Annotated in this window: 98 protein-coding genes, 2 tRNA genes, 1 rRNA gene, 2 pseudogenes and 3 riboswitches (1 of these 106 only partly in view); of the genes and pseudogenes, 38 read left to right on the top strand and 65 right to left on the bottom strand. The window is 65.5% G+C overall.

What is annotated here, in order from left to right:
• Both ACFV4R_RS13380 and ACFV4R_RS13375 read left to right on the top strand, forming a co-directional pair.
• A protein-coding gene (locus tag ACFV4R_RS13380) for an AMP-binding protein (protein ID WP_377202919.1) crosses the window boundary here: on the top strand, positions 1–339 show its end. Its footprint begins 2,316 nt before the window's first position; the window shows 339 of its 2,655 coding nt (coding positions 2,317–2,655); its start codon lies beyond the left edge, outside the window; its stop codon occupies positions 337–339.
• Between the two features lie 731 nt (positions 340–1,070).
• Positions 1,071–1,445 carry a hypothetical protein gene (locus tag ACFV4R_RS13375; protein WP_377227111.1) on the top strand — a complete coding sequence of 125 codons (375 nt, stop codon included), beginning with the start codon at positions 1,071–1,073 and terminating at the stop codon, positions 1,443–1,445.
• Between the two features lie 370 nt (positions 1,446–1,815).
• On the opposite strand, the pseudogene ACFV4R_RS13370 reads toward ACFV4R_RS13375, so the two are convergent.
• Positions 1,816–2,196: pseudogene (locus ACFV4R_RS13370) on the bottom strand (SOS response-associated peptidase).
• Positions 2,197–2,765: 569 nt separating this feature from the next.
• Between ACFV4R_RS13370 and ACFV4R_RS13365 the strand changes: the two are divergent.
• The 4 genes from ACFV4R_RS13365 to ACFV4R_RS13350 all read left to right on the top strand — a co-directional run bounded on the left by ACFV4R_RS13365 (position 2,766) and on the right by ACFV4R_RS13350 (position 8,436).
• Positions 2,766–4,040 carry a glycosyltransferase gene (locus ACFV4R_RS13365; RefSeq protein WP_377202918.1) on the top strand — a complete coding sequence of 425 codons (1,275 nt, stop codon included), beginning with the start codon at positions 2,766–2,768 and terminating at the stop codon, positions 4,038–4,040.
• On the top strand, positions 4,037–5,887 hold the full coding sequence (locus ACFV4R_RS13360) for a right-handed parallel beta-helix repeat-containing protein (protein ID WP_377202917.1): 1,851 nt from the start codon (positions 4,037–4,039) through the stop codon (positions 5,885–5,887). Before ACFV4R_RS13365 ends, ACFV4R_RS13360 begins: the two co-directional genes overlap by 4 nt.
• A gap of 212 nt (positions 5,888–6,099) precedes the next feature.
• On the top strand, positions 6,100–6,960 hold the full coding sequence (locus tag ACFV4R_RS13355; RefSeq protein WP_377202916.1) for a hypothetical protein: 861 nt from the start codon (positions 6,100–6,102) through the stop codon (positions 6,958–6,960).
• Positions 6,961–7,023: 63 nt separating this feature from the next.
• The gene (locus ACFV4R_RS13350; protein WP_377202915.1) at positions 7,024–8,436 is read left to right on the top strand and encodes a UDP-glucose dehydrogenase family protein; all 1,413 of its coding nucleotides are present in this window, start codon (positions 7,024–7,026) and stop codon (positions 8,434–8,436) included.
• An 839-nt stretch (positions 8,437–9,275) separates the two neighbouring features.
• On the opposite strand, the pseudogene ACFV4R_RS13345 reads toward ACFV4R_RS13350, so the two are convergent.
• A pseudogene (locus ACFV4R_RS13345) lies at positions 9,276–10,072 on the bottom strand (DUF2382 domain-containing protein).
• Positions 10,073–10,425: 353 nt separating this feature from the next.
• Between ACFV4R_RS13345 and ACFV4R_RS13340 the strand changes: the two are divergent.
• Together ACFV4R_RS13340 and ACFV4R_RS13335 are read left to right on the top strand one after the other, a co-directional pair.
• The gene (locus ACFV4R_RS13340) at positions 10,426–11,007 is read left to right on the top strand and encodes a recombinase family protein (protein WP_377202914.1); all 582 of its coding nucleotides are present in this window, start codon (positions 10,426–10,428) and stop codon (positions 11,005–11,007) included.
• A gap of 341 nt (positions 11,008–11,348) precedes the next feature.
• On the top strand, positions 11,349–12,002 hold the full coding sequence (locus ACFV4R_RS13335; RefSeq protein ID WP_377202913.1) for a hypothetical protein: 654 nt from the start codon (positions 11,349–11,351) through the stop codon (positions 12,000–12,002).
• A 73-nt stretch (positions 12,003–12,075) separates the two neighbouring features.
• On the opposite strand, the gene ACFV4R_RS13330 is transcribed toward ACFV4R_RS13335, so the two are convergent.
• Positions 12,076–12,369 (bottom strand): hypothetical protein, encoded by a 294-nt coding sequence (locus ACFV4R_RS13330; RefSeq protein WP_377202912.1) that lies wholly within the window; start codon positions 12,367–12,369, stop codon positions 12,076–12,078.
• A gap of 1,125 nt (positions 12,370–13,494) precedes the next feature.
• Positions 13,495–14,718, bottom strand: coding sequence for an MFS transporter (locus ACFV4R_RS13325; protein ID WP_377202911.1), 1,224 nt, complete (start codon positions 14,716–14,718; stop codon positions 13,495–13,497).
• Between the two features lie 161 nt (positions 14,719–14,879).
• Here ACFV4R_RS13325 and ACFV4R_RS13320 point away from each other — a divergent pair, with 161 nt between their 5' ends.
• A complete protein-coding gene (locus ACFV4R_RS13320; protein WP_015936163.1) occupies positions 14,880–15,329 on the top strand; it encodes a MarR family winged helix-turn-helix transcriptional regulator in 450 nt (149 codons plus the stop codon).
• 93 nt (positions 15,330–15,422) lie between these two features.
• On the opposite strand, the gene ACFV4R_RS13315 is transcribed toward ACFV4R_RS13320, so the two are convergent.
• The 9 genes from ACFV4R_RS13315 to ACFV4R_RS13275 all read right to left on the bottom strand — a co-directional run bounded on the left by ACFV4R_RS13315 (position 15,423) and on the right by ACFV4R_RS13275 (position 25,824).
• A complete protein-coding gene (locus ACFV4R_RS13315) occupies positions 15,423–16,853 on the bottom strand; it encodes a sugar porter family MFS transporter (protein WP_377202910.1) in 1,431 nt (476 codons plus the stop codon).
• A complete protein-coding gene (locus ACFV4R_RS13310; protein ID WP_377202909.1) occupies positions 16,850–17,725 on the bottom strand; it encodes a sugar phosphate isomerase/epimerase family protein in 876 nt (291 codons plus the stop codon). The genes ACFV4R_RS13315 and ACFV4R_RS13310 overlap by 4 nt, the downstream gene beginning before the upstream one ends.
• A gap of 42 nt (positions 17,726–17,767) precedes the next feature.
• Positions 17,768–18,781: a Gfo/Idh/MocA family protein gene (locus tag ACFV4R_RS13305; RefSeq protein ID WP_377202908.1), complete on the bottom strand. Its 1,014-nt coding sequence runs from the start codon at positions 18,779–18,781 to the stop codon at positions 17,768–17,770.
• Between the two features lie 45 nt (positions 18,782–18,826).
• Positions 18,827–19,738, bottom strand: coding sequence for a sugar phosphate isomerase/epimerase (locus tag ACFV4R_RS13300; protein WP_056083841.1), 912 nt, complete (start codon positions 19,736–19,738; stop codon positions 18,827–18,829).
• 23 nt (positions 19,739–19,761) lie between these two features.
• On the bottom strand, positions 19,762–21,276 hold the full coding sequence (locus ACFV4R_RS13295; RefSeq protein WP_377202907.1) for a CoA-acylating methylmalonate-semialdehyde dehydrogenase: 1,515 nt from the start codon (positions 21,274–21,276) through the stop codon (positions 19,762–19,764).
• Between the two features lie 43 nt (positions 21,277–21,319).
• Complete coding sequence (gene iolD / locus ACFV4R_RS13290; RefSeq protein ID WP_377202906.1) at positions 21,320–23,290, bottom strand: 3D-(3,5/4)-trihydroxycyclohexane-1,2-dione acylhydrolase (decyclizing); 1,971 nt, start codon at positions 23,288–23,290, stop codon at positions 21,320–21,322.
• A 6-nt stretch (positions 23,291–23,296) separates the two neighbouring features.
• Positions 23,297–24,232 carry a deoxyribose-phosphate aldolase gene (locus ACFV4R_RS13285; protein WP_377202905.1) on the bottom strand — a complete coding sequence of 312 codons (936 nt, stop codon included), beginning with the start codon at positions 24,230–24,232 and terminating at the stop codon, positions 23,297–23,299.
• Entirely contained in the window at positions 24,229–25,245 is a 1,017-nt protein-coding gene (iolC, locus tag ACFV4R_RS13280; RefSeq protein WP_377202904.1) for a 5-dehydro-2-deoxygluconokinase, read from the bottom strand. The genes ACFV4R_RS13285 and iolC overlap by 4 nt, the downstream gene beginning before the upstream one ends.
• Before the next feature lie 174 nt (positions 25,246–25,419).
• Positions 25,420–25,824, bottom strand: coding sequence for a tautomerase family protein (locus ACFV4R_RS13275; RefSeq protein ID WP_377202903.1), 405 nt, complete (start codon positions 25,822–25,824; stop codon positions 25,420–25,422).
• Positions 25,825–25,993: 169 nt separating this feature from the next.
• Here ACFV4R_RS13275 and ACFV4R_RS13270 point away from each other — a divergent pair, with 169 nt between their 5' ends.
• Complete coding sequence (locus tag ACFV4R_RS13270; RefSeq protein WP_377202902.1) at positions 25,994–26,350, top strand: ArsR/SmtB family transcription factor; 357 nt, start codon at positions 25,994–25,996, stop codon at positions 26,348–26,350.
• Positions 26,350–26,832: an SRPBCC family protein gene (locus ACFV4R_RS13265; protein WP_377202901.1), complete on the top strand. Its 483-nt coding sequence runs from the start codon at positions 26,350–26,352 to the stop codon at positions 26,830–26,832. Before ACFV4R_RS13270 ends, ACFV4R_RS13265 begins: the two co-directional genes overlap by 1 nt.
• A gap of 143 nt (positions 26,833–26,975) precedes the next feature.
• Here ACFV4R_RS13265 and sucD read toward each other — a convergent pair whose 3' ends face one another.
• The 5 genes from sucD to ACFV4R_RS13240 form a co-directional block, all read right to left on the bottom strand.
• A complete protein-coding gene (gene sucD, locus ACFV4R_RS13260) occupies positions 26,976–27,878 on the bottom strand; it encodes a succinate--CoA ligase subunit alpha (protein ID WP_056083823.1) in 903 nt (300 codons plus the stop codon).
• Positions 27,879–27,889: 11 nt separating this feature from the next.
• On the bottom strand, positions 27,890–29,059 hold the full coding sequence (gene sucC / locus ACFV4R_RS13255) for an ADP-forming succinate--CoA ligase subunit beta (protein ID WP_377202900.1): 1,170 nt from the start codon (positions 29,057–29,059) through the stop codon (positions 27,890–27,892).
• Between the two features lie 223 nt (positions 29,060–29,282).
• Entirely contained in the window at positions 29,283–30,005 is a 723-nt protein-coding gene (locus ACFV4R_RS13250; RefSeq protein WP_377202899.1) for a hypothetical protein, read from the bottom strand.
• Between the two features lie 73 nt (positions 30,006–30,078).
• Positions 30,079–32,592 (bottom strand): DNA helicase PcrA, encoded by a 2,514-nt coding sequence (gene pcrA / locus ACFV4R_RS13245; protein ID WP_377203012.1) that lies wholly within the window; start codon positions 32,590–32,592, stop codon positions 30,079–30,081.
• Between the two features lie 85 nt (positions 32,593–32,677).
• A complete protein-coding gene (locus ACFV4R_RS13240; protein WP_377202898.1) occupies positions 32,678–33,508 on the bottom strand; it encodes an inositol monophosphatase family protein in 831 nt (276 codons plus the stop codon).
• 32 nt (positions 33,509–33,540) lie between these two features.
• Between ACFV4R_RS13240 and ACFV4R_RS13235 the strand changes: the two genes are divergently transcribed.
• The gene (locus tag ACFV4R_RS13235; RefSeq protein ID WP_377202897.1) at positions 33,541–34,176 is read left to right on the top strand and encodes a hypothetical protein; all 636 of its coding nucleotides are present in this window, start codon (positions 33,541–33,543) and stop codon (positions 34,174–34,176) included.
• Here the strand turns inward: ACFV4R_RS13235 and ACFV4R_RS13230 are convergent.
• Complete coding sequence (locus ACFV4R_RS13230; protein ID WP_377202896.1) at positions 34,136–34,930, bottom strand: DUF998 domain-containing protein; 795 nt, start codon at positions 34,928–34,930, stop codon at positions 34,136–34,138. The two genes, ACFV4R_RS13235 and ACFV4R_RS13230, sit on opposite strands and share 41 nt — an antisense overlap.
• Positions 34,931–35,013: 83 nt before the next feature.
• Here ACFV4R_RS13230 and ACFV4R_RS13225 point away from each other — a divergent pair.
• From ACFV4R_RS13225 to ACFV4R_RS13215, 3 genes are all read left to right on the top strand, one after another.
• Positions 35,014–35,086, top strand: a tRNA-Arg gene (locus ACFV4R_RS13225).
• Position 35,087: 1 nt separating this feature from the next.
• On the top strand, positions 35,088–35,582 hold the full coding sequence (locus ACFV4R_RS13220; protein WP_377202895.1) for a DUF6314 family protein: 495 nt from the start codon (positions 35,088–35,090) through the stop codon (positions 35,580–35,582).
• A complete protein-coding gene (locus tag ACFV4R_RS13215; RefSeq protein WP_377202894.1) occupies positions 35,579–36,013 on the top strand; it encodes an NUDIX domain-containing protein in 435 nt (144 codons plus the stop codon). The genes ACFV4R_RS13220 and ACFV4R_RS13215 overlap by 4 nt, the downstream gene beginning before the upstream one ends.
• Positions 36,014–36,038: 25 nt before the next feature.
• Here ACFV4R_RS13215 and ACFV4R_RS13210 read toward each other — a convergent pair whose 3' ends face one another.
• Positions 36,039–37,952, bottom strand: coding sequence for an ABC transporter ATP-binding protein (locus ACFV4R_RS13210; RefSeq protein WP_377202893.1), 1,914 nt, complete (start codon positions 37,950–37,952; stop codon positions 36,039–36,041).
• A gap of 2 nt (positions 37,953–37,954) precedes the next feature.
• Complete coding sequence (locus tag ACFV4R_RS13205) at positions 37,955–39,616, bottom strand: ABC-F family ATP-binding cassette domain-containing protein (protein WP_377202892.1); 1,662 nt, start codon at positions 39,614–39,616, stop codon at positions 37,955–37,957.
• A 251-nt stretch (positions 39,617–39,867) separates the two neighbouring features.
• Here ACFV4R_RS13205 and ACFV4R_RS13200 point away from each other — a divergent pair, with 251 nt between their 5' ends.
• Positions 39,868–40,605 carry a hypothetical protein gene (locus ACFV4R_RS13200; protein WP_377202891.1) on the top strand — a complete coding sequence of 246 codons (738 nt, stop codon included), beginning with the start codon at positions 39,868–39,870 and terminating at the stop codon, positions 40,603–40,605.
• The gene (locus ACFV4R_RS13195; protein ID WP_377202890.1) at positions 40,602–41,339 is read left to right on the top strand and encodes a hypothetical protein; all 738 of its coding nucleotides are present in this window, start codon (positions 40,602–40,604) and stop codon (positions 41,337–41,339) included. The genes ACFV4R_RS13200 and ACFV4R_RS13195 overlap by 4 nt, the downstream gene beginning before the upstream one ends.
• A gap of 280 nt (positions 41,340–41,619) precedes the next feature.
• On the opposite strand, the gene ACFV4R_RS13190 is transcribed toward ACFV4R_RS13195, so the two are convergent.
• The 10 genes from ACFV4R_RS13190 to ACFV4R_RS13145 all read right to left on the bottom strand — a co-directional run bounded on the left by ACFV4R_RS13190 (position 41,620) and on the right by ACFV4R_RS13145 (position 53,006).
• Positions 41,620–44,649, bottom strand: a complete 3,030-nt coding sequence (locus ACFV4R_RS13190) for an alpha-mannosidase (RefSeq protein WP_377202889.1) — start codon at positions 44,647–44,649, stop codon at positions 41,620–41,622.
• 123 nt (positions 44,650–44,772) lie between these two features.
• Positions 44,773–45,651, bottom strand: a complete 879-nt coding sequence (gene fdhD / locus ACFV4R_RS13185; protein ID WP_377202888.1) for a formate dehydrogenase accessory sulfurtransferase FdhD — start codon at positions 45,649–45,651, stop codon at positions 44,773–44,775.
• 67 nt (positions 45,652–45,718) lie between these two features.
• Positions 45,719–47,221, bottom strand: coding sequence for a molybdopterin molybdotransferase MoeA (locus ACFV4R_RS13180; protein ID WP_377202887.1), 1,503 nt, complete (start codon positions 47,219–47,221; stop codon positions 45,719–45,721).
• On the bottom strand, positions 47,218–47,514 hold the full coding sequence (locus ACFV4R_RS13175) for a DUF6457 domain-containing protein (protein ID WP_377227110.1): 297 nt from the start codon (positions 47,512–47,514) through the stop codon (positions 47,218–47,220). The genes ACFV4R_RS13180 and ACFV4R_RS13175 overlap by 4 nt, the downstream gene beginning before the upstream one ends.
• 12 nt (positions 47,515–47,526) lie before the next feature.
• Complete coding sequence (locus ACFV4R_RS13170; RefSeq protein ID WP_377202885.1) at positions 47,527–48,192, bottom strand: molybdenum cofactor guanylyltransferase; 666 nt, start codon at positions 48,190–48,192, stop codon at positions 47,527–47,529.
• Positions 48,193–48,358: 166 nt separating this feature from the next.
• Positions 48,359–48,859 (bottom strand): HNH endonuclease, encoded by a 501-nt coding sequence (locus ACFV4R_RS13165; RefSeq protein ID WP_045732346.1) that lies wholly within the window; start codon positions 48,857–48,859, stop codon positions 48,359–48,361.
• A 246-nt stretch (positions 48,860–49,105) separates the two neighbouring features.
• Positions 49,106–49,885 (bottom strand): NlpC/P60 family protein, encoded by a 780-nt coding sequence (locus ACFV4R_RS13160; protein ID WP_377202884.1) that lies wholly within the window; start codon positions 49,883–49,885, stop codon positions 49,106–49,108.
• Between the two features lie 157 nt (positions 49,886–50,042).
• On the bottom strand, positions 50,043–50,729 hold the full coding sequence (locus ACFV4R_RS13155; RefSeq protein ID WP_045732388.1) for a C40 family peptidase: 687 nt from the start codon (positions 50,727–50,729) through the stop codon (positions 50,043–50,045).
• A gap of 70 nt (positions 50,730–50,799) precedes the next feature.
• Positions 50,800–50,997, bottom strand: a riboswitch (cyclic di-AMP (ydaO/yuaA leader).
• A 112-nt stretch (positions 50,998–51,109) separates the two neighbouring features.
• Positions 51,110–51,940: a M23 family metallopeptidase gene (locus ACFV4R_RS13150; protein ID WP_377203011.1), complete on the bottom strand. Its 831-nt coding sequence runs from the start codon at positions 51,938–51,940 to the stop codon at positions 51,110–51,112.
• Between the two features lie 10 nt (positions 51,941–51,950).
• Positions 51,951–52,194, bottom strand: a riboswitch (cyclic di-AMP (ydaO/yuaA leader).
• A gap of 116 nt (positions 52,195–52,310) precedes the next feature.
• Positions 52,311–53,006 carry a metal-dependent transcriptional regulator gene (locus ACFV4R_RS13145; protein WP_261620672.1) on the bottom strand — a complete coding sequence of 232 codons (696 nt, stop codon included), beginning with the start codon at positions 53,004–53,006 and terminating at the stop codon, positions 52,311–52,313.
• A 295-nt stretch (positions 53,007–53,301) separates the two neighbouring features.
• Here ACFV4R_RS13145 and serC point away from each other — a divergent pair, with 295 nt between their 5' ends.
• On the top strand, positions 53,302–54,432 hold the full coding sequence (gene serC / locus ACFV4R_RS13140; RefSeq protein WP_377202883.1) for a phosphoserine transaminase: 1,131 nt from the start codon (positions 53,302–53,304) through the stop codon (positions 54,430–54,432).
• Between the two features lie 115 nt (positions 54,433–54,547).
• On the opposite strand, the gene ACFV4R_RS13135 is transcribed toward serC, so the two are convergent.
• Together ACFV4R_RS13135 and ACFV4R_RS13130 are read right to left on the bottom strand one after the other, a co-directional pair.
• Positions 54,548–55,192: a DUF3027 domain-containing protein gene (locus tag ACFV4R_RS13135; protein WP_377202882.1), complete on the bottom strand. Its 645-nt coding sequence runs from the start codon at positions 55,190–55,192 to the stop codon at positions 54,548–54,550.
• Between the two features lie 6 nt (positions 55,193–55,198).
• Positions 55,199–55,582 carry a cold-shock protein gene (locus ACFV4R_RS13130; RefSeq protein WP_377202881.1) on the bottom strand — a complete coding sequence of 128 codons (384 nt, stop codon included), beginning with the start codon at positions 55,580–55,582 and terminating at the stop codon, positions 55,199–55,201.
• A gap of 206 nt (positions 55,583–55,788) precedes the next feature.
• Here ACFV4R_RS13130 and ACFV4R_RS13125 point away from each other — a divergent pair, with 206 nt between their 5' ends.
• The 3 genes from ACFV4R_RS13125 to ACFV4R_RS13115 are packed head-to-tail and all read left to right on the top strand — an operon-like array spanning position 55,789 to position 60,173.
• Positions 55,789–56,022, top strand: a complete 234-nt coding sequence (locus tag ACFV4R_RS13125; protein WP_377202880.1) for a hypothetical protein — start codon at positions 55,789–55,791, stop codon at positions 56,020–56,022.
• A gap of 10 nt (positions 56,023–56,032) precedes the next feature.
• Entirely contained in the window at positions 56,033–58,513 is a 2,481-nt protein-coding gene (locus tag ACFV4R_RS13120) for a helicase-associated domain-containing protein (RefSeq protein ID WP_377202879.1), read from the top strand.
• 13 nt (positions 58,514–58,526) lie between these two features.
• Complete coding sequence (locus tag ACFV4R_RS13115; RefSeq protein WP_377202878.1) at positions 58,527–60,173, top strand: DNA repair helicase XPB; 1,647 nt, start codon at positions 58,527–58,529, stop codon at positions 60,171–60,173.
• Positions 60,174–60,189: 16 nt separating this feature from the next.
• On the opposite strand, the gene ACFV4R_RS13110 is transcribed toward ACFV4R_RS13115, so the two are convergent.
• Both ACFV4R_RS13110 and ACFV4R_RS13105 read right to left on the bottom strand, forming a co-directional pair.
• Positions 60,190–61,059 carry an FHA domain-containing protein gene (locus ACFV4R_RS13110; RefSeq protein ID WP_377202877.1) on the bottom strand — a complete coding sequence of 290 codons (870 nt, stop codon included), beginning with the start codon at positions 61,057–61,059 and terminating at the stop codon, positions 60,190–60,192.
• Between the two features lie 4 nt (positions 61,060–61,063).
• Positions 61,064–61,321 (bottom strand): hypothetical protein, encoded by a 258-nt coding sequence (locus tag ACFV4R_RS13105; RefSeq protein WP_377202876.1) that lies wholly within the window; start codon positions 61,319–61,321, stop codon positions 61,064–61,066.
• A 237-nt stretch (positions 61,322–61,558) separates the two neighbouring features.
• Between ACFV4R_RS13105 and ACFV4R_RS13100 the strand changes: the two genes are divergently transcribed.
• On the top strand, positions 61,559–62,059 hold the full coding sequence (locus ACFV4R_RS13100) for a DUF427 domain-containing protein (RefSeq protein WP_377202875.1): 501 nt from the start codon (positions 61,559–61,561) through the stop codon (positions 62,057–62,059).
• A 24-nt stretch (positions 62,060–62,083) separates the two neighbouring features.
• On the opposite strand, the gene ACFV4R_RS13095 is transcribed toward ACFV4R_RS13100, so the two are convergent.
• The gene (locus tag ACFV4R_RS13095; RefSeq protein ID WP_377202874.1) at positions 62,084–63,253 is read right to left on the bottom strand and encodes a phosphotransferase; all 1,170 of its coding nucleotides are present in this window, start codon (positions 63,251–63,253) and stop codon (positions 62,084–62,086) included.
• A 3-nt stretch (positions 63,254–63,256) separates the two neighbouring features.
• Positions 63,257–63,997 (bottom strand): polysaccharide deacetylase family protein, encoded by a 741-nt coding sequence (locus ACFV4R_RS13090; RefSeq protein WP_377202873.1) that lies wholly within the window; start codon positions 63,995–63,997, stop codon positions 63,257–63,259.
• A 326-nt stretch (positions 63,998–64,323) separates the two neighbouring features.
• Here ACFV4R_RS13090 and ACFV4R_RS13085 point away from each other — a divergent pair, with 326 nt between their 5' ends.
• From ACFV4R_RS13085 to ACFV4R_RS13075, 3 genes are all read left to right on the top strand, one after another.
• On the top strand, positions 64,324–65,034 hold the full coding sequence (locus ACFV4R_RS13085) for a response regulator transcription factor (RefSeq protein WP_056083743.1): 711 nt from the start codon (positions 64,324–64,326) through the stop codon (positions 65,032–65,034).
• A 2-nt stretch (positions 65,035–65,036) separates the two neighbouring features.
• Positions 65,037–66,512 (top strand): sensor histidine kinase, encoded by a 1,476-nt coding sequence (locus ACFV4R_RS13080; RefSeq protein WP_377202872.1) that lies wholly within the window; start codon positions 65,037–65,039, stop codon positions 66,510–66,512.
• A gap of 110 nt (positions 66,513–66,622) precedes the next feature.
• Complete coding sequence (locus ACFV4R_RS13075) at positions 66,623–66,910, top strand: WXG100 family type VII secretion target (RefSeq protein ID WP_091718423.1); 288 nt, start codon at positions 66,623–66,625, stop codon at positions 66,908–66,910.
• A 5-nt stretch (positions 66,911–66,915) separates the two neighbouring features.
• Here the strand turns inward: ACFV4R_RS13075 and ACFV4R_RS13070 are convergent, their stop codons facing one another.
• Complete coding sequence (locus tag ACFV4R_RS13070) at positions 66,916–67,989, bottom strand: RNase H family protein (RefSeq protein WP_377202871.1); 1,074 nt, start codon at positions 67,987–67,989, stop codon at positions 66,916–66,918.
• A gap of 256 nt (positions 67,990–68,245) precedes the next feature.
• Here ACFV4R_RS13070 and ACFV4R_RS13065 point away from each other — a divergent pair, with 256 nt between their 5' ends.
• A complete protein-coding gene (locus ACFV4R_RS13065) occupies positions 68,246–69,556 on the top strand; it encodes an ABC transporter substrate-binding protein (RefSeq protein ID WP_377202870.1) in 1,311 nt (436 codons plus the stop codon).
• A gap of 90 nt (positions 69,557–69,646) precedes the next feature.
• On the opposite strand, the gene groL is transcribed toward ACFV4R_RS13065, so the two are convergent.
• From groL to ACFV4R_RS13040, 5 genes are all read right to left on the bottom strand, one after another.
• Positions 69,647–71,275, bottom strand: coding sequence for a chaperonin GroEL (gene groL, locus ACFV4R_RS13060; RefSeq protein WP_091718417.1), 1,629 nt, complete (start codon positions 71,273–71,275; stop codon positions 69,647–69,649).
• Between the two features lie 289 nt (positions 71,276–71,564).
• On the bottom strand, positions 71,565–72,836 hold the full coding sequence (locus ACFV4R_RS13055) for an ABC transporter substrate-binding protein (protein ID WP_377203010.1): 1,272 nt from the start codon (positions 72,834–72,836) through the stop codon (positions 71,565–71,567).
• Complete coding sequence (locus ACFV4R_RS13050; protein WP_015936110.1) at positions 72,836–73,042, bottom strand: cold-shock protein; 207 nt, start codon at positions 73,040–73,042, stop codon at positions 72,836–72,838. Before ACFV4R_RS13050 ends, ACFV4R_RS13055 begins: the two co-directional genes overlap by 1 nt.
• 186 nt (positions 73,043–73,228) lie before the next feature.
• A complete protein-coding gene (locus ACFV4R_RS13045; protein WP_377202869.1) occupies positions 73,229–73,873 on the bottom strand; it encodes a LytR C-terminal domain-containing protein in 645 nt (214 codons plus the stop codon).
• Between the two features lie 45 nt (positions 73,874–73,918).
• Positions 73,919–74,272, bottom strand: coding sequence for a DUF3263 domain-containing protein (locus ACFV4R_RS13040; RefSeq protein WP_377202868.1), 354 nt, complete (start codon positions 74,270–74,272; stop codon positions 73,919–73,921).
• Positions 74,273–74,404: 132 nt separating this feature from the next.
• Here ACFV4R_RS13040 and ACFV4R_RS13035 point away from each other — a divergent pair, with 132 nt between their 5' ends.
• Both ACFV4R_RS13035 and ACFV4R_RS13030 read left to right on the top strand, forming a co-directional pair.
• Positions 74,405–75,193, top strand: a complete 789-nt coding sequence (locus tag ACFV4R_RS13035) for a uracil-DNA glycosylase (protein ID WP_377202867.1) — start codon at positions 74,405–74,407, stop codon at positions 75,191–75,193.
• Positions 75,190–76,029 carry a siderophore-interacting protein gene (locus tag ACFV4R_RS13030; protein ID WP_377202866.1) on the top strand — a complete coding sequence of 280 codons (840 nt, stop codon included), beginning with the start codon at positions 75,190–75,192 and terminating at the stop codon, positions 76,027–76,029. The genes ACFV4R_RS13035 and ACFV4R_RS13030 overlap by 4 nt, the downstream gene beginning before the upstream one ends.
• 82 nt (positions 76,030–76,111) lie before the next feature.
• On the opposite strand, the gene ACFV4R_RS13025 is transcribed toward ACFV4R_RS13030, so the two are convergent.
• The 3 genes from ACFV4R_RS13025 to ACFV4R_RS13015 all read right to left on the bottom strand — a co-directional run bounded on the left by ACFV4R_RS13025 (position 76,112) and on the right by ACFV4R_RS13015 (position 80,195).
• The gene (locus ACFV4R_RS13025) at positions 76,112–77,647 is read right to left on the bottom strand and encodes a threonine/serine exporter ThrE family protein (protein ID WP_377202865.1); all 1,536 of its coding nucleotides are present in this window, start codon (positions 77,645–77,647) and stop codon (positions 76,112–76,114) included.
• Between the two features lie 52 nt (positions 77,648–77,699).
• The gene (locus ACFV4R_RS13020) at positions 77,700–79,013 is read right to left on the bottom strand and encodes a peptidoglycan bridge formation glycyltransferase FemA/FemB family protein (RefSeq protein WP_377202864.1); all 1,314 of its coding nucleotides are present in this window, start codon (positions 79,011–79,013) and stop codon (positions 77,700–77,702) included.
• Positions 79,014–79,121: 108 nt separating this feature from the next.
• Positions 79,122–80,195 (bottom strand): lipid II:glycine glycyltransferase FemX, encoded by a 1,074-nt coding sequence (locus ACFV4R_RS13015; protein ID WP_377202863.1) that lies wholly within the window; start codon positions 80,193–80,195, stop codon positions 79,122–79,124.
• Positions 80,196–80,400: 205 nt separating this feature from the next.
• On the opposite strand from ACFV4R_RS13015, the gene ACFV4R_RS13010 reads away from it, so the two are divergent.
• Positions 80,401–80,946, top strand: coding sequence for a TspO/MBR family protein (locus ACFV4R_RS13010; RefSeq protein ID WP_377202862.1), 546 nt, complete (start codon positions 80,401–80,403; stop codon positions 80,944–80,946).
• 49 nt (positions 80,947–80,995) lie between these two features.
• Here the strand turns inward: ACFV4R_RS13010 and ACFV4R_RS13005 are convergent, their stop codons facing one another.
• The 4 genes from ACFV4R_RS13005 to ACFV4R_RS12990 all read right to left on the bottom strand — a co-directional run bounded on the left by ACFV4R_RS13005 (position 80,996) and on the right by ACFV4R_RS12990 (position 87,399).
• Positions 80,996–82,453 (bottom strand): L-serine ammonia-lyase, encoded by a 1,458-nt coding sequence (locus tag ACFV4R_RS13005; RefSeq protein ID WP_377202861.1) that lies wholly within the window; start codon positions 82,451–82,453, stop codon positions 80,996–80,998.
• A 6-nt stretch (positions 82,454–82,459) separates the two neighbouring features.
• A complete protein-coding gene (gene gcvT, locus ACFV4R_RS13000; RefSeq protein WP_377202860.1) occupies positions 82,460–83,608 on the bottom strand; it encodes a glycine cleavage system aminomethyltransferase GcvT in 1,149 nt (382 codons plus the stop codon).
• An 11-nt stretch (positions 83,609–83,619) separates the two neighbouring features.
• Positions 83,620–86,481 (bottom strand): aminomethyl-transferring glycine dehydrogenase, encoded by a 2,862-nt coding sequence (gcvP, locus tag ACFV4R_RS12995; protein ID WP_377202859.1) that lies wholly within the window; start codon positions 86,479–86,481, stop codon positions 83,620–83,622.
• A 187-nt stretch (positions 86,482–86,668) separates the two neighbouring features.
• Positions 86,669–86,766: riboswitch (glycine riboswitch) on the bottom strand.
• A gap of 96 nt (positions 86,767–86,862) precedes the next feature.
• A complete protein-coding gene (locus ACFV4R_RS12990; protein WP_377202858.1) occupies positions 86,863–87,399 on the bottom strand; it encodes a TetR/AcrR family transcriptional regulator in 537 nt (178 codons plus the stop codon).
• An 85-nt stretch (positions 87,400–87,484) separates the two neighbouring features.
• Between ACFV4R_RS12990 and ACFV4R_RS12985 the strand changes: the two genes are divergently transcribed.
• Positions 87,485–89,044 (top strand): MFS transporter, encoded by a 1,560-nt coding sequence (locus ACFV4R_RS12985; RefSeq protein ID WP_377202857.1) that lies wholly within the window; start codon positions 87,485–87,487, stop codon positions 89,042–89,044.
• A gap of 110 nt (positions 89,045–89,154) precedes the next feature.
• On the opposite strand, the gene ACFV4R_RS12980 is transcribed toward ACFV4R_RS12985, so the two are convergent.
• Entirely contained in the window at positions 89,155–89,634 is a 480-nt protein-coding gene (locus ACFV4R_RS12980) for a Dps family protein (protein ID WP_015936097.1), read from the bottom strand.
• A gap of 222 nt (positions 89,635–89,856) precedes the next feature.
• On the opposite strand from ACFV4R_RS12980, the gene ACFV4R_RS12975 reads away from it, so the two are divergent.
• On the top strand, positions 89,857–91,410 hold the full coding sequence (locus ACFV4R_RS12975; protein ID WP_377202856.1) for an APC family permease: 1,554 nt from the start codon (positions 89,857–89,859) through the stop codon (positions 91,408–91,410).
• A gap of 79 nt (positions 91,411–91,489) precedes the next feature.
• Here the strand turns inward: ACFV4R_RS12975 and ACFV4R_RS12970 are convergent, their stop codons facing one another.
• The 6 genes from ACFV4R_RS12970 to ACFV4R_RS12945 form a co-directional block, all read right to left on the bottom strand.
• Positions 91,490–92,041 carry a hypothetical protein gene (locus ACFV4R_RS12970; RefSeq protein ID WP_377202855.1) on the bottom strand — a complete coding sequence of 184 codons (552 nt, stop codon included), beginning with the start codon at positions 92,039–92,041 and terminating at the stop codon, positions 91,490–91,492.
• Between the two features lie 273 nt (positions 92,042–92,314).
• Positions 92,315–92,617 (bottom strand): DUF4193 domain-containing protein, encoded by a 303-nt coding sequence (locus ACFV4R_RS12965; RefSeq protein WP_056078542.1) that lies wholly within the window; start codon positions 92,615–92,617, stop codon positions 92,315–92,317.
• A gap of 104 nt (positions 92,618–92,721) precedes the next feature.
• Positions 92,722–92,913 carry a hypothetical protein gene (locus ACFV4R_RS12960; protein WP_377202854.1) on the bottom strand — a complete coding sequence of 64 codons (192 nt, stop codon included), beginning with the start codon at positions 92,911–92,913 and terminating at the stop codon, positions 92,722–92,724.
• A 92-nt stretch (positions 92,914–93,005) separates the two neighbouring features.
• A complete protein-coding gene (locus ACFV4R_RS12955) occupies positions 93,006–94,034 on the bottom strand; it encodes a LacI family DNA-binding transcriptional regulator (RefSeq protein ID WP_377203009.1) in 1,029 nt (342 codons plus the stop codon).
• Between the two features lie 39 nt (positions 94,035–94,073).
• Positions 94,074–95,594 carry an L-arabinose isomerase gene (araA, locus tag ACFV4R_RS12950; protein ID WP_377202853.1) on the bottom strand — a complete coding sequence of 507 codons (1,521 nt, stop codon included), beginning with the start codon at positions 95,592–95,594 and terminating at the stop codon, positions 94,074–94,076.
• A gap of 35 nt (positions 95,595–95,629) precedes the next feature.
• Positions 95,630–96,346 (bottom strand): L-ribulose-5-phosphate 4-epimerase, encoded by a 717-nt coding sequence (locus tag ACFV4R_RS12945; protein ID WP_377202852.1) that lies wholly within the window; start codon positions 96,344–96,346, stop codon positions 95,630–95,632.
• A gap of 319 nt (positions 96,347–96,665) precedes the next feature.
• Between ACFV4R_RS12945 and chvE the strand changes: the two genes are divergently transcribed.
• The 3 genes from chvE to mmsB all read left to right on the top strand — a co-directional run bounded on the left by chvE (position 96,666) and on the right by mmsB (position 100,720).
• Positions 96,666–97,796 carry a multiple monosaccharide ABC transporter substrate-binding protein gene (gene chvE / locus ACFV4R_RS12940; RefSeq protein WP_377202851.1) on the top strand — a complete coding sequence of 377 codons (1,131 nt, stop codon included), beginning with the start codon at positions 96,666–96,668 and terminating at the stop codon, positions 97,794–97,796.
• Positions 97,797–97,905: 109 nt separating this feature from the next.
• Positions 97,906–99,435, top strand: coding sequence for a multiple monosaccharide ABC transporter ATP-binding protein (gene mmsA, locus ACFV4R_RS12935; RefSeq protein WP_377202850.1), 1,530 nt, complete (start codon positions 97,906–97,908; stop codon positions 99,433–99,435).
• A 4-nt stretch (positions 99,436–99,439) separates the two neighbouring features.
• Positions 99,440–100,720: a multiple monosaccharide ABC transporter permease gene (mmsB, locus tag ACFV4R_RS12930; RefSeq protein WP_377202849.1), complete on the top strand. Its 1,281-nt coding sequence runs from the start codon at positions 99,440–99,442 to the stop codon at positions 100,718–100,720.
• An 88-nt stretch (positions 100,721–100,808) separates the two neighbouring features.
• Here mmsB and ACFV4R_RS12925 read toward each other — a convergent pair whose 3' ends face one another.
• From ACFV4R_RS12925 to ACFV4R_RS12905, 5 genes are all read right to left on the bottom strand, one after another.
• Positions 100,809–102,074 (bottom strand): MFS transporter, encoded by a 1,266-nt coding sequence (locus tag ACFV4R_RS12925; protein WP_377202848.1) that lies wholly within the window; start codon positions 102,072–102,074, stop codon positions 100,809–100,811.
• An 11-nt stretch (positions 102,075–102,085) separates the two neighbouring features.
• Positions 102,086–104,254, bottom strand: coding sequence for an elongation factor G-like protein EF-G2 (locus ACFV4R_RS12920; protein WP_377202847.1), 2,169 nt, complete (start codon positions 104,252–104,254; stop codon positions 102,086–102,088).
• A 138-nt stretch (positions 104,255–104,392) separates the two neighbouring features.
• Positions 104,393–104,815, bottom strand: coding sequence for a ChaB family protein (locus ACFV4R_RS12915; RefSeq protein WP_377202846.1), 423 nt, complete (start codon positions 104,813–104,815; stop codon positions 104,393–104,395).
• Between the two features lie 116 nt (positions 104,816–104,931).
• Positions 104,932–105,008: transfer RNA gene (locus tag ACFV4R_RS12910), tRNA-Thr, on the bottom strand.
• Between the two features lie 188 nt (positions 105,009–105,196).
• On the bottom strand, positions 105,197–106,072 hold the full coding sequence (locus tag ACFV4R_RS12905; RefSeq protein WP_377202845.1) for a DsbA family protein: 876 nt from the start codon (positions 106,070–106,072) through the stop codon (positions 105,197–105,199).
• A gap of 179 nt (positions 106,073–106,251) precedes the next feature.
• On the opposite strand from ACFV4R_RS12905, the gene ACFV4R_RS12900 reads away from it, so the two are divergent.
• From ACFV4R_RS12900 to ACFV4R_RS12885, 4 genes are all read left to right on the top strand, one after another.
• Positions 106,252–107,754, top strand: coding sequence for a trehalose-6-phosphate synthase (locus tag ACFV4R_RS12900; protein WP_377202844.1), 1,503 nt, complete (start codon positions 106,252–106,254; stop codon positions 107,752–107,754).
• Positions 107,744–108,574, top strand: a complete 831-nt coding sequence (otsB, locus tag ACFV4R_RS12895; protein ID WP_377202843.1) for a trehalose-phosphatase — start codon at positions 107,744–107,746, stop codon at positions 108,572–108,574. Before ACFV4R_RS12900 ends, otsB begins: the two co-directional genes overlap by 11 nt.
• A gap of 218 nt (positions 108,575–108,792) precedes the next feature.
• Positions 108,793–109,875, top strand: coding sequence for an ABC transporter ATP-binding protein (locus ACFV4R_RS12890; protein ID WP_377202842.1), 1,083 nt, complete (start codon positions 108,793–108,795; stop codon positions 109,873–109,875).
• A gap of 119 nt (positions 109,876–109,994) precedes the next feature.
• Positions 109,995–111,413, top strand: a complete 1,419-nt coding sequence (locus ACFV4R_RS12885) for a DUF4032 domain-containing protein (RefSeq protein ID WP_045732827.1) — start codon at positions 109,995–109,997, stop codon at positions 111,411–111,413.
• Positions 111,414–111,416: 3 nt separating this feature from the next.
• Here ACFV4R_RS12885 and ACFV4R_RS12880 read toward each other — a convergent pair whose 3' ends face one another.
• From ACFV4R_RS12880 to rrf, 3 genes are all read right to left on the bottom strand, one after another.
• Positions 111,417–112,787 (bottom strand): FAD-binding oxidoreductase, encoded by a 1,371-nt coding sequence (locus ACFV4R_RS12880; protein WP_377202841.1) that lies wholly within the window; start codon positions 112,785–112,787, stop codon positions 111,417–111,419.
• A gap of 62 nt (positions 112,788–112,849) precedes the next feature.
• Positions 112,850–113,341, bottom strand: coding sequence for a hypothetical protein (locus ACFV4R_RS12875; protein ID WP_377202840.1), 492 nt, complete (start codon positions 113,339–113,341; stop codon positions 112,850–112,852).
• Positions 113,342–113,987: 646 nt separating this feature from the next.
• A 5S ribosomal RNA gene (rrf, locus tag ACFV4R_RS12870) occupies positions 113,988–114,081 on the bottom strand; the annotation flags it as partial.

The following is a 114,081-nucleotide window of genomic DNA, read 5'->3' as shown; positions in this document are numbered from 1 at the left end:
CTGGCGGGCTTCCTGATCCTGCTCTGGGTTCCAACCTTGGCCGTGCCCCGCGGGCTCCACCGGATCACCGCCCTGCTGGCCAGCGCGTCGTTGTACATCTACGTCACGCATTGGCTGGTGTATCCAGTCTTCGCCCCGACCGATCAGGCCCTGGCAGTCCTGGCTTCCCTGATCGCCGGAATCCTCTATTGGGCCGGCGCCACCCGGGTCATGGGTATCGCCGAAAAGTGGTTGAAAACCCGCCCCTGCGTCGCCGCTAGGCGCTTATCAGAGGCAGCAGTAAGCCCAATCGACGCATCTTCCGAACAACGCCAGGCAGTGCGTCCACCGGCGGGCTAGCACCGAAATCAGAGCCTCGGTGTTCTCCTGTCAACCTTCATTCGCCGGCGACCGCGCCAACAAGGAACACCGCCGAGGGAGGTCGCCGACACCCTAGGAGTCTCCGTGCCCACCCACTGCCGATGGGTCCCGGCCACTGGAACGACCGAGGCGCCAAAGGAAGCAGTCCCTGCTGATTGATGCGGACAGCTTCGGAAACAGGTGACCATTGGTGCGGAGGACCATCGAGCAAAATGCAGTTTCGTGCGGGGAACTTCTGACATTTCCGCGTCCAGACTCGTCTGCAATGCCCCGGATTTCCGCGGGCGCTTGTGCAATCGTCTTCTGAAAACGAAAGGTATTTTGCCGAGGGTGCCGGGTACCCTGCCAGGATCGAGGAACGCGGCAAGACGTGGCCTTTGGCCCCCTGGCTGCACCTTTAGAGTGTCAGCATGGACAGTTTCTTCCTGGTTGGTTTAGCCGCGGTGATAGCGGTTCTCCTCCTAGCGGTTATCGTGGCAGCCGTCCGGCCCAGTCGGCCGGGCCGGCACAAGGGCGCCTATATTCCGGCGAAGGACCGCCCGTCTTATCCCTATGCAACGAACCACAACGCCACCACTGACGGCGTGGGGCCTCGCTCGAAGAGGTTCCCGGAGCTGGAGCGCTAGCACGCAATGTGTGTGGATCATCCCGCTTAGACTGCTGCTGTGAAGCGAACTAACGACTCGGGTTCCACGGGGAAGCCTTCCGGTGTGCCGCGCAACAATGATCCCCATCAGCGTCCCGGTAACGGTAGTCTCCGGTTCTGGGCTGCATTCTGGACGGCGTTTTGGGCCCTCCTGTTTGGTGTGGGGGCTGCCGTCGGGTACGTCTTCCTGACCGACCGTCACCCCATCGGCGTTCTGTCCATTCTGTTTTTCGTGCTCGGATGCGGTCTCGGACTGGGCCTGTACCTGCCCTCCCACTTCAAGAGCGCCCGTACGAAACGGGACATGTTTGTCAGTGTTGGCGGCGATCCGACCGGGATCACCCCTTGGATGTTCGGAGCCATGGGAGGCAGCATCACAGAAGACGGTGTGTGGGAGTGGTACACCCCCTCAGGGTCAAGCGGAGAATCCAGCGTCTAAACTCTCCGTGTCGGTCTACCCCCGTGGTCGCTGGACCACGTCCCGGGTGACGTGCCCACATTGGATTTCATCACCCCAACACATAGCGTCGTCCCGGCTTAAAGGACCCAACCAGCACCCACGGTGAGCCGGCAGGCCCGGTGCTGGAGCATGGGGAACCCGCCCGCACCGCAGAAGGACCACCATTCCGCTGGTGTGCTTCGGCGGATCTCGCGGGAGCCGTTCTCGTCTACGGAGTGTCTAGTCGGCAGGTTCGATGAGTTCGGGGCCGTTGTTGCGGACACTGTTCACCCGGGTGCTGACGATCCGTGGGGTGAGGACCGGGTCGGGCAGCGTGTCGAGGAGAGGCTCTGGACGTCGTTCTTGTCGGTCAGGTCGGGGTCGAGCCATTCGGTGAGCCGGTCGCGCGGGATGATGACGGGGGACCGTTCGTGAGTGTGGCCCCAGGGTGGTCCTGGGTCGATGTGGTCAGCACGGTGCAGCTGAGCAGCCAGCGGCCCGGGTCGTCTTCGGGGACGGTCGGGTCGGCCCACCATTCATACAGGCCGGCGAAGGCCAGCAGGTCCTCTTGCTCTGAGTAGAGGTAGTTCGGGATTTTCTTCCCGTCGTCGGTCTTCTACCACTCGTAATACCCTTCGGCCGGGACCAGGCAGCGGCGTTTGACCGCGGCTTTGCGGAAGGACGGTTTTTCGAGGATCGATTCGCTGCGGGCGTTGATCAGCTTGTTGCCGATTTTGAGGTGTAGGAACACTCCAGGCGGGGCCGGAAGGTCGACAGAAGCAGATTCGCCCCCCGCTGGGGCATACTGCTCAAATCTTGAGTTTCCCCCGTTGCCGGGGCTTAAGTTTCCAGCCCGAAGAGCACCGAAGCAGCGAAACCAACAGCCTCGAGGCACAACGAGATGCAGCCAGAAGGGGTTCCTGTTGACCTTCGCGTCGCTTGCCCACACTCCTGTCCCATGCTCTCAAGGCCACCGCCCTTTCTCCCACATTGATCCGACGCTTCCCGCGGCCATGTTTCAGGCATTTTTCCGATACATATTCTCAGTATTGGCTTCAGTGGGAACGAGTAGTGTTTAACCAGAAAAACGGGTAGCCGCAAAGGCAATTAGAGTAGCGCGGGCACTGGTGTGCAACGAAGCCGGTCACGCATGCTCGTTAACAAGGCTCATCGAAGAGCTGGCAGCAGTGAACGCCCGACCCCCATGTAAGGGGGGCGTTGTACCCCGGGTGCGCCACAGTCCCGTGGTGGGAAGACGTTTTGCCGGCAGTTCAGCCAGTTACCTCCCTCACTGATTTCCCACCCAGCGAAGGACTGCCCATGCCTCCCTTTGAGCTAAACGACGCCCTCACCGGGCTCAGCCGCAGCAGTTTCAGTGAAATTTATGCCGAATTTTCCCCCTACTTTCCACTTGCCGTGGCCGGTGTCATTGTCTGGGGCCTTTGGCTTTACCGTTTCATCCTCTCCCACCGTTCCCACCCGATTTTGACCGACTACTCGGCGTCAACATCGGTGATTGTGCCGTCCTTCCACGAGGATCCGGACATCCTGATGAGCGCGCTGGAGTCGTGGCGGCAGCAGAAACCCGACGAGATCATCATTGTCCTGGACGTTGAAGACCTGGACGCCTACGGGCGGATCACCGCCCTTGGCGACGAATCTATCCGCCCCGTGCTGTTCCACCACATGGGCAAAAGGTCTGCTCTGGGAGTGGGCATGCGGATGGCGCGGCACGAGATCCTGGTCCTCACGGATTCCGATACGTGGTGGCAGCCCGGCCTGCTGGCGAACGTCCAAATGCCGTTTGAAGACCCGATGGTCGGGGCAGTCGGGACACACCAGAACGTGTACCAGCGGGACACCAGCATCTGGCGCCGCATCGCGGACTGGCTGGTCAATGTGCGGTACCTGGACTACGTCCCGGCCATGGGCAGGGCAGGCGCCGTGCCCTGCGTGTCAGGCCGGACAGCCGTTTACCGCCGCAGCGCCGTTATGGATGTCATCGAGCACTTGGAAAACGAGTACTTCATGGGACGCCGCTGCATCTCCGGCGATGACGGCCGGCTCACCTGGCTGGTGCTGGCCTCCGGGTACAAGACTGTCCACCAATCATCGGCCCGGGCGCTGTCCATGTTCCCCTCGAGCTTCCGCGCATTCATGAAACAGCGGATCCGCTGGAGCCGCAACTCCTACCGCTGCTATCTCACCGCCATCGCTAAGGGCTGGCTGTGGAAGGTCCCCTTCGTGACGAAAGTGACAGTGCTGCAGATCCTCCTCACCCCCGTGACCATGGGCCTCACCCTCGTTTACCTCATTCTCCACCGGCTCGACCCCACGCCGCTGGGCGTCCTGGCAGCCGTTTGCTGGCTGCTCTTGGGCCGCGGCATCCGCGGTATCTCCCACCTTCGTAGGCACCCCAAGGACCTGTTGATCCTCCCGGTCTTGGCCGTCACTGTGATCCTGGTTGCCCTGCCCATCAAGATGTACGCCTTTGCCACCATGAACAAGCAGGGCTGGCTCACCCGGCACGCCGATCAGACCGGCGGCGACGGCCAGGACGCGGCCACCCTCAGCGCCGGGGAGCTGGCGGCATGAGAGCCTGGCGGGCTGTAGCGGCTGCAGGCCTCACGGCTGTGCTGGGAACGGTGGGCTTCATCTACGCCGGAACCATTAACGAGGGTTCCGGCGGGGACGCCGTAGGCCGGAACGAGATCGCGGACAACGGCAACGTCCAGGGCGTGCTGTATCCGGGCAACCCGGCCAGTGAGGCGCGGCTCGTGGAACAGGAGGATGAACGACTGGTCTACGTCCGCACCATCGCCTCAGCCGCGCGGTGGCGGGTGGAAGGACTTGAAGGGCCCTACCGGATCCGGACGGGGTCGAGTTACACCTTGGTCCTGCCGGCCCGAAATGAGCCGTACACCGTGGCCGACCTGCTGGCTCTGGCCCCCAACGCCTTCCGGCTGCAGGACGACGGCGTCTACCTGCTGTCCGAGAGCGTCGCAGTCCTGGCCGGCGCCACCTTGTCCCTAGCGTCACCGAACCCTGCGGCAGCACTGAACCTGCGGTTGGAAAGCGGCGCCCGGACTTTCGTTTCCGTTGTCTCCCTCGGCGGGTCCCTGACCCTGGGCGGCACCGAAACCGCACCCGTCAACGTCAGCAGCTGGGACAGCACCAAGGGCGGCCCCGACAGAAACACCGTGGACGGGCGGTCCTATATCAGGGTGCTCGGCGGCCACGCATCCTTCGCATACTCCGAAATCTCCGAGCTCGGCTTCTGGAGCGGCAACACCGGAGGGCTCTCCCTCACCGGCACCGACGCTGTCGGCACCTTCAGCGAGGAACAGCCGACGCCGGGCGAGACACAAGCGGCCAGCGGCGGCGCCCGGCTCCTGCCCGAGGGTGAACTCGCCCCGCTTACGCAGGAATCTGCGCAGGACTACAGTGTGGTCACCGCCGGAATCGACAATGTCCGGCTGCAGAACAACGCTTATGGCCTCTTCGTTACCAACGCGAGGGACATCGCCGTGCGGAACACCACCATCACGGGGAGCCTCGTGGACGGACTGGTGCTCCACCGGTTCGTTTCCAACGCCACCATCACGCGCACCACTTCTTCGGGAAACGCGGTGGATGGCTTCAGCGTGGGCCGTTCCGTTAAGGGCGTCAGCCTCGAAGGCGTCAAAGCCCTCTCGAACGGGCGGAACGGGATATCCCTCGACGGCCGTCCGCTCGCTGACGGGCCCAACGCGGTGGGAACGGCCGTGGATGCATACGGCGGAAACACTGTTACAGCCGGATCGTTTGAGGATAACGCCAGATATGGGGTCGAAGTCATCGGCGGCACCGCGCTGGCAGTCAAGGACAACAGCGTGAAGGGCAATGAGATGGGCATCGTTGCGGCCGAGGGCGTCAAGGGCCTTGCCATCACGGGTAACCACCTGTCGGACAACACCCGCCAGTCCATCGCAGTCAGGGACGGGGAATCCAGTGCCGACGTCAGCGGCAATACCATCACCGGAGGTGACACCGGAATCTATGTCCGCGACGCCGGGGTAAAGGTCAGCGGCAACGTGCTGGACAGAATCACCAACCACGGGATCACCCTGCTCGGCGACGTGCACAAGACCACGATCGCCGGCAACACCGTAGCCGGCAACGGATCCACCGCCATCTGGACAGAGGCGTCAGCAGGCGCTGCCCTGGGGGAAAACGACATCCTCGCCTGGGCTCCGGCATTCACCGTGCAACGGGTAGTGAAGTCCGTCTTCCAGCCTCTGACCTTCATCTGGTTCGTCCTCGCGGCGCTGCTGCTGATCACCGCCGTCGCCCGCGGCAAAAACGCCGAACGCATCATCCGCAGCCCATACGCCGACCACGTCCCACTGACATCCCTGAGCAGGGGAGTGGTGACGTACGACGACGTGAGGCAGCTGAAATGACAAGGCGGCGCATCACGCCCGCTGCCTGGGCCGCGATCGCCGCAGTCGTGATCGCCCTGGTGATAGGAGTTTTCGCCCTAATGAGCTTCCAAAGTACAACACCCCAAGGGGGCGGCCCACGCTCAGCCGGAACAGGCGAGCAGAGCACAGCACCTCCGCCTGCTGCCAGCGGCCCGGCAGTCCCTGCCGACTGCCCCTCCGCCACGGTAACGGTGACGACAGCGGCTGAACTCACCAGTGCACTCGCCACCGTGCAGCCAGGAAATGCCATCCACTTGGCTGACGGCACCTACACCGGCAACTACCGGGCTACGGGAGCAGGTAGCGCCGGGCAGCCCATCACCCTGTGCGGCGGCCCCGGGGCAGTCCTCGACGGCGGCGGCGTGGAGGACGGCTACGTCTTGCACCTGGAACAGGCCTCGTACTGGGTACTGCAGGGATTCACCGTCCGGAACGGGCAAAAAGGTGTCATCGCCGACGAGACAGACCACTCCCTGATCCAGGGCCTGACCGTCGAAAACGTCGGTGACGAAGCCATCCATCTGCGCCGGTTCAGCTCGGACAACAAGGTCATCGCAAACACCGTCCGCGGCGCCGGACTGAGGAAACCCAAATTCGGCGAAGGCATCTACATCGGCACCGCGGAGAGCAACTGGTGCGACGTCAGCGCCTGCGAGCCGGACAAAAGCGACCGCAACGAAATCCGCGGCAACACGGTCTCGGACACTACAGCCGAAAGCGTGGACATCAAGGAAGGCACCTCGGACGGCGTCCTGCTCGACAACAGCTTCGACGGCACCGGCATAACCGATGCCGACTCCTGGGTCGATGTCAAAGGCAAGGACTGGCGCATCGAAGGAAACACCGGCAGGAACTCGCCGATGGACGGGTTCCAGACCCACGAAATCCTTGACGGCTGGGGCACGGGAAACGTCTTCCGTAACAACACCGCGGAAGTCAACGGCCCCGGGCACGGCTACGCGATGAAACCCGCGCTCGACAACATCGTTGACTGCAGCAACAAAGCCTCGCAGGCGGAACAGGGGCTTTCCAACATCCCCTGTACTAACTAGAGGGAACGCCGGCCACCCCGGCGAACTGCCCAATCCTCCACTAACGACGGAATCGAGAAACTGATGAACAACCTTCTTTCCTTCAGTGCGCCCAAAATCACCGTCATTGGTACGGGATACCTCGGTGCGACACACGCAATCTGCATGGCCGTCATGGGCTTTGAAGTCCTGGGGTACGACATCGACGAGGACAAGATCTCGCGGCTCTCAGCAGGCGAAGTGCCCTTCTACGAACCCGGGCTGCCGGAGAAGCTCCAGGAAGCCCTCGCGTCCGGGCGTTTGAAATTCACCACGGACCTGGACGAAGTGGCAGAGTTCGGCGACGTGCACTTCATCTGTGTCGGCACCCCGCAGGCTCCCAATTCGTTTGCTGCCAACCTCGCCTATGTCGAGAACGCCTTCGCTGGGCTGGCGGCACGCATCACACGCAAGTCCCTCCTCGTGGGGAAATCAACAGTTCCGATCGGCACCGCCGCACGGCTCGCGGCGATGGTTGCCGACATCTCTCCGCTGGGAACAGACCTGGAAGTGGCATGGAACCCGGAATTCCTGCGCGAGGGATTCGCAGTTCAAGACACCCTTCACCCCGACCGCCTCGTGTTCGGCGTGGCATCGGCCTGGTCGGAGTCCATGCTCCGCCGGGCGTTCGATCCGCTGCTCCGCGACGGCACCCCGCTGATCGTGGCCGACATGCCTACGGCGGAGCTGGTGAAGGTGGCGGCGAACTCCTTCCTGGCCACGAAGATCTCCTTTGTCAACGCCATGGCCGAAGTCTGTGAAGCCACTGCTGCAGATGTCAGCCTGCTTGCGGAGGCCTTGAGCCTGGACGACCGGATCGGCGGCCGGTTCCTTAAACCCGGCCTGGGCTTCGGCGGCGGGTGCCTGCCTAAGGACATCCGAGCCTTCAAGCACCGCGCAGAACAACTTGGCGTAGGTCAGGCCGTCCGCTTCCTCGGCGAGGTCGACTCCATCAACAACCGACGCCGGGTCCGTACAGTAGACCTGGTGCGGGAGCTGGCGGGAGGGGATCTATCGGGGGCCAAGGTAGCTGCCCTGGGTGCCGCCTTCAAACCCAATTCTGACGACGTGCGGGACGCCCCGGCCCTGGACGTTGCCCGGATGCTTTACCTCGAAGGCGCTGTGGTCACGGTGTACGACCCCGAAGCCAACACCAACGCCCACCGCAAATACCCTGACCTGAACTATGCCCAGTCCCTGGCAGCTGCAGTGGAAGACGCCGACGTAGTGGCGCTTCTTACGGAATGGAACGAATTCTGCTCAGCGGACCCGGAGTACCTGGGCGGCCTGGTGAAGCACCGGAAAATCGTAGACGGACGGCATGCCCTGAATTTCCGACGATACATAGACGCCGGTTGGGAATACCGCGCCCTGGGCAGGCCTCACCGGGCCCCTGCGACAGCAGTCCAAGTGCCGGAGCCCGTGGAGAGCCCGGCGCCGGAAGCGTTCCTTCAATAAAAACCATGGGCGTGCCGGAGGCGGGGAGGCTCGCAAGGCCCCGCCTCCGAAACGCCGCGGCCAGCAGCTTCCAGTTCTTCCGTGATAGTGACTTCGCGGCCTTCCAGCACACCAGGAGTCCGCTTATTACCAGTCGCACTTCGCCCAGCGAGTGCGGGATGAAGGCCAGGATGTCGGCGGGGCCGGTGAATTTGATGAAGTCGTTCAGGTGCTGTTCCTTCCTGCCGAGAAGTTAGGTGGGTGGGGCGGCCAGTGGTGACCGGCCAGCTTCCCCTCTCCCCCACTAGTTCTGCTGGCGAAGCTTGCGGAGCTGTAGCCGACGGAGGCCTCTCTACCTGCAGAGCGTGTGGCGCTCCAAAAGGGTTTCCAAACCCGAATCACCATGGGTCAACACGGAGGAACTGAAAGCCAACCGCAGTGATCCCAATGCCGACGCTGACCTTACTTCCGGCCGGATGTAGAAGCGTGTTACGGGAGAGCCGGAAAAAGGATCCGGACGCTTCATCGCGCCCAGCCAGCCAGCACCAGACCCACAGCTTCACAGATTCATCGGTGATCCCAGGGGTCCTGACCCGGTCGCCCGCCGCCTGTCCAACGAAGAACCGGCGCAGGTGCTGGATGCTCTTTACGGAAGCCTTGATACTCCTGAGCCTGAGCTGGGGACTGTCTATTGGTACGAAGCGTGCCTTGAGGAGAGTCTGCGCAGGCATGGGCCGGAACAGACGCGATTCGATGAGGAGTCGTCCCGCGCATGAAACGGCCCCCGGAAGAAGAAAGTTCAACTCCGGGGGCGTTGTGTTCAATGCTGGCGGCCTGTCAGCCAGCCAACCTGTAGTTGATTAGCGGCGGGTATCGTCGGTGCCGTCGGTATCGATGTGTTCCTTGCGGACTTCTTCGCTGACGGTCTTCTCGTCGCGGACAACGTCCTTATCGAGACGGACCCTTTCGACGGGGACGGCTTCCTTCTCGACCACGGGACGTTCCTCGTGCAGGATCACCTCGTGTTCCTCTTCGCTGATCGCCGGCCCGGACAGTGCGTCGCCGCGGTTGGCATCCGTAATCGGCTCGCGCTCAATGCGGACTTCTTCACGCTCCACAGGGATGGTCTTGGTGACGTTCTCGGTGGTGACGTACTTACGGAGCCGTGCGCGAGCGACTTCCTCGCGTTCCTTACCGACGTGCAGCTGCTCCTCGGAGCGGGTCATCGCGTCATCGGTCGTGGGGCCGGAAGTGTCGTGACCGACGGTGCCGCGTGCTGCGGTGTCGTCGTAGTCTCTGGCAGTTCCGGTCGTGGCGTCCCTGTTGGTGTAGCCGCGGCCGCCGGCGAGGCGGTAGTGCTCGTAGAGCCGGTCCTCTTCGGCGGGGTCAAGGTGCCCGTTTGGGTCAACACCTGGGGCGTCCTTGACCTGGTCCTTGGTGTAGGGCACGACGAGGTCATCGCCTTCGATCCGTGCCTCCTGGATGGGCACGAAGGATTCACGGGTGCCGAACAGTCCTGTTTTGACCGTGACCCAGTTGGGGCGACCGGTCTCATCGTCGGCGTAGACCTGGCCGACGCCGCCGATCTTTTCCCCGTTGGTGCCGATGATGTTGCCGCGCCTTCGAGCAGGCGGTCGATGTGTTCGTTGCTAATCATTGGTGCTCCTTTGGGATTCTCGATCTGTTATCGTTCGCCACGGTCGAGGTTGGGCGCGGCCCCTTCTAGACCACGTCCGCCCGCGGGCCGGACAGCAACGCTTGGCGTCACTTTGAACTTGCCCCCCATCTATCTAAACCACAGAGCAAATAAGATAGCAAGCATGCTTATTACTGCTATCCAGTATGCGGGTGGACCGTTAGCCATCCTTCTCAAAAACAAAGGATTCCGAGAAAGCATCGAATCGAGAATGTCGGATCGATCGCTCAGCCGCGCCCTGGTTCTCACAAATAGTTCTCGAAACTTTAAGGTCGAACTGCGATCCCGAACCGAGTTTTGAGAAGAGAAAACCCATGACCACGCACCGCATCGGCTACGCCCGGGTTTCCACCCGGGACCAGAACCTGGACCTGCAGCGCGACGCCCTACAGAAGGCCGGATGCGACAAGATCTACAAAGACACGATCAGCGGCACCAAGTCCCAACGCCCCGGCCTCGACCAGGCGCTGGACAACCTGCGCGAAGGCGACACCCTGGTGGTGTGGAAGCTGGACCGCCTGGGCCGGAGCGTGAAAGACCTCCTGGATTTCGCCGGCGGACTGAATGACCGCGGCGTAGGATTCGTCAGCCTCACCGACGCCATCGACACCACCACGGTCTCCGGACGCTTCTTTTTCAACGTCATGGCTTCCCTGGCCCAGATGGAACGGGAACTCATGGTCGAACGCACGCAGGCCGGACTGCAGGCCGCACGCGAAAAAGGACGTATCGGCGGCCGCAAACGCATCATGACGGATGCCAAGATCCGCTCAGCCCGCAAGCTCCTGAACCAAGGAACACCACCCCGGGAGGTCGCCGACACCCTGGGAGTCTCCGTGCCCACCCTTTACCGATGGGTCCCGGCAGCAGGCGTGGCCGAGGTACCAAAGAAGTAGGTCCCGCTGGTTGGTGCAGGTGACTTCTGAAAAAGATGACTGTTGGTGCGGAGGACTATTGAGCAGAATGTTTGTCCGTGCAGGGCACTTCTGACATTTGGATGTCCATACTCGTCTGCACTACCCCGGAGTTCCGCGGGCATCAGTGCAGACGACTTCTGAAAAGGACAGGAACGCTGCGGCAGGCTCGGTCGGCACGGTGAGGGACCGGCTTACGGACGCGGCGCGGGCCAACGGTGATAATGCGAGCGCGCAAAAGTTGTTGGCAGCGGGCTGACTTTTTTGATCAGGGGTTACAGCATTTGTCTAACTGCGTTAGACATGTCCATGGGAAGAAAACGATGAACGGGATTGACGGACTTATGGCCGGGTCCAACGAGCGTTGGGCAGAGGCCAAAAGAAGAGCTCAAGGCATCCAGGACAACGGCCTCGGTGATGCCCTGAAAACCTATTACACCCGCTACTTCCCGGTTGGATTAGTCCTCTCGGTCGCTGCCGGCACGGTCGTCGGAGCGCTAATCTTTCCCGACGCCCCAGAAAAGGGGCTGACCTTTCTTGCGTTTGGAATCGTGCTCGGCGCCATCGCTGTCTTTATAGGCGGACTGATCTATAACGCGAAGAAAGTTGTACCTGCCGCCCAGGTGGGGAGGATTGACGTACTGGTCTCGCTGGAGACCGCCGAACGAAAGCGAGTCCGTCGACAAATCGCAGGAAAGGCACCCCTCGACCAAGAACATCTTCCAGTGATCCGGGCCGCAGCGGTGCAGTTGAGGAAGAACCTTGCCACGCTCCTGCTCATCCAGCCGATGATCCCCCTCGTCTTCGTACCTCAAGCCCTGAACTTTGCCAGACGTGGGGACATCCTATTTGGATGGGCGATGGCGATCGGCGCGGCAGTAGTGGTCATAGGGCTTGGATTTCTCGCCCGTGACTTTCGGCGGGCGGGCCGATTCCTAGCGCTCACGCGCGCGCAGGCCGACCCGGAAAATTCGTAGAGGCCCTTGGGTTCAGCGTCTAGGATGCAGCTATGCGGCGATGGGGCGCTGTTTTTAGCCGCTGTCGTCGTTGCTAGGTTGTTCTAGAGACTTTCAGTAGGAAGTCCAGAGTAGTCCGTCCGGCCAGCACGGCCGCCACATGTTCTTCACCTAGGCCAGCTTCAGCAGCAATCGCAAGTGGAGATATGCCTGAGTCGCCCATGGCTCGCAAAGCCTCATCTAGCTTGCGAGCGTGGTCTTCAGCGGCTAGGAGGAGGGTTTGAAGGGAAACACCGTTTCCTCTCGCAATCGCAACTAGTGCGGGATCAGGGGCCTTCCAAGGGGGATCCTCGGAAGAGAACTTTGACTCGAAGGGCTGATCAGTCATGTAGACCATTGTCCAACGACAATACGACAGGACGCCTAATTGGCCCTATGTCTATATCGGCCAATGACTGGGATGGTCATGAACACGGAGCATCCTCCCGCGCGCCCCGACACTCAAGCGAAAGACCGTTATGATTCTGCGAACGAGTGAAACGGCCAAAACATAAAGTCGGCTTCCGTTCGAATAGGGATGGCTTATCGGACGGCAGGATTCTGCAACAGTAGGTAGACCAGTGGGACGCGCTGGTGTCCGCTCAGGCGAACTAGTAAGTCATTTGGGGGAATGAATGCGTACATGGATCCGTGTCAGCGCGGCGGTCGCAATCTTGTGCGGCGCGACGGTCGTTGGCATTCAAATCTATTTGGCTATCGGTCGTGCCACAGGTCAAGTGTGGTCCAGCTTCAGCGAAGCCGGGCCGCATTGGCCCTTCGCAGTCTCGTACTTCGCGATTCCAGTGGGGCTCTTTGCCTTCGCCTCGTGGTTCGCCCTGGTTCTGCAGAAGGACAAGCTGGATCGCCGATTCGGCCAACACCGATAACCGGGAGGTTCCCAAGCGCCCGCTTAGGGATCCTTTACCGCACAAGGCTAAGTCCATGAAACCGCCGAGAGCGGCGGGGGTACCCCTGCCGCTCTTGGTCTGCGGTGTCATTGGGAGGACTACTCTCCACAGCGACGACGCCGTCGCCTCTGTCAATGCTCTGAAGTGGTTTCATAAGGTTTCCGAGGCACAGTGGCTGAGTTCTTTCGCCTGTGGCGCCACCACAGGAAAAGACCCCAGAATCCGAGAGCCACGGCTAAGACTGCTGCAACTCCTCGCCACCAGACAAAAGGCTGCCACAGCGCGAACAGGATCGCCCAAACGAAGAACGAGGCGCTTATCCAAGGATTCGGAATTTTATCGGCCACGTGGCCACCTTTCGAATGTGATAAGGAATGAAGCAGACTACCAGCCAGCACAACTGGCAAGGGTGAGTCCGATGCCCGCCAACGTGCCGGCCAGGGCCCAGCCGACCACCGCTCCACCTGGGGCGAACACAGTAACCATGCCCAAACCCACGCCCAAGGCGCAGGAGACAACACTTTTGTCCGGCTAAGCGGGCCTCCATCGCGTACTTGGCGGATGTTTCAGACGCGGACCGCGCCTGCGGCCTCCGCCGACGCCCCACGCGGAGCTTCGGCCGGCGTACCTATGCGGGTTTCGCTCCGCTTGGCAGCCGTCGCAGCGAAGGCCATGACGGCCACGCCCGCCAGGGTGATGACAGCTCCGGCCCAAATGGGCGATGTGTACCCGAAGCCTGCCGTAATGGTGACGCCGCCTAGCCAGGCCCCCAGGGCGTTCCCCACATTGAAGGCGCCGATGTTGGCGCCGGAGGCCAGGGTAGGCGCACCCGGAGCGTACTTCATGACGCGCATCTGCAGTCCGGGAACGGTGGCGAAGCCGAATCCGCCCATCAGCACGAGGGAGACCACGGTCAGCACGGGGTTGGCTGCCACCAGGGCGAATGCCACCAGCACCACAGCAAGGACGGCGAGCACCACCAGCAGGGTGCGGTCCACGTTCCGGTCCGCCGCTTTGCCGCCAAGGGTGTTACCGGCGAACAGCCCCACGCCAAACACGATCAGGAGCCACGGGACGGTTGAGGTGGCGAATCCCGACACTTCTGTGAGGGTGTAAGCAATGTACGTGAACGCGCCGAACATGCCGCCGAAGCCCAGGACCGTCACTACGATGGACAGCCACACCTGGCCGGAGCGGAACGCGCCAAGCTCTGAACGCAGGCTTCCGCCGGCTTCTGCTGCGCCGGCCTGCCGAGGCACCAGGGCCAGGATGCCGGCGAGCGCCGCCACACCGATCACGGTGATGGCCCAGAAGGTGGCCCGCCAACCAGCAGCCTGGCCCAGCAGCGTCCCGAACGGTACACCCAGGACGTTGGCGGCCGTGAGCCCGGTGAACATCAGGGCGATGGCACCGGCCTTCTTGCTGGGCGGCACCATGCCTGCGGCAACCACCGCCCCGATGCCGAAGAAGGCACCATGCGCGAGTGCGGCGATGACCCGTCCCAGCATCATGGGCCAGTAGTCAGCAGCCGTTGCGGACAGCAGGTTCCCGGCGATGAACAGCACCAGCAGGCCGGCCAGGACGGGTTTGCGCTCCAGCCTGGTCACGGCCGCCGTCAATCCCAGGGCGCCCACCACCACGGCGAGCGCGTAGCCCGAGATGAACCATCCGGCAGACGCCTCGCTCACCCCGAAGTCGGCGGCAACGTCAGGCAGGAGGCCCGCGATAACGAATTCGGTAAGTCCAATGCCAAACCCTCCAAGGGCGAGGGCGATCAGGCCAACAGGCATGGTGATGCTCCTTTGAGCTGTTCTGGTTGTTCTGAGGGGGAATGGCGCCTAAAATAGTTGCAGGCGCGGTATTTATTGTTGCACATGCAAATATACCGCGCAAGCAACTATCTCTATCGCTGGCAGCGGTCCTCCGCAGCCGCTTACCGGAAGGAGCATCCATGGGCATCAAGGACGACGCCGTCGAGGTCCGCGCGCAGGGCTGGCGAACCCTGGCGGCCCTGCACGGCCTGATCGAGGGCGAGCTGGAACGGTCCCTTCAGGCGGAGTCCCAACTGTCCGTGGTGGAGTACACCGTCCTGGACGCCTTGAACCGCCAGGACGGCTGGCACATGCGCATGCAGCAGCTGGCCCGGGCCACGGCCCTCAGCCCCAGTGCCACCACCCGCCTGGTGAACCGGCTCGAGGACCGGGGCCTGCTGACCAGGATCCTCTGCGACGACGACCGGAGGGGCATCTACACCGAGCTCACCCCCAGCGGAAGCACGCTGCTTGCCGAAGCCCGCCCGGTCCACGACGCCACGCTGGAACGTGCGCTTGAACAGGCGCAGGCGCTGCCGGAACTTGCACCCCTGGTGGGTGCGCTGCCCACGCTTCACGTTCCGGCGTAGTCACGGCCCAACCTTCCAGCACCAACAGAAGATGCCCCTCCGGGAATCACCGGAGGGGCATCACCTGTTGGGGCGCAACGATAGGCGGCCGGGCTAGTTCAGCTTCCCGGCGGCGGCCCCGGGCTTCTGCCCGGCCACGTTCTTGAAGTAGTGCTCCAGGTCCTCAAGGCTCTTGTCCTTGGTCTCCGGAACGTACTTCGCGGCAAATGCGATGGCACCCACACCCAGTACGGCGAAAACAAAGAACGTGTTGGACAGCCCGATGGCCGCAAGGAGCTGCGGGAAGCCAAAGCCCACCAGGAAGTTGACGATCCACAGCAGGAACGCGGACGCGCCCATGCCCAGGCCGCGGATCTTCAGCGGGAAGATCTCGGAAAGCATCAGCCAGGTGACCGGTGAGATGGCGCCCTGCTGGAAGGCCAGGAACGTCACGGTGAGCGCCAGGATGACGAAACCCCGGACGGAGCCCTCCGGCAGGATCAGTGAGAAGAACCCGATCAGCAGCAGCGCCGTCGTGGTGCCTGCCTGTCCGGTGATCAGCATCCTGCGGCGGCCCACTTTGCCCAGCAGCCAGATCCCTACGAAAGTGGCCAGCACCGAAATGACGCCGTTGGCGATGTTGGCGGTCAGTGCCGCTTCGCGGCCGAAGCCCGACTCCGACAGGATCTGGGTGCCGTAGTACATGATCGAGTTGACGCCGGTGATCTGCTGGATCACCGCCAGGCCCAGCCCCACGAAGAAGATCCGGCGGAGCCACGGAATGCCGAGGTCCTTCCAGGTGCCCATCTTGGACTTGTAGTCCTCCACGGCCATGGCCTTGACTTCCTCGAACTCCTTCCGCGCCGCTTCCTGGGACCGGATGCGCTGGAGCACGCTGAGTGTTTCACCGAAGCTGCCCATGGACGCGAGCCAGCGCGGGCTTTCGGGCATGAAGTTCATCCCGATCCACAGCGCGATGGCGGGAAGCGTGGCGATCACCAGCATCCAGCGCCAGATGCCGCCGGATTCGCCGAACGTGTTGCCGAGGTAGGCGTTGAAGATGAAGGCCAGCAGCTGCCCGGTGACGATCATCAACTCGTTCTGCGTGACAATCCGCCCGCGACGGTCGCTCGGCGATACTTCCGCAAGGTAGACCGGGACGGTAACGGAGGCGCCGCCCACGGCCAGGCCCAGGATGAACCTGGCGGCGATCATCACTTCAGTGCTTGGTGAGAACGTGCAGGCCAGTGTGCCGATCAGGAAGATGACGGCCAGGACCATGATCATCTTGCGGCGGCCGTTGCGGTCGGCCAGCCGGCCGCCGAACAGTGCACCGAAGGCAGCACCGAACAGCAGCGAGGATGTCACCAGGCCCTCTGTGAGCGGCGTCAGGCCGAGGTCTTCCTGCATGTACGGCAGCGCGCCGTTGATCACCCCCGTGTCGTACCCGAACAGCAGTCCGCCGAACGTAGAGATGATGGTGACTGTCCGGAGCGCCTTCTTGTGGTTCCCGGGCTTGGTTTCGGTATGCGCAGGCACACTCATACGCTGACCTTCTGGACGTACTGCTCGATGGTGTCCAGCTGGTACCGGGAGACCTCGTCAGCATTGTCGTCCTCAGCGAAGACGCTCGAGACCATCACGGTGTCCTCGCGGTCCAGGAAGCCGATTTCCTTGAGCCCTCCGAAGAACTCGTCCCAGTTCACGTCGCCGTCGCCAACCTTCAGGTGCTGGTGGACGCGGACCGGGTTGCCCGGCGGGTTGGTGATGTAGCGCAGGCCGTGCGAGGCGTGGTGGTCCATGGTGTCGGCCACGTGGACCAGGCGGAGCTTGTCCCCCGCCGCGCGCATGATCTCCAGCGGCTGGTTCTTCATGTGGAAGCTGTGCGAGGCCACGTAGACCATGCCCACGTTCTTCGAGTTCACGCCCCGGATCACGCGGATGGCCGCCAGACCCTCTTCCACGAAGTCGTCGGGGTGGGGGTCGATCAGCAGGTCGATGCCCTCACGTTCGATGATGGGCAGCAGTTCCTCCATGGACCGGTAGAACGCCCGCTCGGATTCCTCCGCCTTTTCGGGCCGGCCGCTGAACTCCGTGTTCATGGTGCTGACGCCCAGGTCCACGGCAATCTGGATGGCTCGCTTCCAGTACCGGACCGCCGCTTCACGGGCGTCCTCGTCCGGCCCGGACCAGCGAAGCACCGGGAGGATGGACGCGATCTCGATCCCGGCGTCCTTGCAGGCCTTGCCCAGCTGGCCAACGAGCTCATCGTCGGCCTTGGGGTGGTTGTAGAACGGGATAAAGTCCGCGTGCGGGGTCATCTGCATGTACTTGTAGCCAAGGTCCGCCACCACCCGCGGAAACTCCAGGAGGCTGTGCGAGTGGTGGTACGGGGTGGGGTCAAGTGCGATTTTCACGTAAACACTCCATTGTGGATCAGGAAGGCCGGAAAGGTGGAACTAGCTGTAGAGGTCCGGCTTGGCGGCCAGCTTCACTGCCACCTTCTCGCCGTTCTTCTGCGCTTCGACGCCGGCTTCGCAGCACGCCGCGGTGGCGTACCCGTCCCAGGCGGAGGGGCCGCCGATTTCGCCCTTAAGTGCCGCGTCCACCCAAGACTGGATTTCGACGTCGTACGCCGCACCGAAGCGCTCCTCGAACCCGGGCGTGACGTTGCCGCCCCAGCGGCCGGCGCTGCGGGTGTAGGGGCCCTTGTCACCGCCGATGCTGACGACGCCTTCCTCGAAGGACGCCTGGGTAGCCACTTCGTAGCCGTACTTTGCGTTGACGTAGATTTCGACGTCGGCCAGGACACCGGACTCCGTCTCGATTAGGACGTGCTGGGGGTCGTGCTGGCCGGCCGGGGCGTTCTTAGTGGCCTTGCCGAGGCGGACCTGGACAGAGGTGATTTCCTCGCCGGTGAAGAACCGGATGGCGTCAAACTCGTGGACCACGGAGTCATTGATCAGCATCTCGTTGGTGAAGCCTGCCGGGGTGGTGGGGTTGCGGTGCTGGTGGTGGAGCATCAGCAGTTCGCCGAGTTCCTGGTTCCGGATGATGGAGCCAAGGGCGGCGTACTCGGCGTCGAAGCGGCGCATGAAGCCCACCTGGATGCGCTTGCGGCCCAAGGCCACCTCAGCCTCGACGATCTTCAGCGAGGACTCTGCATCCGGGGTCAGCGGCTTTTCGCAGAGGATGGGGATGTCCTTGGCGATGGCCTTGAAAAGGATGTCCTCGTGCAGGAAGCCGGGGGTGGCGATGAGGACGGCGTTGACGTCGCCGTTGTTGAGCGCTTCCTCGGCGTCAGCGAGGAACACAGCGCCCGGGATGCCTTCGATGGCGGCCTCGGCACGGGCGAGGTCAACGTCGACGACGGCGGCCACTTCGGCGCCGTGGATTCGCTGGTGGAGCCGCTGGATGTGGTCGGCGCCCATGCGCCCGGCACCGATGACGGCGACGCGGAGGGTTTCAGTCATTGTTCTGTCCTTTGAAATCTGGAGGGAGTGGGCTGTGCTGGTCCGTCAGCTGACGGCGGTGCGGGAACCGCAGGACAGCAGGTAGTTGCGGGTGCGCTTGGCGATCGGCATGGGGACATCGAAGGCCACCGGGTACATGTCCTGCTCCACGATCCCGAAGATGGGGCGGTTCAGTGCCTCCACTGCTTCGATGACGGCGCGCAGGTCGGGCAGCCCGTTCGGCGGCTCGGTCATCACGCCGGCGAGGTTGGCTGCGGCCCAGGTCATGTTTTCCTCGTTGACCTTCTTGAGGATGTCCGGGTTGATCTGCTTCAGGTGCAGGTAGCCGATGCGGTCCGGGTAGTTCTTGATCAGTTCCAGGCTGGAAGCACCGCAGTATTCGGCGTGGCCGGTGTCCAGGCACAGGTTCAGGTACTTCGAATCCGTTGCGGCGAGCAGGGTTTCGATGTCCGCTTGTGCGCCCACATGCGAATCGGCGTGCGAGTGGAACTGCTGCTGCAGGCCGAAGTCCTCCAACAGGGTCTTGCCCAGCCGGTTGTGCCCTGCGAACAGGTCGCTCCAGGCCTTCTCCGTGAGCTGGCCGCTTTCCACGGCTTCGCCGGTGACATCGTCCCGCCACATGGCAGGAATGACCACGATGTGCTCGCCACCCATTGCGGCGGTGAGTTCGGCCACCTTGCGGGCCGGTTCCCAGGCGGTCTCCCACTGGTCAAGGCCGCGGTGGAAGGCCGTGAATACAGTACCGGCGGTGACTTTGAGGTCGCGCTGCTTCAGTTCCTCGGCCAGGCGGGCGGGATCGTTGGGCAGGTAGCCATAGGGGCCCAGTTCGATCCATTTGTAGCCGGACTCGGCCACCTCGTCGAGGAACCGCTCCCACGGGGTCTGCTGGGGGTCGTCGGCGAACCAGACGCCCCAGGAGTCGGGTGCGGTGCCGATGATCAGCTTGTTCTCAGTCATGACAGCGTTGTCTCTCTCTGGTGTCAGTTGGAGGGGAAGTTGTAGGAGGCGCCGGAGGCGTGGTGGGTTTCGGGCCAGCGGGAGGTGATGACCTTGCCGCGGGTGTAGAAGGATACGCCTTCGGGGCCGTAGATGTGCTTGTCGCCGAAGAGGGAAGCCTTCCAGCCGCCGAAGGAGTGGTAAGCCACCGGGACGGGCAGGGGCACGTTGATGCCGATCATGCCCACCGTGACGGAGCGCTGGAACTTGCGGGCGGCGGCGCCGGAGGAGGTGAAGATGGCGGTGCCGTTGCCGTAGGGGTTGGCGTTGATCAGGGCGATGCCGTCTTCGAGGGTGTCGACGCGGACCACGACGAGGACGGGGCCGAAGATTTCCTCCTGGTAGGCGGTCATTTCGGTTTTGACGTGATCCAGGACGGTGGGGCCCACCCAGAAGCCGTCTTCGTGGCCGGGGACCACGAGGTCGCGGCCGTCAACCACCATGGCGGCACCGGCAGTCTCGGCTTCGGTGACGATCCGCAGGATGCGTTCCTTGGAGGCGGGCGTGATGACCGGGCCCATTTCGGCATCGGGTTCGGTGCCGTTGTTGACCTTGACGGCTTCGGCACGTTCCTGGACCTTGGCGACGAGGGCATCGGCGGCGTCCCCGACGGCGACAGCGACGGAGATGGCCATGCAGCGTTCGCCGGCGGAACCGAAGGCGGCGGCGGCCAGGTGGTCGGCGGCGTTGTCGAGGTCGGCGTCGGGCAGGATGATGGCGTGGTTCTTCGCCCCGCCCAGGGCCTGGACGCGCTTGCCGTGCTTGGTGGCGGTTTCGTGGACATACTGGGCGATCGGGGTCGAACCAACAAAGCTGATGCCGTCCACGTCCGGGTGGGTCAGCAGCCCGTCCACGGTTTCCTTGTCACCGTGCAGGACCTGGAACACACCGTCCGGGAGGCCGGCGTCCTTCCAGAGTTTGGCGAGCAGCAGGGAGGCGGAGGGGTCGCGTTCGGAGGGCTTGAGGATGAACGCGTTGCCGGTGGCGATGGCCATCGGCGCCATCCACAGCGGCACCATGACGGGGAAGTTGAACGGCGTAATGCCGGCCACCACGCCGAGGGGTTCGCGGAAGGAGAAGACATCGATGCCGGTGGAGACCTGGTCCGAGTAGTCGCCCTTGAGGAGGGTGGGGACGCCGCAGGCGTATTCGATAACCTCGAGGCCGCGGCCGATTTCGCCCTTGGCGTCGGAGAGGACCTTGCCGTGCTCGGCGGTGATCAGCTCGGCAAGGTCGTCCACATGGGCGGCGACGAGTTCACGGAACTTGAACAGAACAGCGGTGCGCTTGGCCAGGGAAATATCGCCCCAGGTATCGGCAGCGGCGCGTGCGGCCGCGACGGTGGCGTCCAGGTCGGCGCGGTTGGCCAGGCGCAGCTCAGCGGAGACCTGGCCGGTGGCCGGGTTGTAGACCGGGGTGGTGCGGTCCCCCTCGCCGGCCGTTTCGGCGCCATTGATGAAGTGGTTGATGACGGTGGTTTCAGTGGTGGTGGCAGTCATGGAACTCTTCCTTGAGTGATTCGAAGGGGATGGAGGTACAGGGTCAGCCGAGCAGTTTGCGCTGGCGGGACTTGTGGTCGGCGTAGGTCTGGAAGGCCTGCTGGGTGGAATCCAGTTCGGACACCTGGGAGACGGGGACATCCCACCAGGATTCCGATGACGGCGCGTCCAGCAGGGGGTCGGATTCGACGTGGATCAGGATGGGCCCGGTTCCTTCCGGGGCAGCCTTTGCGTCGCGGACGGCCTGTTCGAGTTCGGCGATGACCTTTCGCCCCGGTTCGATCCGGATGACCTTCACACCAAGGGACTCGGCATTGAGGGCCAGGTCCACGGGCAGGGTCTCCCCCGCGTCGAAGCTGTGCTGCGCTTCGTCCAGCTCCCGGTACTGGGTGCCGAAGCGCTGCGAGCCGAGGGATTCGGAGAGCGAGCCGATGGACGCATAGCCGTGGTTCTGGATCAGCACCACGATCAGTTTGATGCGTTCGGCGACGGCGGTGACCAGTTCGGTGTGCATCATCAGGTAGGAACCGTCGCCCACCATCACGACGACGTCCCGCACCTCCGCGCCTGGATCGCCTGCCGCCGTCGTACTTTTCGCTTCGGCGAGGGCTGCCCGCTTGACGCCGAGGCCGCCGGGGATCTCGTAGCCCATGCAGGAGTAGGCGTATTCGACGTGGTAGCCGAACGGGTCGCGGACGCGCCACATCTTGTGCAGGTCACCGGGCAGCGACCCGGCAGCGCAAATCACGACGTCGCGGGCGTCCATGGCTTTATTGGTGGCGCCGATGATCGCATTCTGGCTCACCAGCGGCGCGTAGTCCTGTGCGAAGGCCTCGTCCACCGTGTTGTCCCAGCGCTGCTTCTCGGAGGCGATCTGCTGCTCGAGGTCGGCGCCGACCCGGTAGCCGCCCAAGGCAGCGTTGAGCTTGACCAGTGCTTTGCGGGCATCGGCGACGATCGGCAGCGTAGCGCCGTGCTTGTACGCATCGATCGGGGCGACGTTGATGTTCACGAAGCGCACGTCCGGGTTCTGGAACGCGGTGCGGGACGCGGTGGTGAAGTCCTCGTAGCGGGTGCCGATGCCGATGATCAGGTCAGCGCCGGCCGCGATGGCGTTGGCCGCCGTGGTGCCGGTGGAACCGATCGCGCCAAGGGATTGCTTGTGGTCCCAGGGCAGGACGCCGACGCCGGCCTGCGTGTTGCCCACCGGAATACCGGTCAGTTCGGCGAACTTCGCCAGTTCGTCGTTGGCGTAGGCGTAGAGGACACCGCCGCCTGCAATGACCAGCGGACGCTTCGCGGAGCGGATCGCTGCGACGGCGCGGGCGATGTCCTCATCATCGGCGTCGGGGCGGCGGATCCGCCACTCCCGCTCAGCCAGGAACTCCTCGGGAACGTCGAAGGCCTCGGCCTGGACGTCCTGCGGCAGGGAAATGGTCACCGCGCCGGTTTCGGCCGGGTCCGTGAGGACGCGCAGGCCGTGGTGGAAGGCGGAGAACAGCTGCTCCGGCCGATTCACGCGGTCGAAAAACTTGGACAATGGCCGGAACGCGTCATTGACCGTGATGTCGTAGGCGTGGGGCTGCTCCAGCTGCTGCAGTACGGGGTCCGCGGCCCGGGTGGCGAACGTGTCGCTGGGCAGCAGCAGCACGGGCAGGCGGTTGGTGGTGGCCAACGCGGCACCGGTCAGCAGGTTCGAGGAACCGGGTCCGATGGAGGTGCTGATCGCGTACGTCTGGCGGCGGCGGGTGTGCCGGGCGTAGCCCACGGCCTGGTGGACCTGGGCCTGTTCGTTGCGGCCCTGGTAATACGGCATGATGGCCGGGTCCAGCTGCTGGTACTGCTTCAGCGCCTGGCCCACGCCGGCCACGTTGCCGTGCCCGAAAATCCCGAACGTGCCGGGAATGAGCCGCTCGCGGTAGTCAACCCCGTTGATGGAGTCTACGGTGTACTGCTTGGAAAGGTATTCGACGACGGCCTGGGCCACCGTCATCCTGCGCGTAGTTGTGCCCATGGCGGTTTACTCCGGAATTTCTGTGGTGTGGTGCAGGAGCGAGGCTGCGCTGGCGACGGCGCCGGCAACGTCACCGTCCGCGGGGTAGAGCAGCGTCCGGCCTACGGTGAGGCCCTGGACGCCGGGCAGGGACAGGGCAGCTCCCCAAGTGGCGAAGATTTCGTCCTGGGACCCTTCCGGGTCCCCGCCCAAGAGGACGGTGGGCATGGTGGTGGCAGCCATGACGCGTTCCATGTCCGCTACGACCGGGAGCTTCATCCAGGTGTAGGCGCTGGTCGAGCCAAGGCCCTCCGCGATGCCGATGGACTTGATCACCGCGTTGGTGGACAGGTCATTGCGGACCCTGCCGTTTTCACGGACGGACAGGAAGGGTTCCACCATGGCGATCAGCTTCCGCTCCGCCAGTGAATCGATGGCCTTCGCGGTTGCCTCAAGGGTAGCGACGGTATCCGGGTCGCCCAGGCAGATGCGGGTCAGCATCTTGCCACCGTCGGCACCCAAGGCTTCGAGGGCGGCCGCGGTGTGGCCGGTGAACCGGTCATCGAACTCATTGACCAGTCCGGCCAGGCCACCGCGGTTCATTGACCCGAAGACCAGCTTGCCGTCGAGGGCGCCCAGCAGGAGCAGGTCATCCATGATGTCCGGGGACGCCAGGATTCCGTCCACGGCAGGGTTAGCCAGGGCAATCTGCAGGCGGTCCAGCAGCTGGCGGCGGTCCGCCATCGCCACGGGGTCCGATCCGACAGCCAGTGCGCCCCGGGCGGGGTGGTCTGCGGCAACGATGAAGTTCTGCCGGCCGGCCTTCAGGCCCGGGTGGCGGCGGCGCGACTTGGCCGCACGGGCCACGGCCTCAGGGTCTTCCAGCCGGATGGTGCTCAGGTGCTCGTACCGGCGGGGATCATCGTCCACGGCCCGGCCAGTGCTAACGGGGGTGAGGGTCACAGTGCTGCTCCTTCGGGAATGGAGGCGCCGGAAACGGCACCCGGCACGGTGCGGCCGCGTTCGGCCAGCAGCGAGGTGACTTCCTCCGGCGTTGGCATGGCGTCAGCGCAGGAGAGGCGGGAGGCGACAATGGCGCCGGCGGCGTTGGCGTAGTCCAGGACCTGTTCGAGCGGCCAGCCCGAGAGCAGGCCGTGGCAGAAGGCACCGCCGAACGAATCCCCGGCGCCGAGTCCATTCAGGGTTTCCACCGGGACTGGTGCGGAGACGACGCGCTCGGTGCGGGTCTTGGCCATGACGCCCTCGGCGCCCAGCTTGACGACGGCGATCTCCACGCCGGCGGCCAGGAGGCGGTCGGCCTGTTCGTCGGGGGTTCCCTCCCCCACTGCGACGGCGCATTCCTTGTCGTTGCCGATGGCGACGGTTACGTGCGGCAGGATCTTGGCGACCTCGGCCCGGGCTTCCTCCTCGGAGGCCCAGAACATCGGCCGGTAATCCAGGTCAAGGATGGTGAACTGGCCCTCGCCGAGCCCGGTACGGGGGCGGGCTTCGTGCGCGGCGATGTGCGCGCTGCGGCTGGGCTCCTGGCAGAGGCCCGTGACAGTGGACCAGAAGATCCCTGCCTCGCGGATTGCGTCCAGGTCCAGATCTTCGGCTTTGATCTGCAGGTCCGGTGCCGTGGGGAAGCGCCCGTAGAAGTAAAGCGGGAACTCGTCCGTGGCGGGCTTGATGGCGCAGAAGGTGACGGCGGTGGGCCAGTCCTGAACCGGCGTCACGAAAGTGTCATCGACGTTGAACTTGTGCAGTTCGCGGTGCAGGTACGTGCCGAACGCGTCATCCCCGGTGCGGGTGATAACGCCGGTCCGGCGGCCGTGCCGGGCGGCGGCAACGGCAACGTTCGAGGGCGAACCGCCCAGGTACTTGCCGAAGGAGTTAACGTCCTCCAGGCCAACCCCGATGTCGTTCGGGTAGATATCAACGCTGATGCGCCCGATCGTAAGAAGCTCATGGGTCACGGTGATCGTGGACCTTTCTGGTGTGGAACGTGGCACCTTCGGAAGGCTGGTGGTCCGGGCCGTAAAGGCCGTGGTGTGGGCCACAGGCACTACTTTGCCTTAGATCGAATGTCCTGTCAAAGGTTTGTACTGACATACTTACATCAATATTAGAGCGCGCTAATTATAGGGCTGTCATTTCTTCGGAACAGCCAGTTCACCGGTGACGTACTGGGCGCGGCCGTAGCCGAAGGACCAGTCGCCCGCCGTATTTTCCACGTAGCCGATGAAGACATCCTCGCCGGCGACGCCCACCTCGGAGAGTTTCCCTGCGACGGCAGCAAACAGCTGTTGCTTGGCTTCCTGGGAGCGGCCGGCCTGCGTGAAGATCTGGATCATGACCACTCCACCCGTACGTTCGAACCCGAGGCCGGCGTCCTGGGCGACAATCTGGCCGCTCGGGTGCTCGGTGAGGATGTGGAAGTAGTCGCGCTCCGGGATGCCGTACTCGGCGAGAATGGCGTCGTGGATGCCGCGGCTCAGGCGCTGCAGCTCATCCGGGGTGCGGCCTTCATTGACATCAATGCGAACCAATGGCATTCGAGTTCTCCTTCAATAAGTTTGTACTGACATACTAACAAACCACGAATTTGGAAAACAAGACCTCTCCCCTTGCAGCCGGCGATTCGCAGGCCTATCCTTAAACAACCGAAAGGTTGATCAATGAATACGTTGAATACGAAGCAACCCTGTTAAGCAAGGACTCCCGATGATTTCCGACAGCACGGCCCTGGACTCGGCCTTCCTGGCCCTGGCCGACCCCGTCCGGCGGAGCATCATCGCCAGGCTGAGCCGTGGCCCGGCCACGGTGAATGAACTGGCGGAACCATTCGAGATCTCCAAGCAGGCGGTCTCAAAGCACATCCAGGTACTCGAGCAGGCGCAATTGGTGACCCGCACCCGGGACGCCCAGCGCAGGCCCGTCCACCTGAACCCTGCACGGCTTGAGGCGCTCACAGCGTGGATCGACCAGTACCGGCTGGTCCGCGAGGGTCAGTTCCGCAGCCTCGATGCCGTGCTTCAATCCAGCGCCGGGCAACGCGGCGCCAAGGCAAAGGAACAATGATGAGCAATTCCCTGAAGCTTTCCGTCCCCGAGGGCCTGCCCTTCATCGACTACGAGCGCGAGTTCGACTTTCCCGTGGCGGATGTCTTCCGCGCCCACAAGGAACCGGACCTGATCATCCAGTGGCTGGGCCCGCGCGGCATGAAGATGGAAATGGACCACTATGATTTCCGCAGCGGCGGCACTTACCGCTACGTCCACACCGGGCCGGAGGGGGTGCCCTACGAGTTCCGCGGGATCTTCCACACGGTCCGCGACAATGAGTTCGCGCTGCAGACCTTCGAGTTCGGCGGCTACCCGGACGTGGTCAGCTTGGAGTTCATGACCTTCGAGGATCTCGGCGGCGGCCGGTGCAGGCTCCGCGGCCACTCCGTGTACCCCAGCTTGGAAGCCCGGGACGGCATGGCGCAGTCCGGCATGGAGGGCGGCATGACCGAAGGCTATGAGCGGCTGGACGAGCTGCTGAGCGGCGCGAAGGTCTGACGGGCACCGACGAAAGGGGCGCGACGGCGGGCCCGCACCTTTGGGCCGCCAACGTTGCCACCCGTCGTCGTACTTAAACAAGAAGCGGCGCCGCCTGCCGTCCCGGAGGACAGCAGGCGGCGCCGCTTTTGTGCTGGTGCAGCCTAGAGGGTTGCGAAGACCTCGCGCAGCAGCTTGGCGGTCTCGGACGGCGTCTTGCCGACCTTCACGCCTGCAGCTTCGAGAGCTTCCTTCTTGGCCTGCGCGGTGCCCGCGGAGCCGGAGACGATGGCGCCTGCGTGGCCCATGGTCTTGCCCTCGGGGGCGGTGAAGCCTGCAACGTAGCCAACAACCGGCTTGGTGACGTTGGCCTTGATGAAGTCGGCTGCGCGCTCTTCAGCGTCACCGCCGATTTCACCGATCATGACGATGGCCTTGGTCTCGGGGTCGGCTTCGAACGCGGCAAGGGCGTCGATGTGGGTGGTGCCGATGACGGGGTCGCCGCCGATGCCGATGGCGGTGGAGAAGCCAAGGTCACGCAGTTCGTACATCATCTGGTAGGTCAGGGTGCCTGACTTCGAGACGAGGCCGATGGGGCCCTTGCCGGTGATGTTGGCGGGGGTGATGCCCACCAGTGCTTCACCGGGGGTGATGATGCCGGGGCAGTTCGGTCCGATGATGCGGGTGACCTGGTTACCGTCGGCGTCAACCGTGGCCTGGGCCAGGGCCCAGAATTCGGCGGAATCCTGGACCGGAACGCCTTCGGTGATGACGACGACCAGGCCGATGCCTGCTTCGATGGCTTCAACGACGGCAGCCTTGGTGAATGCCGGCGGCACGAAGACGATCGAGACGTCAGCGCCGGTCTCCGCAATGGCTTCCTTGACGGTGCCGAAGACCGTGATTTCCTTCTCGCCGTGCAGCACAGTGGTGCCGGCCTTGCGGGCGTTGACGCCACCGACGATGTTGGTGCCGGCCTTGAGCATCAGGGCGGTGTGCTTGGTGCCTTCGCCGCCGGTGATGCCCTGGACGATGACCTTGGAGTCCTTGTTGAGGTAGATAGACATGGTGCGTCCCTTTACTTAGCTGCGTTGGCGAGCTCGGCGGCCTTGTCGGCGCCCTCGTCCATGGTGGCGGCCAGGGTAACCAGCGGGTGGTTGGCCTCGTTGAGGATGCGGCGGCCTTCCTCGACGTTGTTGCCGTCGAGGCGGACTACCAGCGGCTTGTTGGCGGTGTGGCCCAGTTCGGCCAGCGCACCCACGATGCCCTTGGCGACGGCGTCGCAGGCGGTGATGCCGCCGAAGACGTTGACGAACACGGACTTGACCTGCTCGTCACCCAGGATGACGTCCAGGCCTGCGGCCATGACCTCGGCCGAGGCGCCGCCGCCGATGTCCAGGAAGTTGGCGGGCTTGACGTTGCCGTGGTTTTCACCGGCGTAGGCAACGACGTCCAGGGTGGACATGACCAGGCCTGCACCGTTGCCGATGATGCCCACTTCGCCGTCGAGCTTGACGTAGTTGAGGTCCTGCGCCTTTGCCTTGGCCTCGAGGGGATCAGCGGCGTCCTTGTCCTCCAGCTGAGCGTGCTTGGCGTGGCGGAACTCGGCGTTCTCGTCCAGGGAGACCTTGCCGTCAAGGGCCACGATGTCACCGGCGCCGGTCTTGACCAGAGGGTTGACCTCCACCAGGGTGGCGTCTTCCTTCTTGAAGACGTCCCAGAGCTTGAGGATGACATCGGCGACCTTGCCGCGCAGGTCCTCAGCGAAGCCTGCGGCTGCGACGATTTCGTCAGCCTTGGCCTGGTCGATGCCGACGGCGGGGTCGATGGCGATCTTCGCCAGGGCCTCGGGGCGTTCGACGGCGAGCTGTTCGATTTCCATGCCGCCTTCAACCGAGCACATGGCCAGGTAGTTGCGGTTGGCCCGGTCCAGCAGGACGGAGAAGTAGTATTCCTCGGCAATGTCCGCACCCTGGGCGATCATCACCTTGTTGACGGTGTGGCCCTTGATGTCCATGCCCAGGATGTTGGTGGAGTGCTCAAGTGCTTCGTCTGCGGACTTTGCAACCTTGACGCCGCCGGCCTTGCCGCGGCCGCCAACCTTGACCTGTGCCTTGACGACGGTTACGCCGCCAATCTTTTCGGCAGCTGCTTTTGCTTCTTCAGGGGTGTACGCCACGATGCCGGCCAGCACGGGTACACCGTGCGCCTCGAACATATCGCGCGCCTGGTATTCAAACAGGTCCACGGTTTAGTGTCCTTCTACGTCGAAGTAGTTTCTATACAGCCGGACACCATCGAAAGACGATGACCGGGCTGCGGAATGCACGCACGGGCGGCCTGTTGGAAACGAGCCACGCGGCGTTGTTGCTCCATGGGGAACTCTAGTCCTTTGGAAGGACGGAGCCGTCCCAGAGTACCGCTTATGTGAGTAACGACACTATTCTATGGGGCGTAGAAAAACCGCGGAATTACGGGGTTTTTGGGGCATCCGCGGGCGCCGTTGCGGTGCCGGGCGCGGGGGCGGAAATCAGTTCATACTTCTGCGGGGAGACGAAGAAACCCACGCCGGCCGAGACGTTTCCGCATGCCACGCCACCGTTGTAGGCCGAGCAGCGCAGGCCGTTGCGTTCCAGGTTCTGCCCGTTGGCCAAAGCGCGTATCTGGAGCAGGGGCCCGGCCTTGCTGCCGCCCGGCCCGTAAGTGGCTTCGGTCTGTGTGACCCCGGAACGGCATTCCCCGTAGCGGGCAGCGTCCGGCGTCAGCAGTGCCACGCCGCCCAGGTAGCCGAGGTTGGTTCCTGCGCAGTCATCCTTGACGTCCTCGCGGGCCGGCTCGGCGTAGGTGGCGAGCTCGCAGTGGGCCACGGGGACAGTTGCGAGTTTGTTGTTGGCGGTGTCGCTGAAGCTGTTTTCTTCGTAGGGAAGATTGACGTGCTCCCCTCGCGCCGAGGTGAGCGAGCAGACGATGCTCCGGTCTTCAGTGGCAAAGGACAGGACGTCCTCCCCGCCGCCGGAAAAGTCCTCGGGGTTGGCCAGCGGGGCCTGTTCGAGCTGCGCCATGGGTGCCAGCGGCGCCGGCGGGACGTAGTCAGGGTCCTCAGTGGTGACGCTGCAGGCAGTGGCGGTGAACAGGAGGGTCACAAGAGGCAGGGCGGCGAGCATCCCCAAAGCAGTCCGTCGCATGGGCTCCATTATGCTCCATGGCGGAATCAGGCGGACGACGGCGGGAGCACGCCTTCCACGATGTCGGCGGACATTGTCCGGGCTACTGGGCCTCGACCTTGGTCAGCGGAGCGTAGCGCAGCAGCAGGCGTTTTTCGCCGACGTCGAACTTCACCTTCGCCACGGTCTTGTCGCCGGCGCCCTCAAGCGCCAGGACGGTTCCATTGCCGAAGCTGGTGTGGTTGACCTTGTCTCCCACGTTGACGGCGATGATTTCCTTCTGCGGCTGGACCCTGTTCCGGGCGATGGCCGCGGGAACGTCGGCGTTGAATCCTGCCGAAGGATCGGCGGCGGCGCCGCGGGAGGTGCCCGCACCCCAGAAGGAGCCGCTGTAGCGGCCGGAACTGATCGATCCCCCGCCCCAGGCAGCCTGCCGGCTGGTACCCTCGCGCTTCCACTCCAGCAGTTCCGATGGGATCTCCTCGAGGAACTGGCTGGCCGGGTTGTACTGGCTCTGGCCCCACATGTTGCGGACTTCGGAGCGCGTGACGTAGAGGCGTTTGCGGGCCCGGGTCAGTCCCACGTAGGCCAGCCGGCGTTCTTCGGCCAGTTCCTTTGGATCCGTGGCGGACCGCTGGTGCGGGAACAGCCCGTGCTCCATGCCGGTCAGGAACACCACGGGGAACTCAAGGCCCTTGGCGGTGTGCAGTGTCATGAGGGTCACCACGCCCAGCCGCTTGGCTTCCGCGACGGCGGCGTCGATGTCGGCGCCGGGGGCATCGGGGATCTGGTCGGCGTCAGCCACCAGCGACACCTGTTCCAGGAACGCCCCCAACGATCCTTCAGGGTTCTCCTGTTCGTACTCGCGGACCACGGCCACGAGTTCGGCGAGGTTCTCCACCCTGGATTCGTCCTGGGGGTCGGTGCTGGAACGCAGGCCGGCGAGGTAGCCGGTCTGTTCCAGGACTGCTTCGAGGGCGGCGGCGGCACCGGAGCCGGCCGCTACCTCGGCGAGGTCGTCCAGGAGCTTCACGAAGCCCAGGACGGCGTTGACGGAGCGGGTGGCCATGGCGGGAGCCTGCTCGGCGCGGCGTGCCGCGGCCATGAAGGAGATCCGCTCACGGCTGGCGAGCGCCGCGACTGCACCTTCGGCGCGGTCGCCGATGCCGCGCTTCGGTTCGTTGAGCACCCGCCGGAGGTTGACGTCGTCGTCCGGGTTGACCAGGACGCGCAGGTAGGCGAGGGCGTCCTTGATTTCCTTGCGCTCGTAGAAGCGGGTGCCGCCCACCACCTTGTACGGCAATCCGACGCGCACCAGGACATCCTCAATGGAGCGGGACTGGGCGTTGGTGCGGTAGAAAATGGCAACGTCGCCGGGGCGGAGGTTGTCCTCGTCCTGAAGCCGGTCGATTTCTTTCGCGATGAACTGGGCTTCGTCGTGTTCGTTTTCACCCACGTAGCCGATGATCTTGTGGCCTTCGCCCTCGGCCGTCCACAGCCGCTTTTCAGGGCGGTTGGGGTTGCGGGAGATCACCGAGTTGGCGGCGCTGAGGATGTTTTGCGTGGAGCGGTAGTTCTGCTCCAGCTTGATGGTGCGGGCCTCGGGGTAGTCCTTCTCGAACTCCACGATGTTGCGGATGTCTGCCCCGCGGAAGGCATAAATGGACTGGTCCGAGTCACCCACTACGGTCAGCTCCGAGGCGCCGGGGCCCTCCCCCACGATTTCGCGGACCAGTGCGTACTGGGCGTGGTTGGTGTCCTGGTATTCGTCCACCAGGACGTGGCGGAACCGCCGCCGGTAGGACTCCGCGAGCGCCGGGAAGGCCCGGAACATGTAGACGGTCTCCGCGATGAGGTCGTCAAAGTCCATGGCGTTGGCCTGGCGCAGCCGCTGGGTGTACCCCTTGTAGACCTCGGCGACGGCCTGCTCGAAGGGGTCGTTGTAGTTGGCGTCCGAGGCGTAGGAATCGGCGTCGATGAGCTCGTTTTTCAGCGCCGAAATCTTGTGCTGGATGGCTTTGGGCGCAAACTTCTTGGGGTCCAGGTCCAGGGCTTTGGACACCTGGGTGACCAGGCGCAGCGAGTCCGCAGCATCGTAGATTGAGAAGTTGGATTTCAGGCCTACGTTGGCGGCCTCCTGGCGCAGGATGCGGACGCAGGAGGAGTGGAACGTGGAGATCCACATGATCTTGGCGCGGCCGCCCACCAGCGCTTCGATGCGTTCCCGCATCTCCGCGGCGGCCTTGTTGGTGAAGGTGATAGCCAGGATTTCGCCGTGGTGGGCGCGCCCGGTGGCGATGAGGTAGGCGATCCGGTTACTGAGCACGCGGGTCTTGCCCGAGCCCGCACCGGCAACGATCAGCAGTGCCGTTCCGGCGTGCTTGACCGCTTCCTCCTGTTGGGGATTCAGGCCCTCCGTCAGCTTGGCGGGATCCAGGCGCCTGCCGTGATGCTGCCCGGACTGGTGCTGCCCTGCGTGCTCGCCAGCGGCATGGCCGCCGGACGCCGAACCACCGGGCCCGGCCGCGGTAGCCACCCCGTCGGAACGGGTCCTTGTGTGGGTGGCAGATGCGGGGGCGGCCTTGAACGGTCCGTCAGAGTACGGGTCAAACAACATATCCATGGTGCCTACAAGTCTAGGCGGTGGGACCGACACCCACTCCCAGCCTGTGGATGACGTGCCCCGGAGAGCCTGGAACGGCTCAGGCCACCGAGCCTGATTCAAGCGCGGCACGCAACTCGCGCACCGCCGTCGTGCCTCCGGCCATGAACCACTCCAGGCCGTTGACCTGCACGGTGTCAACCGCTCCGCCGGCGGCGCGTACAATCGCCTTGCCGGGCAGCCAGTCCCATTCGGGGCAGCTGTGCTGGAACCAGCAGCCGAGCTGCCCGTCGGCCACCCTGCCCAGGTCGCAGGAGCCTGATCCCAGCATGCGCAGCGCCGCAGCGGAGGTCGCCGCCGCGTGCCAGGGCATGGCGCAGAGCGGGTCCATCAGCCAGGTGGGGTGGATGTAGGTGGCGGCGCCCAGTTGGGCGGCCGGGGTGGCGTTGCGTTCCCCGTGGTTGTCGCCGTACACGGTGATGGTGTCGCCGTTCAGCGTGGCCTGCCGGCTGCTGCCGCCAAGCCACAACTTGTCCTCCTCAGGCTGGAAAATGGCTCCCAGCTGGACGTCATGCTCATCCTTGAGCGCAATGGCCGAGCACCAGTATGTGGAGCCGTGCAGGAAGTTGTAGGTGCCGTCCACGGGGTCGATGACCCACGTGCGGCCGCTGGTCCCCTGCACGGAGGCGCCTTCTTCGCCCAGGATGCCGTCCTCTGGCCGGCACCGCTGCAGCTGCGAGAGGACGTACTCCTCGGCAGCGTGGTCCGCGGCCGTCACCACATCGGAAACGGAAGTCTTCTGCCGGGACTGCAGTCCTGCCATCCGCATGAGAAGCGCCAGTTGCCCGGCTTCGCGGACCAGTGCCGCAGCCAGTTGGTAGTCGTCCAGTGCAGGGTCAAGTACAGCTGCGCTGTGTCGGCCAATGGTCATGGCTTCAGTCTATGGGGCGGAATAATGGAGCCATGGCCAAAACCCCTGCCCAGCGGATCAAGAAGCACGGTGCAAAGGCTGCCGTGCCGCAGCACCATCTCCCGCCGGTGGTGAACCCCACTACCGCGCGCACTCCCGAGAAAGCGCAGAACAACAGCAACCTCATCCTGATCTCCGGTGTGGTGGCCAGCCTGTTCCTGTTCTGGTACCTGCACCTGCTGACCATGGACCAGCTCACCCAGCTCTCTGCTGGCAAACCCATGCCTGACTCCCTGGTGGGCGGCTTCGATCCGGTGTACATCGAGGATCTGCGCGGCGCCATGAATGACGACGCGCGCGGCCAGCTCAACTACGTCCATAAGACCGCCGGCATCCTGTTCCCGCTGATCTTCGGCTTCACCTGGCTGCTGCTCATCGGCACCAATGTGGCCAAGAAGACCCTGCGCTGGGTGCTGTGGGCCCTGCCGATGCTGTTCGTCGTGGTCCGGCTGTGGTCCAACGTGGCCATTGACGCGCTGATGGGACCGGACGCTCCCGACGCCGGCCAGGTAGCCCTCGCGTCCGGCCTCACGGTGGCGGGCTGGGTGCTGCTGGTCCTCAGCCTCCTGGCCGGCGCGGCCGCGGTGGTTATCGGGACGCGGAAGCGGAAGGCCACGGTGGCCGCCTGAGCCCATCCGTTGAAGCCCGCAGGGTTTTCCGGTGCCTGTGGACCCGCCGGGCAATGACGATGCCCGCCGTTGCCATGCCCACGGTGACCGGATAGCCCATCAGCCGCTCCAGGGTTCCGGGTTCGGGAACGTCCATTCCGGTCAGCCCGCCGGTTGCCAGCGCTGCCAGGGAGACGGCCCCGCAGGCCAGGAGGAACCAGGCCATCCGAGCCTTCCGCAGCCACAGGAAGCCCAGCACCAGCAGCGCCGCGGCGCCGGTGAGGAAGTACGTCACGGCACCGACGAAGTGCCACCCGGAGCCGGCGTCCTCCGGGACCAGCCCCACCACCACGGTTCCCGCTCCTGCCGCTCCCGTCAGCACCCGCACCGCGGCGGCCGCGAACCATGGCCTGCGCCGGCCCGGCTCAACCCGGGTACCGGGACGTGCCGCGACGCACAGCAGCCCGGACGTCAGCAGCACCGCGCCCAACAGCATCCCCAGCCCCTGCACCACGAACGAGGCATTCATCAGCCAGTTCAACGGCGAACACACCTGGCGGCCGTCGTAGATACCGCAGTTCAGCGCGCCAAGGTCGCTGATGTAGCCGGTGCGCAGGTCGTAGGGGCGCGGACCGGCCCAGGCCATGACCACGGCGGCCTCCGCCGCAAAGTACTGGAGAACGCTCAGGACCGACCACGCGCCGATGTACTGCCGGGTGGACGCTGTGTCCGGTATGAAGGTGGCTGCGGGAGCGGCCGAGGGGGCAGGACTCATGCCTTGAGCGTAGTACGGCTCCGTACCTTGTATGCTGGTATGCGTGTCCGTCCGGACCGGCGCCGCCGATCCCCAGGATGCCTGCCCTCGTAGCTCAGTGGATAGAGCACGGCTCTCCTAAAGCCGGTGTCGTTGGTTCGATTCCAATCGAGGGCACTTGAATTTCGAGTCCCCGGCGTTTGACCTTCGCGCCTACCTGCTCGGCACCGCCGGCACGCCGGACGGGACAGTAGAGCCGGGGCGCCCCGGCCGCTGGACCGTCGAACGGGATCTGCTGGACCGGGCAGCCGGCACCCGCGGAACCTTTTCCGGCGTCGTACTTTTCACGCCAACGCCCGACGCCGGCCTGGACCTTCGCGAGGAAGGCACCATGCGCTGGCCCACCTTCACCGGCCCCGCCACCCGCGCCTACCGGCTCAGGCCCAGCGGCCGGCCGGACGCCCTGGACGTCTTCTTCCCGGACGGGCGGCCGTTCCACCGCATGAGCTTCGCCCCGGAGTCCAACCTGGACAACCACTGGTGCGATCCCGATACCTACCGCGTGGCCTACACCCTCGAGGGCCCGGACAGGTTCAGCTACAGCTGGGACGTGGCCGGGCCGCACAAAGACCTGCTCCTGACCTCGCACCTAACCCGGAATGGGGACGCATGAAGCACCGCATAGTGGTGTCCGCCGTCTGCGTTTTTGACGACGCCGGCCGCCTCCTCACAGTCCGCAAACGCGGCACTACCATGTTCATGCACCCGGGCGGCAAACCGGAGCCCGGCGAGACGGCCGTGCAGGCGGCGGCCCGTGAGCTGGAGGAAGAAGTGGGCATCGTCATCGATCCACGCCGGCTCCGGCTGATGGGGGTATGGATCGCGGATGCTGCCAACGAAGCCCACACGGACATCGAGGCCACCGTGTTCATGGCGCCCGGGACGTGGCAGGCCCATCCTTCGGCCGAGATTGCGGAGATCCGCTGGCTGGACCTTGCCGGCCGGGAAGCCGACGCTCCGTTTCCAGGCGACCTCGCGCCGCTGCTGACGGACCACATCCTGCCCGCGCTGGCCGCGCCGCACGCCACCCCGCCGGGCCCCTGACGCCCCAAGGGTCCGGGAAAGGCTGCTAGGGCTCGGGGACGGCTTCTGCGGCGACGGCGGTGGCCTCGGCGAACTGCGTCCGGTAGAGCTCGGCGTAGCGGCCCTCGGCGGCCAGGAGCTCGGTATGCGTCCCGCGTTCCACGATTTGGCCGCCCTCCACCACCAGGATGGCGTCGGCCGCGCGGACGGTGGACAGCCGGTGCGCAATAACGACGGCGGTCCTCCCCTCCAGGGCGGCGCCAAGGGCTGCCTGCACAGCGGCTTCGCTCGTGGAGTCCAGCGCGGCGGTGGCTTCATCCAGGATCACCACCCGGGGCTGGGCGATAAGGAGCCGGGCGATGGTCAGCCTCTGGCGTTCACCGCCGGAAAGCCTGTAGCCGCGCTCCCCCACCACCGTTTCCAGCCCGTCCGGCAGCGACCTGATCATCGTCTCCAGGCGTGCCTGCCGAAGGACATCCCACATGTCGTCATCCGTCGCGTCCGGGCGCGCGAGCCGAAGGTTCGAGGCGATGGTTTCGTGGAACAGGTGGCCGTCCTGGGTGACCATTCCCAGCGTGTCGCGGAGGGAATCGAACGTGGCGTCCCGGACATCCATCCCGGTTCCCGGCAGGGTGCCGCCCAGCCGCACCGCGCCCGAGTCGACGTCGTACAGCCGCGACAGCAGCTGGGCGATGGTGGACTTGCCGGCGCCGGAAGAACCCACCAGCGCCACCGTCTGGCCCGGCTCAACCCGGAAGCTGACACCATGCAGCACTTCCTCGCCGCCCCTGGTATCCAGGGTGGCGACTTCCTCAAGCGAGGCCAGCGAGACCTTGTCCGCCGACGGGTATGCGAAGCGGACATTGTCGAACTCAACAGACACCGGCCCGGCCGGAACCGGGCGGGCGTCCGGCTTCTGCTGGATGAGCGGCTTCAGGTCCAGGATTTCAAACACCCGTTCAAAGCTGACCAGCGCGCTCATGACTTCCACCCGCGCGTTGGACAGCGCCGTGAGCGGGGCGTAGAGCCGGGTCAGGAGCAGCGCCAGGACCACCACGTCACCGGGGGCCAACTCGCCGCCCAGGGCAAGCCAGCCGCCCAGGCCGTACACCAGCGCCAGCGCAAGCGCGGAGACCAGCGTCAGGGCCGTGACGAAGGTGAACTGCAGCATTGCCATGCGGACGCCGATGTCACGGACCCTGCCGGCGCGGGCAGCGAACTCGCGGGATTCCTCATCCGGGCGGCCGAACAGCTTGACCAGTGTGGCGCCGGGCGCGGAGAACCGCTCAGTCATCTGGGTGCCCATGGCGGCGTTGTGTGCGGCAGCTTCGCGGCGCAGGTCTGCCAGCTTGGAGCCCATGCGCCGGGCCGGGATAAGGAAGATCGGCAGCAGCACCATGGCGAGCACGGTCACCAGCCACGACGTATTGAGCATCACGGCCAGCGTCAGGACCAGGGCTACGGAGTTGCTCACCACTCCGGAGAGGGTGCCGGCGAAGGCGGATTGCGCCCCGATGACGTCATTGTTGAGCCGGCTGACCAGCGCCCCCGTCCGGGTGCGGGTGAAGAAGGCAATGGGCATGCGCTGCACGTGGTCGAACACCCGGGTGCGCAGGTCCACGATGACGCCTTCGCCGATGGTCGACGAGAACCAGCGGGTCAGCAGCCCCACGCCGGCCTCCCCCACAGCCACAATGGCAATCAGCAGGGCAAGCCAGGTCACGGTTCCCGTGGCTTCCTTGGCAATGATGGCGTCAACCACCTGGCCGGCGAGCACCGGGGTTGCCACGGCAAGGAAGGCCGCCGCAATGGAGCAGAGCACGAAGGCGATGAGCTTGCCTTTGTGCGGGGCAGCGAAGGCCAGCACCCGCTTCAGGGTTTCCTTGGAGAACGGCTTGGAGCCGCTCTTTGCCGTGCTGATGTTGTACAGCGAGCTCCAGGCCACGCGGTCCATGCTCATGGTTATTTCTCCTGGCTTGCAGTGTGGTGGAGCTGCCGGACCGTGCCGTCTTCGAGGTGCCACCGGTAGTCGAGCCGGACGTTTTCCAGCAGCCGCCGGTCGTGGGTGACCAGCAGAAGGGCTCCGTCGTAGCTTTCAAGGGCCTCTTCAAGCTGCTCAATGGCCGGCAGGTCGAGGTGATTGGTCGGTTCGTCCAACACCAGCAGGTTCACGCCGCGGGCCTGGAGCAGTGCCAGGGACGCCCGGGTCCGCTCCCCCGGGGACAAGGAATCCACGGTCCGTGAGGTGTGGTCCGCCTTCAGTCCGAACTTTGCCAGGAGCGTCCGGACGTCTGCGCTGGTCCAGTCCGCCAAAACCGCTTCGACGGCGTCGCCCAGCGGCGAGCTGCCGTCCAGGAGCCCGCGGGCCTGGTCAATCTCGCCGACGGCGACAGTGGCACCCATGGAGGCGTCGCCGTCGTCCGGCGCCTGGGTTCCCAGCAGGAGGCGCAGGAGGGTGGACTTCCCGGCGCCGTTGGGTCCGGTGATCCCGATGCGCTCGCCACCGTTGAGCTGGAGGCTGACCGGTCCCAGCGTGAAGCTGCCCTGGCGTGCCACTGCGTTGCGCAGGGTGGCGACGACGGCGCTGGAGCGGGGCGCCTGGCCAATGCTGAACTGGAGCTGCCACTCCTTCCGGGGCTCCTCCACCACGTCGAGCCTGGCAATGCGGGACTCCATCTGCCGGACCTTCTGGGCCTGCTTCTCGGAGGACTCAGTGCTGGCCGCGCGCCGGATCTTGTCGTTGTCCGGGCTTTTCTTCATGGCATTCCGCACGCCCTGGGAGCTCCACTCACGTTGGGTCCGGGCACGGGAGACCAGGTCCGCCTTCGTGGCAGCGAATTCGTCGTATTTCTCGCGGGCGTGCCGGCGTGCCACGGCGCGCTCTTCGAGGAAGGCGTCGTATCCGCCGTCGTAGACTGCCACGGCGTTCTGGGCCAGGTCCAGTTCCACGATGGTGGTGACGCAGCGGGCCAGGAACTCGCGGTCATGGCTGACCAGCACCACGCCGCCGCGCAGGCCGGTGACGAAGTCTTCCAGCTTGGCCAGCCCGGCAAGGTCCAGGTCATTGGTGGGCTCGTCCAGCAGCACAACGTCAAACCGGCTCAGCAGCAGCGCCGCCAGGGCAACCCTGGCGGCCTGGCCGCCGGACAGCCCTGTCATCAGGGCATCGGCGCCCGTTGCAAGGCCGAGGTCGGAGAGGACGGGCGGGATGCGTTCGTCCAGGTCTGCGGCGCCCGATGCCATCCACCTGTCGAAGGCACGTGCATAGGCGTCGTCCGCGCCGGGAGCTCCTGCGCCCAGGGCTTCTGCGGCGGATTCCATCTCGGCGGTGGCCTGCGTGCAGCCGGTGCGGCGGCCAATGTACGCTGCCACGGTTTCGCCGGCAACGCGCTCGTGTTCCTGCGGCAGCCACCCCACAAAGGCATCGGCGGGGGCCAGGCTGACGGAGCCGCCCTGGGGCTGGTCGACGCCGGCGAGGAGGCGCAGCAGCGTGGATTTCCCGGCACCGTTGGCGCCCACTACGCCCACCACATCTCCCGGGGAGACGGTGAAGGAAAGATTTTCGAAAAGCGTGCGGTGGCCGTGGCCGCCGGAGAGGTCTTTGGCAACAAGGGTTGCAGTCATTGATGCGTCCTTTCGCCCGGGTGCATGCGCAGCCGGTCCCATGCCGGGACGGGCCCGGCGATGCCTTACGGACAGTCCCGGGAAAGGCGCTCCGGGCCGCGGGCATGAAAGAACCCGCTGGTCCGGACTTGGGGGGTGTACGGACCAACGGGCTCGACCATCAAGCATAGTCGAAACACCTCCCGGGGTAAAATCGGCGGTCCCGCGGCACGGTAAAATCGACTCACCATCCGTCCTGCAGAGAGCACTTCATGACCCTTCCCGCCAAGGCGTTCCAGCGCTGGCTGCAAGGCATCGCCCCTGATGCCAGCACGGCAGACGTCTGCCGGGTCTCCGGGATCAAGCGGACCACGCTTGCCCAGCAACTGGTACGCGGCAAGGTTTCCGTCTCCACGGTGGTGAGCATCAGCCGTGCGTACGGCATCAACCCCGTGGACGCCCTTGCGGGCTTTGACAGTTATCGCGTCCTTGCAGGACCGCCGCAGCCACCCACGCGGGGCGAGTTGGTCAGCCAGATTTCGACGGCGGACCTGCTGCGGGCAGCGCTGGCACGTCCCGCCATGGACCCTCTGGGCGGCCAGGGCGCTGCACCGCATCCCCTGAGCCCTGTCCCGCATGCCTCCTCGGTCAAGAACTGGGTGGATGCGATCGACGACGGCGAGGTCCGGCACCGGGTGTCAGCCGCTACCGGGATCGCTCCGCAGAATTACTCTGCCCAGTTGACGGCCAACAGGCTCTCGCCGGAACTGGCGGTGGCCACCTCGGTGGCGGCCGGAGTGGGTCCGGCCGGCGGGCTGGTAGCCACCGGCCTGATCACGGAAGAGGAAGCCGGGTGGGCGCCCGGCGCGCGCCAGGAGGCGCTGGACAGTATGTCCGACGGCGACCTCACCGCCCTGGTGGGCGACAGGATGCAGGCATTGGGCAAGGTATTGCGCCGCCAGGAGCAGGACCAGGCACAGACGGAAAAAATTTGGGAGAACCTGGGATGATCACGATCCTTCAATGGACCACGTTGGCTGTCTGCGGACTTGTGGCCCTCGCCCGTGTCCCCAGTGCTGTTCGGGGTGAAAACAGGTCGCTGTTCGGCATCTTCGCCCTCATGACCCTCGCCATCCTGCTCAGCATCGAAGCTCCCTACGTTGCCATCGACCAGGCCTTGGGTGGCATCAACCTGGCTAACCTGCTGCTCCGGTTCGTCATTTTCGGTGCAATCTTCTTCCTGGGCATCCGGGTGGCCAAGGGTTTTGGTGCAACCGGAACTTACCGTCTGATCACGGGCCGGCCCGGGATCCTGGTGCTGCTGATCCTGTCGGCCTTGGTGATAGCAGTCTTCTTCCTCATGGACACTGAGGGCTCCTCGGCAGGGCTTAGCACGGTCTATGCCAAGGATGACCGTCACATGCTGCTGGTGGAGTATTACGGAGCAGCCGGCCGCGCTTACCCTGCCTTCGTCGGGGTCGCGCTCATCCCCGCCATGGTCAAGGCCGTCGGAAGCCGGCTTCCCGTCCTGGTGCGGGTTGCGGCGCTGCTGCTGGGAGTTGGCGGAGCGGCGATTGGACTGAGCCTGCTCTTTCCCTTTATTCCGGCGGACTGGAGCGCGATGCGGTTCGTTGTGAACTACACAGCCGTCCTCTGCTACATCGTGGGTCTGGCGTTGATCTGGGTTGCCAAGGTCCGCCGGCGCAAACCGCTGGCCGGAACCGCGTCATTTACCGAAAAGTAATCAAACTGCCTTTCACATAATCATTAGAATGTGAAACAATCATGAATGTGTGAAGGTGAGGCACGGCGCGTTTTTGAACGGGGATAATTTCTTGGACGGCGCCCTGTTTCGGGGGCCTTCACACGCATTGGGGGGATGAGTGGTGGCGGCCGTTGGGGACCGCCCCCACTCAGCCTATTTAACGGCCTTTTTAGCAGGGGCAGGCGCGTCTCCGCCACGGTTTTCCGTCCAGGTCTGTGGGCCCGGCGGACCCCCAGACCTGGACAATGACCTCCGGGTACTACCGAACGAACCGCAGGGTCACCAGTTGGAACGGCCGGAGCTGAAGATCCGCGCCACCCTCAGCCGCGGACACCCCGGGGGCCTCTGTGGGCCGCTCCAGCAGGTCTGTCACCACGATGTCACGCACGGGGAAATTCGCCGTGATGCGCCCGGCAGTGCGCTGCCCCAGCGACTCATACAGACGGACTACGACATCGCCGGAGCCGTCTTCGGCAAGCTTGACCGCTTCAACAACCAAGCCCGGTGTGCCTACCGAGACCAGTGGCTCAACCGGCGCGGCCCCCGTGACCAACCGGGGCGCAAGGTTGGTCCTGTACCCCTCCTCCACTGCGGCCCCAATATCTGCGCCAGGCCGGATGGTTACGGTCAGCTCGTGCCGGCCACGGTCGGCCGTAGGGTCCGGGAATTTCGGCGCCCGCAACAGCGAGAGGCGCACCGTGGTGGTGGTGCCGCCGTCGGCCTCCCTGATGCTCCTGCCGACGTCGTGGCCGTAGGTGGACGAGTTGGACAATGCGACGCCGTAGCCGGGCTCCCCCACGTGGATCCAGCGGTGAGCGCAGATCTCAAACTTCGCGGCTTCCCAGGACGTGTTCGTGTGGGTTGGCCGGAAGACATGCCCAAACTGGGTTTCCGACGCCGATCGGTCGGCGCGGACGTCAAGGGCAAACCCGAGCTTGAGCAGTTTCTCCCGTTCCTGCCAGTCCACCGATGTGGTGATGGCCAGGGACGGGCTGCCCGGAGCGAGGGTGATGCGCTGAGTGATAGGGGAGGTTCCGGCCAGGCGTTCCACCACAACAGTGGCGCCATCGGGCCCCTCCTCCAGCCGGACCGATTCCGCGCCGGTCAGGGCAGTGACGTTCCGCCGGTAGAACTCATCAATATCCCAGGCGTCCCATTCGTTGGGGGTGTCCCGGTGCAGCTCCAGCAGGTTGCCGCGCTGTCCCGGTGCTATGGCTTCGCGGCCGGAGGCGTAGTCCTGCAGGGATGACAGCAGGCCGTCCGCGTCCAGGACCGCCCGGATGACGCCGTTGTCCAGGACGTATCCGCCATCCCGGCTGCTGGCCCGGACCGGTCCACCCTGGCCTGCCGGTTCGGCGGCGGCCAGCGCCGGAACTCCGTTTCGGGCATGCGGGGAGGCGTTGAGCAGGAACGTCCGCTCCCCTGCTCCCAGCGCGGCCGCGGCGGCCTGGCTGATGATGGCTTCCAGGGCGGCCTCGATGGCCTGGTAGTTGCGCTCGGCGTCCTGGTGTACCCAGGCAATGGAGCTGCCCGGAAGGATGTCATGGAACTGCTGCAGCAGGACCAGCTGCCACAGCCGCTTCAGCTCAGCTGCCGGGTACTCGAAAGCGGCGTCGGTGCGGACGGCGGCAGTGGCACACCACAGCTCGGCTTCCCGGAGCAGGTGTTCGCTGCGCCGGTTGCCCTTCTTTGTCCGTGCCTGGCTGGTATAGGTGCCGCGGTGCAGCTCGAGGTACATCTCCCCCACCCACACGGGCAAAGCCGCATATTCCTCTTCGGCCTGCCGGAAGAAACTCTCAGCGGATCCGATCCGAACCTTGGGTGAGCCTTCCAGGTCTGCGGTGCGGGCGGCGGCACTGAGCATTTCCCGGGTGGGTCCGCCGCCGCCGTCGCCATAGCCGAACGGCACCAGGGACACAGTGCCCCGGCCGTGATCCCTGTAATTGCGCTCCGCGTGCGCCAGCTCGCGGCCGCTGAGCTCGGCGTTGTACGTGTCCACCGGGGGGAAGTGCGTAAAGAGCCGGGTACCGTCGATGCCTTCCCAGTTGAAGGTGTGGTGCGGCATCCGGTTGGTCTGGTTCCAGGAGATCTTCTGCGTCAGGAACCAGCGGCTTCCCGCGGACTTCACGATCTGCGGCAGTGCGGCGGAATAGCCGAAGGAGTCCGGCAACCAGGCCTCCAGGCACTCGACGCCAAATTCGGACAGGAAGAACGATTTTCCCTCAATGAACTGCCGCGCCATCGCTTCCCCGCCGGGCATGTTGGTGTCAGACTCCACCCACATGCCGCCCACCGGAACGAACTGACCGGCGCGGACCTTCTCCCGGATCCTGCTGAACAGTTCCGGATAGGACTCCTTGATCCAGGAGAGCTGCTGGGCGGACGAACACGAAAAGACAAAGTCCGGGTTCTCGTCCATCAGGGCCACCACATTGGAGAAGGTCCTGGCGCACTTCCGGACGGTTTCGCGTACCGGCCACAGCCAGGCCGAGTCGATGTGCGCGTGGCCGGTGGCCACCAGCTGGTGGGCGGAAGCGTAGGCGGGCTGAGCCAGCACCCCGGCCAGCGCGTCCCGGCCGGCCGCCGCGGTCCCGGCGACATCGTCCGGGTCCATGACGTCCATCATCCGTTCCAGGGCCCGGAGGATTTCGTGCCGCCGCGGGAGTTCGAGGGGCAGTTGTTCCATCAGTCCGGACAAGGTCCAGACGTCCTGCTGCAGTTCCCAGACGGTCTGGTTGAGTTCGGCGATGGCGATGGTTCCCAGCCGGTAGTGCGGGGCTGTTCCGGCTGTGGACTTGTCACCGTAGGGAGTTGCCGCGAAGGTCCAGTCCTGCGCGAGGTCCGGGTTGGCCGCTGCCTCCACGTAAAAGTCCACCGCCATGCCGGTGCCCAGAAGCTTCAGTGGGATGTACCGGTTACGGGGAGAGACGGCCTTGATGATGGTCCCGTCCGGCCGCCAGGCAATGCCCTCGCACTGGAACCCGGGGGTTTGGACGGTGAATCCGAGGTCCACCACTACCTCGACCGTGGTGTCCGGGCCGGTGCCCCACGACTCGGGGACGTCGCCCTGCAGCCGGAGCCACCTGGTGCTCCACGGCTTGCCCCATGCCGTCCCGTGCTCGAGGGGCTGGAACTGCTGCCGCATCGCTTCGAGGGCGGGCACCGGCTCATCCGGTACGTCCCAGCTGCTCAGGGTCAGGGGCACGGTCCGGCTGTAGACAGCAGGGTCGATGCGCTCACGCACAAACCTGGTGAGTCGGACTTCCGTGATCCTGCGGTCGTCATGCAATGTGGGCCCTCTTTAGCGCTTGGAAAAATTGGATCATCGTGTCCATTCGATGGACAAATCTACCCGCTGGTAGCCAGCAAACCAACCCCTTAGCGGCAGCATCCGAAGGGGGTTGGTGGGGCGTCAGGCGGGCGCGGCGGCTGCTACCGGACTGCTGATCCTGGCGGCTCCGGCGTAGACATTAAGGCTGGTTCCCCGGCTGAAACCGGCAAGCGTCAGGCCGCTGGCTTCGGCGAGTTCCACGGCCAGGCTGGAGGGAGCGCTGACGGCAGCCAACACGGGAATCCCCGCCTGGGCCGCCTTCTGGACCAGCTCGAATGACGCGCGTCCGGACACCTGGAGGACGGTGCCGCGCAGTGGCAGGAGTCCTTCGCGCAGGGCCCAGCCCACCACCTTGTCCACCGCGTTGTGCCGTCCCACGTCCTCGCGGAGGCACAGCAGCTGCACACCGCCGTCGTCCCCAATCCGGAAAAGCCCGGCAGCGTGCACCCCGCCGGTATCGTCGAAGAGGCGCTGCGACTTCCGGAGCAGGGCGGGCAGGGATGCCAGCACGTGCGCGTCGATCTTGAGGGGGTCCGCCGCGGGGCTGTGGTGCGAGGACTTCCGGACGGCTTCAATGGAGTCGGTCCCGCAGATGCCGCAGGAGCTGGATGTGTAAACGTTCCGTCCCGTTTCCGGCAGGGGGACGTCAGGACGAAGCTGGGCCTCCACCACGTTGAAAGTCTGGACACCGTTCTCGTCCTCGCCGGCGCAGAAGCGCAGGGAAACCAGCTGGTCCGGAGTCCAGATCACGCCCTCGGACACCAGGAATCCGGCTACCAGGTCGAAGTCGTCGCCGGGGGTCCGCATGGTGACCGAATAGGAGAGGCTGCCCAGCCGGATTTCCAGCGGCTCCTCCACCGCCAGGACATCCTCGCGGTAGCGGACGGGAAACTCCAGCGCCTTCGGCGAGCCGTCCAGGACATACTTATGCACCTTGCGGCGCTGCGTCACGCGTCCCATGGACCGTCCTGCCTGTTCATGTCTCCATCATCGCACTGCAGGGTGCCTGCTCTGCCAAACCCCCGGCTCAGCCGAGAAGGGCGCTCCAGTCCACTGGCCCCGCGGGGCCGGCCTTCGCGGCCGGCCGGGACGTCCTGTTGCTGCGCGGTTTGGCTTTGGCGGGGTCGGCCGGGGCTGGAATGGGCGGGCCCCACGGCAGTGCGAAGGCCGGTACCTGCTCCCCCAGCTGCACGCCGTGCGGCGGAACCACCATGACGCCGTCGGCCGTGGCAAGCCCGCGCATCATGCCCGGGCCGGTGTGCTGGGCCGGAGACGCCATCCCGTACACCAGCCGGAACGGCATGAGGCGCGTGCGGCCCGGATCCGGGTCTATGAGGGTACCTGAGGCCACTTCCTGTACCTCCGGAAGTGTTCCGTGACCCAGGGCGGCCAACAGGGGCGCACCCACTGTAAAGAGCGCCATCATGGCGGCGAGCGGATTGCCGGGCAGGCCCAGGACGAACCGGCCGTCGGGGAGTTCGGCCAGCACCACCGGGTGCCCGGGCCGCATGGCCACGCCATCAACCACCAGGCGGCCGCCCAGTTCGGCAACGGCGCGGCGGAGATGATCTGTGCCGGAGCGGCCGGTCCCCCCGGTAGTGATGACGACGTCGGCCGGGAGCCCGGGTGCGCCGGGACCCTCCGGGACCACGTCCTCCAGGGCCGCGAGCCAATCCCCGTAGGAGTCGCCGATGCGCTGCTGGCCGCCCGGGATACCACCGAGCATGCCGACGACGGCCGGCAGCTGATGACCGAACGTGTCCCGGACCTTCCCCGGTGTTGGCAGGCCGTGCACCACTACTTCGGACCCGGTCAGCAGCAGGCGCACGAGGGGTTTGCCCTGTACCTGCAGCTCGTCATATCCGGCCAGTGCGGCGACTGCCAGGTGTGCCGGATTCAGGGTCACCCCCGCCGGAACAAGGATGTCCCCTTCCTGCGCTTCCTCGCCTGCTTTACGCACGTGCTGGCCGTTGCGCGGTTCACCCGGGCGGGCAGTGCCACCCGTGGCGAGGACGGGGAGCCCGTCCTCGTCCTCGGCGAGGACAGCACTTTCGCTGCGCAGGATCCCCTTGCCGCCGGGCGGGATGAGTCCGCCGGTAACGATGGGGCTGGCCTGGTGCGGCGCCAGGCGGGCTCCGGCTTCCACGGGGATCCACGGCCCGGACCCGTTGACTGCCCAGCCGTCCATGGCCGAGGAAGCGTAGTGCGGCATGTCCTGGAGCGCAACGATGTCCTGCTCCAACCTGCGGGCCTGGGCCTGTTCCAGCGGCACCGGTCCGGGCGGGATGGGTGTTGCGGCGTCAAAGGCGGCCTGGCGGGCTTCGGCCCAGGTGTGGGCCAGGTGATGGTGGCCCTGGCCCTCTTCCTGGCCGGTTCCGGCCTGACCTTCGTCGTTTTGTTCCTGCAGTTGTTCTGGCAGTTGTTCCTGAAGTTGTTCTTGCGGGTGTCCGTGGCTGTGTTCAAGGCTGTGGCCGAGGCTGTGTTTATTCCCTGCGGGGGATGCTGCTTGCTGCCCGGGTGCTTCTGTCATTCGCCGGGAGCCCCGGGGGCTTCAGCGTCATAGTCGGCAGCCAGCGTGCGGGCGACGGAGAGTGCCTTTTCCATGGCCGCGGCATCTGTCGAACCGCCGGAGTTCGAGGCCAGGCCCGCGGCGAATCCGGCGATGAAGGTGGTCAGCGGGGCGGCGGGACGGACCACGGAATGCGCCGCCACACCGGCAAGGGAAAGGATGGCATTGATGTCCACCTGGACATCCTCAAGCTCGTAGGCCTGGAGCAGCGACCTGCACCACTCCTCCAGTGTTTCGTCCTGGCTCTTCACCACGTGCCTCCAAAGTTAACTGCGGCCGCGCCCGGCCCCGTCCACGTCCTCCACATCCGGGCTGCCGGCGGCAATCCCCAGTGCGGCGGCATCGTCCCACGTGTCCACATCTGCCGTGTAAGCGGCCGGAACGGCGACAAGCTGCACGTCCAGACTAGCAAGGAGTGAGCGGACTGATCCGTTGACCAACCGGCCGTTCGCGGCCATTTCCCGGGCGGCGCTTTTTAGCATTTCTGTGCTATAAACTCCGGCCAGCGGCTGCATCTTCCCTCCACCATGTTCATCCTCGGTACAGGCCATATAGGACCCCGCCCCCTGCCCCGCGGACAGTTCACGCAGTAGGGCACGCACAGCCCCTGAGACCAAGGGCATATCACAGGCCAGGACGAGGGTGTGCGGAGCGCCGGCCCCCGCCCGGTCCAGGACATCCAGGCCGGTGGCAATGGCCGCTGCGGGGCCGGCGAACTCCGGCTCTTCGCGGCACGTGAGCACTCCGGGGGGCAAGGGGCCGGGATCCGGGCCGACAATCACGGTGTCCCGGGCTCTTTCGGCGGCGGCCAGGGCCCGGTCCAGGAGGGTGGTTCCGCGAAACAGCAGCCCCTGTTTCGGGACTCCTCCCAGCCGTGAGGACCGGCCTCCCGCCAGGATGAGGGCATCAAAGGCCGGCACGTCGTCTTGCATGGTTCAAGCGTAGCCAGTGCCGGGCGCCGACAGGACAGCCCCGGCATTCAATAGGTGAGGCGGCCAGCAACGCCCAGGCCCGGCGGCCGGCGCAGGCAACACCGCCAGGACCGCCAACCCGTCAGCGCAGGTCAATCAATGGGGCACAGCAGACAGTCAGCGCAGGTCAAGCGGCGCGCTCCGGCAGGAGGAACGGATCCCACGCCGGCGTGGGCTTTTCCAGTTCCTTGATCTGCCAGATGGTGCCGTGCGGAGGCGCCGGCTCAAACCGCAGCTTCCAGCCCATTTCAGCGGGCGTGTGGTCGCCTTTGACGTTGTTGCAGCGCAGGCAGGCAGCCACCAGGTTCTCCCAGGAGTCCGCCCCTCCGCGTGACTTGGGGTGCACATGGTCGATCGTGTGCGCTGCTTTTCCGCAGTACGCACACTTGTGCCCATCTCGCCTCAGGACGCCGCGCCGGCTGACGGCGGTGGCATGGTTGTATCTGGGCCGGATGTAGCGGTTGAGGAGAATCACGGAGGGGCGGCCCAGGATTTCCTGCGGACCCACCACGGGGTCATCGCCCTCGGCTACCACGCTTGCCTTGCCTGTGAGCACAAGCACCAGCGCCCGGCGGAAAGTAATAACCGCCAGCGGTTCATATCCAGCATTCAGAACGAGAGTGCGCATGCACGTACCTCTTCACGGCCGCACCCGTCAGGGGCACGAGGGCCGGCTGCCCTCGGCATGTCCGGGCTATGGATCGACACCACAAGAGTAAACAAAGAAATGCAGGATCAGCTAATCACGGCACACAGTATCGTCAGGGAAGGACGTCCGGAGCGCACCGCCCGTGAACGGCAAAGGACCCCTGCCGCGTGGGCAGGGGTCCTTTCACTCCGGGGGCGGCCGTACCGGCCGGCCCTTTCAGGAAGATCAGTTGACGCGGATGAAGACCGGCCCGGAACCGACGTTGGCGCTGAAGACCACGGTCTGGTTGCCGTTGTAGCCGCCGTGCACAGCCTGGCCGTTGCCGGCGTAAACAGCGATGTGGGCCATGCCGGCGCCGCCGTCGGCGTAGTAGATCAGGTCGCCGGGCTGGGCCTCGGCAGCGCTCACGGTGCGGCCCAGGGAGAGGTAGCCGGCGGGCCAGTCGTGGAAGTTGATGCCCACGGCAGCCAGCGAGTTGGTGACCAGCATGGTGCAGTCCTGGTTGACGCCGAGCTGGGCGTACGCTGCGGACAGGATTGCTGCGCCCTTGCCGCTGGAGGATGCCTGGGGAGCAGATGCGGGCTGCGCCGTGACGGTAGCGGTGACCTTCGGCGCTGCAGCGGTCTGGGTTGCGGCGGCCTGGGCGGCCGGAGCCGGAGCGGCTTCCTGGACCTCAACCTCGGGCTCTGCCTCAACCACCGGAGCCGGGCTGGTGCTGACGGCCGGCTTCTCGAAGGAGATGTTGATGGTGGACGCCGCGGAGATCGGGGCTTCCACAGCTGTTCCAACTTCAAAAGCTGATGCAGGAGCGGAGTCGCGCTGGACGTTGGTGTCAGCTGCGTTTGCGGCGATGCCGCTGGTCAGGACCAGGCCCGAGGCTGCGGCGATAACCGCTGCCTGGCGCCCAACGCCGCCGGCGTTGCCGCCAACAGCCTTGGCGATAATGGCGATTGAGTTGGTCTTGGTGACTTCGGCGCGATGCCGTGCGGTAGCACGAGTCGTCATCAGTTCTCTCTTTCGTTGTCCCCGGGCCTGTAGGCAACACGGGGGTTTTGGACGCGCCGGCATCTTGGGGGTACGTCGGCGCGTCCCGAACGGGGATGTGTGAATTAGCGAAAAGCGGGGGCAAAGAAAAAGTTTCTGGGGCCTGGGGCCCCAGAAACTAGTTCATGGTGTAGAACGAGGAGGTTCCGGTGGCGGCAACCGCGTGAAGGAGGGTGCCCTGGGACGGGTTGAGCGCGCTGATCATCATGCCGTTGCCGACATAGATGCCAACGTGTGCGCCGCCGTTCTGCATGACGAGGTCGCCAGGCTGCGGGGTGGAGGTGGGCTTCATGGCGTTCCAGGCATTGACGCGCGGGATGCTGATGCCGGCCTGGGCGTAGACCCACTGGGTGAATCCGGAGCAGTCCCAGCCGTTGGGGCTGGTGCCGCCCCACACGTACGGGTGGCCAATGCCGGTGTACGCGATAGCCGCGATGCCCGAGGTGGCGGCGGAGGAAACGGTCTCCGCGAGCTTCTCGGAGGCAGCTTCGGTCGAGTCAGCGGCTGCGGTGACGGCGTTGCCGGCATCCCGTGCTGCTGAAGCTGTGGACTGGGTGCGTACCGGCTCGGGCTTCGGAGCGGCGGTGGTCTTGATGACCGGGCGCTCGAAGGAAACGGTGGCAGTAGGTGCCGCGGTGACGGCGAGGGCCGTCTGGGCCGAACCCGACTCGGTGGATGCCGAGACACCCGCGGTGGTGTCCGCGACGGCCGGCAGGCCCATACCCAGAACGAGGCCGGAAGCAGCTGCAACTACTGCAGCCTGGCGACCCACTGTCCCGGCATTGGCACTAACAGCCTTGGACACGGCGCCCAAAGGGTTGGTACGAACCGTTTGCGCACGGTGGCGCGCAGCATTATGGCGTGAAGACACGAAGGTAGCCTCTCCCAATGCCTGCGAGGTGAGCTGTCGGATTCGGATGGGAGTCACCCGGCCACACGGCTTCCAAGGAAGCTTTCGTGACTTAACCCCAAGGCCTTCGAAACAAGAAGGCCAAAATTGGTTCCCCCGCCCCTGCCAGACGATGAAATGCGAACGGACCTTGAGCGGTGGCAGAGTTAGGCAATCCACTCAAGAGCGTCAACTTCGGAAAAGTTGACGCGAGTTAGACGGTACAGCAGTTTTGTTTGAATGTCACATTCAGGTCACGGCGGGTCACGGCCATTCGAGAGTCCACCATCATTTGGCTAGAGCCAGCCGGTGGGGTCGACGACCTCGCCGTTGACCTGGACTTCAAAGTGGAGGTGGCAGCCGGTGGAGGCGCCAGTGGTCCCGCTGAGGGCTATGACGTCACCACGGGAGACGGTTTGGCCCTCGGTGACGTTGAACGACGACAGGTGGTTGTAGGTGGTCTCCAGGCCGTTGCCGTGGTCCACCACCACCCTGTTGCCGCCGCCGTACTGGTGCCAGCCCACAAAGGTCACGGTTCCGGTGGCGGCAGCCATCACGGAGGTTCCGCACTGGGCAACATAGTCCTGCCCGCGGTGGAAGTCGCCAGTGCCGCCGGTGATGGGGCTGACGCGGTAGCCGAACGGCGATGCCGTGGCCATGGTGGCCAGCGGGGCCCCCAGGGTACCGGCGGATGCAGCCCGGGAGACCGATCCTGCGGACTGGGCGCTGAGCAGCTGCTTGAGCTTGCCGTCAGGGTCCGCCTGGGTCACGACGGCGGAGCGGCTGAAGTCGATCTGGGCGCCAGCTTCTGCGGAAATCGCGGGCTGCGGCGTCACCGACGAGGCGGCAACGGCACCGGTTCCGCTGGCGTCAGTCGCCATAACAGGACTGGTGACGGGGACGGTCACGGTGAGCACCAGGCCGGTGGCGGCAAGCGCGATGCCGGCCTTTTGGCCGATGCCGCTGGCCGAGGCGAATTCCGTTATCTGGCGGAATGGACCCCGACGGCGGCGCGCATCACGGTGAAGATCGCGGGGGCGCGAGGTCTCGGCAGCCTGGACGGCTTCGACAGCACGCGGCGTAGCAGCGGGGCCCGCCGCGCGCCGGCGGCCCCGGGGGGTCTGCATGGTCAAGAAGGGTTCCTCTCTGGATAGCCTGCGAAGTTAGCTGTCGGATTCGGGTCAGAGAGTTCACAGACCCGGTCCGCCGTAAGCAAGCTGCGGCACAGAGAAATCCCCGGAAGGTTCCTTCACTGGAAGAGGCTTGCTGCTGACGGACTTCACCCCAAGGCAGTCCCCCGCTGCCAGTTGTGGTTCCCCCGCCTCTGCCAGTTATGACTTGGTGCTCCTGATCCGCTGGCAGAGCTCGGCTCCAGATCAGGTAACGCTTAAGTATCAACGCTTTCGTTCAACTATAGGGGCTTAAGTCCCTTAGTAACAATTCCGTTATGTTTGCGTGATCCAGCTCCCACGGGGTAAAAGCGTGGCTTTTACGGTGTCAGTTGACGGCTACGAATACGTGGGCAGCCACTTCAGGAGGCAGTTCCAGGGCGCCTTCAATGCCCGGAACACGGACGGAAATGTAGTCCCCCACACGCTCCAGCGATACCGCTGCTCCAGGGCGGATGCCGCCTTCGTCGAGCTGGGAAAGGAGTTCGGGTTCCACCTGGATGGGTTCGGCCAGCCGGCTGATGGTCACGGCAGAGGCGGGGCCGTACGTCTTCATGGCCTCCAGGAGGCTGATCGCGCCGTCGGCCAAGGACAGCTCCGGGTGCCCGCCCAGGGCGGCCAGTCCGGGAATCGGATTTCCGTAAGGAGATTCGGTGGGGTGGTTGAGCAGTTCGTAGATCCGGCGCTCAACACGCTCGCTCATCACGTGCTCCCAGCGGCACGCTTCGTCGTGGACGTAGGCCCAGTCCAGGCCGATGACGTCAGCCAGGAGCCGTTCGGCAAGGCGGTGCTTGCGCATGACCTCCGTGGCGCGTTTGCGGCCAACCTCGGTGAGCTCCAGGTGGCGGTCGCCGGACACCACCACCAGGCCGTCACGCTCCATCCGGCCGATGGTCTGGGACACGGTGGGGCCCGAGTGGCGCAACCGCTCGGCAATACGGGCCCTCAGGGCAACGATGTTCTCTTCCTCCAGCTCCAGGATGGTCCGAAGGTACATCTCCGTAGTGTCGATCAGATCCGTCATCCAGCTCAGCTCCTCGAGCGCAATACCCTGCGTTGTTCCGCGTTGTCCCACACGGCCCGCCGCCATGCGGCGCGACATAGTCCGGAGGCAAGCTTAGCCTATTTTGACTTTGTCCTAATAGTTGCAGGCTCCACGTTCCCGTGTCTCAATGTTTGGACTTTGGCGGCTCCGGCTCCCGCGCCTACGCCTGTTCAGGCAGAATGGGAAAGGCCTGTATTGCAGTCACTGCCGACTGTCGGGTGGCGTTATCCGCCCGCCCGGCCAAAGCCACCTCCCCGCCGACATTGGAGCCCCCGTGAGCGAAACCAGCATCACTATTCCCGCCGACCTCCTGCCCCGGGACGGACGGTTCGGAGCCGGGCCGTCCAAGGTCAGGCAGGAACAGATCGATGCGCTCTCTGCGGCGTCGAAGACCATCCTGGGCACGTCCCACCGGCAGGCCCCCGTCAAGAACCTCGTGGGCTCGGTCCGCGAGGGCCTCAGCCAGTTCTTCCGCGCGCCGGAGGGTTACGAGGTCGTCCTCGGCGTCGGCGGTTCCACCGCGTTCTGGGATGTTGCCTCCTTCGGCCTCGTGGAGAAGAAGGCCCAGCACCTGTCCTTTGGTGAGTTCGGGTCGAAGTTTGCCGCCGCCACCAACAAGGCACCCTTCCTGGATGCGTCCTCCATCGTCACCTCGGAACCGGGCACCCGCCCGGCAGCCCGGGCCGAGGCCGGCGTCGACGTATACGCCTGGCCGCAGAACGAAACCTCCACCGGCGTCGCCGCTCCGGTGAAGCGCGTAGCTGATGCCGATGAGGGCGCACTGGTCCTGGTCGATGCAACCTCCGCCGCCGGCGGCCTGGACGTAGATGTGGCCGAGAGCGACGTCTACTACTTCGCCCCGCAGAAGAACTTTGCCTCTGACGGCGGGCTGTGGCTTGGCCTGTTCTCCCCCGCCGCGCTGGAACGCGCAGCACGGATCAAAGCCAGCGACCGCTGGATCCCGGATTTCCTGGACCTGCAGACCGCCATCGACAACTCGAAGCTGAACCAGACCTACAACACCCCGTCGCTGTCCACGCTGGTAACGCTGGACGCGCAGGTGCAGTGGCTGAACTCCAACGGCGGTCTGGACTTCGCAGCGGGACGCACCGCCGACTCCGCCGGCCGCATCTACACCTGGGCCGAGGCATCTGACTACGCGACGCCGTTCGTCATCAACCCGGACGAGCGCTCGAACGTCATTGCCACCATCGACTTCGACGACTCTGTGGATGCCGCCGCGGTAGCCAAGATCCTGCGCGCCAACGGCATCGTGGACACGGAGCCTTACCGCAAGCTGGGCCGCAACCAGCTCCGTATCGCCACCTTCGTTGCCATCGACCCCGAGGACGTTTCAGCCCTGCTGGCGAGCATCGACTTTGTGGTGGGCGAGCTGCGCAAGTAGCTCCCGCCGTCGGCAAGGCCCCGGCGATTGAACATACGACGGCGCCGCCCGGGTTTACCCCGGACGGCGCCGTTCGCTGTTGGTTGGGTCGATGGGACCACCACAGAAGGGCTGGCTAGCCCTCCCCGTCTGATGCCTGGCCAGCGTCCGAGGATCCGGCCTGCTGCGCAGGCCCAGTCTGTCCCGGTTCCTGTTCCGATTCCGCTTCGGGAGCTCCGGCCGCCGAAGCGGCCGATTCCCCGGCACCCTGGGCGTCGGGAACCGCGCGCTCCTGCTCGTGGTCCTCTTCCCGGGCGTCCTCGGGCCGCACCCGCTCAGCCCACGGCACCCATTCCGGGGCGAGGATCGAATCCTCCGAGGGCAAAAGGCCAAGTTCGTTGACCGTCACCAGCTTGGAGCGGGAGTTGCGGGTGATGACGGCATACCACTGCCATCCTGAGTAGCCAGGCAACCTGGATTCGAACAGGTGCGTCACCAGGCGGTCGCCTTCGCTCTTGGCAGCCAGGTGCGGACCGATGTCCGACGCCGAGGTGATTCCCTCGAGGGCAGTCCTGGCAACGTCGACGGCGGCGGCCAGGAATGCGTCCGGCTTCCCTGTCCGCCACACCGGCACGCCGGCCTTGCGTTGGGGAGCCGCCTTCACGGCCGCGGCGGCGCGGGAGACGGCGGTGCGCTCCGAGGCAGCCGACTGGGGCACAACGGCTATCTCCTGTTCCGAGGCCTGCATACCTGCGTCGGGCTGTTCAGCTTCCGGATTCATTGCTGCCTAAACGTCCAGCTCGTCGGCAACCTTACGCAGGGCGGCGGCAATTGCCTTGCCCTTGTTGCCGTCCGGGTACTTGCCGTTGGACAGGGTGCCCGAGAGATTGTCGAGGACAGTCACCAGGTCCTGGACCAGGGGTGCAAGGTCGCGGGCGCTGGGCCGCTTGGCCTTGGCAATGGAGGGAGTCTTGTCGAGGACGCGCAGGCCCAGGGCCTGGGCCCCCTTGCGGCCGTCAGCCACGCCGAACTCCACACGGGTGCCGGCCTTGAGTTCCGTTACGCCCTCGGGCAGCGACGATTTGGGCAGGAAGACCTCCTGGCCGTCCTCGCCCGCGAGGAACCCGAAGCCTTTTTCCTTGTCATACCACTTGACCTTGCCGGTAGGCATTGAATCAACCTTCTTCGTTCTGCTGTTGTGAGACACGGCCGGCCGCCACCGCATCCGCACCGGTTGTGCGGGTTTAAGGTATGGCAGCTGCGTACCGCGTTGGTCTGTATCCTTCAAGGTTATCCTGCCCCGCCCCCGAATCCCGCTTCATGCCGCCCCGGACGCCGGTTCACGCGCGCTGCCGGAGGGGCGGTAGCGTTACGTCCATGACACCCTCGCGCTACCGGCGGCCCATCATGATTGCCGCCGCCGTCATTGCCGTGCTCTCGCTGGCCGCCGTGGCGGCGGTCATGGCCCTCGCCTTTGCCGGGTCAGTGGCTCCCGCGTGGGTTACCTACACGGCGCTGTACGGCCTGCCCGCGGCATTCATCCTGATGCTTTTCCTGGTGCTCGACGGCGTTGCAGGGCGGCGCCGGGCAGGAAAACCTGACCAGCGGTAACGTTGGACTGATGTCCCTCATTCGCGCGCTCAGCAAGGACCTGAAGGCCCGCAGCGACGACTCGCTGCGGGAGCTGTTCGCCGCGCGGCCGGACCTGCTCTCCCCCGCCGTGCCGGACTTCCCTGCCCTGGCGGCGCGGGCCAGCTCGCGGGTCAGCGTCCAGCGTGCCCTGGAGCGGCTCAACAGGCCACAGATGCAGGTCCTTGAAACCCTCCATCTGTGCACCAACACAGATACCGGGCACAGCGCCAGCGCACCCGCGCTGCACAAGATGATTGCAGGCTCCTCGGTGCCCACCCTGGAACGGATCCTCAACCGCCTGCAGGAACTTGCCCTGGTTCACCGGGCCGATCCACCCCACGGAACCCCCGCCGTCAACCGCCAGCGCTTCTACCTCCCCGTGGGCTGCCTCAAGGACGTGGTGGGCATCTATCCCGCGGGACTGGGCCGCAGCTACACGGAACTTGTCCGGCTCCAGCCGGCGTTCGCCCAACGGGCGGTCCAGCTTGTGTCCGAACTGCACCGGAGCGGCGTCGAGATCCAGGACGCCACCACCCCGATGGAAGCAGCACTGGCCCTGCAGCACTGGACATCCTCGCCGGAGGCAGTGCAGGACATCCTCGCCCATGCCCCGGAGCGGACGACGGCGCTGCTCGCCAGGTTCCGGAACTGGGCCATGGGTGCCGTCCCCCAGGCGCAACGCAAGGCGTCCGTCACCACCGAGGGCGCCGACGTCGGACCCATCGACTGGCTGCTGGCCCGCGGGCTGCTGGTTCCGCTGGACGCTGCCCATGTGGAACTGCCCCACAGCGTCGGCCTGTCCCTGCGGGGCGGTGCCATCATCAACGACTTCACCCTGACGCCGCCGGCGCCGGAGCTCGGCACCACCACCGCGGCCCTCCGGCGGAATGCTGCCCTGAGTGCCATTTCGGACACCCTGCGGCTGGTGGGCGAACTGCTGCACGCCGTCCAGCGCCAGCCCTTGGCCACACTGCGCAGCGGCGGCGTAGGGGTCCGTGAGACGCGGCGGCTCGGTGAGCTGCTGCGGATCAGCCAGCCCCAGGTGGGACTGCTGCTGGAGCTCTGCGGCCTTGCCGGACTGATCCGCCTGGACGTCGATTCGTCGTCGTGGGTGCTGCCACCGCAGCTTGAGTGGCTGGCACTGCCCCGGCAGGAGCAATGGCAGTGGCTGGTCAATGCCTGGCTGTCCAGCGAACGCGTACCGTCGCTGGTGGGCCAGCCTGTCAACGGAACCTCCGGAGTTCCGGCCGCGCACCGGTCGGCTGCCGGCGGGGCCATCGTCCCGTTGTCTGCGGAAGCGCAACGGCCCGACGCCCCCGTCATCCGCAAACGCATCCTGGAGATACTGCTGGAACTGACCACCGAGGCGGCGTCCGGCGACGGAGCCGCGCCGGTACTGGACGCGGCGGCGGTTCTCCAGCGCGCCGAGTGGGCGCAGCCCCGGATGGCGCGGCGCTTCAGCTCCCTGATCCGCGGCGTCCTCGCCGAGGCCGAGCTGCTCGGCCTGGTGGGCTCCGGGGCCCTGACCCAGCTGGGAGCCGCCTTCGCCGGTGACAACCCGGACGAGGCGATGACACTCCTGGGCCAGCACCTGCCGGCTGCACTGAACCATGTGCTGCTCCAGGCCGACCTGACAGCAGTGGCACCTGGTTACTTGGCACCCGACCTGGCTGAAAAGCTCTTGGCCATGGCCGACGCCGAAGGCCAGGGACCAGCCACGATCTACCGGTTCTCCGAGGCCTCCGTCCGGCGCGCACTGGACGCCGGGTATGACGCCGGCCGGCTGCTGCAGTTCCTGCGCGACCACTCAGCCACCGCGGTGCCGCAGCCGCTGGAATACCTCATCCAGGACACCGCAACCCGACATGGGCAGCTTCGGGTGGGGACTTCCGCCAGTTTCATCCAGAGCGATGACGAGGAAGCGCTGCAGGAACTCCTCGCGGGGCCACGGGCAGCCTCGCTCGGCCTGGTCCAGCTCGCTCCCACCGTCCTGGCGTCCTCTTTGCCGCCCCGTGAAACAGTGCAGATCCTGCGCGGCCTTGGCCTATCGCCGTCGGTGGATGGCGTGGAGGACTCCGCAGTCCGGCTCCGGCGCGGACCGGTCCCGCAGGACAGCCCGCGGCCTGTGTACACCGCACCCCGCCTTGCACCGGCCGCCGACGACGTGGACGCCCAGCTTGCCGTCCTGCGCCAGGAGGACGGCGTGCCCGGCCGCCACGGTGCGGCCGGGCATGAGGCCGAAGCGGCAACCCAGCTGGGCCTGGAGGCGCTGCAGCGCGCCATCCGGCTCAAGCAACGGATCAGCATGAACGTGGTGGACAGCCTGGGGAATGCCACCCTGGAAACCGTTGTTCCGCTTTCAGTAAGCGGCGGACGAGTCCGTGTCTTCGACCCCGCCAAGGACACGGAGCGGGTCCTGTCCATCCACCGGATCATCGATATCGAGGCTGCAGAAGAACTGCACCAGTAAAGGACTGTCCTGCGTGAACGACGGACCCCTGATTGTCCAGAGTGACAAAACCATCCTGCTCGAAGTGGACCACGAGCTCGCCACCGAGGCCCGGCATGCCATCGCGCCGTTCGCGGAGCTGGAGCGGGCCCCCGAGCACATGCACAGCTACCGGCTCACGCCGCTGGGGCTGTGGAATGCCCGTGCCGCCGGGCTGGACGCCGAAAGGGTCCTGGACACGCTGCTGAAGTATTCACGCTTTCCCGTACCACATTCGCTCCTGATCGATATCGAGGAGACGATGTCGAGGTACGGTCGGCTGCGCCTGGAGAAGGATCCCCAGCACGGGCTGGTGATGCGCACCGACGACTATCCGGTGCTCGAGGAAGTCATCCGGGCCAAGAAGATCCAGCCGCTCCTTGGGCCGCGGATCGACGGCGAGACAGTGGTGGTCCACGCGTCTCAGCGTGGCCAACTTAAGCAGATTCTGCTGAAGATCGGCTGGCCGGCCGAGGACCTCGCCGGGTACGTTGACGGCACGCCGCACCTCATCGCACTGAACGAGGACGGCTGGCAGCTTCGCCCCTACCAGCGGCTGGCCAGCGAAAACTTCTGGTCCGGCGGCAGCGGCGTGGTGGTGCTCCCCTGCGGTGCCGGTAAGACGCTGGTGGGTGCTGCGGCCATGGCCACCGGATCCACCACCACCCTGATCCTGGTCACCAACACCGTGGCCGCCCGGCAGTGGAAGGACGAGCTGCTGAAGCGCACGTCCCTGACCGAGGACGAAATCGGCGAATACTCCGGTGCGCTCAAGGAAGTTCGGCCCGTGACCATCGCCACCTATCAGGTCCTGACCACCAAACGCGGTGGACTGTACCCCCATCTGGAACTCGTGGATGGCCATGACTGGGGCCTGATCATCTATGACGAGGTGCACCTCTTGCCGGCTCCCATCTTCCGGATGACCGCAGACCTTCAGGCACGCCGCCGCCTGGGCCTGACGGCCACCCTGGTCCGTGAGGACGGGCGCGAGGGCGAGGTCTTCAGCCTGATCGGGCCGAAACGGTACGACGCACCGTGGAAGGACATCGAGTCCCAGGGCTACATCGCACCGGCGGACTGTGTTGAGGTGCGGGTGGACCTGCCGAAGGACGAACGGGTTGCCTACGCCATGGCCGACGACGCCGACAAATACCGGCTGTGTTCCACCTCCGAATCCAAGTCCCTGGTGGTGGAACAGCTGGTGGCACGGCACGCCGGCGAGCAGCTGCTGGTGATTGGCCAGTACATTGACCAGCTCGACGACCTCGGCGAGCGCCTGCAGGCGCCCGTCATCAAAGGGGACACTTCGGTCAAGGTGCGGCAGCGGCTCTTTGATGCCTTCCGTGCCGGGGAGATCCAGACGCTGGTGGTGTCCAAGGTGGCCAACTTTTCCATCGACCTGCCGGAGGCATCGGTGGCCATCCAGGTGTCCGGTTCGTTCGGGTCCCGCCAGGAGGAGGCACAGCGGCTCGGCAGGCTGCTGCGGCCCAAGAAGGACGGGCGGGCAGCCCGCTTCTATTCTCTGGTGGCCCGCGACACGCTGGACCAGGAGTTCGCCGCCAAGCGGCAGCGGTTCCTGGCCGAGCAGGGGTATGCCTACCGGATCATGGACGCCAAGGACGTGGTCGCCGGGGAGTAGCCAGTAGCGCGCTCCCCTACGTGACCCCTTCGTTGCTGTCCCGCTCCATGGTCCCGGTCCGAGGGTCCAATTGCGGGCGTTCATAGGCAAATTCGCCGCCGCTGCGGCCACCGAATGGGCGGCCGTGGTCAGCGAACTCCTCCCGGAAGAACGCCAGGCACCACTGCCCCATCTGGATCCTCGCTCCGGTCCGGAGTACGGACGGTCCGGAGCGGGCCACGCTTCCGCTGACGGGGCCGTGCGGCACCAGGACGTACTCGTCCTGGTCGTCGTGCCTGATCTCGGCGTGCAGCGCCTCAAGGCCTTCCAGCACGAGGCCGGATTCCGGACTGCTGCCAATGGTCGTGGCATCGTCCGTGAGGGCCACTTCCCTCGGAACCTGGCCTGTCCAGCTTGCTGCGTCCTGGACAAAGATCAGCCGCGGCCTGCCCCCGCCCCGGGTGTAATGCGTTGTGGTGACGCGCCGTACTACCTTCCGCTGCACGGTGGGAAACAATGGCATTGGGGTGAAGGGCGGTAACAATCCCACACCCTTGGGCGTGCGTCTGCCGTGCCGGACCAGCGGCAGCAGGGACCCCAGTTTGCCCAGCTTTATGTGGGGCGACCGGGTCACCAACCGCTGCGTAGCCGGACTGTCCACTTGGCCCAGGCTGACGACATTTCCATCCGGTCCGGCCACGGTGACACTCAACCCCTTGCGGGCCAGGAAGTCAGCCAGTGGCTTGATCGCCTCCACCGAAGGCATTCCGCCACCCGCCAACGGGGCGAGGCCGTCCAGCGACACGGTGACCTCTGTCCCGGCGGCCCGGGCCCGTCCCGTGGTGACCTCCCCGGACTCGTCCGTGAAGGTAAAGTCCAGATCGATGTCCAAGCGGTTCTCCGGCATGATGTCAGCCGCGGTTCGCGTCCGACCCGGCGGCATCCCGGTCGCTGGTGGTCACCCGCAACGAGCCGTTGAGCTTCCAGGTGGCGCGTGGCGCATCGGGGCCGATGTCCCGAGGAACCTCCACGGTCATGTCAATGAACTGATAGTTGATCGCGGCTCCCTTGCCGGTGAGATATGACCACATCTCCTCGGCAAGGTCCGCCCAATCCCGGATGGTGCGTTCGCCCGCAGTTGCGTTTTCGGTTGCGCTCAGATCGGTCATGTTGGTCCAACCCCTTCGATGGCCAGAAACTAATAGGTACTACCGGTGGAAGGGGCCACCGGCAGCAATAAGAAACAGCACGCGGTGGTCCGTCAAACAGTTGGTGCCGGCATCACGCCCGGCAAGCATCACTGTATTCCCGCTTCCGTAACCGGGGAAGATGCGCGACGCCGAACGTTCTTACCGCGTTTTGGGTTCCCGTGTGCGTAACCGGGCTCCCCGACGCACACTGGACACATGAGTCAACGCATCGTGCCGGCCGTCCCCGGCCCCGGACAGGAATCCGTGTGGGACTATCCGCGCCCTCCGCTGGTGGAATCCGGCTCCGGGCGGATCCGGATCTTCCTGGGCGGAGAACTGATCCTCGACACCACCGACTGGCTCAGGGTCCTGGAAACCAGTCACCCGCCCGTCTACTACCTTCCGCGCGCCGCGTTCCTTCCCGGCGCCCTGGACCCCGCCCAGGGAACCAGCTGGTGCGAGTTCAAGGGCCAAGCCGAGTACTTCACCGTTCGCGGCGGCGGCCGGTCCGCTGAGCGGGCCGCCTGGTCCTACCCGCAGCCGCTGCCCGGCTACGAGGAACTGGCGGGCCTGGTGGCTGTCTATGCGGGGCCGATGGACCGGTGCGAGGTGAACGGCGAAGTTGCGCGCCCGCAGGCCGGAGGCTTCTACGGCGGCTGGGTTACCCACCAGGTGGTGGGGCCGTTCAAGGGTGAGCCCGGCACGATGGGATGGTGAGTCCAGCTGTCTTGGCATGCACGCCTACATACCCAGCGCGGCCAGCCGTCCCAGGATGAACCGGACCATGTCCAGCCGCCCCGCCACCACGTCCTCCAGCCCGGGGCGTGGCGCCGCCAGCTGGTCCAACGGCAGTGCGGACAGGCCGGTGAACACGGCCATGGCGGCTGCGTGGCCGCGGGCGACGGATGACGGATCGGGTTCGGTTCCGGCTTCAGCCATCCCATTGCAGTAGGCGTCCACGCACAGCGGCGCCAACCGGACAAGGTCGCTGCCCGGCATGTCGCCGTCGTTGACCCGTCCGGCCAGCAGCTGCGCCAGGTCGAATCCGGCCGGGCCCCTGCCGAAGTTTCCCCAGTCGATGAGGGTGAACGCTTCGTCCCCGCCGTTGGATGCGCGGGCCAGCAGGTTCTGGGGGCTGGCGTCGCCGTGCATGGGGAACTGGGGCAGGGCCACGAGAACGTTAACCAGGTCCGGGGCCCTCCCTGCCAGGCTACGCAGCCCGATGATGACCGCAGGGTCCGCGGCGCCGGCCACCACCGGGTGCCGCCAAACGTCGTCGTCCATGATCGCCGGGATCAGCAGCTGCGTTCCGACGCCTTCGAGGAAGAACTCCATGCGCCGTGATGTCGTGGCGTCGGGCACTGCCGTGACGCACGCATCCACGTCCTGGCTGCCCGCAAGGCCGCCCAGGACAAAGGCCGCCTCCGCAAAATGCTCATCGCTCCATCCCTGGCCACCGTCGTCGTCCACGTCCTCCATCCAGATGAGGATCCGCTGCGCATCCAGCTCGGTGATCCGGAAAGCCTCGGGCATCCGGGCGTTGAAGGGCAATGCTGTGCTGACCCCTGCGGCGTACGCCTGCGCTTCAGTGCGCCACGGGTAGCGCTCCGCCAGCTGCCCGCGGAACTCCGGGGGTACAGCCTGGATGCCGGGCCACAACAGTGGCGACTGGGTGAGCTTGGCAATGACGCTGAAGGATACAGGTTCCGCTGCGTTGCCTGGTCCGGCCTGCTGTGCCATTCCCTGGACCCGCCAGAGCCCGCCCGTGGTCATGTTGGCCCCGGGAGGAATGATGCTCTGCGCCTGGGCCCGGGTGACCACCATGCCGCGCCGGCCCAGGGCAGCGTCCACCACTGCCGGCAGGTCCTGGCGCAGCAGGCTGGGGACGGCCAGCTCCGGCGCGTCAATCACCGGTTAGGAGCCGGCCGGAGGAACCACGACGGCGGGTGAGCCCTCGTTGAGCGGGTTGGCGGTGGCGGAGGGAGCCACTACCCCGAATTCGTAACCCTGGGCACGAAGCGCGTCGATGGTGGTTGCGAGGTATGTCCATTGTGAAGCCGGGCAGGCCAGGACGTCTTCGGCATCATGGAGCAGGATGATCGCCCCGGGCGCTGCCTCATCCATAACGAACTTTTGCACGCCGGCAGCGCCCGGACACTCAAAGTCACCGGGCTGGCCGATGTGCCAACGCCAGAGGATCCCGCCGCTCATGCCGATGCTCCGCAGGTAATTTGCTGCGTAGGGGGTGCTGTTGCCGAACGGGAACCGCATGAGGCGCGGCGTCTCACCTGTCACGGCCCGGATAGCCGCATTCGTGCTGTCTATCTGCTGCTTTTGGTCTGCCTGGCTGATCTCGAGGAAATCGGCGTGGTTCCACGAGTGGTTGCCGATGACGTGCCCCTCGGCCTTGATCCGGCGAACGAGGTCAGGGTACAGCTGTGCGTTGGCCCCCTGCAGGAAGAACGTGGCCTTGACGTTCTTCGCCTTCAGGACGTCCAGGACGTAAGCCGTGCGCTGTGGCGACGGCCCGTCGTCGAACGTCAGTCCAATCAGTGGTTCGTCAGCTGCTTGCGCAGCCTGCGTGGGGCTGCCCGCCAGCAGGGCGATGACAAGGGCTCCTGCACCCAGGGCCATGGTGGCTAATTTGCTCTTCATCGTGCTGATCCTCCCGTGCCCAAGGCTGCCCGAAACCTTCCTAGATAAGCACCATACGGCGGCGTTTAAGGCACTGTAAACAGCCCCCGGCGACACGTGGGGAACGCCCGCGCGGACGGGTAGGGGCAGCGGGCCGGGCGGCAAAAGAGGGGGAAGCGGGCGGCTGGGAGGGGGCACTCCACCCTTGTGGGCCCGAGCGGCAGGTGGAACGATTTCCCGCCACTTTCGGGCACGAGAGGATTCCGCCTGCGGCCGCGCCGAGGATACGGAACGTTCTTCCATGGAACATCCAGACAACTCCCAGAGACTGGGAGCATGATGGGAACATGAACAAGAATGGCCCCGAAGCGAAGCTCCTCGTTGTTGACGATGAACCCAACATCCGTGAGCTGCTGTCAACGTCACTGAGGTTCGCCGGCTTCGAAGTAGTGTCCGCGGCCAACGGCCGCGACGCCCTGGCAGCCGCTGACGCCCACGCGCCGGACCTGGCTGTCCTCGACGTCATGCTTCCGGACATGGACGGGTTTACCGTCACCCGCCGGCTGCGTGCCTCGGGCAAGCACTTCCCGGTCCTGTTCCTCACCGCCAAGGACGACACCGAAGACAAAGTCACCGGGCTTACCGTGGGCGGGGACGATTACGTCACCAAGCCGTTCAGCCTCGACGAGGTGGTGGCGCGGATCCGCGCCGTGCTTCGCCGCACGCAGCCGCTCCTCGACGACGACGCCGTCATCCGGGTGGGCGACCTGGAACTCGACGACGACGCCCACGAAGTGCGCCGTGGCGGCACCGTCATTGAACTCTCCCCCACCGAGTTCAAGCTGCTCCGCTACCTGATGCTGAACCCTAACCGGGTGCTGTCCAAGTCGCAGATCCTGGACCATGTCTGGGAGTACGACTTCAACGGCGACGCCTCCATCGTGGAGTCCTACATTTCCTACCTGCGCCGCAAGGTGGACATCGATCCCGAGGCCCCTGCCCTGATCCAGACCAAACGCGGCGTGGGCTACGTGCTCCGGACGGCCGAAAAGCGCTGACCTTGCTGAAACGGTGGAAGTCCTCGTCCCTGAGGACACAGCTGGTGGCCATGATCATGGCCCTGCTCATTGTCGCCCTGACGGTGACCGGGGCCGGCACCCTGGCGCTGCTGCACAGCTACCTCCAGGGCCAGGTGGATGACAAGCTCAACGCCGCCGTAGACCTGGCCCAACAGCAGCAGTCGTTTTCGCAGCTGCAGGGCTCCAGCCCGGAGGTCCCCACGGACTATTCGCTGCTGCTCTACGGCACCGACCAGCAACCGCTCCGGCTCGGGGGCGATGCCGACAACCACCCGGACATCAAATCCATCACTAGCGAACAGGCCCAGGCACGGGGCCGGGTCCCGTTCCAGGTGGGCGGTACCGATGGCCAGAACTGGCGGGTTGTTGCCGTGCCGGTGCTTTCGAACAACCGGCCGGCGGTGGTGGTCATCGGACTTCCGCTCGAGGGCGTGGATGACGTCCTCAAGCATGCCACCCTGGTGGTCACCGGAGTCGGCCTGCTGACGCTCCTGCTCGCCTCACTGATTGCCAGCTGGACCGTTTCGCGCTCCTTCCGGCCATTGGCAAGGGTGGAAAAGACCGCCGCCGCCATCGCCGCCGGAGACTTGTCCCGCCGCGTGGACGTCGAAAACCCGGCCACCGAACTGGGCCGTCTCAGCAGCTCACTGAACGCGATGCTGGCGCATATCGAGACGGCCTTCGCAGCCCGCACTGCATCCGAGGCACGGATGAGGCGCTTCGCCGCCGATGCGTCGCACGAGCTGAGGACCCCTCTGGTGACCATCCGCGGCTTCTCCGAGCTGTACCGCCACGGAGCCTTGACCACCGACGAGGATGTTGCCACCGCCATGGGGCGGATCGAAAGCGAAGCCAAGCGCATGGGATCCATGGTGGAGGACCTCCTCCTCCTGGCCCGCCTGGACGAGCAGCGCCCGTTGCAGCAAAAGCCCGTGGACCTGCAGCTCATTGCACATGATGCGGTAGTGGACACCCAGGCCAGCGACCGGTCCCGGGTGATCTCGCTCGCCGGGCTCGACGACGGACCGGCCAAGCCGGCACCTGCACTCGGCGATGAGGCCAAAATCCGGCAGGTGCTGGGAAACCTTGTGGGCAACGCCCTGCGCTATACCCCCGAAGGCAGCCCCATTGAACTGGCTGTCGGCGTGCGGACTGTGGACGGGCAGGTGCGCTCCGTGGTTGAGGTACGGGACCACGGCCCGGGCATCTCCGAAGAAGACGCGTCCAAGGTCTTCGAGCGTTTCTACCGCGCGGACACTTCGCGGACACGGGATACGGGCGGCAGCGGCCTGGGCCTGGCCATCGTTGCGGCGATTGTTGGTTCACATGGCGGTTCGGTCCGCGTACAGGAGACAGAGGGCGGGGGCGCCACCATGGTGGTCAGCCTGCCGTACCGGGACGAGGCCGCGGCGGACAGCGAGGACGAGGTCAGCGACGGCAAGGTTATCCACATATAGCCCTGTGGCCGTGGCCCACCGCCCTGCCCGTCCCTAGGCTCGTTTCAGCGGCCCGGACCAGCCGGGCCAGGGCAACCTGCGTTGCCCCGCCGCGAGCGAAAGGCACAGCCATGAGCATCATCTCCGTCGATACCGAACTGCTGCAACTGAAGTCGGCCAGCGTCCAGGCCACCGTGGACAGGATCAGCACGGACGTCCAGACCATGAAGCGCGGCCTCGATGAGCTCCAAGGTTCCTGGCGGGGCTCCGCGGCCACAAATTTCCAGGCCTTGATCACCGAGTGGACCATCACGCAGGGCAGGGTGGAGGCCTCGCTGGCCTCCATCAATGCGGCGCTGGCCTCAGCGGCGGCCACCTACGCCCAGGCGGAGCAGGGAAACACGCAGCGCTTCAGCTGAGCCCTTTATGCTTCCGGCGTGCCCTGGTGGAACCGCAGCCGCCAGCGGCCGCCATCGAGGACCCACAGTGAGCTTCTCAGGGTGGTGCCGGAGCGGGCGAAGCTTCGGTAGGTCAGCAGGACAGCGCTGGTGCCGATGCGGTCGGTCCCGAGGATCTCGATGTCGGTCCGCTCCCCAGGGTCCTCCTCGAGGGCCATCATCATCGCGTCCCGGGTCCAGACCCGGCCTGAGCTGCCGATCTCCATGAAGTCGGGGTGCAGCAGCACGGCCGTGCTGCCCATGTCGCCGCGGACCAGGGGGCCCAGGAGTTCACGCTCGAGTTCCTCCACCTGCGCTTCAGCGGATGGCTCTGCCACGGCTGGCTCGGTGTCGAAGGCTTCTCTGCCCAGCTCACTGAAAAGGTCCGGTTCGCTGAAAAGCTTCGGGTCTCCGAACAGACCCGGGTCGGTGAACAGGTCCGGCTCGGCCTTGGCGGCAGGCCGTGCAGCGACTGGGGACGCCGCCGAACGCTGCGGTGCTGCACGCTGATCGGACGCCTGCTCTGCGGCAACCCGCGCGGAGGCAGCCTGCGTGCCGGCCTGCGCTGTTGCGCCACCTCCGGCCTCGTGCTGGTGGCCCGGGAATCCCGGCCCGGACCGGGCAGCAACCCCCTGCTGGTAAGCCGTGGCTGCCGCCCTGGCCCGCTCGTCGGCGGCCTCGTTGAGGTCATGCCCGGCATGGCCTTTCACCCACTCGAAGGTGTATTTGCGCCCCGCCAGCTCACGGTCGAGTTCCTTCAGGAGCTCAACGTTGAGGACCGGCTTGCCGTCTGCCTTGCGCCAGCCCTTCCGCTTCCAGCCGGGCATCCACTTGGTGATCGAGTTGATGACGTACTGGCTGTCGCACAGGATGTGGAGGTCCTCCTGCCGGACGTGCGCGGTTGCGCGCAGCAGGTCCAGCACTGCCATCAGCTCGCCCTGGTTGTTGGTTCCGTGGGGCCACCCACCGGCTCGCCAGCATTCGTCATTCACATACCAAGCCCAGCCGGCAGGGCCGGGGTTTCCCAAGGCCGAACCGTCAGCCGCTGCAGTAATCGTCACCGGTCCATCCTGCCAGACCGGGCCGACAATGCCTGAACGCCGCCAGCAACAGGCGGCCCGTGCGGAAGCGGAGAGCCCAACACGATAAAAAACTAATTCGGGAAAACGTTTACCCAAAACTATTGACTGCCCGTAACCAACAAGGCCACAATCACTGTATCGAATGAGAAAGCGCTTTCTCACAACTGGTGGAACGGCACGGATGCCGGCGCAACGCCCAGGGAAAGCGCCCAAAGATTTTCAGGAAGGCAGATCGATGACGATTCCAACCGTAAGCCGCCGGAGGTTCCAGCTGGGAGCTGCAGCTTTGGCAATTACGTTGCTGGCAACAGGCTGCGGCGCCTCGGGCAGCTCAGGCAGCGGCGACCAGGTCACGCTGCGGTTTGCCTGGTGGGGCAACGAATACCTCAACGCCCAGACGGAGAAGGTCATTGACGCCTTCGAAGCCAGCCACCCCAACATCAAGATCGAGTCAGAGCCCGGCGAATGGGGCGGCTACTGGGACAAACTGGCCACCAAAACCGCTGCCAACGATGCCCCGGATGTTATCCAGATGGACCAGAAGTACATCGCGGAGTACGGCGGGCGGGGCGCACTCCTTGACCTGTCGAAGCAGGAGGGAGTCGATACCTCGAAGCCGGACAAGGAGGCCCTCGCTTCCGGACAGTATGACGGCGCCCAGTACGGCCTGAGCACCGGACAGAACGCCTACGTCATCATGGCAAACACCAAGGTCTTCGAGGCTGCCAACGTTCCGGTCCCGGATGATACGAAGTGGACCTGGGACGAGTTCCTGGACATTGCAGCCAAGATCAGCGCCTCGGGCGACGGGAAGACGTACGGCGCCGCCTATGGCAGCAATGAGGCGGACCTCATCATCTGGCTGCGCCAGCACGGCCAGAACCTGTACTCGCAGGACGGGAAGCTGGACTTCGACACCGCTACCGCGGCATCGTTCTGGGAGCGGCTCAAAGAGCAGCGGGATTCAAAGGCCAGCCCGCCGGCCACGGTAGCAACGGAAGACTCCGGTGCGGGCCTCGAAGAAAGCCTCTTCGGCACCAACCGCGTGGGCATGGCCTGGTGGTGGACCAACCAGCTCGGCTCCCTCGAGTCCACCACGGCCAGCCCCATCAAGATGCTGCGTGCACCCAGCCAGGACGGCGCGTCAGCCAAGAACGGCATGTACTACAAGCCCACCATGTTCTGGTCCGCTTCGTCCCGCTCCAAGCATCCCAAGGAAGCGGCCGCCTTCATCGACTACCTCACCAACAGCCCGGAAGCGGGGGCCATCCTGATGACGGACCGCGGCGTGCCCACCAACGCTGCGATCGTGGAGAGCATCACGCCCAGCCTTAAGCCGGCGGACACCACCGTGGTGTCCTTCCTCAAGGACATCGCTCCGGATATCAAGGACGCACCCCCTGTTCCGCCGGTGGGTGCGGGCAGCGTGCAGAACGTGATCAAGCGCTACACCGACGAAGTGCTGTATGACCGGCTGACTCCGCAGGCAGCCGCCGACGCCTTCAAGAAGGAAGTCGAAGGAATGCTCGCCAGCGCGAAGAAGTAATCCCGGCAGCGCAGGAAACGGAAAAATGCGGCCCCCTCCTAAGAGGGGGCCGCATTCGTGTATCAGCGGGACAGGTCCCGGCCGGAAGGCTTAGAAGCCGCCCATGCCGCCCATCTCGTCGCCGCCGCCAACGGGGGCAGCGTTCTTCTCGGGCTTGTCGGCAACAACTGCCTCGGTGGTGAGGAACAGGCCGGCAATGGATGCCGCGTTCTGCAGGGCAGAGCGGGTCACCTTGACCGGATCGTTGACGCCGGCGGCCAGCAGGTCGACGTACTCGCCGGTTGCTGCGTTCAGGCCGTGGCCAGCGGGCAGGCCGCGGACCTTGTCAACCACAACGCCGGGCTCGAGGCCGGCGTTGAAGGCGATCTGCTTCAGCGGGGCGTCGATGGCAACGCGGACGATGTTGGCGCCGGTTGCTTCGTCGCCGGAGAGCTGCAGGTTGGCGAATGCCTTGGCACCGGCCTGGATGAGGGCCACGCCGCCACCGGCGACGATACCCTCTTCAACGGCTGCCTTGGCGTTGCGCACGGCGTCTTCGATGCGGTGCTTGCGCTCCTTGAGCTCAACCTCCGTGGCGGCACCGGCCTTGATGACTGCAACGCCGCCGGCCAGCTTGGCCAGGCGCTCCTGCAGCTTCTCGCGGTCGTAGTCGGAGTCGGAGTTCTCGATCTCGGCGCGGATCTGGGAAACGCGGCCGGCGATCTGGTCGGCGTCGCCTGCACCCTCGACGATGGTGGTCTCGTCCTTGGTGACGACAACCTTGCGTGCCTTGCCCAGGAGTTCCAGGCCGGCAGTTTCCAGCTTCAGGCCGACTTCCTCGGAGATGACCTGGCCGCCGGTGAGGACGGCGATGTCTGCGAGCTGGGCCTTGCGGCGGTCGCCGAAGCCGGGAGCCTTGACGGCTACGGACTTGAAGGTGCCGCGGATCTTGTTGACGATCAGCGTGGCCAGGGCCTCGCCCTCGATGTCCTCAGCGATGATCAGCAGCGGCTTGTTGGACTGCATGACCTTTTCCAGGACAGCAACCAGTTCCTTGACGTTGGAGATCTTGGAGTTGACGATCAGGATGTACGGATCCTCGAGGACCGTTTCCTGGCGCTCTGCGTCGGTGACGAAGTAGGCGGAGATGTAGCCCTTGTCGAAGCGCATGCCTTCGGTGAGTTCCAGCTCCAGGCCGAAGGTGTTGGATTCCTCGACGGTGATGACGCCTTCCTTGCCGACCTTGTCCAGGGCTTCGGCAATGAGGGCGCCAATTTCATCGTCACCGGCAGAGATGGAGGCCGTGGCGGCGATCTCTTCCTTGGTTTCGATTTCCTTGGCGGAGTTCAGCAGTTCGGCGGTTACGGCGTCAACGGCCTTTTCGATGCCGCGCTTGAGGGACAGCGGGTCGGCGCCGGCGGCAACGTTGCGCAGGCCTTCCTTGACGAGGGCCTGGGCCAGCACGGTAGCCGTGGTGGTGCCGTCGCCTGCGACATCGTCAGTCTTCTTGGCAACTTCCTTGACCAGCTCGGCGCCGATCTTCTCGTAAGGATCGTCCAGCTCGATCTCCTTGGCGATGGAAACACCATCGTTGGTGATCGTGGGGGCGCCCCACTTCTTTTCGAGGACGACATTGCGTCCACGCGGGCCGAGGGTGACCTTAACGGCGTCGGCGAGGATGTTCAGGCCCCGCTCAAGGCCGCGGCGTGCCTCTTCATCAAATGCAATGATCTTGGCCATAACGGCAATAGTCCTTTCGGGACAGTCGTTAAGAATGAACCTCAGCTGCAGTGCCCGCGACGGACGGTTTCCTGGACGGCGGCCTCTGTATGCCTCCGCGTGGGAACCTCACTCCAGTAAGGTGTTTCTTCGCTCCTCGGCCGGTGCCGGGCGCCGCCGGCTGAACCGGCGTTGCCTTTAGCAGTCGATGCGTCAGAGTGCTAACTCAATAATTAGCACTCCCCCGGTGAGAGTGCAAGCGAAAGAGACCCCCGGGTACGCGTTTAGGGCCCGTATTCGCCGAGGGCGATCAGCCGCCGGTGCGGCCAGCGGTTTCGTGTCCGGTGGCCGTCGGAATGTTGTCGCTGCCATAGGTGAACACAGTAAAGGTGGCGGAGGTGATGTCCCCGTTGGTGTCGAACGAGATGGGACCTGACTCGCCGTCGTAATTGATGCCGCCCCCTGAGGCGAGGGCGGGCAAGCAGTCCTTGTAGGTGGTGCAGGGAGTCGCGGCCGTGGCTTGGGATTCCGCGGCGGTCCCGCCGGAGACGGCCACGAGGTTGGCAGCAATGGAGGGGCCGGCGTCGTCCTGCGCACGCGCCGCCGCCAGGGCGGCAAGGGTCACCGCATCGAACGTTTCCGCGGCATACGAGACATCCTTCAGCCCCTCGTCCACGCCCAACAGGCGGGCCTGGAAGGCGGCGCTGGGAAGCTGACCGGACACCACGGCCCTGGTGCCGTCCAGCGCCTTGGTACCGAGTTTCGATCCGTAGCGCGCGAACGCTCCATCGCTCAGCAGCAGGCTGGCCCCGGAGACGCCCGCATTGTTGAGCTCCGCCAGTGCCCCCTGCGACCCTTCACGGGCAACCACGACGACGGCATCGGGCTTCGCGGCCCCGGCTTTCCGGGCGGCGTCCCCGGCCTCGCCGGCGGCGAACCCGGCGTTGTCCAGGACCTGCAGCCCGGCACCTGAGGCGGCGTCGGCGACTGCGGCAGCAACTTCCTTGCCGTAGGTACCCTCCTGGTGGAGGATGGCGATGGTTTTGGCGCCCCCGTCTTTGGCGAGCATGGCCAGGACGGGTCCCTGCGCAACGTCCGCGGCCGTGGTCCGGAAGTAGTAGCCGCCCGACTCCACGCTGCTGAGGCCTGCGGCAGTGTTGGCGGGCGATATCAGCGGGGTCCGCGCCCGGGAGAGGACATCGATGGCCTCGGTGGCGTGGCTTGAATCGGTGGGACCGATCACCACGTCCGCTTTGTCGGAGACCAGCGCGTGGGCCTGCGCGGCAGTGTCCCCGCCGGCCTGGACGGGAAGGAGTTCCACGGGCCTGCCCTTATGGCCGCCGGCGGCATTGATTTCCCGGACGGCGAGCTGGGCCGCAGCGAGCTGGGAGGTATTGAGGAAGCTGCTGTCCCCGGCGTTGTCCAGGATCAGCCCCACGCGGAGGACTCCGTCGCCGGATGCTTCAACGGTGTCCACGCGGGCATTGCCGGTGACTCCGGAGCAGGCACTGAGGGCCAGAACGGCAGCAAGGGATGCGGCGAACACCGGTCGACGGCGGGCCGCTGGGCGGGCAGGATGCATCACTCGGCGGGCCGGACGCTTTCGGCCTGCGGGCCTTTCTCGCCCTCCCCGACTTCAAGTTCCACCCGCTGGCCCTCATCGAGCGCCCGGTAGCCTTCACCCTGGATTGCCGACCAGTGTACGAAGATATCGTCCCCGGAGCCGTCCACGGTGATGAAGCCGTAGCCCTTTTCGGCGTTGAACCATTTGACGGTTCCCAGTGCCATGGTGACCCACTCTTTCCGTTGAGACCGGAGGACCCCTGCTGTGGTGCCGCGGCGGTGACGTGCGTTGCAGGGACCGGGCAGAGGCCTGGATTTCACTCTAGCCAAAGGCTGCCCCGTCCTGCAGGCGGGCCGGCAGCGGTGGCGCTAAACGTTATTCAGGCGTGACCGCCGGCACCTTGTCCGGGATTAGCGGTAGCCCGGCCCCAGGACCACCACCAACGGCACCTGGAACTCGGTGCTTGCCACTACGGTGGGCACGCCCAGCAGGTTGGCCAGCTCGCGCGCATTGGCGGCCTGGTCCGCTCCGGAGTAGTACACCGTGCTGCCCTGCTGCGGGGCGCCGGCCCAGTTCCCCACCTGCCCCAGCGTCCAGCCTGCCGCCTTCACTGTTCCGCCCACCCGGCTGGCGAGTCCGGATGTTCCGGCGGCGTTGTAAACGGCTACCGGCTGGGTCTTGTCCAGTTCCGGCCCGGCAGACGCTGTAGCGCTGGGCTCGGGTTCCGGCTCAGTGGTGCTCTCGGCGCTGGAATCCGTGGAGGGCTGGGCCGTTGCCGACGGTTCGGATGCCTTGTCCGCAGCGGCGGAAGGCGTGGCTCCTGTGTCGGCCAGCGGCGCCTCGGATACCACCGCCGAGGCCTGGCTTTCGGTACCGCCAAGGCCCAGCTTGGGAAGGATCATGAAGGACACCAGGCCGATGGCCAAGGCAGCGAGGCCAACAGCAAGGATGGGCCACAGCCGCACGCGGGACGGTGCGGTGGCCGTCCGGTGGACACCTTGTCGCGACGCCGTCTCCGGGACCTTGTCGAATTCATCGCGGGCGTATTTGGTCATGGTGGGATGGATCCTTGCTGGTGGCTGCTGTAAAGGCGGGGCGTCCTAGGCGTCGGATCCCAGGCGCCGCGCGGTGCGTGCACGGTGGCGCGACGTACGTAGTCTACGCAATCGCTTAACCAGCATGGGATCGTGGGCCAGCGCATCTTCCCTGTCGATCAGGGCGTTCAGCACCTGGTAGTAGTGCGTTGCGGAGAGGTCGAAGAGTTCCCTGACGGCCTGTTCCTTGGCTCCGGCGTACTTCCACCACTGCCGCTCCAGGGCAAGGATCTGCTGCTCACGCTCGGTCAACGGCGAATCCTTGAGGGTGAAGTCCGCCAACAGTGAGTTGGCCTCGCCGTCTCCCCCGCCGTCCTCCGGCAGGTAACCGGTCAGTTGTTCCCGGGCCGGTTCAGCCACGGCGCACTCCTTCGCTGGTTACGGAAAATGTCTCACCCCCATGTTACGGACGAATAACAGCCTTGTCATTTGGCGTCCCGCTCCGGCCACCGGTCCCGTTCCGCACTTTTGGCGCCCTGCAAGAATGGGACGGTGGCTGAATCAGATGCGTTGTTCGAACTGGACCCTGAGCCCCTTCCCGGCGGCGGCTTCGCTGATCTTGCGCGGCAGCCGCTGGGCCAGCTTGTTGCCCCGGACTGGGCGGCCGCCCTCTCCGGCGTGGAAGCCGAACTCCGGCAGGTACTCGCTTTCCTGGGCACTGAGGAAGCGGCCGGGCACCACGTCCTCCCGGCGCCGTCGAACGTCCTGCGCGCCTTCCGCCAACCCTTGGCGGACGTCAAAGTACTGATCGTCGGGCAGGACCCCTACCCCACGCCGGGACACGCCGTCGGCCTCTCCTTCGCCGTGGACGGGCAGGTGCGGCCCATCCCCCGCAGCCTGGCCAACATCTACCGGGAACTGGAATCCGATCTTGGCCTGCCGCCGCGGATCCATGGCGACCTCTCCGCCTGGGCCGGCCAGGGCGTGCTGCTGCTGAACCGGGTCATGAGTGTCCGCGCCGGGGCGGCCGGGTCGCATCGGGGCAAAGGCTGGGAGAAGGTTACGACGGCGGCCGTCACCGCCCTCGCGGCCCGCACCTCTGCAGACGGGTCGCCCCGGCCGCTGGTTGCGGTGCTGTGGGGAAAGGACGCCGAATCGGTGCGCCCGCTGCTGGGAGGCCGGCCGGCGGTGTCCAGCGCGCATCCCAGCCCGCTGTCGGCATCGAGGGGTTTCTTCGGTTCCCGGCCTTTCAGCGGGGTGAACCGTCTGCTGCAGGAGCAGGGGGCCGGGGCCGTAACCTGGGAACTCCCCCCTTTGCCCTCGCTTAGGCTTGCCTTATGAGCACTGTTCCCGCCGCTGCCGGCGCCCCGAAAAAGAGCCGCCCCCAGGTCACCCTCACGGTGCTCAGGAGGGAGTCGCTGTCCCCCCATATGGTGCGGATTGTGGCCGGTGGTGACGGCTTCGCGGATTTCGTGAACAACGGCTTTGCTGACCGGTACATTAAGATCATCTTCCCGCAGCCCGGCGTGGAATACCCGGGCTCCTTTGACCTGGCCACCATCCGCGAAACCATGCCGCGGGAGCAGTGGCCCACCACCCGCACCTACACCATCCGCCGGGTCGATCCTGGGGCACGCGAGCTTTCCATCGACTTCGTGGTCCACGGGGATGAGGGGCTGGCCGGTCCGTGGGCGGCTGCTGCGGAACCCGGCGACCCCCTGACGTTCACCGGCCCCGGGGGCGCGTACAACCCCAATCCGGACGCGGACTGGTACCTGTTCGCCGGTGACGAGGCCGCATTGCCGGCCATTGCAGCGAGCCTGGAAGCCCTCCCTGCGGACGCCACGGGGCTGGCGTTCGTTGAAGTGGATACCGAGGCCGACATCCAGCCCGTTTCCGCCCCGGCCGGAGTGCGGGTCCAGTGGCTGGCCCGAAACGGGGAACCGGCCGGTGCCAGCCGCTTGCTCGTGGACGCCGTGGCCAACGCGGAATGGCCTTCCGGGACGGTGGACGTCTTTGCCCATGGAGAGCGCGGCTACATGAAGGCGCTGCGGGATGTCTTCTTCGCCCAGCGCGGACTTGAGCGCAGCCAGGTATCGCTGTCCGGCTACTGGGCCCAGGGCCGGGTGGAGGATGTCTTCCAGGCGGAAAAGAAGCTCCCCGTAGGAAAGATTTAGCGGCACAACCCGGCGCGAAGCGAGAAACAAAAGCGCGCCCCGGGCAGGAGCCCGGGGCGCGCTTTTCTGGTCTGTCCGGAGCCTAACGGCGCCGGGCGCGCCGGCGTTCGTTGCTGGCCAGGCTGCGGGTGAACGGGCGGGCCAGGGTGTCGCCCAGGACGATGCCGCCCGCGGTACCCAGCACGATGGCTCCGGCGCTGAGCATCCCGCCGGCTCCGAGCAGGATTTCCGATTCCTCGATGGTGAGCACGTACATGGACCGGAAGATCGTCAGGCCAGGCAGCAGGATCAGCGCTGCGGGGACTGCCACCACCAGCTGCGGAGCTCCCATGCGCAGAGCCAGCACCCGGGCCAGCAGGCCGATCACCACGGCCGCCAGGGCGGGCGCGAACCGGTCACCGATGCCCAGCAGGCCGCCGCCCAGCAGCACCAGGTAGCCGATGACTCCCACGGCCGCGGTAGGCAGCAGCAGCTGCCAGCTGGTCTGCTCGGTGATGCCGATCGCCATGACGGCCACCGCCACGAAGATGATGAGGACCCACAGGTCGTAGGCGGGCGGGAACGTTTCGGTGACGTCGATCCGCTGCGCCCCGGTCAGCTCGCCCACCACGAAGGCGACGGCGATGCCCGCCACGATGGCACCGAACGTCAGGAGCGTTGAAAGGAACCGTCCGGCCGCCGTGACGGGGAAGCCGTTAATGGCATCCTGCACCGAGGACACCAGGCGGCCTGTGGGCAGCAGCAGGAGGATGCCGCCCACCACCACAATCGCCGGTGACTTGGTGAGGCCGAACTGCCAGAGCAGCAGCGCCAGCTGGGTGACCACGAAGGAACAGCTCGCCGTGATGAAGAAGTCAGGGACGCGCCAGCGTCCCAGCTGGCGGGCCAGGAGGCTGATGCCGATGTTGGCTGCGAAGGCGATGAGGGACGATACCGGCCCGCCGCCGAGTACGCCGACGAACACGGCCGCGAAGACACCGAAGGCCGAGGTAACCATCCACCGCGGAAACGGCTTGGGGCTGGTGATGATTTCGTTAAGCCGCCTGATGGCCTCGTCGCGGCCTACTCCCCCGGCCACGATGTCTGTGACCAGCTGGTGCACCCTGGCCAGGCCGGCGTAGTTGTTGGTCCAGGACCGGACCACGCGCAGCAGTGCGATGGGCGGCTGGTCCTTGGGGGCGTAGTTGATGCCGACGGACTGGTTGGTGATGTCCACCTCGACGTACTTCAAACCCAGCGCAGCCGTGACGGCGATAATGCTGGTCTCCACTTCGAGGGCGCCTGCGCCGTAGCGGAACATGGTTTCAGCGAGGTGGAGGACGAAGTCCAGGGTCTTGCGGGCGGACGCATCCACGCCGCTGACCTGGATGGTGGGGTTGGCGTACGGGCTGCCGGTCAGCCTGTCCACGATGCTCATCGGCGCTGTGGGAGGGTTCTCCCCCTGGACGAGCCGGCGCAGCATCTTCTTCGCGGCAGCGTTCTGGCGGACCTGGGCGGCCGTCAGCGGTTCGGTTTTGGGCAGGGCTTCGGTGCGGGGCAACGGCCTGGCCGGCCCCGTGGGCGGGCGGTCCTTGGCGCCGGTTGGTTGAGCTTTTGGATGATCGCGCCGGTCGGCCATGATCTCCTCCTCCCTGGTGCGCTGGTGTGGTGCGCTGGTGCGGATATGTGGGTCAGGCGCGCTTAATCGGAAGCTTGCCCAGCAAAGTGCGGGCAGCGCCGGCGGCGCTCCTGGCCAGCCTGTTGGCGTGGAAGGCTGCGGGACGGACGGGCATCACAAAGTCGCCCACGAGTTGGACCACTTCACCGCCGAAGCCCTTCTTGAATTCGTAACCGCCGTGGCCTTCCTGGTCCTGCCCGGAGATGCCAAACGTTCCGTAGAAGTTGTACCTCGGGTAGCCCTTCTCGAGGGCGTGCAGCATCATGCCCCAGTACAGCGAGGTGGCGCCGTTGAAGTAGATGTAGTCCTGCACGGTGCCGCCGATGACGCACACCACTTCGTCGCCGTAGCAGACGAAGTGGATGGCGGCCACGGTGGCCACACCCACGGAGTCCGGGAAGCGTTCGATGTCCTTGAGGCTGCGCTCGTAGCTGTCCACCAAATCCTGGACCACTTTGAGCCGGTTAGCCTTCTTCTTGCTGCCCGTCTCCTCGACCTCGCGCCGAAGCCCGGCGGCCGTGGCCGATTCGGCGTCGAGCCGTTCGGTGATGGACTTGCGGTAGGCCGGGATGTCGATCTTGGCCATCATCAGCTTGGTGAACTCCGGCGAGGTGGTGCGGAGCAGGTTCTCGTAGTACTCCCGTTCCCGGTAGACGAAGCCCTTCTCGTCCCCGGCCCGGCTCAGCGCGCCGTAAAAGTCGTCCAGGGTTTCCAGCGTGGCCTGCTCCAGGAACACACCGTTCTTTTCGGCCTTGCGGATGGCTTTTCGGGTGCGGTAGCTGGTGCCCATGATCAGCTCTTCCGGGTCCGCGATGCCCTGAAGGTTCTTGACGAACATCCAGTTAACGTTTACGAAGTTCATCTCCAGGCCCTGGTGCCGGAATCCCAGGCCGCCGAGCCGCGCCACCAGCGGCCGGTTGTCAGTGGTTTCCGGGTGCTCGGCGCCGTCCTCGTCGCGGGCAATGTACTTCAGGTTCGGTGAGAGCCGCAGTTCGGCAGCCTTGCGCTTGGCAGCGCGCTTGCGGAGAAGTACGACGACGTCACGCACCAGGGCAGGGTCCGTGTAGTCCATCAGGGGTCCCTTGGCGCATTCGCACACGGTGTACCCGAGCCGGGTGGTGGTGAAGTTCAGTTTCCCGGCGGCCACGAGTTCTCCGTTGCGGCGGACACCGAACAGTTCCACCTGCTGTCCGCGGGCGCGCTGGAAGCGGGTGAAATCGGCCGACTGCAGGAAGCTGTTTTGCGGATGTTTGACGGCGAAGGCCTCAAACTCGTCGTCGCTGAGGACCGTGTATTCGGGAGCGGTGGTGGTGGAAACCTGGTTCAAGGGATTACCTTCTCTGGAACTTGTCGCGGGCCTGCCTGGCAGGTGCTGGGGCGGGAGCGTCGTCGTCCGTGCCGTGGGGGTACCGGGCAGCGGACCGGCGGGTGGTGGTCAGTAGAACTGCTGGCCGGTGCGCGCCGTTTCAATGCGGCGGAACACCCGCTCACCGCCCTTGACCCACAACCGGTGCCGGAGGGGTGAAAGAACGTAGTCGTGGCACCCCACAAAGTCCGTGACGGTCTTGGTGAAGCTGGTCTTGAACATCCCCATGCCGTAAAGGTTGTGGCTCTTGTCCTTGATCCGGGATGCGGGTGGTGTGCCGCAGAAGTCGTATTCGGTGCAGCCCAGTTCCTGCATCCTCCGGATGGCGGACCACTGGACCAGGTGGGAATCGCCGTACTGTTTGCGGTTTTGCGTGGAGCCGCCGTCCTTGTAGGTTGCCTTGGCACCGTAGTTGATGACGAATGCACCGACGCTGGGCTTTCCGTCTTCATAGGTGAAGAAGAAGTTGCCCTGGCCACGGTTGCAGAATTCGTCCCAGAACTGCGCGTAGTACTCGTAGCTGCGCAGGGGCATGGATCCCTTGGCCTTTACGGTGTCGGCCATGAGGTCATAGAGGGCACGGTAGGTTTCCGGCCCTGCTTCACGGCGCACTACCTCGCAGCCTTCCCGTTCGGCGCGCCGGACGGCGTTGCGGGCGCGGGAGGAGATGGCCTTGAGGACTTCTTCGTCAGTGCCGGAGATGTCCAGCAGCGCCGTGGAATCGTTGGACTGGATGTTGGGGGCTTTGGCCAGGCCGGCCGCGGCCAGCGTGGCGCGGGCGGCATCGGAATCCACGATGTCCGGCTCGATCTTGATGGTGAACACGTTGAGCTTCCGCTCACGGACCAGGGCGGCACAGGACTCCAAGGCCGCTTTGAGGTGGCCGGCGTCGGCGAGGTCGGGGCCCTTGATGAGGTACCAGAGCCGTCCCAGCAGCGGGACGGCTTTCTCCAGGACCAGGTTGTAACTGGCGGTTTCGCCGTTCTCCAGCACCAGGAAGCGGACCTTCCAGCCGCTGCCGTTCTTCACGGACGCGTAGGCCGCCGACTGCAGCATATTGCCACCGTTGGGGTTGGCCGTGACGTGCTTGTCCCAGTTTTCAATTTCCTCGGCTGTGGCAAAACGTGCGGTGAATTCTGGCAAGGGGGTCGTGTCCAATCGGGGTTGATGCTCGGTGCTGCTGTTGCCGTTCCTGCGCGGACATGCAGCCTCAAGTCTAAAGCCTGTGGCGGCACGGGCCGTGCCCCGGGGACCCGCCCGGGGCTCTGACAGGCGGCCGTCCGGCAGGCCCAGGACGCCGCCGCGCGCCTGCCTTGACTCGCGCACCGCCATTCGCAAGGGTGGTGAGATGGAGCCAAACACGGGACAGTCCACCTTGCCGTCGGAGCGAAAGTCCAGCCCGTACCGGCCGGCGGTCCAGGTGGCCGGACTGGCGGGTTTCCTGGTGGCGTCATTCCTGGTGGCGGGCCTTGGCGGACTCGCTTCCACCAGCAACGTCGACGGTTGGTACGCCACAGCGGAGAAGGCGCCCTGGACGCCGCCGAACTTTGTGTTCGGCCCCGTGTGGACCCTGTTGTACACGGCCATGGCCGTGGCCGCCTGGCTGGTGTGGCGCAAGCGCACCGGGCGCACGCGTCCGGCCATGATTGCCTATGCCGTCCAACTGGTCCTTAACCTCGCCTGGACCCCGATGTTTTTCGGTCTCTACCCCACGCTGGGAACGCCGGCGCTGTGGCTGGCCCTGGTGATCATCCTGGCGCTGATCGTCGCCGTCGTCGCCACCATCCTGTATTTCGGGCCCATCAGCCGCACAGCGGGGTTGCTGCTGCTGCCCTATGTGGCATGGCTGGTGTACGCCTCAACGCTGAATGTGTGGGCGGCCATCAACAATTAGCGTCTGCCGAACCGCAGCGGGCCCGGGCCATGACGGACCGGGCCCTGGATCAGCATTCGACGACGTTGACGGCGAGGCCGCCCATGGCGGTTTCTTTGTATTTGGAGGACATGTCCTTGCCGGTTTCGCGCATGGTGATGATGACTTCGTCGAGGGAGACCCGGTGGGTGCCGTCGCCCCAGAGCGCCATTTTCGCCGCGTTGATGGCCTTGGCCGCGGCGATCGCGTTCCGCTCGATGCACGGGACCTGCACCAGCCCGCCGATCGGATCACACGTCAGGCCCAGGTTGTGTTCCATCGCGATTTCCGCGGCGTTCTCCACCTGCGCCGGGGTGCCGCCCATGACCTCAGCAAGGCCCGCCGCCGCCATCGACGACGCCGAACCGACCTCGCCCTGGCAGCCCACCTCGGCACCGGAAATGGACGCCTGTTCCTTGTAAAGCACCCCCACGGCACCGGCGGCGAGCAGGAACCTGGCCACCACACCGTCGCGGTCCTCCTGCGTGGCCTGGTCCATGCCCGGGGCGAAATGCAGCGCGTAGTACAGGACCGCGGGAATGATCCCGGCCGCCCCGTTCGTGGGGGCCGTGACTACACGCCCGCCGGAGGCGTTCTCCTCGTTCACGGCCAAGGCCACCAGGTTCACCCACTCCTGCCAGTACCTCGGGTCATGGAAATCCTGGTCCGCAAAGTCCAGGTCCTGGCTGTCCACGCCCGGGCGGGCGCATTCCTTCTTCAACCGGTCGAACCAGTCCGGGGCGCGGCGGCGGACCTTCAACCCGCCCGGCAGCACCCCCTCACGCTTGAGCGAGGTCGCCACACACGCCTCCATCACGGACCAGATATGCAGCAGCCCCGCCCGGATCTCCTCCTCGGTCCGGGAGGACTTCTCGTTGACCAGCATCACATCACTGATCCCCAACCCGGTGTCCGCGCAGTGCTTCAGGAGTTCCGCGGCGGTCCGGAACGGCAGCGGCAGCTCCTTCTTGGACTCATCGAGTTCCTGCTGCGCGGCGTCCTCCTCGCCCTCACGGACAATGAACCCGCCGCCCACGGAGAAGAACGTCGCCGCGTGCAGCACCGCCCCGTCCGCGTCCGTCACGGTGAACGTCATCCCGTTCGTGTGCCGCGGCAACACCGTCAACGGACGCAACACCATGTCCTTCACCCCATACGGCAGCGTCACGCCTTCCCCGCCGCCGGCCCCGGCCAGGTGCAGCGTCCCGGTCTCGGCGATCGCAGCCAGCCGCTCCTCCACCTCCACCGGCAGGATCTTTTCGGGGTGATACCCCTCCACGCCCAGCAGGACCGCCGTCATCGTCCCGTGCCCATGCCCCGTCGCCGCCAACGACCCATACAGATCCACCCGCAACGAAGCCACCCGGGACAACACCCCGGCACCCCTCAACTCCTCCGCAAACACCGCAGCAGCCCGCATCGGCCCCACAGTATGAGAACTCGACGGCCCAATACCGATCGAAAACAGATCAAAAACACCAACAGCCATGACGTCCTACTTGGTGCGCTTGTAGAACGGCAGCTCGACCACTTCGAAGGGTTCGGCCTTGCCGCGAAGGTCGACGTCGAGGGCTGTTCCGGGGGCGGCGTGTTTGACGTCGACGTAGGCCAGCGCCACCGGGTAGCCGAGGGTGGGCGAAGGCTGTCCGGAGGTGACTTCGCCCACCGCTGCCCCGTCCTTGAGGACCGGGTAGTGGGCACGGCCGGCACGGCGGCCCAGGCCCTTCAGGCCCACCAGGCGGCGGCCGGTGGTTGAGCCTGCGCCGGCCTCTCTCTTTTCTGCCAGCGCTGCTTTGCCCACGAAGTCGCCTTCCTTGGACAGCGCGACGACGGGACCGAGTCCGGCGGAGTACGGGTCGCCCTGCAGGGAGAGTTCGTTGCCGTACAGGGGCATCCCGGCTTCCAGGCGGAGCGAATCCCGGCATGCGAGGCCCGCCGGAGTGAGCTCTCCGTCGTCGGCCACTGCGAGGAGTGCCTGCCAGAGTCCGACGGCGTCATCGTTGGGCACGAAGATCTCGAAGCCGTCTTCGCCGGTGTAGCCGGTGCGGGCCAGTAGGAGGGTGAGGCCGGCCCCGTTGACCAGGAACGGGACTTCCACCGCGGCGTAGTACTTAAGCCCGGTAACGTCTGCATGCTGTGCCGCGGGGACCAGCCGGAGCAGGAGGTCCTGCGCCTTGGGTCCCTGGACTGCGATGAGCGACGTTTCCGCGGAGGCGTCCTGCACCATCACGCCGAACCCGACGGCCCGCTCCTGCAGAGCGGCGGCCACCACTGTGGCATTACCTGCGTTGGGGACCACCAGGAAGACGTCGGTGCCGTCCGGCGCGGCAGGGCGGCGGTACGTGATCAGGTCATCGATGATGCCGCCGTCGGTGTCGCAGATCAGCGAGTATTTTGCTTTGCCCACGGCCATGGCGGAGATCCTCCCTGCCAGGGCATAGTCCAGGAACGCTGCGGCGTCCGGGCCGGTGACCCAGACTTCGCCCATGTGGGAGAGGTCGAACAGGCCAGCCGCGTTGCGCACGGCATGGTGTTCAGCAAGCTCCGAGCTGTACTTCAGCGGCATCTGCCACCCGCCGAAGTCCGTGAACGAAGCCCCAAGCTTCTGGTGCTCGTCGTGAAGCGCGGTGTATTTCTCGGTCATGGCGCCGGTCCTTAGTTTTCGAAGTCTTCCAGCGGCGGGCAGGAGCAGATGAGGTTCCTGTCACCTGCAGCGCCGTCGATCCGTCCCACGGGCGGGAAGTACTTGTCCTGCTTGTGGTGGGCAGGGAACGCTGCCTGCTCCCGCGGGTAGGCGCGGTCCCAGTCGGAGCTGACCACGGCGGCGGCCGTGTGGGGTGCGCGGCGCAGGGGTGAATCAGCCACGGCAAAGTCGCCGTTGGCCACCTGGTCGATTTCCTTGCGGATGCTGATCATGGCCTCGATGAAGCGGTCGATCTCAGCGAGGTCCTCGGACTCGGTGGGCTCCACCATCAGCGTGCCCGCGACAGGGAACGAAAGGGTGGGGGCGTGGAAGCCGAAGTCGATCAGCCGCTTGGCCACGTCCTCAGCAGTGACGCCGGTGCGGGCGGTGAGTTCGCGCAGGTCAAGGATGCACTCGTGCGCCACCAGGCCGCCCTCACCGGTGTACAGGACCGGGAAGAACTCGTTCAGCCGGGCAGCGACATAGTTCGCGGCCAGCAGCGCGGACTTGGTGGCCTCGGTCAGGCCCTCACCGCCCATCAGCTTCACGTACGCCCAGGAGATCGGCAGCACCCCTGCAGAGCCGAACCGGGACGCGGAAATCGCCACGCCGTGGCCCTCCTCATGCGCGGCTTTATTCGCATCGCCCGGCATGAAGGGGGCCAGGTGAGCCTTGGCCGCGACCGGGCCGACGCCGGGCCCGCCGCCGCCGTGCGGGATGCAGAAGGTCTTGTGCAGGTTCAGGTGCGAGACGTCGCCGCCGAACTGGCCCGGCTGGGCCAGCCCCACCAAGGCGTTAAGGTTGGCGCCGTCGATGTAGACCTGGCCGCCGGCAGCATGCACAGCATCACAGACTTCGCGGACATCACCGTCATAGACACCGTGGGTGGACGGGTAGGTGATCATGATGCAGGACAGGACATCCCGGTTCGCCTCGATCTTGGCCGTCAGGTCGGCGTGGTCGATGGTCCCGTCAGCAGCTGTGGCAACCACCACCACCTTCATGCCGGCCAGCACCGCGGAGGCGGCATTGGTGCCGTGCGCCGAGGCCGGGATCAGGCAGACGTTGCGCTGCTGATCGCCGCGGGAATGGTGGTAGCCGCGGATCGCCAGCAGGCCGGCGAGTTCGCCCTGCGATCCCGCGTTGGGCTGGATGGACACCTGGTCGTAGCCGGTGATAGTGGCGAGGTCCGCTTCCAGCCCGGTGATCAGCTCACGCCAGCCCTCGGTCTGGGAGTCCGGGGCGAACGGGTGGATGGAGGCGAACTCCGGCCAGGAGATGGCTTCCATCTCGGCCGTGGCGTTCAGCTTCATGGTGCAGGACCCCAGCGGGATCATAGTGCGGTCCAGCGCCAGGTCACGGTCCGAGAGCTTGCGGATGTAACGCAGGAGCTGGGTTTCGGACCGGTGCGTGTTGAACACCGGGTGCTCCAGGTAACCGGAGGACCGCTCCACCCCGGCGTCCAGTGCGAAGTTCCCGTCGTTGGCGACGGAATTCCCGGCAACGGAGGCGCCAAAGACGTCGGCAACCTCGGCGACGACGGCCGCCGTCGTGGTTTCATCAAGCGAAATGCCCACCGTGTCCGCATCGATGGAGCGCAGGTTATAGCCGTGCACCTCAGCAGCGGCAATAATGCCGGCAGCGCGGCCGGGAACCCGAACGGTAACGGTGTCGAAGAAGCTCGTGTGCAGCACGTCTACTCCGGCGGCAGCGAGGGACGCCGCCAGGGTGCGGGCGTGGGCGTGCGCCGTTTCCGCGATCGCTTTCAGCCCGTCCGGGCCGTGGTAGACGGCGTACATGGAGGACACGATGGCCAGCAGCGCCTGGGCGGTGCAGATGTTGGACGTGGCCTTCTCGCGGCGGATGTGCTGCTCGCGGGTCTGCAGGGCCAGGCGGTAGGCGGGCACTCCGGCGTCGTCCTTCGAGACTCCCACCAGGCGGCCCGGCAGCGAGCGCTCCAGCCCCTTGCGGACGGCCATGTACGCGGCGTGCGGGCCGCCGAAGAACAGCGGCACGCCGAAACGCTGGGTGGAGCCGACGGCGATGTCCGCGCCCTGCTCGCCCGGAGGAGTGATCAGCGTCAGCGCCAGGAGGTCAGCGGCCACTGTGACCAGCGCACCGCGTTCCTTGGCTGCGGCGATGGCATCTGCCTGGTTGAAGACGCGGCCCGAGGCGCCGGGCTGCTGGAGCACGATGCCGTTAATGTCACCGTCAGGCAGCCCCTGGGACAAGTCGGCCACCTCCACCTCGAAGCCGAGCGCCTCAGCACGGCCCTTGACGATGGCAATGGTCTGCGGCAGCACGTCGATGTCCAGGACCGTCTTGCCGTCCACGGCAGGCTTGGCCTTGTTCGCTCGGCGCATCAGCAGGACTGCCTCGGCCACCGCCGTCGCTTCGTCCAGCAGGGACGCGTTGGCAATCGGCAGGCCCACCAGGTCCTGGACCATGGTCTGGAAGTTCAGCAGGGCCTCCAGCCGGCCCTGGGAGATCTCGGGCTGGTAGGGCGTGTAGGCGGTGTACCAGGCCGGTGCCTCAAGGATGTTGCGGCGGATCACGGCGGGGGTGATGGTGTCGTAGTAGCCCTGGCCGATCATCTGCACGGCGGTCTTGTTCTTGCCCGCCAGCCGGCGCAGCTCGGTCAGGACCTCAACCTCGCTGAGGGCGTCCTGCAGCTTCAGTGCCGTTTCCTGGCGGATGACCTGGGGAACGGCGGTATCGACCAGGGAGTCAACGCTGTCGTAGCCGACAGCCTTAAGCATGGTGTCGACGTGGTCCTGGCGCCGGGCGCCGATGTGGCGGTCGACGAAAGTGGTGGAGGTTGAACTAACCGTCACGGGGGAACTCCAGATACTCAGGCGGCGCAGGGTACGCCACAGCGATTCGGGTCCCTCCCCGCTCTGTATTGGACCTGAGAGTTTCCACGGCGCCTGCATGGACAGGACCCGCTTGCACCGTCGGTGAGCACAACGGTCCGGCAGCCGATCACGGGTGCCTGGACGGCCTGCTGCTTTCCAGAGGTGCCTCGCCGCGGCGGTACAGGGGCCTGCGAGATTCCTGGGGAGGATTTGCTCCTACGGCGCCTGCCGAACGTTGTGGCAGGACTCTCCCGCCGCAGATCAAAGGCTATTCAATTGGATGTGTTCGCGGGGCCGTCAGGTGATAGCTCCCACAACACTTAATTCTCCTACGCCACGGCTCCCGGGGCAAATGTCCTGCTACCGCCGGAGCCGCTCCAGTGCTGCCAGCAATTCGTCCACATCTGCGGCTGCGCCGCCTTCGGGGACCGGGCCAACGGAGAGCATGGCGTTGAAGTAGAGGCCGTCCCCCATATACAGCACGGCCTTGGCCAGGGCCGGCCCCACGTCGGCGGCGATTTCGTCGAGCCACCGCTGCTGGATCGCAGCGAAACGTCGGCGGGTTTCTTCATGCGCCACCTCCGCCAGCCTGGTGGCGGCGACGATGGCCCGGTCCAAGGGAGTGTCTCCCCACACCGAGGACCTGATGAAGTAGGCTGCCGCGCCTTCCGGGGCGGCGGCCATGGCATCGGCGTCTTCTCCGGCGAACGCGTCCAACTGGTCCAGGAGCGCCTGAATCAGGGCTTCCTTGTTTGGAAAGTGGTAGAGGAGACCGCCCTTGGAAACGCCGGCCTTGCGGGCTACGGCGTCCAGGGTGGCGGCGCGCTCCCCCACCTCAATCAGCAGGGTGGCGAAGGAGTCAAGGACAGCTTCGCGGGCGACTGGCTTTCGGGGCATGCCATCCATCATGCCCTCCCAGGGTGCCGGAGGCTCAACTCAACCCCGGTTCTAAACTGTACCGTCTGGACGGTATAGTTAGTCCATGACCACCTCGACGCACCCCGCCGAACCCCAGCTCCAGGGACCCACTGCTCCACGGGCACCCTGGCGCGACTGGCTGGCCCTCGCGCTGCTGATGTTCCCCGTACTGCTGGTGGCCGTGGACAACACGGCACTGACGTTCGCCCTGCCCGCGATCGCCCAGTCCCTGAACCCTTCCGGGGTGCAGCTGCTCTGGATCGTGGACGCCTACCCCCTGGTCCTGGCGGGGCTGCTGGTGTGCATGGGCAGCCTCGGCGACAGGATCGGCCGGCGGCGGCTGCTCCTCACCGGCAGCCTGGGCTTTGCGGCGCTCTCGGCCGCCACGGCGTTCGCGCCAACGGCGGAATGGCTGATCGCGGGACGAGCCGCCCTTGGCTTCTTTGGCGCCATGCTGATGCCCTCCACCCTCTCGCTCATCCGCAACATCTTTGCGGAGCCCAACCGCCGCCGGTTGGCCGTGGCCATCTGGGCCGCCGGGTTCTCCGGCGGGGCCGCCCTGGGTCCGATCTTCGGCGGCTGGCTGGTGGAGCACTACTGGTGGGGCGCAGTCTTCCTGGTGGCAGTGCCGCTCATGTTGCCGCTGATCGCCCTGGGTCCGGCGCTGATCCCGGAATCGAAGAATCCGGAACCGGGGAAGGTGGACATTCCCAGCATCGCCCTGTCCCTGCTGGTGATGGTGCCGCTGGTCTACGGCATCAAGGAAGTTGCTACGGAAGGATTGTCCGGCACCGGCCTTGGTGCCATGGCCTTCGGCCTGGCCATGGCAGTGGTCTTTGTCCGCCGGCAGCTCCGGCTGCCGCACCCCCTGCTGGACATGTCCCTCTTCCGCAACCGGGTGTTCAGCATGGCCATCACCGCAAACGTCCTGGCCCTGTTTTCCTTCAACGGATTCATCCTTTTCCTGGCCCAGCACCTGCAGCTGCTTGAAGGAATGTCGCCGTCCGCGGCAGGCGTCGCCATGATCCCCGCCCTGATTGCCACGGTGGTGGCAGGACTGGTGGTGGTGCCGCTGGTCCGGAAGGTGCGCCCCGGCTTCGTGGTTGGCGCGGGCCTGGCGTTCAGCGCCGCAGGATACAGCCTGGTGACGTTCGGGAACCACGACGGCGGGCCCACACTGCTGCTGGCAGCGTTGCTGATCCTTGCGCTGGGCGTGGGGACGGCTGAAACCATCTCCAACGACCTCATCCTCGGTGCGGCGCCGGCACACAAGTCAGGTGCCGCGGCCGCCATCTCGGAGACCGGGTATGAGGTGGGGGCGCTGCTGGGGACGGCCGTACTGGGCTCCATCCTCACGGCTTCCTACCAGCACAACCTGCACCTCCCGGCAGCCGTGGACAGCACCGCCACGGAAGCGGCCCGCCACAGCGCCGGCGAAACACTGGCAGGCGCCATGGACCTCGCGGCCGCACTTCCGGCCCCGCTGGCCGATACCGTCCGCCAGTCCGCGGCTGCCGCCTTCGATTCCGGCGTGCATGTGACCGCGGCGATTGGGCTGGTCCTGATGGCAACAGCGGCAGCCTGTGCCGCCGTCGTACTTCGCAAGGTGCCCAAGGCCTCGTAGCAGCATCGCGGCTCGTGTCAGCGCATAGGCCTCAACGGCAAAGGCGCCCGGCGCCGGAGTTCAACCTCCGGTACCGGGCGCCTTATGCGTACTGCAATGGCAGCCCGCTCCTACTTTTCGTCAGGGGCGGTGACGCTGGCTGTCGGCTTGAGCGTCTCGGCGTTCACCATCCAGGCGAACTGCTCCAGCTTGGCGATGAATTCGTGCAGCAGGTCGGCGCTGGTGGGATCTTCCTCATCCACCTCGTCATGGACCTTGCGCATGGTGCCCACCGCAGCCTCCATGGCTGCAACGATCCGCTCAATGGCGTCCTTGGTGCTGATCAGGCCTTCAGGAAACTCCGCCAGGGCGGTCGACTTCGACACGGTGGAGCTGCGGCCGTCAGGCAGGGCATGGAGGGCACGCATGCGTTCGGCGGTGTCATCGGCGAACTGGCGGGCGGCGTCCACGATTTCATCCAGCTGCAGGTGGAGGTCCCGGAAGTTGGTGCCCACAATGTTCCAGTGCGCCTGCTTGCCCTGGATGTGCAGCTCGATCAGGTCGGCGAGAACGGCCTGCAGGTTGTTGGTCAGGGTCGGTGAAGCTTTCATGGGAGTCCTCCTCGATTGGTCCAGTAACTTCGAAACTATCAGCGCCCGCGCCACCCGGCATGGGTCGGAGCAGATATTTCTCAGTGAGCTTACTAATTTTGCTGCGCAGTCATAAACGAACGTGATTCATATTTACTCTTGCGCGACGGCCGTCACACCTCCATACTAAATGAACGCCATTCATATAGTGACCCCGGTCATAAGCTTCCAGAAAGCGGTGCCATGACAGAAGCACTCCGCACCAGCTCCACCACCGCGCGGGGCCAGCAATTGCCCGGCAGCGGCGACATTACCGCCAAGGGCCTGAAAGGCGGGCAACTGGGGCTCCTCGCCGTCGTCGTCCTGGGAATTTCCACGATTGCCCCCGCCTACACCCTGACCAGCGCACTGGGACCCACCGTCAATGAAGCCGGACTCCAGCTGCCCGTGATTTTCCTGATCGGTTTCATTCCCATGATCCTGGTCTCGCTGGCCTACCGGGAACTCAACGCCGATTCACCGGACAGCGGCACCACCTTTACCTGGGTCAGCAAAGCGTTCGGCCCCTGGGTCGGCTGGATGGGCGGATGGGGGCTCCTGGCGGCCAACATCATAGTGCTGTCCAACCTCGCCGGCGTCGCCGTCGATTTCTTCTACCTCTTCCTGTCCCAGCTCACGGGCTCACCGGAACTGGCGGACCTGGCCGACAACAAGGCCCTGAACGTCCTGACCTGCCTGGTGTTCGTCGCCCTCGCCGTCTGGGTCAGCTACCGCGGCCTGCACACCACCAAGGTGGTGCAGTACGGCCTGGTGGGATTCCAGCTGCTGGTGCTTGGCCTGTTCGTCGCGATGGCCTTCGCCAACTGGTCCACCTCGGAGACCGCCATCCCCTTCAGCTGGGAATGGTTCGACGTCACCAGGATAGAGACCTTCGGCCAGGTGGCCGCTGGAATATCCCTCTCCATCTTCGTGTACTGGGGCTGGGACGTCTGCCTCACCGTGAACGAGGAAACAGCCAACGGCAAGAAAACGGCCGGCGTGGCCGGCACCCTGACGGCCGTCATTGTCCTGGCCATCTACCTGCTGGTGAGCATCGCCACCATGATGTTCGCCGGCGTCGGCGATACCGGCAACGGGCTTAACAACGCAGAGAATCACGAGAACATCTTCACCGCGCTGGCCTCCCCCATCATGGGCCCCTTCGCCATCCTGATGTCCCTCGCAGTGCTCTCCAGCTCGGCCGCGTCCCTGCAGTCCACGTTCATGTCCCCGTCCCGCAGCCTCCTGGCGATGGCCCACTATGGGGCCCTTCCTGAACCCTTCAGCCGGGTCAGCCGGAAATTCGCGACGCCGGGCTTCGCCACCATCGCTGCCGGCGTCATGTCCGCGGGGTTCTACGCCGTGATGCATGTGGTCAGCGAGAACGTCCTCAATGACACCATCCTGGCCCTGGGCCTGATGATCTGCTTCTACTACGGACTGACGGCCCTCGCCTGCGCCTGGTACTTCCGGCACAGCCTCTTCACCAGCGTCCGCCATTTCGTGTTGCGGCTGCTGTGCCCGGTGCTGGGCGGCGTGGGCCTGTTCGTCGTGTTCTTCCAGACCGCCGTAGACAGCCTGGCACCCGAGTTCGGCAGCGGTTCCGAGATCTTCGGTGTGGGACTGGTGTTCATCCTCGGCGTCGGCATCCTGGCGCTCGGCGCGGTGTTCATGCTGATCATGGCCCGGGTACGCCCAGCCTTCTTCCGCGGCGAAACGCTCCGGAAAGACACCCCGGCACTGGTGGTCCCGGAGTAAAGACGACTGCACAGTACAGAAAAGGTGCCGTTCCCGACAACGCGGGGACGGCACCTTTCCTGTTTGACGACGGCGGCTGTCACCAGAAGTGCGCCACATCCACCACCAGCCGGGAGCCTGAGCCCGGCCCGTCCAGCGTGAAGACACGGAACGGAAGACGGGCGCGGACGCCTACGCCGAGCGTGCTCTGGCCCTCAAAGCTTCCTGCCCAGACCACCTGGCGGAAGGTCTGGTAACCGGAGACGTTGGCGAGCTCCACCTGGTCGGCGGGGGTGTACGTTGGCGTGTAGTCCACGTCGTAGGCCGGCGCCCGGACAACCACCTGCAGGCGGGCGCCGCCCCGGACATCGACCGGTTTGCCGGAACCGTCCTGTGTAATTTGCCCGACGTAGCGGACGGAGTAGCCGGGAGCCGGGCCGCTGCCCAGGTCAACCACCAGCCGGTCGAAGCAGTAGTGCTGTCCGGTGCGGACATTGGTGACGGGCGCGCCGCTCATCGAGCCGTCCGTCTTCATTAACGAGCCCCATGCGAGCCCGCAATACGAGGTGGTTGCCGAGGCAGGCCCCGGAACCAGCAATCCCAGTCCAACGGCCACAAGGATGGCCGTGAACCAGATGGAGAGTTTTTTCATTGTGGTGCCACCCAAGGAAGGAGCGATTGGATAGCTCCAGATTAGGACGGCAGGAACGGTGAAACGAGGCCTGTGGCCGCTTCGGGGCGCAACCGTTAACCAGCCGCCCGCCGCATTAAGGCCGCATAAAACAGGGGCCGATTCGGGGCCTCTCTTAACCCGTTCGGCACCGTTCCTGCACCTGCCCGTTACCGCCTATAACGGTTGCCCGCGGCGTACAAAAAAGCGCCGGTCACCCCCGTGGGGCAGCCGGCGCTGAAACCTGGTTGAAGCTCAGCCTTCGCAGTCACGGCAGTACTTGAGGCCGTTCTTTTCGAGGGCAACCTGGGACCGGTGGCGGACCAGGAAGCACGAGGAGCACGTGAATTCGTCGGACTGCTCCGGAACCACAACAACTGTCAGTTCCTCGTTGGAGAGGTCGGCGCCGGGCAGGTCAATGCCTTCAGCGGTGTCATTCTCTTCGAGATCGATGACGGCGGTCTGCGCGTTGCCGCCGCGGGACGCCTGGAGGGCCTCAAGCGAGTCAGCGGGAGACTCTTCCTCCTGCTTGCGTGGAGCATCGTAATCGGTAGCCATAGCGTGTTCACTTTCGTTGCTGCACAGCGCCATTTCAGGCACCTCAGTGCAGCAGTTTAGGGCATGACCCCGTTACAGGCGCAATAGTGTCTTCAACCGGTCAGTCAGCCGGCGCCGGCAGCCGATTCATCGTGCCGTGCGCGGGCGTGGTCGGCGCCCACTGCCACGCCGCTCAGGGCAGGAAGCCAGCCCCAGCGGGATGCCTCGGCCATGGCGTCAGCGGCCTGTTCGGGTGAGGTGAAGGCGAAGGCGGCGGTAAACCACTGGCGGAACCTGCCGGGAATGCTCTCTGTCATTCCTGAAACATAGGTGCCGGATGTTGTGTGCGCGTTTCCCCGGCATCTCTGCCGGGTTAAATCCGGAACTGCCGTGGGCCTCGGGTTGGCCCTCAGCCGGGCCGCGCCGTACTGGCGCGCAGGACAAGTTCCGGTTCCACCACCAGTGTCCGGGGACCCGGCGTGCCGCCGAGCTCCGCGAGCATCATGTCCATGCACCGGCGGCCGAGCTCTTCAAAGTCCTGCCGGATTACCGTCAAGGGCGGACAAAAGTAGCCAGCCTCCGGCTGGTCGTCGAAGCCCACCACGGATACGTCCTGCGGCACCCTGATGCCCGCCTCGTTCAGCGCCCGCAGGAGCCCGAGGGCCATCTGGTCGTTGCCCACAAAGAGGGCGGTGGCACGGGTATTGGCCGCCAGCTGCCGGCCAATGTTGTAGCCGCTGCCCGCGCTCCAGTCACCCTCGACAATCAGGTCCGCGGCGAGTCCCACGGCTTCCAGGGCGGCACGCCAACCATCGGCGCGGGCCACGGCATCTATCCAGTCCTGCGGCCCCGCGATATGCCCGATCCGCACATGCCCCTGCCCAATGAGGTGTTCCACGGCCAGCTCCGCCCCACGGCGCTGGTCCACTTTGACCCCGCCTACGGCGTCATTCCCGTTGGACCCAACGGCCACTACCGGCACTCCGATGGGCAGCTCTGCCAGTGCGGCCAGCGTCTCCAGGTGCGGAACAATCACCACGATTCCATCCACGGACTGGTCCAGGAAATGCCGGACGGCGTCCAGGATCGCGTCCCGGCTGACCTCCCGCAGCGCAGCCACACTGACGAAGTATCCTGCGTCCCGCGCCGCGCGCTCCACCCCCAACATGGTGTTGGCGGGGCCGTACTGCGAGAGCTCACTGCCCAAAACACCGATGGTCTGTGAACGCCGGGTAACCAGGCTCCGCGCGGCGGTGTTGCGGCGGTAGCCGAGTGCCGCAATCGCCGCTTCCACCTTTGCCCGGGTCCCGGGGCTGACGCTCGGATGGTTGTTGACCACCCGTGACACGGTCTGGTGCGAGACCCCGGCCAGTTCCGCCACGTCCTCGAGCCTGGGCAACCGGCGTGGCCTGCTGTCCGTCACCGGGTCCGTGTCCATGGCAGCCACCGGGGCCGGCACCTGAGCCGTGCCACCGGATCAGATCCCGCCGGCCAGTTTGTAGTAGGCGGCGTTCCAGTTCAGGTCCTTCTTGAACTGGCGGATGGTGGTGTCCTCGTCGATGGTGAGCAGTTCAGTCTTGGCGATCTCGGCGAAGTCCTCGAACACGTCCATGCCCACCTGGGTGGACAGCACCGTGTGGTGCGCCGCGCCGGCGGTGAGCCAGGCGGCGGCGGACGTGGCGAAGTCCGGCTTGGGCTCCCAGAGCGCGCGGGCCACCGGCAGGTTGGGCAGCGGCTGGTCCAGCGGGACCACGTCCACGGCGTTGGCCACCAGCCGGAAACGGTCCCGCATGTCGGACAGGGCGACGACGACGCCCGGGGAGGCATCGGCGTCGAAGACCAGCCGTACGGGGTCTTCCTTGCCTCCGATGCCGAGCGGGTGGATTTCCAGCCGCGGTTTGGAGGCAGTCAGTGAGGGGCAGACCTCGAGCATGTGCGCGCCGAGGATCTTCTCCGCACCGGGTTCCAGGTGGTAGGTGTAGTCCTCCATTAGGGACGCGCCGCCGGGCAGGTCCCCGCCCATCACCTTCGCGGCGCGGACCAGGATGGCCGTTTTCCAGTCGCCCTCGGCGCCGAAGCCGTAGCCGGCAGCCATCAGCCGCTGCACAGCCAGGCCCGGGAGCTGGCGCAAGGCGCCGAGGTCCTCGAAGGAGGTGGTGAACGCGGCGGAGCCGTTGGCTTCCAGGAAGGACCGCAGCCCGAGTTCGATCCGGGCGCCGTACCGCAGCGAGTCGTGCCGGGCCGCGCCTGCGCGAAGCTCGGGCACCACCTCGTAAAGGTCCTCGTACTCGGCCACCAGGGCGTCGACGTCGGACTCTGCAGCGCCGTGCACGGCATCGGCGAGCTCGTTGACGGACCAGGTGTTGACCGCGACGCCGAATCGCAGCTCCGCTTCGGTCTTGTCACCTTCGGTGACGGCAACGTTGCGCATGTTGTCGCCAAAGCGGGTCAGCTTCAGAGTCCGGACGGCGGCCCAGCCCGCGGCAGCGCGCTGCCACGAACCCACCTGCCGCGCCACCTCGGGGTTGGAAACGTGCCCGACGACGGTCTTCCGGGCGATGCCCAGCCGGGACTGGATGTAGCCGAACTCGCGATCCCCGTGCGCGGCCTGGTTCAGGTTCATGAAATCAAAGTCGATATCCGCCCAGGGCAGGTCACGGTTGGCCTGCGTATGCAGGTGCAACAGCGGCTTGCGGAGCAGGTCCAGGCCCTGGATCCACATCTTGGCCGGGCTGAACGTGTGCATCCACGCCGTCACGCCGATGACCGAATCGTCCGAGTTGGCCTCCAGTGCGGTGCGGCGGATGGCATCGGAATCGGTCAGGACCGGCTTCCACACGATCCGCACCGGGACATCGGAGGAGGCGTTGAGCCTGTTGGCAATCTCCTGCGACTGGGCGGCCACCTGCTTGAGCACCTCCTCGCCGTACAAGTGCTGGCTGCCGGTGAGGAACCAGACCTCATAGCCGTCAAGGGAAGTGTTTGCTGCGGTGCTCATGGGTTCTCCTGGAATCTTCTTGGTGGCTACAGGCGTTATTGGCCGTAGACGTTCTGGTAGCGGGCGTACAGGGAGTCGATGTGGCCCTGGTCGATGGGGAGCGGGTCACCGAGCTGCCGGGCGATGTGCACCGTGCGGGCCACTTCCTCGCACATCACAGCAGCCTTCACCGCAGACCTGGCGTCCTTGCCGATGGTGAACGGGCCGTGGTTCTGCATGAGGACTGCCGGCGAATTGGAGTTTTTCAGCGTCTCCACGATGCCGTGGCCGATCGAGTCGTCACCGATCAGGGCGAACGGTCCCACCGGGATGGATCCGCCGAATTCGTCGCCCATCATGGTCAACACGCACGGAATGGCCTCGCCGCGGGCGGCCCAGGCGGTGGCGTAGGTGGAATGCGTGTGCACCACGCCGCCCACTTCAGGCATGTGCCGGTACACGTAGGCGTGCGCTGCCGTGTCCGACGAGGGCGACAACGGCGGATTGCCCCAATCGACAGTGCCTCCGGCGCCGAGATTGGTGCCGCGCACGGGGGTACCGTGCAGGTCAGTGACGATCATTTGCTCCGGGGTCAGGTCCTGGTAGGAGACGCCAGAGGGTTTGATGACCATAAAGTCCGTTCCGGGCACGCGGGCCGAGACGTTGCCGGCGGTCCACACCACCAGTTCATATCGAGTCAGTTCGGCATGCAGCGAGCACACTTCCTGCCGGACCCGGGCAATGGTCTCCAGGATTCCTGCGGCGGCGCTCATGCGGGGATCTCCACGGGAGCCCCGGAGCTGGAAGGGAACAACGAATCTGCCATGTGGTGCCTCCGCCCGGGAGGCAGGGCCTCATTACCGGGTTCTGTTGGGGGGTCGGGTAGTGCTAAGTGTTGCAGCAAGTGTGAACGCTAACAAAACAGAAGTCAATGAAGCCGAAGGGTTTTCAACTTTCCCGCATCGGCCCCTTGTTAGCGTTCACAAACGGGTCTATATTGAACCGACACATCAACAATGTGGCCAGGACCGGCAGCACGGGTGCTGCCTGATCCAACAACACTTCGTGGCAGTGCTGCCGCGGAAGGAGATAATGGTGAGAATCAAAAAACTGATGGGCGCGGTGGCCCTTGTCCTCGCCCTGACGGTGGGTGCTACCGGTTGCGGCTCCCGCGGCGGAACCAGCGAATCCAGCGGTGCTGCCGCCAACCCCAGTGATTCACTGGTTGGCATCTCGATGCCTACGCAGACCTCCGAACGCTGGATTGCAGATGGCGCCAACGTCGAAAAGTCCCTGAAGGACCTCGGCTACAAGACGGACCTCCAGTTTGCCAATGACGACATCCCCACCCAGGTGTCGCAGATCGAAAACATGCTGACCAAGGGCGCCAAGGCCCTGATCATTGCCGCCATTGACGGCACCACCCTGACCGACGTCCTGGCCAAGGCCAAGGAGCAGAACGTTAAGGTCATCGCGTACGACCGCCTTATCAACGGCACGCCCAACGTGGACTACTACACAACGTTCGACAACTACACCGTTGGTGTCCAGCAGGCTACCTCGCTGCTGACCGGCCTGGGCCTCGTCGATGCCAGCGGCAAGAAGGTGGACGGAAAGGGCCCCTTCAATATCGAGCTTTTCGCGGGCAGCCCCGACGACAACAACGCCAACTTCTTCTGGACCGGCGCCATGGACACCCTCAAGCCTTACCTGGATGCCGGCACCCTCAAGGTCCCCAGCGGCCAAACCAAGTTTGAGCAGGCAGCGATCCTCCGCTGGCAGGCGCCTGTTGCCCAGAAGCGCATGGAGGACATCATCACCTCCGCCTACAGCTCCGGCACCAAGCTGAACGGCGTACTGTCCCCGTATGACGGCCTCTCCATCGGCATCATCTCGGCCCTGACCAGCACCGGCGGTTACGCCAAGGGCAGCCTGCCCGTAGTCACCGGCCAGGACGCCGAAAAGGGTTCCGTAAAGTCCATCGTTGCCGGTGAGCAGTACTCCACCATCTTCAAGGACACGCGGCAGCTCGGCGCCCAGGCCGTCAAGATGGTCGACGCCGTCCTCAAGGGCCAGGAGCCGGAAACCAACGACACCAAGACCTACGACAACAAGGTCAAGGTGGTCCCCGCCTTCCTGCTGAAGTCCGTCATCATCACCAAGGACAACTACAAGAAGGAACTGATCGACTCGGGTTACTACACCGACGCCGACGTCAAGTAGCCAGCGTCCGGCGGCTGTGGCCGGACCCGGGGTCCGGCCACAGCTTCCTCCCGCAGCCTTCTGCAGCAGCAGGACGGCCAACCTTTCGACCAGTCAGTGGGAATTGACGATGAACACACCCATTCTTCAAATGCGAGGAATCACCAAGACGTTCCCGGGCGTGAAAGCGCTTCAGGACGTCACCCTGGACGTGAACCGTGGCGAGGTCCACGCCATCTGCGGTGAAAACGGAGCCGGTAAGTCAACGCTCATGAAAGTGTTGTCCGGCGTCTATCCTCACAACACCTTCGACGGGGAGATCCTCTTCGAAAACGAACCCTGCAACTTCTCCAGCATCTCGGACAGCGAGAAGCGCGGAATTGTCATCATCCACCAGGAACTGGCCTTAAGCCCGTTCCTGTCCATAGCGGAGAACATCTACCTGGGTAACGAACAGGCCACCAACGGCTGGGTGGACTGGCGCAAGACCAACCTCGAGGCAGCTAGGCTGCTGGCCCGTGTGGGCCTGGACGAGAATCCTGTGACCCCCGTGCAGCACATCAGCGTTGGCAAACAGCAACTGGTTGAAATCGCCAAGGCCCTCTCCAAGAAGGTGAAGCTGCTGATCCTTGACGAGCCCACCGCCGCTCTTAACGACGAGGATTCCGGCCATCTGCTGGACTTGATCCTCCATTTGAAGGGCCAGGGCGTCACCAGCATCATCATCAGCCACAAACTCAACGAGATCCGGAAAGTGGCTGACGCCGTCACCATCATCCGGGACGGTAAGACCATCGAAACCCTGCGGCTCGACGAAGGCCAGATCACCCAGGAACGGATTATCCGCGGCATGGTGGGCCGTGACCTGGAGAGCCTGTACCCGGAACGTGAGCCCAACATCGGCGAAGAGGTCCTGAGGATCGAGGACTGGTCCGTTCGCCACCCCCAGGATCACAGCCGCATGGTGGTCCGCAACGCAAGCCTGCACGTCAGGAAGGGCGAAGTGGTAGGGCTGGCGGGCCTCATGGGCGCCGGCCGCACCGAACTTGCCATGAGCGTCTTCGGCCGAACCTATGGAACCACCGTCTCCGGCAAGGTCTACAAATACGGCGAGGAAATCAACACCTCCACGGTGTCTGACGCCATCCGGCACGGCATCGCGTACGCCACCGAGGACCGGAAGCACTACGGCCTGAACCTCATCGAGGACATCAAACGGAACATCTCCCTGGCCGCACTGCGCAAGCTCGCCAAGCGCGGCTTCGTGGACAAGAACCAGGAGACCGTGGTGGCCAACGGCTACCGCAAGAGCATGAACATCAAGGCTCCCTCCGTGGCCGCCATCACCGGCAAGCTGTCCGGTGGAAACCAGCAGAAGGTAGTGCTGAGCAAATGGATGTTTTCCGACCCCGATGTGCTCATCCTCGATGAACCTACCCGCGGGATTGATGTCGGCGCCAAGTACGAGATCTACACGATCATTGCCAAACTCGCGGCCGAAGGAAAAGCAGTCATTGTGATTTCCTCAGAACTTCCCGAACTGCTGGGCATCTGCGACCGCATCTACACCCTCGCAGCCGGCCATATCACCGGCGAAGTGCCCATCGCAGAAGCGACCCAGGAAACCCTGATGCACTACATGACCAAAGAGAAGGAATAGCGAAATGTCCGCCCTACGAGAATCGCTCGGATTCCTCACAAGCCGCCTCCGCCAGGTTGGCATTTTCGTTGCCCTGATCCTGATCGTCCTGCTCTTCCAGGGGCTCACCGGCGGGATCCTGCTGCAACCCCAGAACGTCACCAACCTGGTGGTCCAGAACAGCTACATCCTCATCCTTGCCATCGGCATGGTGATGGTGATCATTGCCGGCCACATTGACCTTTCCGTCGGCTCGGTGGCCGGGTTCATCGGCGCCGTCGCAGGCGTCATGATCGTGCACTGGGGCTGGCCGTGGTGGGCCGCCATCCCCGCCTGCCTCCTGGTTGGCGCCTTGGTGGGCGCCTGGCAGGGATACTGGATCGCCTACGTGGGGATTCCGGCCTTCATCGTCACGCTGGCGGGCATGCTGATCTTCCGGGGACTGACCCTCATCACCCTGAGGAACCAGCAGATCACTCCCTTCCCCGCGGAGCTGCGGGCCCTCGGCGGAGGCTTCCTTCCGGATATCTCCGGGGGTACCTCCGTGCTGGAATGGCTCACCGTCATCCTGGGCGTCGGTGCCACCATTGCCCTGCTGATCCAGGCCCTCAAAGAGCGCAGGATCCGCCGGAAGTTCGATCTCGAGAGCGAACCCTTGGTCTGGTTCATCATCAAGACCGCGTTCACTGCGCTGCTCATGCTCATCATCACCTTCCTGCTGGCGTCCTACCGGGGCACGCCGATCGTCCTGGTGGTCCTGGCCGCACTGGTGATCGCCTACACCGCCCTCATGAACAACAGCGTCTTCGGGCGGCACACCTATGCCATCGGCGGGAACCTCCACGCGGCTGAGCTTTCCGGCATCAAGACGAAGGCCGTCACGTTCCGCCTCTTCGTGAACATGGGCGTTCTTGCCGCACTGGCCGGCCTCGTCTTCACTGCCCGCCTCAACTCGGCACAGCCGGCCGGCGGAACCGGCTTCGAACTCGACTCCATCGCCGCAGCATTCATTGGCGGCGCCGCTGTCACCGGCGGTATCGGAACCGTGGCCGGAGCAATGATCGGTGGCCTGATCATGGGCGTCCTGAACAACGGCATGTCCATCCTGGGCCTTGGCACCGACTACCAGCAGCTCATCAAGGGCCTGGTGCTGCTTGTCGCCGTCGGGTTCGACATCTTCAACAAGAACCGCAGCGGTGGCGGCGGCGGCATGGGAAAGCGCTTCAAACTGAAGACCAGTCCGCCGCCCGCAGACGAAAAGCCGGCTCCGGTTTCCAATGAAACCGTGAAGGCAGGCCTCCAGTAGCAACCGCTGCAAGCCTGTACGAAACGAAGGCCCCCGTTGACCTGGACCATGTCCAGGTCAACGGGGGCCTTCCCCTTGCGGCACCGGCTCACCCCGTCGATTCCTCAGGGGCAGCCAGTTCCGTGGCGGTGTCTGCCGGCGAGCGCTGGCGCCGGCTCATCAGGATGAAGGGTGCGGCCAGCAGCTGCACGGCCCCGCTCACGGCGAGGGAGGCCGGGTAGCCGTAAAGGTCAGCGGCCCGCCCCAGCGAGGGCTGGACCACAACTCCACCGCTGGAACCCATGAGGGAGTCGAAGCTGAGCACCGTTGCCCGCTGTTTGGAGGGGATCATGTCATTCAGGTACGCCTGGCGGACCGGGATACCTGCTGAACCCACCACCCCCCACAGCATGAGCAGCACCAGGGCCAGCCAGAACGTGGTGGTAAACAGGAGCGCTACGAGGATCAGTGCGCTGGCCACGTTGCTCACGATCAGCACCGTGGTCCGCCGGTGGAACAGTTTCCTGACCCGCGGCGCCATCCATCCGCCCACCACGTCAGCCCCGGCCACAATGGCGGCGGCAAGCCCGGCCACGGCGTAGGCGCGGGGATCCCCGAAGAGCTGCAGGAGGTAGGGCTGCAGGGCGTAGAACACGTAGATGCCCACGCCCTGCGTGAACGGGGCGGCCAGCATGATGTACCGGACGGGCGGGTGGCGGAGCCCGCCGTCCACGGAGGCCTTGAGGACGGCGCGGGTAGCGGCGAGCGGGCGGGCCGACCGCTCAGGGGTGAACCCGACGTCGTGCATGAGCAGGAAGGCCACAACGAACATGGCCAGCAGCACTGCTACCCGTAGCAGGAAGGGAACGCCCAGGTTGGTGGCCTGCGCGATGACGCCGCCGGCAACGGATCCCGCCAGCATCGCGATCCCGGTTACCATCTGGCCCCTGCCCAGCACGGTCTCGAGGGTGCCGTCGTAGCCGGAGTACTGCAGGGCATCCACCAGCCAGGCTTCCACCGCGCCGGAGAAGAAGGTGAATCCCAGGCCGAGCAGCACAGAGACGGCGGCCCACCACCAGAACGGCGCGGAGTACTGCCACAGCAGGTAGTAGAGGAAGGTGGAGCCGGCGAGGGTCACGGTTCCCAGGAGGAACGAAGCGCGGCGGCCCCAGCTGTCCGCCACCACCCCGGTGGGGACCTCGAACAGCACCATGCCTGCGGTGAAGAAAGCGTTGGCAGCGAAGGCTTCCAGGTTGCTCAGGCCGGCGTCGAGCAGGAACAGCGTGTTGATCCCCCAGATGAAGGACGCCGCAAGGGTGTTCCCGAGCGTCAGCACCAGGTAGACGCTCTGGATCTTGCGGGCGGCCGGATTCATCAGGGCCCGGTTCAGATGGGGCTGAAGCCGGGCGGCACGGGGTCGTGGCGCAGGTAGCTGCGGCTGAAACGGCCCGTACCGGCGGTGAGGGCACGGAGTTCGACGGCGTAGCGCAGCAGTTCCTGGTCCGGCACCTCCGCACTGATGTCAGTGAGTCCCCCGCCCGACGACGTCGTGCCGGTCAGCCGGCCCCGGCGGCCGGAGAGGTCGCTCATGACGGGTCCCACGTGCTCGTCCGCCACGGTGATGCTGACGGCCGAGACCGGTTCAAGCAGCTGGATCCGGCCTGCCGCGGCCGCCTCCCGCAGGGCCAGGGCGCCTGCAGCCTGGAATGCGGCGTCGGACGAATCGACGCTGTGGGCCTTGCCGCCCACCAGCCGCACGCGCACGTCCACCACGGGGAACCCGGCGGAAACACCTTTCTCCATCTGCGTACGGACTCCCTTCTCCACGGAAGGGATGAACGTCCCCGGGATGACCCCTCCCACCGTCTTGTCCACGAATTCGAAACCGCCGCCCCGGTCCAGTGGCTCCACTTCGATGTCGCACACGGCGTACTGCCCGTGTCCCCCGGATTGCTTGACGTGGCGTCCGTGCCCGATGGCCGGGCCCGCGAAGGTTTCCCGCAGCGGTGTCACCACGTCCACGGCGTGCAGCTTCACGCCCTGCTCACGGAGCCTGTCCATCACGACGTCGGCATGCGCCTCCCCCATGCACCACAGGACCAGCTGATGCGTTTCAGTGTTGCGTTCCACCCGCATGGTGGGGTCACCGGCGGCGATTTTCCCCAGGCTCCGGGCCAGGGCATCCTCGTCGCTGCGGGAATCGGCTTCCACGGCCACGGGAAGGAGCGGTTCGGGCATCTCCCAGGTGGCGAGCATGAGCGGATCGTCCCGGGTTGAGATGGTGTCACCGGTTTCGGCGCTCCCCAGCTTGGCCACGGCGCACAGGTCCCCCGCCACGCAGTACGGCACCGGCCGCAGGGTGGCACCCAGCGGCGAGTACAGGTGCGTGACGCGTTCGTCGGTGTCGTGGTCCTGGTGCCCCCGGTCCGCCAGGCCGTGCCCGCCAACGTGCACCGGTGAGTCCTCGCGCAGGGTTCCTGAGAACACGCGGACCAGGCAGATCCGGCCCAGGAATGGATCGTTGGAGGTTCGCACCACTTCGGCGGCCAGCGGCCCCGACGGGTCGCAGCCCAGGGACCGGCCGCGCCGGCCCTCGAGGTCTGTCGCCTCGGTAACGCCCGCCTCAGTGGGCGGTGGAAACGCGCGCACCAGCATGTCCAGCAGTTCCGACGTTCCCAGGCCGGTGACGGCGGATGTGGGGATGACGGGATGGAACGAACCACGGGCGACGGCGGTCTCCAGGTCTTCGATCAGCACGCGGGTGTCGATGTCCTCACCGGACAGGTAGCGCTCCATCAGGGATTCGTCTTCGCTTTCGGCGATGATGCCCTCGATGAGCTCTCCGCGGGCCTCGGCCGCAGCCGCCGTGTCATCGGCTGGTGCGTCCCGGGTGGAAGGGCTTTCCCCTGGGGTGTAGTCCGTGACAGTTCCGGACAGCAGTCCCAGCAGGCCGGAGTGTTCGCCGCCGGAACCGACCGGGACATAGAGCGGGAGGACGCCGTCGCCGAACGCCTTCCGGCACTCCGCGAGGGCGCCGTCGTAATCCGCCCTCGGGTGGTCCAGCCGGGTGATCACCACTGCGCGCGGGAGCCTCCGGTGCGCGCACTCGGCCCACAGCGCGGTGGTGGTGGCATCAATTCCGTCGACGGCTGAAACAACAAAAAGGGCGGCGTCCGCTGCGCGGAGGCCTGCCCGCATTTCCCCGATGAAGTCGGGGTAGCCGGGTGTGTCCAGCAGGTTGACCTTGGTTTCGTCCAGCAGGAGGGGCACCAGGGAGAGGGTGACGGACCGTTGCTGGTGGACCGCAGCGGGATCGGAGTCCCCTACAGTGGTCCCCTCGGCTATGGAGCCTTTGCGGGTGATCATGCCGTTGGCAGCAAGAAGTGCTTCAATCAGCAGGGTCTTGCCGGCCCCGGAGTGCCCGATCAGGGCGATGTTCCGGATGCCGGCCGGTTCCAGTGCCGCGATGCGGGCGGCAGAATCGGTTCGGCGTGGTTCGGTCCCATTCCGGCCACCTGCAGCCTTGGCCGTGTCTTTGGCACTCTTCACCGACATGGGAACCTCCTGGCGTCTTTGCCGTGCAACCCGTCCTAGCGTGTCCTCAAATTCGACACCCTGGGAGGCGTTAGGGCAAGGGCCCGGTCGGCGTTGCGGACAGGGACGCCGTCCGCCGTCCCTCCCTTGCCGGAGGAACTAGGATCTGGCCTTGCGGGTGGCGGCGTCGTTGGCTTTCTGCACTGCCTGGACCAACTGCTCCTTGTCCATCCTGGAGCGGCCCTTGACGTCCAGTTTCCGGGCCAGTTCGTAAAGATGTCCCTTCGAGGCGTTGGCATCCACGCCGCCCGCCGTGGGCGTGGAGGATCCGGCGCCCTTCTCTTCCGCCCGTTTGTCCGACGGCCCCTTCTTGTCCTTGGCTTCCCAGTGGTCGCCCACCTTCTCGTAGCTGTGCTTCAGGGATGCGTAGGCCGTCTGCGCTGCCCGGCGTTCGTCGTCGTAGGACTCGATGGCGGAGTCGTACGTCTTGGCGAAGGTGTCCTGGGCTTTCTGGTCGGAACGCTGCAGGGTCGAGGGAAGCTCGTCCTTGCGGGCATGGTGGTTCTTGCCGGTCTTGGGCATGGCAGCCATCCTCCATTCATCAGCAGGCTGATCATTCGGATGACATCAGCCTAACCCTGGAATGGCGGGGCGGAGAAAGTACCAGAAGGCGGAACCGGCGTCGTCCCGGGCATGATTGGAGCCCCCTGTCGGATTCGAACCGACGACCCCCGCTTTACAAGAGCGGTGCTCTGGCCAACTGAGCTAAGGAGGCGTGCCCTTGCGGGCGGCGCCTGACGGCGCCAGATAAGCGTAGCCCAAGTGCTGCCGGTGGTAAAAACGGCAGGCTCGCGGGCAATGAACCTAGGCACGCGGCCGGGGACGAAGCCAACCTCCGGCCCTTAATGCAGCCGGCCCGCTCCCGGAAATTCCGGAAGCGGGCCGACAGGAGGCTAGGGGGTCTTAGCCCTTCGCTGCAATGGCCGTCTGGATCTCGGCGTTGAGGTCGGAGCTGCCGTCCCACTGCTTGCCGTCCACGAAGATGGTGGGCGTACCGGTGATACCGATGTTGGATGCGAGCTGGGTGGAGTACTTGACGTACGGGCGGAACGTTTTGTCGTCAACACAGCTGTTGATGTCTGCACCGATGTCGCTGGCCAATGACTTGAGCTTGTCATCGGACAGGCCGGCACTGCCTTCAGCAGGCTGGTTGGCGAAGAGGGTGTCAACATATTCGGCGTACTTCTCCGGCGCCTTGTCTGCTACACACGCTGCCGCGTTGGCTGCGCGGGATGAATAGTTGGTGCTGGACTGGCGGTCAAGGAAGCCCAGCGGCCGGTATTCCAGGCTGATCTTACCTTCGTTGCGCAGGCCGGTGAGGGCCTCGTTGTAGGTGCTCTCGAACCGCTTGCAGACCGGGCAGATGAAGTCGATGTACGCCACGACTTTCACGGGCTGGCCGGCCTCGGCTTCCGCGCCCGGGGCAACGACGGGGTTCGGCTGCGTGTCCGGCTTGGCCGGCACCTTGGCCATGTCCACCGTTGCGGAGTCCGTTGATTTCACGCCGGTGTTGGCAACCAGCGTCACGCCGCCGTTGGCATTGCCGTTCGCGGGGACAGGTCCCTGGTCCGCAATGGGGGTGTTCTGCTTGATGCTGGTGGTGACCACCAGTCCCACGACCACCAGGATGGCGACCACAGCCGCCACAATGCCCCAGCCGATAAGAAGCTTGTTGCGCTTGTCCTTCTTCAGCTGGGCCTCGCGGATCTGGCGCGCTTTCTCCCGCGCCTCAGCGGTTCGCTCAGCTTTCGACTTACGTACTTCGTTTCCGGGGCTCATGTGTTCCTTGGGTCGGTCGACGTGGAGGGACCACTTCGTGGCACTTCCACCATTTTAGGGGAGAAACCTGAGAGCTTGCCTCTTCAACTATCCGCCCGGGTTGACCAACGGACGAATAGCACGGATGATTCCGCCCGGCTAGGGTGGCTTAGAGGCACAAGCAACCCCAGGGGGCCGCAATGCAAACACCCGTCCAGGAAAAACCTGCCACAGCAGAGCCGTCAGGAAAGGCCGCATCCGGCCACCGACAGGCCACGAAGTACGACTTCATGGTGGTCTCCAACAGGCTGCCCGTCGACCGCGTCTCCCCCGGAGACAGCGGTGACGACGGGTCCGGCTGGCGCCGCTCCCCGGGCGGCCTGGTGACCGCACTGGCTCCCATGATGACCAAGACCGACGGCGCCTGGGTGGGTTGGCACGGCGCTCCCGACGAGACGGTGAAGCCGTTCAGCCACGGCGGCATGGATCTGGTCCCGGTCCAGCTCAGCACCGACGACGTCGAGCTGTACTACGAGGGCTTCTCGAACGCGACGCTGTGGCCGCTGTACCACGACGTCATCGCGCCGCCCGAGTTCCACCGCACCTGGTGGGATTCCTACCGCAAGGTCAACCAAAGGTTCGCGGACGCCGTCGTGCACCACGCGGACCAGGGCGCCACCGTCTGGGTCCAGGACTACCAGCTGCAGCTTGTTCCGCGAATGCTCCGCCAGGCACGGCCGGACCTCCGCATCGGGTTCTTCAACCACATCCCGTTTCCCCCGCCCGAGATCTTCGCCCAGCTGCCCTGGCGGCACGCCATCATCGACGGACTGCTCGGCGCGGACCTGGTGGGCTTTCAGCGCGTCAGTGACGCCGGCAACTTCATGCGCTCGGCCCGGCGCTTCCTTGGCGCCAGCGTCAAGCAGCAGCAGGTGCACGTCAAGGGCCACGACGGCCAGATCACCCATATCGCCCGTGCGCAGGCGTTTCCCATCTCCATCGACGTCAAGCAGATCAGCGAACTTGCCGCCCGGCCGGACATCATCGAGCGGGCCCGGCAGATCCGCCAGGACCTGGGCAACCCGAAAACCATCCTCCTGGGCGTGGACCGGCTGGACTACACCAAGGGCATCCGGCACCGGCTGAAAGCCTTCGAGGAACTCCTGGCGGACGGCCGGCTGTCCGTGGGAGACGCGACCCTGATCCAGGTGGCCTCCCCCAGCCGGGAGCGGGTTGAGCAGTACCGCCTGCTCCGCGAGGAAGTTGAAGGCACCGTGGGCCACATCAACGGCACCTACGACACCATCCAGAACACCGCTGTCCGCTACCTGCACCACAGCTACCCGGTGGAGGAAATGGTGGCCCTGTACCTGGCGGCCGACGTCATGCTGGTCACCGCCCTCAGGGACGGCATGAACCTGGTGGCCAAGGAATACGTCACCGCGCGCAACAACAACGACGGCGCCCTGGTCCTGAGCGAATTCGCCGGCGCGGCTGACCAGCTCAAGCAGGCGCTGCTGATCAACCCCCACGACATCGCCGGCCTGAAGAACACCATCATGAACGCCGTCGAGATGACTCCGCGCGAAGCCGGTCGCCGCATGCGGGCCATGCGAAAGCAGATCCTGGAACACGATGTGGATCTTTGGTCGGCTGACTTCCTGCGGGCGCTGAACGAAAAGGTGGTCCGCGATGACTCCTGAACCAGGTACGGCAGCGCCGCTCGCCCTGACACCCGAGCTGAGGGAAGCCGTCCGGAGCATCGCCGCCACTGACCATCTGCTGGTGGCCATGGACTTCGACGGCACCATGGCACCGATCGTGCCGCATGCGGACGATGCACGGCCGCTTCCGCGCGCGGCCGCCGCCTTTGCCGGGCTGGCGGCCCTTCCGCGTACGACGACGGCACTCATCTCGGGGCGCGCCCTCGCCTCGCTGCGCAGCGTGGCCTCGCCACCGGCCGAGTCACTGCTCATTGGCAGCCACGGCGCGGAAGCCTGGCTGGGCCCGGGGTCTACAGGACTCGAACTGGACGAAGACCAGCGAACGCTGCTGGCCGAGGTCAGGGGCATCCTCGCCGAGATCGCCGGGGAAGCCCCCGGAACCATGCTTGAGGACAAGCCGGCAGGCGTAGTGCTGCACACGCGGCAGGCTGCGGACGACGTGGCCGAGGACGCCGTCGCCGCCGCACGCTCACTGCTGGAGGACCGCAAGGGCGTGTTCCTGAAGAACGGCAAGCGGGTCTTGGAAACTTCCGTGGTACACGCTTCCAAGGGCGAAGCCGTCACGTTCCTTCGCCAGGCGGCAGGAGCCACCGCCGTGCTGTTCGCGGGAGACGACACCACGGACGAAGACGCCTTCGCCCGCCTTGTCCCGGGGGATGTAGGGGTCAAGGTAGGCCTGGACTTCACCCAGGCGCAGTACCGGGTGGAGGCTCCGGTCCACGTGGCAGAGCTGCTTGAGGCGCTGCTTGCGGCGCGGAGCTCCGCTGTGGGCGAAGGGAACGAAAAGCCGGCCGGCTAACCGGCCGGCAACCCCCGGTGTGACGTTCGTAACATTTGCGATAAAAAGCGAAGGTTCTGCCATACTCTTTCTTGTGATGTGGCGCACAAGAACCGTGCGGCGTCACTCGATGCGCTCCGGCACTGCCGGAACGCATCATGCAACTCAAAACTGAACAAACATGAACCATTCACAACGGATCGTCCGGCACGTACCTGCCGGTGAAGGGATTGATAACTGTGGCTACAGTTACTTTTGATAACGCTACGCGTCTGTACCCGGGCACAGATAAGCCCGCCGTCGATAAACTCAACATCGACATCGCCGATGGCGAATTCCTGGTCCTCGTTGGACCCTCCGGTTGCGGTAAGTCCACCTCCCTGCGCATGCTCGCAGGCCTCGAGGACGTCAATGCAGGCCGCATCCTGATCGGTGACCGCGACGTCACCGATGTCCCCCCGAAGGACCGCGACATCGCAATGGTCTTCCAGAACTACGCCCTGTACCCGCACATGACTGTGGCAGACAACATGGGCTTCGCACTGAAGATCGCCGGCATCTCCAAGGAAGAGCGCGCAGAGCGTGTCCGCGAGGCCGCCAAGCTCCTTGACCTCGAGCAGTACCTGGACCGCAAGCCGAAGGCACTCTCCGGCGGCCAGCGCCAGCGTGTTGCCATGGGCCGCGCCATCGTGCGTAACCCGCAGGTCTTCCTCATGGATGAGCCGCTGTCCAACCTTGACGCCAAGCTGCGTGTCCAGACCCGCACGCAGATCGCCTCCCTGACCCGCCGCCTGGGCGTCACCACGGTTTACGTGACCCACGACCAGGTCGAGGCCATGACCATGGGTGACCGCGTTGCAGTCCTCAAGGACGGCCTGCTGCAGCAGGTGGACACCCCGCGCAACCTGTACGACCGCCCGAAGAACGTCTTCGTTGCCGGCTTCATCGGCTCCCCGGCCATGAACCTGCTGGAACTTCCCGTGGTCGACGGCGGTGTGCAGTTCGGTGGCACCGTCTACCCCGTGCCGCGCGACGTCCTCGAAGAGGCACACGGCTCCACGGTCACCGTTGGAAGCCGCCCCGAGGACCTGGAGACCGCTCCCCACGGTGAGGGCCTTAAGGTCGAGGTTGATGTCGTCGAAGAGCTCGGCGCCGACGCCTACGTCTACGGCCACACCACCCTCGACGGCAAGGACCACGACATCGTGGCACGCGTCGACGGTCGCCGTCCTCCGATGAAGGGCGAGTCCATCTACGTCCGTCCGCAGTCGGGCCACGTGCACCTGTTCGACACCAAGACCGGCCTGCGCCTGGGCGACTAGTCCCCACCGCAAACCGACGGCGGCCCGCACCTATTCGCAAAGGTGCGGGCCGCCGTCGGCCGTTAACTGTCCCGCGGAAGAATTAGCCGGGCACGCCCATGTACGGAAGAATTGAGTCCATGACCGAGGAACACAGCGCCCAGTGGCACGACGAACCCACCGACTACGGGCAGATCGGAAAGTTGCCGCGTTTCACCGCCGCCAGTGCCGATGACAACAAAGCTGCCTCGGTTGCAAGCTCACTGAACATCACGGCGGCTGCCGCTGACCCCGAGCTGTTGGACCTGCCGTGGCACATCGCGCTGGAGGACTGGCCGGCAGAGAACCTTGCCGCCCTCCCCCGGGGTATCTCGCGCCACATTGTGCGGTTTGCGCACCTCGGCGGATCGGTGATCGCCATCAAAGAAACCTCCGAGCATGTTGCGCGCCACGAGTACCACATGCTCCGGAAACTTGCCCGGCTGGATGTCCCCTGCGTTGAGCCCGTTGCGGTCATCACCGGCCGGACCACACTGGACGGCCGTCCGCTCAACCCTGTGCTGGTTACCCGGCACCTGAAGTTTTCGATGCCGTACCGTGCACTGTTCTCGCAGATGCTGCGCAAGGACACGCTGACGCGCCTCATTGATGCCCAGGCCCTGCTGCTGGTCAGGCTGCACCTCATTGGCTTCTACTGGGGTGACGTTTCGCTCTCCAACACCCTGTTCCGGCGCGACGCGGGAGCCTTTGCGGCCTACTTGGTGGACGCGGAGACGGGCGAGCTGTACCCGGACCTGTCCCTCGGCCAACGGGAATACGATCTCGAAATTGCCCGGGTCAATATCGCCGGCGAACTCATGGACTTGCTGGACGGCGGCCTGATCGAGGAGAAGGTGGACCCTGTGGCCACCAGCGAACTGATCATGGACAGCTACCGGCGGCTGTGGGCGGAGCTCACCGAAAAGGAATCCTTCGAACTCGGGGAACGCTGGCGGGTGGGCGCGCGTATCCGCAGGCTCAACGAACTCGGCTTCGACGTCGAGGAATATGCCATCAAGACAACGCAGAACGGTTCCACCATTCAGCTGCAGCCCAAGGTGGTTGACGCGGGGCACCATCAGCGCAGGCTCCTGCGGCTGACCGGCCTGGATGCGCAGGAGAACCAGGCCCGCCGCCTCCTGAACGACATGGATTCGTTCCGTGCGGACAATAACCCGGAGATGGATGAGGAGTACAGCGCACACCTTTGGGTGAGCCAGATCTTCGAACCGATCGTCCGGTCCATCCCGCGCGACCTGTCGGGAAAGCTGGAACCGGCAGAAGCGGTGCATGAAGTCCTGGAGCACCGCTGGTACATGTCGGAGAAGCAGGAACGCCACATCCCCCTGGCCGAGGCCGTCCAGTCGTACATCGACTCGATCCTCCGGCACCGCCGTGACGAGGCAGCCATCATGCTGAACCCGGACACCGAGCTCCTGAAGATCCTTGAGGTGGAAACCGAAGAATCCCGTTACGGCAGCGACGAGTCCGCTGACGAGTACCCGGATTCGGACGACTAGCCCCTAGATGGCCTTTCCGGGGTTCAGGATCCCGGCAGGGTCGAACAGGTCCTTGATCCGCCGCTGAATCTCGCGGACGGGTTCCGGCTGTTCCAAGCCGAGCCACCGCAGCTTGTACTGGCCCACCCCGTGTTCGCCGGTGATGGTCCCGCCCATGGAAAGCGCGGCGGTGATGGAGACATCCAGGGCACGCTGGAGCCGCTCCATTGCCGCGGGGTCAACGCCCGCACCCTGGCGATCTATCCAAAAGGTGGGGTGGAGGTTGCCGTCCCCTGCGTGGGCCACCACTTTCAGCTTGACCTGGTGTTCCGCTGCCATGGATTCCAGCGCGGCGACGTAATCGACCAGGCGCGAGCGGGGAACGGCCACGTCCTCGCCCACCCGGTACTCGTCATCAACTTCGGCGCCCCGGCTGTTCCGGCGCAGCTCCACCAGGCGCTCTGCTTCGGCGCTGGCTTCCGTCGTGACGGTGGCTCCACCGGCACGGAGCACCTCGCGCACCACCTCCGCTTCCGCGGCGGCACCAAAGCCGTCGGTCTGCACCAGCAGGAGCGAGCGTCCCCTGGCAGTAAGGTCTGAGCCGTGCAGCTCGTCCAGCTGCGCCAGCGTCCCGCCGTCGAGCAGTTCCATAATGGCTGGCTGGACCCGGGCCCTCCCCACCGCCAGGACGCCCGCAGCGGCCGCGCGGAAGCCGGGGTAGAACGCGGCGATGGTGTGAACGTCGCGGGGAAGGTATTTCAACCGAACGGTGATGCCTACAACGATGCCCAGGGTGCCTTCGGAACCGACGAACAGCCCGGTGAGGTCATAGCCGGCAACACCCTTGAAAGTCTGATGGCCAGTGTGGATCAGGGACCCGTCAGCGAGCACCACGTCCAAGGCGAGGACCGAGTCCCTGGTGACCCCATACTTGGCACAGCGCAGGCCACCCGCGTTGGTGGCTACGTTGCCGCCTATGGTTGAGCTGCGGAAGCTGGCCGGGTCAGGGGCGTACATCAGTCCGTGCGGGGCGACGGCGTCATTCAGGTCGGCGTTCACCACCCCGGGTTCCACGGTTGCCGTCTCATCGTCGGGACTGATGGACAGGATGCGGTCCATGCGTTCCAGGGAGAGGACAACGCTGTTCCGGGTGGCATGGGCACCGCCGGAGACTCCGGTCCCAGCACCACGAGGCACCACTGCAATGCCGGCATCCGCACAGGCCCGTATAACCGACTGCACGTCGGCCACAGACTCGGGGAACACCACGGCCAGCGGCAGTTGGAAGTCGGTAATCGGCGCCTGGTCCACTGCGTACCGGGGGAGATCCGCGTCCGCCGTGACAACCTGCCCGGCTCCGACGCTCTCCGTCAATGCGTCCACTACGTTTACCATCAAGCCTCCAGCCGCCGTTGCCCCCATGTCTTCTCCAGTCTAGGGGCGCTGCAGAACGCCGGTTACTCGGCTCCCATGAAGCGGGCAAAGCGTGCGAGGATGCCGGGCCAGTCGGAGGCGTACTGCGCACGGGTGGCGGCAGGATCCTCGGCGCCCTCCCACCCCTCGTGGAGAACCCGCACCTCGGTGCCAGCATCGACCGGTTGGAACACCACGCGAAGTTCCGTCGACCAGAGGGCCGTTGTACCAGGGTGCCACGTGGCGTGGAAGGAGAAAGGGGGCTGCCAGTCGTCCAGGGTTCCCCAGATGCTGGTCCGGCCGTCGTCTGCCGTTTCAAGGATCAGGTTCTCTTCGAACTCCACATAGGAGCCGGCCCCATAGATGCCGTGCTCCTCGAGAGGCCACCACAGGTGGGTGTGGTCGGTAAAGCCGGCGAACGCATGGGCCACCCCACCAGGAACCACAACCGAACTGACCACACCTTCCAAGACATCAGAAGGGGTTTCCCCGCTGATCGCGGACGGTTCCTGGCTGTGGCTGAAGAGGCTACTCATGCTGATCAACTTTACGCTGAACAGCCCGCTTCCTCACCGCCCTGTCCTCCCCCGCTGTGTTCCCCACTTCCTTGTTCTCCGCCTCCCCCGGTGACGCGCGCTCACTCGTGGCGGCTATCCTTCTGACGCGCGCTCACTCGTGGCGGCTATCCTTCTGACGCGCGCTCACTTGTGGCGGCTATCCTTCTGACGCGCGCTCACTTGTGGCGGCTATTCTTCTGACGCGGGCTCACTTGTGGTGGTTGCCCGGGTCGTTGTCGCGCTTTCAGGTGGGGTTCTTAGGAGCGGGTGTTGGGTGCCCGATGTGATGGGGCATCGGGGGTGGTTGTTCCCCGGTTTGAGCGGGGGGTGGGAACCGCCATAAGTGGGCGGGGGTTCGGGTGGGATCCGCCATAAGTGGGCGGGGGTCCGGGTGGGTCCCGCCATAAGTGAGCGGGGGTTCGGGTGGGTGCCGCCGCGAGTGAGCGCGGGTCCGGGCGGGGAACCGCCATAAGTGAGCGGGCGTCCTGGTGGGAACCACCACAAGTGAGCCCGGGTGTGGGGTGGGTGCCGGCGCGGGTGGGCGGGTGTGGGTTTGTGTGGTGGTGGGGGTTTTAAATGTGGGAGGCCCCAACCAGGTGCTGGTTGGGGCCTCGACCAATGTTTTGTCCGGCGGTGTCCTACTCTCCCACACCCTCCCGGGTGCAGTACCATCGGCGCTGTGGGTCTTAGCTTCCGGGTTCGGAATGGGACCGGGCGTT

This window comes from Pseudarthrobacter sp. NPDC059871 (assembly GCF_042731175.1).
Classification (GTDB): domain Bacteria; phylum Actinomycetota; class Actinomycetes; order Actinomycetales; family Micrococcaceae; genus Arthrobacter.
The sequence above is the reverse complement of the archived record's forward strand: the minus strand, read 5'-3'. Positions and strand labels throughout refer to the sequence as shown.

Coding starts and splice junctions, on each gene's coding strand:
- ACFV4R_RS13365 (WP_377202918.1), top strand. CDS start 2,766: ATGCCTCCCTTTGAGCTAAACGACGCCCTCACCGGGCTCAGCCGCAGC.
- ACFV4R_RS13360 (WP_377202917.1), top strand. CDS start 4,037: ATGAGAGCCTGGCGGGCTGTAGCGGCTGCAGGCCTCACGGCTGTGCTG.
- ACFV4R_RS13350 (WP_377202915.1), top strand. CDS start 7,024: ATGAACAACCTTCTTTCCTTCAGTGCGCCCAAAATCACCGTCATTGGT.
- ACFV4R_RS13340 (WP_377202914.1), top strand. CDS start 10,426: ATGACCACGCACCGCATCGGCTACGCCCGGGTTTCCACCCGGGACCAG.
- ACFV4R_RS13335 (WP_377202913.1), top strand. CDS start 11,349: ATGAACGGGATTGACGGACTTATGGCCGGGTCCAACGAGCGTTGGGCA.
- ACFV4R_RS13330 (WP_377202912.1), bottom strand. CDS start 12,369: ATGACTGATCAGCCCTTCGAGTCAAAGTTCTCTTCCGAGGATCCCCCT.
- ACFV4R_RS13325 (WP_377202911.1), bottom strand. CDS start 14,718: ATGCCTGTTGGCCTGATCGCCCTCGCCCTTGGAGGGTTTGGCATTGGA.
- ACFV4R_RS13320 (WP_015936163.1), top strand. CDS start 14,880: ATGGGCATCAAGGACGACGCCGTCGAGGTCCGCGCGCAGGGCTGGCGA.
- ACFV4R_RS13315 (WP_377202910.1), bottom strand. CDS start 16,853: ATGAGTGTGCCTGCGCATACCGAAACCAAGCCCGGGAACCACAAGAAG.
- ACFV4R_RS13305 (WP_377202908.1), bottom strand. CDS start 18,781: ATGACTGAAACCCTCCGCGTCGCCGTCATCGGTGCCGGGCGCATGGGC.
- ACFV4R_RS13300 (WP_056083841.1), bottom strand. CDS start 19,738: ATGACTGAGAACAAGCTGATCATCGGCACCGCACCCGACTCCTGGGGC.
- ACFV4R_RS13295 (WP_377202907.1), bottom strand. CDS start 21,276: ATGACTGCCACCACCACTGAAACCACCGTCATCAACCACTTCATCAAT.
- iolD (WP_377202906.1), bottom strand. CDS start 23,290: ATGGGCACAACTACGCGCAGGATGACGGTGGCCCAGGCCGTCGTCGAA.
- ACFV4R_RS13275 (WP_377202903.1), bottom strand. CDS start 25,824: ATGCCATTGGTTCGCATTGATGTCAATGAAGGCCGCACCCCGGATGAG.
- ACFV4R_RS13270 (WP_377202902.1), top strand. CDS start 25,994: ATGATTTCCGACAGCACGGCCCTGGACTCGGCCTTCCTGGCCCTGGCC.
- ACFV4R_RS13265 (WP_377202901.1), top strand. CDS start 26,350: ATGAGCAATTCCCTGAAGCTTTCCGTCCCCGAGGGCCTGCCCTTCATC.
- sucD (WP_056083823.1), bottom strand. CDS start 27,878: ATGTCTATCTACCTCAACAAGGACTCCAAGGTCATCGTCCAGGGCATC.
- ACFV4R_RS13250 (WP_377202899.1), bottom strand. CDS start 30,005: ATGGAGCCCATGCGACGGACTGCTTTGGGGATGCTCGCCGCCCTGCCT.
- pcrA (WP_377203012.1), bottom strand. CDS start 32,592: ATGTTGTTTGACCCGTACTCTGACGGACCGTTCAAGGCCGCCCCCGCA.
- ACFV4R_RS13240 (WP_377202898.1), bottom strand. CDS start 33,508: ATGACCATTGGCCGACACAGCGCAGCTGTACTTGACCCTGCACTGGAC.
- ACFV4R_RS13235 (WP_377202897.1), top strand. CDS start 33,541: ATGGCCAAAACCCCTGCCCAGCGGATCAAGAAGCACGGTGCAAAGGCT.
- ACFV4R_RS13230 (WP_377202896.1), bottom strand. CDS start 34,930: ATGAGTCCTGCCCCCTCGGCCGCTCCCGCAGCCACCTTCATACCGGAC.
- ACFV4R_RS13215 (WP_377202894.1), top strand. CDS start 35,579: ATGAAGCACCGCATAGTGGTGTCCGCCGTCTGCGTTTTTGACGACGCC.
- ACFV4R_RS13210 (WP_377202893.1), bottom strand. CDS start 37,952: ATGAGCATGGACCGCGTGGCCTGGAGCTCGCTGTACAACATCAGCACG.
- ACFV4R_RS13205 (WP_377202892.1), bottom strand. CDS start 39,616: ATGACTGCAACCCTTGTTGCCAAAGACCTCTCCGGCGGCCACGGCCAC.
- ACFV4R_RS13200 (WP_377202891.1), top strand. CDS start 39,868: ATGACCCTTCCCGCCAAGGCGTTCCAGCGCTGGCTGCAAGGCATCGCC.
- ACFV4R_RS13195 (WP_377202890.1), top strand. CDS start 40,602: ATGATCACGATCCTTCAATGGACCACGTTGGCTGTCTGCGGACTTGTG.
- fdhD (WP_377202888.1), bottom strand. CDS start 45,651: ATGGGACGCGTGACGCAGCGCCGCAAGGTGCATAAGTATGTCCTGGAC.
- ACFV4R_RS13180 (WP_377202887.1), bottom strand. CDS start 47,221: ATGACAGAAGCACCCGGGCAGCAAGCAGCATCCCCCGCAGGGAATAAA.
- ACFV4R_RS13170 (WP_377202885.1), bottom strand. CDS start 48,192: ATGCAAGACGACGTGCCGGCCTTTGATGCCCTCATCCTGGCGGGAGGC.
- ACFV4R_RS13165 (WP_045732346.1), bottom strand. CDS start 48,859: ATGCGCACTCTCGTTCTGAATGCTGGATATGAACCGCTGGCGGTTATT.
- ACFV4R_RS13160 (WP_377202884.1), bottom strand. CDS start 49,885: ATGACGACTCGTGCTACCGCACGGCATCGCGCCGAAGTCACCAAGACC.
- ACFV4R_RS13150 (WP_377203011.1), bottom strand. CDS start 51,940: ATGCAGACCCCCCGGGGCCGCCGGCGCGCGGCGGGCCCCGCTGCTACG.
- ACFV4R_RS13145 (WP_261620672.1), bottom strand. CDS start 53,006: ATGACGGATCTGATCGACACTACGGAGATGTACCTTCGGACCATCCTG.
- ACFV4R_RS13135 (WP_377202882.1), bottom strand. CDS start 55,192: ATGAATCCGGAAGCTGAACAGCCCGACGCAGGTATGCAGGCCTCGGAA.
- ACFV4R_RS13130 (WP_377202881.1), bottom strand. CDS start 55,582: ATGCCTACCGGCAAGGTCAAGTGGTATGACAAGGAAAAAGGCTTCGGG.
- ACFV4R_RS13125 (WP_377202880.1), top strand. CDS start 55,789: ATGACACCCTCGCGCTACCGGCGGCCCATCATGATTGCCGCCGCCGTC.
- ACFV4R_RS13120 (WP_377202879.1), top strand. CDS start 56,033: ATGTCCCTCATTCGCGCGCTCAGCAAGGACCTGAAGGCCCGCAGCGAC.
- ACFV4R_RS13110 (WP_377202877.1), bottom strand. CDS start 61,059: ATGCCGGAGAACCGCTTGGACATCGATCTGGACTTTACCTTCACGGAC.
- ACFV4R_RS13105 (WP_377202876.1), bottom strand. CDS start 61,321: ATGACCGATCTGAGCGCAACCGAAAACGCAACTGCGGGCGAACGCACC.
- ACFV4R_RS13100 (WP_377202875.1), top strand. CDS start 61,559: ATGAGTCAACGCATCGTGCCGGCCGTCCCCGGCCCCGGACAGGAATCC.
- ACFV4R_RS13090 (WP_377202873.1), bottom strand. CDS start 63,997: ATGAAGAGCAAATTAGCCACCATGGCCCTGGGTGCAGGAGCCCTTGTC.
- ACFV4R_RS13085 (WP_056083743.1), top strand. CDS start 64,324: ATGAACAAGAATGGCCCCGAAGCGAAGCTCCTCGTTGTTGACGATGAA.
- ACFV4R_RS13075 (WP_091718423.1), top strand. CDS start 66,623: ATGAGCATCATCTCCGTCGATACCGAACTGCTGCAACTGAAGTCGGCC.
- ACFV4R_RS13065 (WP_377202870.1), top strand. CDS start 68,246: ATGACGATTCCAACCGTAAGCCGCCGGAGGTTCCAGCTGGGAGCTGCA.
- groL (WP_091718417.1), bottom strand. CDS start 71,275: ATGGCCAAGATCATTGCATTTGATGAAGAGGCACGCCGCGGCCTTGAG.
- ACFV4R_RS13055 (WP_377203010.1), bottom strand. CDS start 72,836: ATGCATCCTGCCCGCCCAGCGGCCCGCCGTCGACCGGTGTTCGCCGCA.
- ACFV4R_RS13050 (WP_015936110.1), bottom strand. CDS start 73,042: ATGGCACTGGGAACCGTCAAATGGTTCAACGCCGAAAAGGGCTACGGC.
- ACFV4R_RS13045 (WP_377202869.1), bottom strand. CDS start 73,873: ATGACCAAATACGCCCGCGATGAATTCGACAAGGTCCCGGAGACGGCG.
- ACFV4R_RS13030 (WP_377202866.1), top strand. CDS start 75,190: ATGAGCACTGTTCCCGCCGCTGCCGGCGCCCCGAAAAAGAGCCGCCCC.
- ACFV4R_RS13025 (WP_377202865.1), bottom strand. CDS start 77,647: ATGGCCGACCGGCGCGATCATCCAAAAGCTCAACCAACCGGCGCCAAG.
- ACFV4R_RS13010 (WP_377202862.1), top strand. CDS start 80,401: ATGGAGCCAAACACGGGACAGTCCACCTTGCCGTCGGAGCGAAAGTCC.
- ACFV4R_RS13005 (WP_377202861.1), bottom strand. CDS start 82,453: ATGGCTGTTGGTGTTTTTGATCTGTTTTCGATCGGTATTGGGCCGTCG.
- gcvT (WP_377202860.1), bottom strand. CDS start 83,608: ATGACCGAGAAATACACCGCGCTTCACGACGAGCACCAGAAGCTTGGG.
- ACFV4R_RS12990 (WP_377202858.1), bottom strand. CDS start 87,399: ATGCCCCGAAAGCCAGTCGCCCGCGAAGCTGTCCTTGACTCCTTCGCC.
- ACFV4R_RS12985 (WP_377202857.1), top strand. CDS start 87,485: ATGACCACCTCGACGCACCCCGCCGAACCCCAGCTCCAGGGACCCACT.
- ACFV4R_RS12980 (WP_015936097.1), bottom strand. CDS start 89,634: ATGAAAGCTTCACCGACCCTGACCAACAACCTGCAGGCCGTTCTCGCC.
- ACFV4R_RS12975 (WP_377202856.1), top strand. CDS start 89,857: ATGACAGAAGCACTCCGCACCAGCTCCACCACCGCGCGGGGCCAGCAA.
- ACFV4R_RS12970 (WP_377202855.1), bottom strand. CDS start 92,041: ATGAAAAAACTCTCCATCTGGTTCACGGCCATCCTTGTGGCCGTTGGA.
- ACFV4R_RS12965 (WP_056078542.1), bottom strand. CDS start 92,617: ATGGCTACCGATTACGATGCTCCACGCAAGCAGGAGGAAGAGTCTCCC.
- ACFV4R_RS12960 (WP_377202854.1), bottom strand. CDS start 92,913: ATGACAGAGAGCATTCCCGGCAGGTTCCGCCAGTGGTTTACCGCCGCC.
- ACFV4R_RS12955 (WP_377203009.1), bottom strand. CDS start 94,034: ATGGACACGGACCCGGTGACGGACAGCAGGCCACGCCGGTTGCCCAGG.
- araA (WP_377202853.1), bottom strand. CDS start 95,594: ATGAGCACCGCAGCAAACACTTCCCTTGACGGCTATGAGGTCTGGTTC.
- ACFV4R_RS12945 (WP_377202852.1), bottom strand. CDS start 96,346: ATGAGCGCCGCCGCAGGAATCCTGGAGACCATTGCCCGGGTCCGGCAG.
- chvE (WP_377202851.1), top strand. CDS start 96,666: ATGGTGAGAATCAAAAAACTGATGGGCGCGGTGGCCCTTGTCCTCGCC.
- mmsA (WP_377202850.1), top strand. CDS start 97,906: ATGAACACACCCATTCTTCAAATGCGAGGAATCACCAAGACGTTCCCG.
- mmsB (WP_377202849.1), top strand. CDS start 99,440: ATGTCCGCCCTACGAGAATCGCTCGGATTCCTCACAAGCCGCCTCCGC.
- ACFV4R_RS12925 (WP_377202848.1), bottom strand. CDS start 102,074: ATGAATCCGGCCGCCCGCAAGATCCAGAGCGTCTACCTGGTGCTGACG.
- ACFV4R_RS12920 (WP_377202847.1), bottom strand. CDS start 104,254: ATGTCGGTGAAGAGTGCCAAAGACACGGCCAAGGCTGCAGGTGGCCGG.
- ACFV4R_RS12915 (WP_377202846.1), bottom strand. CDS start 104,815: ATGCCCAAGACCGGCAAGAACCACCATGCCCGCAAGGACGAGCTTCCC.
- ACFV4R_RS12905 (WP_377202845.1), bottom strand. CDS start 106,072: ATGAGCCCCGGAAACGAAGTACGTAAGTCGAAAGCTGAGCGAACCGCT.
- ACFV4R_RS12900 (WP_377202844.1), top strand. CDS start 106,252: ATGCAAACACCCGTCCAGGAAAAACCTGCCACAGCAGAGCCGTCAGGA.
- otsB (WP_377202843.1), top strand. CDS start 107,744: ATGACTCCTGAACCAGGTACGGCAGCGCCGCTCGCCCTGACACCCGAG.
- ACFV4R_RS12885 (WP_045732827.1), top strand. CDS start 109,995: ATGACCGAGGAACACAGCGCCCAGTGGCACGACGAACCCACCGACTAC.
- ACFV4R_RS12880 (WP_377202841.1), bottom strand. CDS start 112,787: ATGGTAAACGTAGTGGACGCATTGACGGAGAGCGTCGGAGCCGGGCAG.
- ACFV4R_RS12875 (WP_377202840.1), bottom strand. CDS start 113,341: ATGAGTAGCCTCTTCAGCCACAGCCAGGAACCGTCCGCGATCAGCGGG.